The 112,203-nt window shown below is 72.8% G+C and carries 102 protein-coding genes and 2 pseudogenes (1 of these 104 only partly in view); 34 read left to right on the forward strand and 70 right to left on the reverse strand.

Annotated features, from left to right (window positions below):
* From AB0K65_RS11020 to AB0K65_RS11080, 13 genes and pseudogenes are all read right to left on the reverse strand, one after another.
* Positions 1-647, reverse strand: a pseudogene (locus AB0K65_RS11020) (hypothetical protein); the annotation flags it as partial.
* Complete coding sequence (locus tag AB0K65_RS11025) at positions 644-1,696, reverse strand: PqqD family peptide modification chaperone (protein WP_365715482.1); 1,053 nt, start codon at positions 1,694-1,696, stop codon at positions 644-646. The gene AB0K65_RS11025 and the pseudogene AB0K65_RS11020, both read right to left, overlap by 4 nt.
* 234 nt (positions 1,697-1,930) lie before the next feature.
* Entirely contained in the window at positions 1,931-2,110 is a 180-nt protein-coding gene (locus AB0K65_RS11030; RefSeq protein WP_055642953.1) for a thiocillin family RiPP, read from the reverse strand.
* A 66-nt stretch (positions 2,111-2,176) separates the two neighbouring features.
* Positions 2,177-2,362 (reverse strand): thiocillin family RiPP, encoded by a 186-nt coding sequence (locus AB0K65_RS11035; RefSeq protein WP_260615470.1) that lies wholly within the window; start codon positions 2,360-2,362, stop codon positions 2,177-2,179.
* Positions 2,363-2,410: 48 nt separating this feature from the next.
* Positions 2,411-2,578 (reverse strand): thiocillin family RiPP, encoded by a 168-nt coding sequence (locus AB0K65_RS11040; protein ID WP_141302866.1) that lies wholly within the window; start codon positions 2,576-2,578, stop codon positions 2,411-2,413.
* A 62-nt stretch (positions 2,579-2,640) separates the two neighbouring features.
* Positions 2,641-2,805 (reverse strand): thiocillin family RiPP, encoded by a 165-nt coding sequence (locus tag AB0K65_RS11045; protein ID WP_107105427.1) that lies wholly within the window; start codon positions 2,803-2,805, stop codon positions 2,641-2,643.
* Positions 2,806-2,872: 67 nt separating this feature from the next.
* Positions 2,873-3,643 (reverse strand): nitroreductase family protein, encoded by a 771-nt coding sequence (locus AB0K65_RS11050; RefSeq protein WP_365715483.1) that lies wholly within the window; start codon positions 3,641-3,643, stop codon positions 2,873-2,875.
* A complete protein-coding gene (locus AB0K65_RS11055; RefSeq protein WP_365715484.1) occupies positions 3,640-5,274 on the reverse strand; it encodes a nitroreductase family protein in 1,635 nt (544 codons plus the stop codon). Before AB0K65_RS11055 ends, AB0K65_RS11050 begins: the two co-directional genes overlap by 4 nt.
* Positions 5,275-5,516: 242 nt before the next feature.
* Positions 5,517-6,164, reverse strand: coding sequence for a TOMM precursor leader peptide-binding protein (locus AB0K65_RS11060; RefSeq protein ID WP_365715485.1), 648 nt, complete (start codon positions 6,162-6,164; stop codon positions 5,517-5,519).
* A gap of 47 nt (positions 6,165-6,211) precedes the next feature.
* A complete protein-coding gene (locus AB0K65_RS11065; RefSeq protein ID WP_365715486.1) occupies positions 6,212-7,753 on the reverse strand; it encodes a YcaO-like family protein in 1,542 nt (513 codons plus the stop codon).
* Complete coding sequence (locus tag AB0K65_RS11070) at positions 7,750-8,805, reverse strand: ABC transporter permease (protein ID WP_365715487.1); 1,056 nt, start codon at positions 8,803-8,805, stop codon at positions 7,750-7,752. Before AB0K65_RS11070 ends, AB0K65_RS11065 begins: the two co-directional genes overlap by 4 nt.
* The gene (locus tag AB0K65_RS11075) at positions 8,802-9,728 is read right to left on the reverse strand and encodes an ABC transporter ATP-binding protein (RefSeq protein WP_365715488.1); all 927 of its coding nucleotides are present in this window, start codon (positions 9,726-9,728) and stop codon (positions 8,802-8,804) included. Before AB0K65_RS11075 ends, AB0K65_RS11070 begins: the two co-directional genes overlap by 4 nt.
* A 112-nt stretch (positions 9,729-9,840) precedes the next feature.
* The gene (locus tag AB0K65_RS11080; RefSeq protein ID WP_365715489.1) at positions 9,841-10,095 is read right to left on the reverse strand and encodes a hypothetical protein; all 255 of its coding nucleotides are present in this window, start codon (positions 10,093-10,095) and stop codon (positions 9,841-9,843) included.
* Between the two features lie 605 nt (positions 10,096-10,700).
* Between AB0K65_RS11080 and AB0K65_RS11085 the strand changes: the two genes are divergently transcribed.
* A complete protein-coding gene (locus AB0K65_RS11085) occupies positions 10,701-11,153 on the forward strand; it encodes a VOC family protein (RefSeq protein ID WP_365715490.1) in 453 nt (150 codons plus the stop codon).
* 11 nt (positions 11,154-11,164) lie between these two features.
* On the opposite strand, the gene AB0K65_RS11090 is transcribed toward AB0K65_RS11085, so the two are convergent.
* A complete protein-coding gene (locus AB0K65_RS11090; protein ID WP_365715491.1) occupies positions 11,165-11,761 on the reverse strand; it encodes a DUF1203 domain-containing protein in 597 nt (198 codons plus the stop codon).
* Positions 11,762-12,099: 338 nt separating this feature from the next.
* Between AB0K65_RS11090 and AB0K65_RS11095 the strand changes: the two genes are divergently transcribed.
* Positions 12,100-13,404, forward strand: coding sequence for a M28 family peptidase (locus tag AB0K65_RS11095; protein ID WP_365715492.1), 1,305 nt, complete (start codon positions 12,100-12,102; stop codon positions 13,402-13,404).
* Between the two features lie 73 nt (positions 13,405-13,477).
* Here AB0K65_RS11095 and AB0K65_RS11100 read toward each other — a convergent pair whose 3' ends face one another.
* Both AB0K65_RS11100 and AB0K65_RS11105 read right to left on the reverse strand, forming a co-directional pair.
* Positions 13,478-14,656, reverse strand: coding sequence for a DUF2092 domain-containing protein (locus AB0K65_RS11100; RefSeq protein ID WP_365715493.1), 1,179 nt, complete (start codon positions 14,654-14,656; stop codon positions 13,478-13,480).
* A gap of 200 nt (positions 14,657-14,856) precedes the next feature.
* Positions 14,857-15,867: a polyprenyl synthetase family protein gene (locus AB0K65_RS11105; protein ID WP_365715494.1), complete on the reverse strand. Its 1,011-nt coding sequence runs from the start codon at positions 15,865-15,867 to the stop codon at positions 14,857-14,859.
* Positions 15,868-16,042: 175 nt separating this feature from the next.
* Here AB0K65_RS11105 and AB0K65_RS11110 point away from each other — a divergent pair, with 175 nt between their 5' ends.
* Both AB0K65_RS11110 and AB0K65_RS11115 read left to right on the forward strand, forming a co-directional pair.
* The gene (locus tag AB0K65_RS11110; RefSeq protein ID WP_365715495.1) at positions 16,043-17,548 is read left to right on the forward strand and encodes a peptide MFS transporter; all 1,506 of its coding nucleotides are present in this window, start codon (positions 16,043-16,045) and stop codon (positions 17,546-17,548) included.
* A gap of 9 nt (positions 17,549-17,557) precedes the next feature.
* Complete coding sequence (locus AB0K65_RS11115; protein WP_365715496.1) at positions 17,558-19,555, forward strand: CocE/NonD family hydrolase; 1,998 nt, start codon at positions 17,558-17,560, stop codon at positions 19,553-19,555.
* 69 nt (positions 19,556-19,624) lie between these two features.
* Here the strand turns inward: AB0K65_RS11115 and AB0K65_RS11120 are convergent, their stop codons facing one another.
* A complete protein-coding gene (locus AB0K65_RS11120) occupies positions 19,625-20,977 on the reverse strand; it encodes an LPXTG cell wall anchor domain-containing protein (protein WP_365715497.1) in 1,353 nt (450 codons plus the stop codon).
* A gap of 212 nt (positions 20,978-21,189) precedes the next feature.
* Here AB0K65_RS11120 and fahA point away from each other — a divergent pair, with 212 nt between their 5' ends.
* Positions 21,190-22,416 (forward strand): fumarylacetoacetase, encoded by a 1,227-nt coding sequence (gene fahA, locus AB0K65_RS11125; protein ID WP_365715498.1) that lies wholly within the window; start codon positions 21,190-21,192, stop codon positions 22,414-22,416.
* A gap of 181 nt (positions 22,417-22,597) precedes the next feature.
* Here fahA and AB0K65_RS11130 read toward each other — a convergent pair whose 3' ends face one another.
* On the reverse strand, positions 22,598-23,488 hold the full coding sequence (locus AB0K65_RS11130) for a carbohydrate-binding protein (protein ID WP_365715499.1): 891 nt from the start codon (positions 23,486-23,488) through the stop codon (positions 22,598-22,600).
* A gap of 39 nt (positions 23,489-23,527) precedes the next feature.
* Positions 23,528-24,493 carry an AraC family transcriptional regulator gene (locus AB0K65_RS11135; RefSeq protein WP_365715501.1) on the reverse strand — a complete coding sequence of 322 codons (966 nt, stop codon included), beginning with the start codon at positions 24,491-24,493 and terminating at the stop codon, positions 23,528-23,530.
* 293 nt (positions 24,494-24,786) lie between these two features.
* Here AB0K65_RS11135 and AB0K65_RS11140 point away from each other — a divergent pair, with 293 nt between their 5' ends.
* The 7 genes from AB0K65_RS11140 (at position 24,787) to AB0K65_RS11170 (ending at position 32,453) form a co-directional block, all read left to right on the forward strand.
* Positions 24,787-25,557 (forward strand): GntR family transcriptional regulator, encoded by a 771-nt coding sequence (locus AB0K65_RS11140; RefSeq protein ID WP_365715502.1) that lies wholly within the window; start codon positions 24,787-24,789, stop codon positions 25,555-25,557.
* Between the two features lie 49 nt (positions 25,558-25,606).
* On the forward strand, positions 25,607-25,834 hold the full coding sequence (locus AB0K65_RS11145) for a ferredoxin family protein (RefSeq protein WP_365715503.1): 228 nt from the start codon (positions 25,607-25,609) through the stop codon (positions 25,832-25,834).
* A 15-nt stretch (positions 25,835-25,849) separates the two neighbouring features.
* Positions 25,850-27,196 carry an ABC transporter substrate-binding protein gene (locus AB0K65_RS11150; protein ID WP_365715504.1) on the forward strand — a complete coding sequence of 449 codons (1,347 nt, stop codon included), beginning with the start codon at positions 25,850-25,852 and terminating at the stop codon, positions 27,194-27,196.
* The gene (locus tag AB0K65_RS11155) at positions 27,193-28,155 is read left to right on the forward strand and encodes an ABC transporter permease (RefSeq protein WP_365715505.1); all 963 of its coding nucleotides are present in this window, start codon (positions 27,193-27,195) and stop codon (positions 28,153-28,155) included. The genes AB0K65_RS11150 and AB0K65_RS11155 overlap by 4 nt, the downstream gene beginning before the upstream one ends.
* Positions 28,152-28,841 carry an ATP-binding cassette domain-containing protein gene (locus AB0K65_RS11160; RefSeq protein WP_365715507.1) on the forward strand — a complete coding sequence of 230 codons (690 nt, stop codon included), beginning with the start codon at positions 28,152-28,154 and terminating at the stop codon, positions 28,839-28,841. Before AB0K65_RS11155 ends, AB0K65_RS11160 begins: the two co-directional genes overlap by 4 nt.
* 11 nt (positions 28,842-28,852) lie before the next feature.
* Entirely contained in the window at positions 28,853-31,561 is a 2,709-nt protein-coding gene (locus AB0K65_RS11165) for a fumarate reductase/succinate dehydrogenase flavoprotein subunit (protein ID WP_365715508.1), read from the forward strand.
* 154 nt (positions 31,562-31,715) lie between these two features.
* Complete coding sequence (locus tag AB0K65_RS11170) at positions 31,716-32,453, forward strand: hypothetical protein (RefSeq protein WP_365715509.1); 738 nt, start codon at positions 31,716-31,718, stop codon at positions 32,451-32,453.
* Between the two features lie 142 nt (positions 32,454-32,595).
* Here AB0K65_RS11170 and nuoN read toward each other — a convergent pair whose 3' ends face one another.
* From nuoN to AB0K65_RS11240, 14 genes are all read right to left on the reverse strand, one after another.
* Positions 32,596-34,257, reverse strand: a complete 1,662-nt coding sequence (nuoN, locus tag AB0K65_RS11175; protein ID WP_365715510.1) for an NADH-quinone oxidoreductase subunit NuoN — start codon at positions 34,255-34,257, stop codon at positions 32,596-32,598.
* Entirely contained in the window at positions 34,254-35,843 is a 1,590-nt protein-coding gene (locus tag AB0K65_RS11180; RefSeq protein ID WP_365715511.1) for an NADH-quinone oxidoreductase subunit M, read from the reverse strand. The genes nuoN and AB0K65_RS11180 overlap by 4 nt, the downstream gene beginning before the upstream one ends.
* A gap of 3 nt (positions 35,844-35,846) precedes the next feature.
* Positions 35,847-37,787 (reverse strand): NADH-quinone oxidoreductase subunit L, encoded by a 1,941-nt coding sequence (nuoL, locus tag AB0K65_RS11185; protein ID WP_365715512.1) that lies wholly within the window; start codon positions 37,785-37,787, stop codon positions 35,847-35,849.
* Positions 37,788-37,798: 11 nt separating this feature from the next.
* Entirely contained in the window at positions 37,799-38,098 is a 300-nt protein-coding gene (gene nuoK, locus AB0K65_RS11190) for an NADH-quinone oxidoreductase subunit NuoK (protein ID WP_069927518.1), read from the reverse strand.
* Positions 38,095-38,937: an NADH-quinone oxidoreductase subunit J gene (locus AB0K65_RS11195; RefSeq protein ID WP_365715513.1), complete on the reverse strand. Its 843-nt coding sequence runs from the start codon at positions 38,935-38,937 to the stop codon at positions 38,095-38,097. The genes nuoK and AB0K65_RS11195 overlap by 4 nt, the downstream gene beginning before the upstream one ends.
* On the reverse strand, positions 38,934-39,530 hold the full coding sequence (gene nuoI, locus AB0K65_RS11200; RefSeq protein ID WP_365715514.1) for an NADH-quinone oxidoreductase subunit NuoI: 597 nt from the start codon (positions 39,528-39,530) through the stop codon (positions 38,934-38,936). The genes AB0K65_RS11195 and nuoI overlap by 4 nt, the downstream gene beginning before the upstream one ends.
* Positions 39,505-40,833: an NADH-quinone oxidoreductase subunit NuoH gene (nuoH, locus tag AB0K65_RS11205; RefSeq protein WP_365715607.1), complete on the reverse strand. Its 1,329-nt coding sequence runs from the start codon at positions 40,831-40,833 to the stop codon at positions 39,505-39,507. The genes nuoI and nuoH overlap by 26 nt, the downstream gene beginning before the upstream one ends.
* A gap of 190 nt (positions 40,834-41,023) precedes the next feature.
* Complete coding sequence (locus tag AB0K65_RS11210; RefSeq protein WP_365715515.1) at positions 41,024-43,522, reverse strand: NADH-quinone oxidoreductase subunit G; 2,499 nt, start codon at positions 43,520-43,522, stop codon at positions 41,024-41,026.
* Entirely contained in the window at positions 43,519-44,868 is a 1,350-nt protein-coding gene (nuoF, locus tag AB0K65_RS11215; RefSeq protein ID WP_365715516.1) for an NADH-quinone oxidoreductase subunit NuoF, read from the reverse strand. The genes AB0K65_RS11210 and nuoF overlap by 4 nt, the downstream gene beginning before the upstream one ends.
* The gene (gene nuoE, locus AB0K65_RS11220; protein WP_365715517.1) at positions 44,868-45,611 is read right to left on the reverse strand and encodes an NADH-quinone oxidoreductase subunit NuoE; all 744 of its coding nucleotides are present in this window, start codon (positions 45,609-45,611) and stop codon (positions 44,868-44,870) included. The genes nuoF and nuoE overlap by 1 nt, the downstream gene beginning before the upstream one ends.
* Positions 45,608-46,990 (reverse strand): NADH-quinone oxidoreductase subunit D, encoded by a 1,383-nt coding sequence (locus AB0K65_RS11225; RefSeq protein ID WP_365715518.1) that lies wholly within the window; start codon positions 46,988-46,990, stop codon positions 45,608-45,610. The genes nuoE and AB0K65_RS11225 overlap by 4 nt, the downstream gene beginning before the upstream one ends.
* A complete protein-coding gene (locus AB0K65_RS11230; RefSeq protein ID WP_365715519.1) occupies positions 46,990-47,721 on the reverse strand; it encodes an NADH-quinone oxidoreductase subunit C in 732 nt (243 codons plus the stop codon). The genes AB0K65_RS11225 and AB0K65_RS11230 overlap by 1 nt, the downstream gene beginning before the upstream one ends.
* Positions 47,718-48,272, reverse strand: coding sequence for an NADH-quinone oxidoreductase subunit B family protein (locus AB0K65_RS11235; RefSeq protein WP_010041554.1), 555 nt, complete (start codon positions 48,270-48,272; stop codon positions 47,718-47,720). The genes AB0K65_RS11230 and AB0K65_RS11235 overlap by 4 nt, the downstream gene beginning before the upstream one ends.
* 18 nt (positions 48,273-48,290) lie before the next feature.
* Positions 48,291-48,650: an NADH-quinone oxidoreductase subunit A gene (locus tag AB0K65_RS11240; protein ID WP_030494815.1), complete on the reverse strand. Its 360-nt coding sequence runs from the start codon at positions 48,648-48,650 to the stop codon at positions 48,291-48,293.
* A gap of 690 nt (positions 48,651-49,340) precedes the next feature.
* On the opposite strand from AB0K65_RS11240, the gene AB0K65_RS11245 reads away from it, so the two are divergent.
* Entirely contained in the window at positions 49,341-50,165 is an 825-nt protein-coding gene (locus AB0K65_RS11245) for an NlpC/P60 family protein (RefSeq protein ID WP_365715520.1), read from the forward strand.
* Positions 50,166-50,277: 112 nt separating this feature from the next.
* Here AB0K65_RS11245 and AB0K65_RS11250 read toward each other — a convergent pair whose 3' ends face one another.
* The gene (locus AB0K65_RS11250) at positions 50,278-51,165 is read right to left on the reverse strand and encodes an NAD(P)-binding domain-containing protein (RefSeq protein ID WP_365715521.1); all 888 of its coding nucleotides are present in this window, start codon (positions 51,163-51,165) and stop codon (positions 50,278-50,280) included.
* Positions 51,166-51,248: 83 nt separating this feature from the next.
* Between AB0K65_RS11250 and AB0K65_RS11255 the strand changes: the two genes are divergently transcribed.
* Positions 51,249-52,253: a helix-turn-helix domain-containing protein gene (locus AB0K65_RS11255; protein ID WP_365715522.1), complete on the forward strand. Its 1,005-nt coding sequence runs from the start codon at positions 51,249-51,251 to the stop codon at positions 52,251-52,253.
* On the opposite strand, the gene AB0K65_RS11260 is transcribed toward AB0K65_RS11255, so the two are convergent.
* The 5 genes from AB0K65_RS11260 to AB0K65_RS11280 all read right to left on the reverse strand — a co-directional run bounded on the left by AB0K65_RS11260 (position 52,219) and on the right by AB0K65_RS11280 (position 58,039).
* Positions 52,219-53,502 (reverse strand): geranylgeranyl reductase family protein, encoded by a 1,284-nt coding sequence (locus AB0K65_RS11260; RefSeq protein WP_365715523.1) that lies wholly within the window; start codon positions 53,500-53,502, stop codon positions 52,219-52,221. The two genes, AB0K65_RS11255 and AB0K65_RS11260, sit on opposite strands and share 35 nt — an antisense overlap.
* A gap of 54 nt (positions 53,503-53,556) precedes the next feature.
* Positions 53,557-54,249 carry a demethylmenaquinone methyltransferase gene (locus AB0K65_RS11265; protein WP_365715524.1) on the reverse strand — a complete coding sequence of 231 codons (693 nt, stop codon included), beginning with the start codon at positions 54,247-54,249 and terminating at the stop codon, positions 53,557-53,559.
* 68 nt (positions 54,250-54,317) lie between these two features.
* Positions 54,318-54,926, reverse strand: a complete 609-nt coding sequence (locus AB0K65_RS11270; protein WP_365715525.1) for a hypothetical protein — start codon at positions 54,924-54,926, stop codon at positions 54,318-54,320.
* 7 nt (positions 54,927-54,933) lie between these two features.
* The gene (gene mqnC, locus AB0K65_RS11275; protein WP_365715526.1) at positions 54,934-56,133 is read right to left on the reverse strand and encodes a cyclic dehypoxanthinyl futalosine synthase; all 1,200 of its coding nucleotides are present in this window, start codon (positions 56,131-56,133) and stop codon (positions 54,934-54,936) included.
* A 112-nt stretch (positions 56,134-56,245) separates the two neighbouring features.
* Positions 56,246-58,039, reverse strand: a complete 1,794-nt coding sequence (locus AB0K65_RS11280) for a protein kinase (protein WP_365715527.1) — start codon at positions 58,037-58,039, stop codon at positions 56,246-56,248.
* A gap of 139 nt (positions 58,040-58,178) precedes the next feature.
* Here AB0K65_RS11280 and AB0K65_RS11285 point away from each other — a divergent pair, with 139 nt between their 5' ends.
* A complete protein-coding gene (locus AB0K65_RS11285; protein ID WP_365715528.1) occupies positions 58,179-59,246 on the forward strand; it encodes an alpha/beta hydrolase-fold protein in 1,068 nt (355 codons plus the stop codon).
* A gap of 133 nt (positions 59,247-59,379) precedes the next feature.
* Here AB0K65_RS11285 and AB0K65_RS11290 read toward each other — a convergent pair whose 3' ends face one another.
* The gene (locus AB0K65_RS11290) at positions 59,380-60,246 is read right to left on the reverse strand and encodes a menaquinone biosynthesis protein (protein WP_365715529.1); all 867 of its coding nucleotides are present in this window, start codon (positions 60,244-60,246) and stop codon (positions 59,380-59,382) included.
* Between the two features lie 271 nt (positions 60,247-60,517).
* On the opposite strand from AB0K65_RS11290, the gene AB0K65_RS11295 reads away from it, so the two are divergent.
* The 3 genes from AB0K65_RS11295 (at position 60,518) to AB0K65_RS11305 (ending at position 61,957) form a co-directional block, all read left to right on the forward strand.
* Positions 60,518-60,721 (forward strand): cold-shock protein, encoded by a 204-nt coding sequence (locus AB0K65_RS11295; RefSeq protein WP_008738468.1) that lies wholly within the window; start codon positions 60,518-60,520, stop codon positions 60,719-60,721.
* Between the two features lie 137 nt (positions 60,722-60,858).
* A complete protein-coding gene (locus AB0K65_RS11300; RefSeq protein WP_365715530.1) occupies positions 60,859-61,281 on the forward strand; it encodes a DUF1992 domain-containing protein in 423 nt (140 codons plus the stop codon).
* A 163-nt stretch (positions 61,282-61,444) separates the two neighbouring features.
* Positions 61,445-61,957 (forward strand): DinB family protein, encoded by a 513-nt coding sequence (locus tag AB0K65_RS11305; RefSeq protein WP_365715531.1) that lies wholly within the window; start codon positions 61,445-61,447, stop codon positions 61,955-61,957.
* A 15-nt stretch (positions 61,958-61,972) separates the two neighbouring features.
* Here AB0K65_RS11305 and AB0K65_RS11310 read toward each other — a convergent pair whose 3' ends face one another.
* The 3 genes from AB0K65_RS11310 to AB0K65_RS11320 form a co-directional block, all read right to left on the reverse strand.
* Positions 61,973-62,212 carry an ATP-binding protein gene (locus AB0K65_RS11310; RefSeq protein ID WP_365715532.1) on the reverse strand — a complete coding sequence of 80 codons (240 nt, stop codon included), beginning with the start codon at positions 62,210-62,212 and terminating at the stop codon, positions 61,973-61,975.
* A 143-nt stretch (positions 62,213-62,355) separates the two neighbouring features.
* Positions 62,356-62,784, reverse strand: coding sequence for a Zn-ribbon domain-containing OB-fold protein (locus AB0K65_RS11315; protein ID WP_365715533.1), 429 nt, complete (start codon positions 62,782-62,784; stop codon positions 62,356-62,358).
* Entirely contained in the window at positions 62,781-63,233 is a 453-nt protein-coding gene (locus tag AB0K65_RS11320) for a DoxX family membrane protein (protein WP_365715534.1), read from the reverse strand. Before AB0K65_RS11320 ends, AB0K65_RS11315 begins: the two co-directional genes overlap by 4 nt.
* A 157-nt stretch (positions 63,234-63,390) precedes the next feature.
* On the opposite strand from AB0K65_RS11320, the gene AB0K65_RS11325 reads away from it, so the two are divergent.
* From AB0K65_RS11325 to AB0K65_RS11345, 5 genes are all read left to right on the forward strand, one after another.
* The gene (locus AB0K65_RS11325; RefSeq protein ID WP_365715535.1) at positions 63,391-64,554 is read left to right on the forward strand and encodes an NAD(P)/FAD-dependent oxidoreductase; all 1,164 of its coding nucleotides are present in this window, start codon (positions 63,391-63,393) and stop codon (positions 64,552-64,554) included.
* Between the two features lie 442 nt (positions 64,555-64,996).
* Positions 64,997-67,249, forward strand: coding sequence for an acetate--CoA ligase family protein (locus AB0K65_RS11330; protein ID WP_365715536.1), 2,253 nt, complete (start codon positions 64,997-64,999; stop codon positions 67,247-67,249).
* 71 nt (positions 67,250-67,320) lie between these two features.
* Positions 67,321-68,040: an enoyl-CoA hydratase-related protein gene (locus AB0K65_RS11335; RefSeq protein ID WP_365715608.1), complete on the forward strand. Its 720-nt coding sequence runs from the start codon at positions 67,321-67,323 to the stop codon at positions 68,038-68,040.
* Positions 68,041-68,125: 85 nt separating this feature from the next.
* On the forward strand, positions 68,126-69,274 hold the full coding sequence (locus AB0K65_RS11340) for a hypothetical protein (RefSeq protein ID WP_365715537.1): 1,149 nt from the start codon (positions 68,126-68,128) through the stop codon (positions 69,272-69,274).
* Between the two features lie 139 nt (positions 69,275-69,413).
* A complete protein-coding gene (locus tag AB0K65_RS11345; RefSeq protein WP_365715538.1) occupies positions 69,414-70,022 on the forward strand; it encodes a flavin reductase family protein in 609 nt (202 codons plus the stop codon).
* A 45-nt stretch (positions 70,023-70,067) separates the two neighbouring features.
* Here the strand turns inward: AB0K65_RS11345 and AB0K65_RS11350 are convergent, their stop codons facing one another.
* Together AB0K65_RS11350 and AB0K65_RS11355 are read right to left on the reverse strand one after the other, a co-directional pair.
* Positions 70,068-71,390: an MFS transporter gene (locus AB0K65_RS11350; protein ID WP_365715540.1), complete on the reverse strand. Its 1,323-nt coding sequence runs from the start codon at positions 71,388-71,390 to the stop codon at positions 70,068-70,070.
* A 127-nt stretch (positions 71,391-71,517) separates the two neighbouring features.
* On the reverse strand, positions 71,518-72,726 hold the full coding sequence (locus AB0K65_RS11355) for an MFS transporter (RefSeq protein ID WP_365715609.1): 1,209 nt from the start codon (positions 72,724-72,726) through the stop codon (positions 71,518-71,520).
* 103 nt (positions 72,727-72,829) lie between these two features.
* Between AB0K65_RS11355 and AB0K65_RS11360 the strand changes: the two genes are divergently transcribed.
* A complete protein-coding gene (locus AB0K65_RS11360) occupies positions 72,830-73,801 on the forward strand; it encodes a helix-turn-helix domain-containing protein (protein WP_365715541.1) in 972 nt (323 codons plus the stop codon).
* 101 nt (positions 73,802-73,902) lie between these two features.
* On the opposite strand, the gene AB0K65_RS11365 is transcribed toward AB0K65_RS11360, so the two are convergent.
* On the reverse strand, positions 73,903-74,955 hold the full coding sequence (locus AB0K65_RS11365) for a Zn-dependent alcohol dehydrogenase (protein ID WP_365715542.1): 1,053 nt from the start codon (positions 74,953-74,955) through the stop codon (positions 73,903-73,905).
* Complete coding sequence (locus tag AB0K65_RS11370) at positions 74,952-75,884, reverse strand: SDR family oxidoreductase (protein ID WP_365715543.1); 933 nt, start codon at positions 75,882-75,884, stop codon at positions 74,952-74,954. Before AB0K65_RS11370 ends, AB0K65_RS11365 begins: the two co-directional genes overlap by 4 nt.
* A gap of 102 nt (positions 75,885-75,986) precedes the next feature.
* Between AB0K65_RS11370 and AB0K65_RS11375 the strand changes: the two genes are divergently transcribed.
* Entirely contained in the window at positions 75,987-76,913 is a 927-nt protein-coding gene (locus AB0K65_RS11375; protein ID WP_365715545.1) for a cyclase family protein, read from the forward strand.
* 146 nt (positions 76,914-77,059) lie between these two features.
* Here the strand turns inward: AB0K65_RS11375 and AB0K65_RS11380 are convergent, their stop codons facing one another.
* The 4 genes from AB0K65_RS11380 to AB0K65_RS11395 form a co-directional block, all read right to left on the reverse strand.
* Positions 77,060-77,530 carry an ATP-binding protein gene (locus AB0K65_RS11380; protein ID WP_365715546.1) on the reverse strand — a complete coding sequence of 157 codons (471 nt, stop codon included), beginning with the start codon at positions 77,528-77,530 and terminating at the stop codon, positions 77,060-77,062.
* Between the two features lie 395 nt (positions 77,531-77,925).
* Positions 77,926-78,831, reverse strand: coding sequence for an acyl-CoA dehydrogenase family protein (locus AB0K65_RS11385; protein ID WP_365715610.1), 906 nt, complete (start codon positions 78,829-78,831; stop codon positions 77,926-77,928).
* Positions 78,832-78,839: 8 nt separating this feature from the next.
* A complete protein-coding gene (locus AB0K65_RS11390) occupies positions 78,840-79,979 on the reverse strand; it encodes an acyl-CoA dehydrogenase family protein (RefSeq protein WP_365715547.1) in 1,140 nt (379 codons plus the stop codon).
* Positions 79,979-81,169: an amidohydrolase family protein gene (locus tag AB0K65_RS11395; protein WP_365715548.1), complete on the reverse strand. Its 1,191-nt coding sequence runs from the start codon at positions 81,167-81,169 to the stop codon at positions 79,979-79,981. Before AB0K65_RS11395 ends, AB0K65_RS11390 begins: the two co-directional genes overlap by 1 nt.
* 181 nt (positions 81,170-81,350) lie before the next feature.
* On the opposite strand from AB0K65_RS11395, the gene AB0K65_RS11400 reads away from it, so the two are divergent.
* Positions 81,351-82,850 carry an AMP-binding protein gene (locus tag AB0K65_RS11400; protein WP_365715611.1) on the forward strand — a complete coding sequence of 500 codons (1,500 nt, stop codon included), beginning with the start codon at positions 81,351-81,353 and terminating at the stop codon, positions 82,848-82,850.
* A 79-nt stretch (positions 82,851-82,929) separates the two neighbouring features.
* On the opposite strand, the gene AB0K65_RS11405 is transcribed toward AB0K65_RS11400, so the two are convergent.
* On the reverse strand, positions 82,930-83,433 hold the full coding sequence (locus tag AB0K65_RS11405; RefSeq protein ID WP_365715612.1) for an EF-hand domain-containing protein: 504 nt from the start codon (positions 83,431-83,433) through the stop codon (positions 82,930-82,932).
* Between the two features lie 126 nt (positions 83,434-83,559).
* A pseudogene (locus AB0K65_RS11410) lies at positions 83,560-83,925 on the reverse strand (STAS domain-containing protein); the annotation flags it as partial.
* Between the two features lie 220 nt (positions 83,926-84,145).
* Between AB0K65_RS11410 and AB0K65_RS11415 the strand changes: the two are divergent.
* Together AB0K65_RS11415 and AB0K65_RS11420 are read left to right on the forward strand one after the other, a co-directional pair.
* A complete protein-coding gene (locus AB0K65_RS11415; protein ID WP_365715549.1) occupies positions 84,146-84,727 on the forward strand; it encodes a sigma-70 family RNA polymerase sigma factor in 582 nt (193 codons plus the stop codon).
* A complete protein-coding gene (locus AB0K65_RS11420) occupies positions 84,724-86,094 on the forward strand; it encodes a zf-HC2 domain-containing protein (protein ID WP_365715550.1) in 1,371 nt (456 codons plus the stop codon). The genes AB0K65_RS11415 and AB0K65_RS11420 overlap by 4 nt, the downstream gene beginning before the upstream one ends.
* Positions 86,095-86,121: 27 nt before the next feature.
* On the opposite strand, the gene purU is transcribed toward AB0K65_RS11420, so the two are convergent.
* Together purU and AB0K65_RS11430 are read right to left on the reverse strand one after the other, a co-directional pair.
* Positions 86,122-86,973, reverse strand: a complete 852-nt coding sequence (gene purU, locus AB0K65_RS11425; RefSeq protein WP_365715551.1) for a formyltetrahydrofolate deformylase — start codon at positions 86,971-86,973, stop codon at positions 86,122-86,124.
* A 46-nt stretch (positions 86,974-87,019) separates the two neighbouring features.
* Positions 87,020-87,466, reverse strand: a complete 447-nt coding sequence (locus AB0K65_RS11430; protein ID WP_365715613.1) for a hypothetical protein — start codon at positions 87,464-87,466, stop codon at positions 87,020-87,022.
* Positions 87,467-87,647: 181 nt separating this feature from the next.
* Here AB0K65_RS11430 and AB0K65_RS11435 point away from each other — a divergent pair, with 181 nt between their 5' ends.
* Complete coding sequence (locus tag AB0K65_RS11435; RefSeq protein WP_365715552.1) at positions 87,648-88,964, forward strand: ABC transporter substrate-binding protein; 1,317 nt, start codon at positions 87,648-87,650, stop codon at positions 88,962-88,964.
* Between the two features lie 90 nt (positions 88,965-89,054).
* Here AB0K65_RS11435 and AB0K65_RS11440 read toward each other — a convergent pair whose 3' ends face one another.
* On the reverse strand, positions 89,055-90,557 hold the full coding sequence (locus AB0K65_RS11440) for a hypothetical protein (RefSeq protein ID WP_365715553.1): 1,503 nt from the start codon (positions 90,555-90,557) through the stop codon (positions 89,055-89,057).
* 144 nt (positions 90,558-90,701) lie between these two features.
* A complete protein-coding gene (locus AB0K65_RS11445) occupies positions 90,702-92,084 on the reverse strand; it encodes a transcriptional regulator (protein WP_365715554.1) in 1,383 nt (460 codons plus the stop codon).
* 298 nt (positions 92,085-92,382) lie between these two features.
* Here AB0K65_RS11445 and AB0K65_RS11450 point away from each other — a divergent pair, with 298 nt between their 5' ends.
* Both AB0K65_RS11450 and AB0K65_RS11455 read left to right on the forward strand, forming a co-directional pair.
* On the forward strand, positions 92,383-93,060 hold the full coding sequence (locus AB0K65_RS11450; protein WP_365715555.1) for a bifunctional DNA primase/polymerase: 678 nt from the start codon (positions 92,383-92,385) through the stop codon (positions 93,058-93,060).
* A 739-nt stretch (positions 93,061-93,799) separates the two neighbouring features.
* Positions 93,800-94,249, forward strand: a complete 450-nt coding sequence (locus AB0K65_RS11455; RefSeq protein ID WP_365715556.1) for a subtilase-type protease inhibitor — start codon at positions 93,800-93,802, stop codon at positions 94,247-94,249.
* A gap of 133 nt (positions 94,250-94,382) precedes the next feature.
* On the opposite strand, the gene AB0K65_RS11460 is transcribed toward AB0K65_RS11455, so the two are convergent.
* Both AB0K65_RS11460 and AB0K65_RS11465 read right to left on the reverse strand, forming a co-directional pair.
* Entirely contained in the window at positions 94,383-95,261 is an 879-nt protein-coding gene (locus tag AB0K65_RS11460) for an alpha/beta hydrolase (RefSeq protein ID WP_365715557.1), read from the reverse strand.
* Positions 95,262-95,883: 622 nt separating this feature from the next.
* On the reverse strand, positions 95,884-96,576 hold the full coding sequence (locus AB0K65_RS11465; protein ID WP_365715558.1) for a metal-dependent transcriptional regulator: 693 nt from the start codon (positions 96,574-96,576) through the stop codon (positions 95,884-95,886).
* A gap of 149 nt (positions 96,577-96,725) precedes the next feature.
* Here AB0K65_RS11465 and AB0K65_RS11470 point away from each other — a divergent pair, with 149 nt between their 5' ends.
* A complete protein-coding gene (locus tag AB0K65_RS11470; protein WP_365715559.1) occupies positions 96,726-97,493 on the forward strand; it encodes an SIS domain-containing protein in 768 nt (255 codons plus the stop codon).
* Between the two features lie 196 nt (positions 97,494-97,689).
* A complete protein-coding gene (locus AB0K65_RS11475) occupies positions 97,690-98,400 on the forward strand; it encodes an N-acyl homoserine lactonase family protein (RefSeq protein WP_365715560.1) in 711 nt (236 codons plus the stop codon).
* Between the two features lie 63 nt (positions 98,401-98,463).
* Here AB0K65_RS11475 and AB0K65_RS11480 read toward each other — a convergent pair whose 3' ends face one another.
* The 4 genes from AB0K65_RS11480 to pdxH form a co-directional block, all read right to left on the reverse strand.
* On the reverse strand, positions 98,464-99,630 hold the full coding sequence (locus tag AB0K65_RS11480; protein ID WP_365715561.1) for a DUF6596 domain-containing protein: 1,167 nt from the start codon (positions 99,628-99,630) through the stop codon (positions 98,464-98,466).
* A complete protein-coding gene (locus AB0K65_RS11485) occupies positions 99,627-100,034 on the reverse strand; it encodes a YciI family protein (RefSeq protein ID WP_365715563.1) in 408 nt (135 codons plus the stop codon). The genes AB0K65_RS11480 and AB0K65_RS11485 overlap by 4 nt, the downstream gene beginning before the upstream one ends.
* Positions 100,035-100,255: 221 nt before the next feature.
* A complete protein-coding gene (locus tag AB0K65_RS11490) occupies positions 100,256-101,596 on the reverse strand; it encodes a PAS domain-containing protein (RefSeq protein WP_365715564.1) in 1,341 nt (446 codons plus the stop codon).
* A gap of 498 nt (positions 101,597-102,094) precedes the next feature.
* Positions 102,095-102,721 (reverse strand): pyridoxamine 5'-phosphate oxidase, encoded by a 627-nt coding sequence (gene pdxH / locus AB0K65_RS11495; RefSeq protein WP_365715614.1) that lies wholly within the window; start codon positions 102,719-102,721, stop codon positions 102,095-102,097.
* Positions 102,722-102,945: 224 nt separating this feature from the next.
* Here pdxH and AB0K65_RS11500 point away from each other — a divergent pair, with 224 nt between their 5' ends.
* Positions 102,946-104,046: a citrate synthase 2 gene (locus AB0K65_RS11500; protein ID WP_365715565.1), complete on the forward strand. Its 1,101-nt coding sequence runs from the start codon at positions 102,946-102,948 to the stop codon at positions 104,044-104,046.
* On the opposite strand, the gene AB0K65_RS11505 is transcribed toward AB0K65_RS11500, so the two are convergent.
* The 7 genes from AB0K65_RS11505 to AB0K65_RS11535 all read right to left on the reverse strand — a co-directional run.
* On the reverse strand, positions 104,025-105,056 hold the full coding sequence (locus tag AB0K65_RS11505) for a 2-oxoglutarate and iron-dependent oxygenase domain-containing protein (RefSeq protein ID WP_365715566.1): 1,032 nt from the start codon (positions 105,054-105,056) through the stop codon (positions 104,025-104,027). The genes AB0K65_RS11500 and AB0K65_RS11505 overlap by 22 nt on opposite strands.
* Positions 105,057-105,371: 315 nt before the next feature.
* Positions 105,372-105,950 carry a TetR/AcrR family transcriptional regulator gene (locus AB0K65_RS11510; RefSeq protein ID WP_365715567.1) on the reverse strand — a complete coding sequence of 193 codons (579 nt, stop codon included), beginning with the start codon at positions 105,948-105,950 and terminating at the stop codon, positions 105,372-105,374.
* A complete protein-coding gene (locus AB0K65_RS11515; protein ID WP_365715568.1) occupies positions 105,938-106,660 on the reverse strand; it encodes an enoyl-CoA hydratase family protein in 723 nt (240 codons plus the stop codon). The genes AB0K65_RS11510 and AB0K65_RS11515 overlap by 13 nt, the downstream gene beginning before the upstream one ends.
* Positions 106,657-108,231, reverse strand: a complete 1,575-nt coding sequence (locus AB0K65_RS11520) for a 4-coumarate--CoA ligase family protein (RefSeq protein ID WP_365715569.1) — start codon at positions 108,229-108,231, stop codon at positions 106,657-106,659. The genes AB0K65_RS11515 and AB0K65_RS11520 overlap by 4 nt, the downstream gene beginning before the upstream one ends.
* Before the next feature lie 45 nt (positions 108,232-108,276).
* A complete protein-coding gene (locus AB0K65_RS11525; protein WP_365715570.1) occupies positions 108,277-109,431 on the reverse strand; it encodes an acyl-CoA dehydrogenase in 1,155 nt (384 codons plus the stop codon).
* Positions 109,432-109,613: 182 nt separating this feature from the next.
* On the reverse strand, positions 109,614-111,527 hold the full coding sequence (locus AB0K65_RS11530; RefSeq protein WP_365715571.1) for a biotin carboxylase N-terminal domain-containing protein: 1,914 nt from the start codon (positions 111,525-111,527) through the stop codon (positions 109,614-109,616).
* Positions 111,528-111,534: 7 nt separating this feature from the next.
* On the reverse strand, positions 111,535-112,203 hold the end of the coding sequence (locus tag AB0K65_RS11535) for a carboxyl transferase domain-containing protein (protein WP_365715572.1). The gene runs 933 nt beyond the window's last position; 669 of the gene's 1,602 nt are visible here — the last part of the coding sequence; its start codon lies off the right edge, out of view; the stop codon is at positions 111,535-111,537.

Genomic DNA, 112,203 nt, shown 5'->3' on the forward strand with positions numbered 1-112,203 from the left:
CCGGTGGCGCCGGGGGCGGTGGCCGCCTCGGTGGCACCGTGGGGGCCGGGCGTGCCGACGGTGGTCAGCGTGGAGAACGGGCTGGTCTTCACGGCTGCCCGGGTCACGTAGGAGTAGAGGGTGCGCAGGTTGCGGGTCTCGGCGGGGCGGCGGCGCGGGCGGCCGTGGCGCAGCCAGTCCGGGGCGGCCAGCGCCGCGGCCCGGGCGAACGCCGGGTCGTCGAGGTGGCCGGCGAGCGCGGACGGGGCCGCCGCGCGGTCCTCGGCCAGCAGGGCGTCGAGCCGTCGGACGGTCTCGTCGCGCAGCCGGACGGCCGCCTGCCAGCCGGTGAAGGCCGCGGCCCCCGCGGGGCCCGCCAGCTCGGCGACGCGGGGCGGCAGTTCGTCGCCCCAGGGCAGGGCCCGCAGCCGGTGCACGGCCCGTTTGGCGGCCAGCACCAGGCGGCGCAGCGGCACCTCCTTGTCCAGGAGGGGCACCAGCGGGAAGCAGACGTCCTCCAGGGCGGGCCGTCGGCGCTCCAGTGCGGCGTGGGCGTCCGCGGCCTCGGTGATCGCCCGCCGGGTGGCGGGGCCGGTGAGGTCCAGGGCCTCGGTGGGCAGGCCGCCCACCCGGGTGAGCAGCGGTCCGGAGATCTCGGGGGCGGTCACGGCATCGACCGTCCGACCAGGGCGAACGACCAGATCAGCGACTGGACGACGAAGTAGCCCAGCGCCACGGTGTAGACGCTGCACACGATGCCGTACGTGACGTGCAGGCGGCGGCTGCGCGCCGGCATCCGCTCCAGGAAGCCCGGCAGCGGGCGGCCCAGCAGACGGTGCTTCAGCAGGGCGAAAGCGCGGCCCCGCGCGTCGACGAGACCGAAGCCGGCTTCCAGAGCGGCGTAACCGTCGCTCGGCAGCATCGGGTTGATGTTGGTGACCAGGTTGAGCATCTGGAAGAGGAGCAGCGCCCCGGCCACCTGGGCGGCCGGTCCGTCCGTGGTGAGCACGAGCAGGGCGGCGGCGCCGGTGAACCAGCCGTCGCTGAGCGGTCCGGCGACGGCGAGCAGGACGCGGCCGCCGCGGGAGCGGACGCGATAGGCGTCGGTGCGGTCGACGTAGGCGAGGGGCATGAAATAGAACAGCAGCGCCACTCCGAGGCCGCGTACGGGCACCTTGAGCACCTGGCACACCATGGCGTGCGCGCTCTCGTGCACGAGGATCTGGAAGAGCATCAGGCCGATCGCGACGAGGGTTCCGGCGCCGAGCAGTTCCTCGGCCGGCGGGGCGGAGGTCAGGACCGTGTAGAGGCCGAGCAGGATGCCCAGGAGGCCGCCGCCGGCGAAGACGCCGACCGACAGCCGGGCGGGCACCCGGCGCAGCAGCCGGGCGGCGGGCTCCAGGACCGTGGGCAGCGAGCGGGTGAGGACGAAGCGGGGCATGAGCATGGTGGTGCCGAAACGGCCGCCGGCGCGCTTCTTGGGCGCCCGCTCCGGTTCGGTGCCGACGAGCAGGCCGCTGCGGGTCAGCTCCCCGACGAAAGTGTCCAGTTCGCCGCGCACGCCCGCGGCGGGGACCCCCCGGCGCTCGGCCATCAGGGCCGACAGCTCGTCCAGCGAGTGCGTTCCGTCGAACTGGCGGAGCAGGGCCGCCGCCGACTTGGTCAGCCGGTGGTAGGTCCCGCCCTGCGGGTCGAACACCAGGGGGTGATCGTCCATCCCCCGGATGATCTCCAGATCCTCCCGGAGTTTGGGTGCAGTGCACACATCCACGGCGCGGTTCCTCCCTCCGCTGCGGCGGCCGGGCCCGCTACCGTGCCGGGCCGCCTGGCTCTAATCTGGTGTGGTGCGGTCCGGTTCGGGGAAAGCGAACCGGACTGGTGACTGAGGGGCCCTGGGCCCCGGGGTACTAGGACCACCCCGGAGCCCAGGATCCGACTCGGCCGAGGCCGGTCAGCCGCCCTGGCTGGAGACGCTGCTCATGGAGCCGACGCAGCCCACGGGGCAGCTGGCGGAGCCGGCGCAGGCGCCGCAGAAGGCGGTGGTGAAGCCGGGGCTCACCGCGTCCTGGAGGACCTCCAGGTCGAGGGACTCCGACCACAGCTCGAGCTCGTTGTCGAGGTTCTCGTTCATGCGGTTCACTTCCTTTCGAGTGCCTGGCGTGCAGGCGGTTGGGGTGACGGTGGTGGAGCGGGCGCTCTAGCCGAAGCTGGAGGCGCTCGCGGACGAGGAGGCGGTGCTCGTCGGGCACGAGGCCGTCGAGGCGGTGCCGGCGGTCGCCCAGGTGCCGAGGGCGACGCCCTCCTTCAGGGGCTCCAGACCGAGCGCGTCCGAGGCCAGCTCGTCGGCGGACAGGTCCAGTTCGAGGTCGTCGAAGTCCTGCATGCGAGGGATTCCTTCCTGTGGGGTGGAGTTGTCCGGGGAGACCGGGGGTCAGCCGATGGTCGACGCGGACGACGCGGTGGCCGCGGACGTGCCGGGGCAGGACGCGGTCGAAGCGGATCCGGCGCAGAAGAAGCAGCCGAGGGCGTTGCCCTCCGGAAGCTCCTCGATCGCCAGCTCGTCACCGTCGATGACGTAGAGCTCGAGGTTGTTCTCCATGGTGTTCACCTCCTTCCGGGGTGTGGTGCGGGCGGCCGGGCGGGCCGGCCGGGGCGGGCGGATCACCCGTAGGTGGAAGCGCTGCTGACGGACGACGCGGACGTCGCCGGGCAGGACGCGGTCGAGGCGGATCCGGCGGACGCCCAGCTCGCGAGGGCGTTGCCCTCGGGCAGTTCCTCGATCGCCAGTTCCTCGGCGTCGACGGCGTACAGCTCGATGTCCTCCATGCGAGGCACCTCCTCAGGTGTCGTGGGTTGGTTCACGGGCTCCCGCTCCCGGTGGGGGCGGGAAGTGTCAGGGGGCCGGCGGCAGGCCCAGGGCCAGCGCGAAGATCTGCTGGCGGGTCGTTCCGTCGCTGAGCAGCGGTCCGCGGACGGCGGCCGGGATGAAGCCGGCGAAGACGCTGCCGACGAGGCCGTGGGCGACGCCGTCCAGCCACATCGCGTACGCGGCGGCTCCGGCACGGGTGAGCAGCAGCCGGTAGCCGTGGCCGCCGTGGCGCCGGACCGCGGCGTCCAGGGGCACCCCGACGGAGATGATCGCGGCGGCGTCGGAGAACTCCGGCTGCAGCGTCAGGCCGTAGCGGGCCGCTCCGGTGGGCAGCTCCATCACCGGGGTGAAGGAACGCGCCGCCGGGTCGAAGCGGTGGACGGCGGGGGCGACCCCGGTCAGCCGGTGCGCGACGACGGTGAGTTCGAGCGGACAGGCCGCGTCGGGCCCGTCCTCCTCGCCGGCCGCGTCCGGGTCCGGTGCGGGGTCCGCGTCCAGGTCCAGGGCGCGGGTCATGATGCCGGCCAGCAGTCCGGCGGGCAGCGGCTCCGGGGAGAAGCCGCGCAGCGAGCGCCGGTGCTCGAGGGTGGTCAGCAGGTCGAGGGGAGCCGTCCGGGGCGTGTACGGGTCGACCGTGACGGTCGGCCCGAGGGCGGCGGGGGCCGGTACGGGCGGGGCGTGGTTCGGTCCGGACGGGGCCGGTGCGGGGCGTTCGGCGAGTGCCGTGGTGCCGGCGCCGCGCTGCTCGCGGAAGGACACCAGCATGTCCATGGCCAGTTCGTGCGGGGCGCTCACAGGGCTCCTCCCAGGTCGACGAGGGTGGTGATCGGTTCCAGGTCGGGGTCGATCCCCAGGGCAGCGGCCACCGCGAGGTCGTCCCAGCGGGTGCGGACCGCGCACGGCAGGCCCAGCGCGGTCGCGGCGGCGCGCAGCGTGGCGGTGGCGCAGCCGGCGTCCAGCAGGACGATCCGCAGGGCGAACGCGGAGTACTTCTTGGCGACCTTGGTGAAGTCGCCGGTGAGGACGACCGTCGCGGGCGCCTCCCCGGGGACCGCCCCGGGGTCGGCCGCGAGCCTGGCCAGCCGGTGTTCGGAGGCCACGTAGCCGTAGACGCCGGGCTCCAGGCCGGGGACGTCACGGACCACGAGGTGGGCGACGACGGAGCCGATGTTGCCGCCGCTCGCCGTCCAGCGCTGCACCCGGCCGGGCATGACGCCCCGGCGGCCGGCGGTGACGGCGAGGAGCAGGGCGGTGGTCCGGGCGTCGGGCGCGCCGGGCCGGTCCTCGGGGGCGGCGGGGGACCGCAGGGACGCGAGCGGTGGCTCCGGCAGTGGCACGGCGGCCGCGACGGGCCAGGTCTTCTCGTCGTTCTGGAGGGCGATGTTCGACGGTTTGTAGTGCGCCTGGTGTGCCTTGCCGTCGGCGTACTCCTTGGGCGGGAAGGCGATCGCCGCTTCGTAGCGCGCGGCGAGCGGTGGGGCGACCGGCTCGCCGGGCGCGGCCGAGCAGTGCGGGCAGCCGGGCCGGGTGGCGGCGGAGCGGCGCTGCTGCGAGAGGTCCGCCAGGTCGACGGTGCGCCACTGGGACGGCAGGGGGCTGGGCGTGCTCCGGGAGAGCAGCGCGAACAGGTCCCGGGCGAAGAGCGCGGCGGCCAGGTCGGCGTCGCCGGGCAGCGGCGCCCGGTCGTCCGCCGGGTCCTCCGCCGTGCGGCAGGCCAGGCAGGGGGTGAACGCGAGGTCGACGTAGGGCCCGAGGTGGGCGGTGCGGCCGGTGAGCGCGAGCCGGATCAGCGGGACGCCGGTCCGGGCGCAGGAGGCGGCGAGCGCCGCCGAGGAGGCCGGGTCGGGTCCGGCGACGACCACGAGGGTGCTGTCGGGCGCCGGCCGGGTGCCGGTGCCGGCGGTGGTGTCCACGAGCGAGCCGGCGAGGTGGCGGCGGGCGGCGTCGGCCAGGGGACCGGTGCCGAAGACCTCGACGCGGGCCCGGGCCAGCCGCTCCAGGGCCTCCTCCCAGGCGTGGTTGGCGCCGGTGGAGTCGCCGATGCGGGAGAGGAAGTCGGCGAGCGGGGCGGGCACCGCCGCCGCCCGGGAGGCCCGCTCCGGAGAGGCGGCCTCCTCGACGAGGCCGCAGGTCCACAGCAGCGACAGGGCCTTGAAGACGGTGCCGGCCGGGATGCCGAGGGTGTCGGCCACGTCCTCGTGGCCTCGGCTGCCGTCGAGCAGCGGAAGCATGCGGGGCAGCAGTTCCCGGGCGGCGGCGCCGCGCAGCAGCTGCTTCTTCGGGGTTCCCTCGACGACGAGGGCTTCGGGCGTGTGGTGCAGGGAGAGTCCGCGCCGGAGCCTGGGTCGTGCCGGGACGTGGAACTGCGGGTCGTTCAGGGCGGCCGAGGCCATGGCTTCGGCGGTGATCACAGAGTGGTCCGGCATCGAGGCCTCCTTTCCGGTTCGGGACGTGTGCGCGGGGCGTGCGGGGCGCGGGGTGCGGAACGCGTGCGCTGGCGTGCGGGTCGTGTGCGCGGGTGACCGGCTCGGCACGCGGGGCGCCGGCGGGGTGTCGTACGGGCTCGGGGGCGCGGTAGGACGGTCGTACGGGTTCGCGGGCGCCGGGGAGGGCGTCGTACGGGTTCGAGCGCGGGGTGGGGTCGGCCGGCCGGTGGCGGCGGCCGGGGTCACCGGACCGGGAGGGCCGCGAGTTCCGCTGCGATCGTCGCGAACCGCTCCAGGCGGCTCTCGGGGGTGCGGACCGGCCGGCAGCGGGCACACCGGTCGACGGCGACGACCGCCGAGCCCGACGTGGCGCCCTCCACCAGGCCGAAGATCCGGACGGTGGCGCCGATGCCCTCCGCCGCGCCCGGGTCGCCGGGTGCGGCCAGGGCCTCGTGCACCGCCTGGTCCGCGAGGCCCACGGCGATGGCGACGTGGTGCGGGGCGTGACCGGAGACCGGCGGGGCGGTGGTCCCGCCCGGGGTGTGGTCCGTCGTCGGAGCGGTGTGCTGGGCGCGGCGACGGGTGTAGCAGCGGTGGCACGCGGTGCGGCCGGGCACGACCACCGGTCCGCACCGCAGATCGAGGGGTCCCGCCTGGACGGGGAACCAGGGCCGGTTCCAGGCGTGGGCGCTGGCGTCCACCATGTCGGCCAGCACCTCCCGGCCCTGTCCGGTGGCCAGCACGATCAGGTCGCTGTCGGGCCACAGGCTGGGGTGGGTGCCCTGGTTCACGTCGAGCACGGTCGACTCGGGGTAGCGGGCGGCCAGCCCTTCGGCGACGGCCGCGCCGAACGCTCCCGCGGTGAGGATCAGCAGGCGCGGATCGGTCATCTTCGGACTCCTCGTCGGACGTTCACGGCGGGTGGGACGGTCGGGGGTCAGGCGAAGGGCTGGGGGTGCGGGTTGATGTCGGCCTCGCCGCGTACGGGGTGGCCCATGGCGGCGGGTGCCGCGTAGAGCCGGGGGTGCGCCAGATAGCGGGCGCGGTGGACGAAGGAGAGCGGCATGAGCTGGGGGACGAGCATCCGGACGACGGTGGCCCCGACCTGCTCGGCCTCGTCGGTGGTGAGGTCGACGGCGACGACCTCGCAGCCCGCGGCGTGCAGCCGCTCCAGCAGCCAGGCCAAGGCCGGCAGCGGTTCCTCGGACGGTGCCCGGGGAAGGTCGCGCAGCCCGTGCACGGGGCGTTCGCCCTCCAGCAGGAAGTCGAAGCGGTGCCGCTGGGACAGCGGGCCGGACAGCAGGGCGCCGTCGACGACGCTGACGATGTCCTCCTCCGCCGCCGGAGCGGTGGTGGCCGCGTCCTTCTCGGCGGCCCGCGCCATGTGGCGCAGCGCGATCCGCAGGGAGGACGCCTCGCGGTAGAGCTTGGCGATCCCCTTGCCGGGGTCGAGCTCCGCCGTCGCCGCGACGAGCTGGGCGATGACGCGGTCGTCGTCGGCGAGCTGCACCCCGTAGATCACCGGGATGCCGAGGTCGGTGGTCGCGTCGTAGAGCCGGGTCCGCAGCCGTTCGCTGCTGCCCCGCTCCACGAAGGCCCGGTACTCCGGTGCCAGTTCGGCCGGGTCGAACTCCAGCCGGGGCAGTCGCAGCCGCTGGAGCCAGGTCAGTGCGATGGCGTCGCGTTCGACGATCTCCAGGATGCCGTTGACGACGGCGGCGGCCGGGTCTGAGTGCGCGGCGCAGCCGGTCGAGACCGGGTGGACGTAGCGCTCGGCGATCGACTCCACCGGGTTCTTCAGCCAGACCTGCATCGCCGGGACGTAGACCGGGCGGTTGCGGGTGAAGGACCAGCCGCGCACCCAGCGCATCGGCCCGTCCGGGTCGGTGGGGACGAGGCCGCTGCGGGGGTCGGCCAGTTCGGCCGGGGAGCACCGGGGCCAGCGGTCGCTGGGGATGGCGTCCTCGCCGAGTTCGGCGGCGGTCGCCCAGACGATCTGCTCGGGGTCCCGTGCGCAGGAGGAGTACCGTTCCAGCGACTCGGCGACCGCGAGGTGCGCGGCGCGCTCCGGGTCGAGGTCGCCGCCTGCGCCGTCGAAATTGCCCGAGCTGGGGTTGTGCTCCCAGCCGGTCTGTTCGCTGAGCACTTCGCCGGGGTTGCCGAGCGAGGCGGTGAAGATCGGGAAGTCGGGCTCGCCCTCGGCGACGGGGAGCCGCGTGACGCGGTTCACCAGGCCGTACGAGGAGGCCAGCCGGCCGATCCGGAGGAGCGAGTCGGGTATCGGGGGGTGTTCCGGGCCGGGGCCGGCCCCTCGACCGGGGCGAACGGTGAGCGTGGTGCCGGCCGGGCCGGCATCCGTAGTGCCGGCCGGGGTGCCGGCCGTCGCGTCGAGGCCGCCGCCGGTCGTGGCCGTGGGTCTGACATCCGCCCGGGTGACGGTCCCGGCAGGGGTCTCGGTCGGTGTGTACGGCGTCATCATCCACGCTCCGTGTCCCAGCGGAACGTCCGTGCCGCGAGGGCCGTGAGCCCCGCGGCCGTCGCCGCCATCACTGTCCAGTCGAGCCACAGGGCGTGGCGGGTGATCCCGCCGACCACGTCGTGGCGGAGGGCGTCTCCGAACATCGCCAGCGGGGTCCAGGAGAGCGGACCGGCCACCGAGTCGGGGAGGAGTTCGAGGGGGAAGAGCAGTCCGGTGCTCATCAGCAGGACCGGTGTCAGCAGCCCCGAGATCGCATTGGTCACCTCGGGCGAGGAGAGCAGTCCGCCCAGCAGGTAGCCCAGGGCGAGCAGCATCACCAGTCCGATGGCCGTGGTCAGCAGCAGCCGCAGCATCGAGGCGGGTTCCAGCAGTCCGCCGGCGACGGCGCCCGTTCCCATCAGGGCGAGTACCGCCAGGGCCAGCAGACCGCGGCCCGGGAGCAGCGAGAGCAGGACGGCGGGCCGCCGCGCCGGGGTCGTGGACAGCAGCCGCAGGGTGCCGCTGGCCCGCATCGCCACGAGGGCGGAGGCGGTGCCGGTCAGGGCGAGCGAGAGCAGCGCGAAGGCGAGGACGCCGGGGATCACGAAGGCCATGGGGTCGAAGAGCGCGGACCCGTCGTTGCCGACGGCCGCCACCTCCCAGCCCTGCCAGCCGGTGCCGTCCAGCGCGGCGCGGACCGCCGCGACCACCGAGGGCTGTTCCGGGTCGACGGCCATCCGCAGGGTGCGGGAGGCCGCGTCGGGGACGATCACCGCCGCCTTGCCCGGCTGTGGGCCGGCTTCGGGGACGGCGACGGCGGTACTGCCCCCGCCGAGGGCGTCCTGGAGGGCGGTCGCCTGGGGGGCGGGGCCGACGACCGCGAGGTCGAAGGGGCCCCGTACCCAGGTGAGCTGCATGAGGACGACGAAGAACACCGCCATCAGGAGCGGGAAGACCACGCTGAAGAAGAGTGCCGCGGGATCGCGCAGCAGCTGTCGGGTCATGGCCCGGGAGAGCGCCTTCCACTGGCGCGTCGTCGACACGGGTGGTGCGCTGAGGCCGATGGGGGTCATCGCTTCTCCTCCTGTTCCGGTCCCGGTTCCGGCGAGGTTCCGGTGAGACGGAGGAACACGTCCTCCAAGGTCGCGGGGCGCGGCCGGACGTCGGCCGTGGGGTCGAGCCCGGTGATCCACGCGGCGGCGGCGTGCGGGTCGTCCGCCGTCGCCTCGAACCGCATCCGGCCCGAGCGGCCGGTCGCCTCCACGGCCGTCATGGCGTCGCCGAAGCGTGCGCGCACCCGGTCGGCGAGGTCGGCCTGTTCGGTGCGTACGGACACGACACCTCCCGGGGCGTGCCGGGCGATCAGCTCCGTCGGGGAGCCGGCCGCCACCATCCGCCCTTCGTGCATGACGGCGAGGCGGTCGCACATCTCCTCGGCCTCGGCCATGGCGTGGGTGGTGAGCAGGAACGTGGTGCCGCCGGCCTGGGCCCTGCGGATGAGGTCCCAGACGGCGTGCCGGGCGTGCGGGTCGAGTCCGGTGGTGGGCTCGTCGAGGACCACCACGGGGGTGTCCCCGACCAGCGCCGTGGCGAGCAGCAGCCTCTGCTGCTGACCGCCGGAGAGCCGGGCGGCGCGCGCTCCCGCCTTCTCGGCCAGGCCGATCTCGTCGAGCAGGGCGTCCACGTCCCGGGGCGCCGGATACAGCGCGGCCCAGGTCTCCAGGGTCTCCCGCACCTTCAGCCTCGGGAAGAGGCTGGCCTGTTGGGGCTGGAGGGCGAGGGAGGCGCGCAGCACGTCGGTCCGGGCGAGCGCGTCCTCGCCGAGGACGCGGATCGATCCCGCGTCGGGCCGGCGCAGTCCCGCGATGGCCGAGATGGTGCTCGTCTTGCCGGCTCCGTTGCGGCCGAGGAGTCCGAAGATCTCACCCGGGGCGACGGAGAAGGAAATTCCCGCCACCGCCTCGATGTCGGCGTATCTCACCCGCAGGTCGGCCACTTCGAGGATGTTTTCCGTACTACCCCGGTATTCCGTGGCACGTGGGAGCTGACTTGTCATGACCATCTCTGCTCTCGCCCTTCGAATCAGCGGTCGGAGAAAGGGGCGGGAACTACTGCCAGCCGTTGACGGGCTTGCAGTGCGGGATCCCGATCGGGTGCGGCCCGTTCGACAGGTGCGCCGGGTACGGCAGGTGGTGCAGGTCCGCCTGGATCTCGCAGATCAGCTCGCCGACCTCGGGCGGTACGGTCACCGGCCACTGCCGGCCGCCGTCCTGGCCGCCGTCCTGACCGGCGTACGGGGCCGCGGTCCGGTCGGTGCTCCGCGGGTCACCCTGCTGGGCGGCGGACGCGTTGCCCGCTGCCACCGTGAAACCGGCGATCGTCAGAGCCAGACAAACCGCTGTCGAAGTGAATCGGTTCCGCACTGTTTCCCCCTGGGTTCCGTTTCCGTGTTCCCTCTGCGTTTCCGCTGAGAAAGACAATGCCAGCGGGGTGGGGGCCTCTCCATGGAAAACCGTGTCAGCTTGCTGCAGGAGGCGCTGCAACAAGCTGACGGAGAACGGAAATCGCTGGTCGGCGCTGCGGGAAAGCCGACGACGGGCCAGGGGCGGGGCCGTGCGGGGGCGGGCCGCCGAAGGGCTGGTGCGAACGCCGGTGCGTGCCGCCGAGGGGCCGGAGCGGGCCGAGGGAAAGCCGGGGCGAAGCCGGCCTGAGCGCAAGGCGCCGCCGGTCCAGGGAGGTCCCGCCGGGTCGGGCGCCCGGCCGCTCCCGGACGGCCGGCGGTCACCCGCGCGGCGCCGGATACGCCCGCGCGGCGCCGTAGGGGCGGCGGTCACCCGCGCGGCGCCGGACGGCCGGCCGCTCCCGCTGCGGGGTGCGCCCGCGCGGTCCAGGTGGGTCCTGCCTCGTCAGGGTGTCCCGTCGTCATGCCTGTCGCGCCCCGGGCCGCGGAGCCAGTACGACTGGTCACATGACTCCGATCCACTGGAAGCTCGTGCTCGACTGCACCGACCCGCACGCACAGGCGGTCTTCTGGGCCGCCGCCCTCGGCTACGAGGAGGAGGACCACAGCGCGTTCATCGCCCGGCTCCTGGACACCGGCGCCGCGCCGGCCGAGGCGACCCAAACCGTCTCCGGCCGTCTCGCCTGGCGCGATCTGGCCGCTGTCCGGCATCCGGACGATCCCCGCGACGCGAAGTCCGACGCCGGCCTCGGACGCCGCATCCTCTTCCAGCGGGTTCCGGAGGAGAAGACGGTCAAGAACCGGCTCCACCTCGACCTGCACCCGGGCCCGGACGCCCGCGACGCCGAGGTCGCCCGCCTGGAGACGCTGGGCGCCTCGGTCCAGCGCCGGGTGGCGGAGCAGGGCGGTACGTGGGTGGTGATGACGGACCCCGAGGGGAACGAGTTCTGCGTGCAGTAGCCCTGCCGCTCTCACTCCCCTCTGCGCACCTCGAAGTGGAAGCAGCCGTACTCGACCGCCCTGACGTGCACCAGGGCCACGTCCGGGTCGGCGAACGTCTCCGTGAGCGCCTGGTCGAAGGCCTCGGTCGCCGCCTCCGGCAGCTCCAGGAGGCGGCCGCCGAGGATCCGGCCGTCGGCTCCGTAACGGCGCAGCACCCGCGAGGCCCCGGGCCGGGCGAAGGGGTACGACCCGGCGGGAGGCGCCGCCGCGTCCGCCGGGCCCGTGCCACCCGCGCCACGCACACCACCCGCGCCACCCGTGCCGGCCTCGCCACGCACACCACCCGCGCCACCCGCGCCACCCGCGCACTCCCCGGCGTGGACGAAGACCGGCCCCTGCTCGTCGTACGCCCCCGGATCCACACCGTGCGCCGCGGCCCAGCGCCGCAGCGGCGCGTACGAGACGAGAGCCACCCGCTCACCGGGGCGGATCGCCCGCAGGCAGCAGCGCAGGGGGTCGCCGCCCTCCTCGTCGACGTACGGGACACAGGGGCGGCCCGCGTCGTCGGTGACGCGTAGCTCGGCGAGGGCGGCGGGTTCGATGGCGCGTGCGCGGTGGACGGTCATGCTCCCAGCCTCGCGCCCCGCCCCGCCCCGGGCCGGCGTCTTCCGGACGTCGCCCTGGAAGCCGGCGCCTCGCCGCGACGGTCCGTCGCGGCGGCTCGGCCCGCCGTCGCCCCGGCGCGGCGAGCCGCCCGCGGGAAGCCCGGCGGGCCGTCCGATGAGCGAACAGGCGTGACCGGTTTCCGCTCTTGACGAGAAGTCAAACTCTCACTGAACATTCAGCACGCACATCCGTACGACGCACAAACGCACCATGCACAGCTCCAGCGCCTCGCGGCACCCATGCCGCGGGGCGTCTCGCACGTTCCGTCCCATCCCCGTTCGGAATCCGGAGCCCCCACATGAAGTTCTCCGTTCCCAGACGTACCGCCACACTCGCCGTCGTCGCCGCGATGGCCCTCGGCGGGCTCGCCGGGACCACGGCGTCCGCGGCGCCCGGTGCCGCGCTCGCCGCACCCGACATCCCGTTGGCGAACGTCAAGCAGCACCTCACCGACCTCCAGTCGATCGCCAACGCCAACGGCGGCAACCGCGCCCACGGCCGGACCGGCTACAAGGCGTCCATCGACTTCGTGAAGGCCAAGCTCGACGCGGCCGGATACACCACGACCGTCCAGCAGTTCACGACCAGCGGCGCCACCGGCTACAACCTGATAGCCGACTGGCCCGGCGGCGACCCGAACCAGGTCCTCATGGCCGGCGCCCACCTCGACTCGGTCAGCTCCGGCGCCGGCATCAACGACAACGGCTCCGGCTCCGCCGCGGTCCTGGAGACCGCGCTCGCCGTCTCCCGGGCCGGCCTCCAGCCCACGAAGCACCTGCGCTTCGGCTGGTGGGGCGCCGAGGAGCTCGGGCTCGTCGGATCGAAGTACTACGTCGCCAACCTTCCCACCACCGAGCGGGCGAAGGTCAGCGGCTACCTGAACTTCGACATGATCGGCTCGCCGAACCCCGGCTACTTCGTCTACGACGACGACCCGACCATCGAGCAGACGTTCAAGAGCTACTTCGCCGGTATCGGCGTCCCCACCGAGATCGAGACCGAAGGCGACGGCCGCTCCGACCACGCCTCGTTCAAGAACGTCGGCATACCCGTCGGCGGCCTGTTCACCGGTGCGAGCCGGGTGAAGACCAGTGCCCAGGTCCAGAAGTGGGGCGGCACGGCGACGGCCTTCGACCGCTGCTACCACTCCTCCTGCGACACGACCGCGAACATCAACGACACGGCCCTGGACCGCAACAGCGACGCCGTCGCCCACGCGATCTGGACCCTGTCGGGCGGTACTACCACACCGCCCGGCAAGGTCTTCGAGAACACCGCCGACGTCGCGATCCCGGACAACGGCGCCGCGGTGACCTCGACGGTCGACGTCACGGGCATCGCCGGCAACGCCCCGGCCACCCTCAAGGTGGACGTGAACATCGTCCACACCTACCGCGGTGACCTCGTCGTGGACCTCGTCGCCCCCGACGGCTCGGTCTACAACGTGCACAACCGCTCCGGAGGCAGCGCCGACAACCTCGTCGCGACCTACACCGTGAACGCCTCCACCGAGGTCGCCAACGGAGCCTGGAAGCTCCGCGTCCAGGACAAGGCGGCCCAGGACACCGGATACATCAGCGGCTTCAAGCTCACGTTCCCGTAGCCGCGGAGCCAGCAGAACTCCCGGGTGGGCCGGTGACCACCGCCCCCGACCCGCCCGGGGTCCCACCGACGCGTCACTTCGCCGCGTTCGCCGCGTCCACCAGCGCGTCCTTGGTGACCGCACCGACGTACACCTTGCCGTCGTCCGTCAGCAGGGCGTTGACGAGCTTCGTCTTGAAGACCGTGCCCGAGCCGAACTTCCCGGTGACCTTGTCCCCGAGCGCGTCCAGGAAGCCCTGGACCTCCTTCGGGGCCTCGTCCGTCTTCGGGGCGGCGGCGCCGGTGTCGAAGGTCGCGATCGACGTCCAGCCCTCACCGATGACGTTCGGCCCCTCGCCGCCACCGAGGTCCCCGAGACCGCCGAACCGCTCCCCGAACTCCTTGCCGAAGTCCTCCGGGGCCTTCTCGTGCTCCGCGCCGCCCTCCGTCACCTTGGCGCCCTTCGGCACCGTGAAGTCGAACGTGGACGCCGCCGGCCTGCCGAAGTCGACCTTCGTGAAGCCCGCGTCGACGACCGGCTTGCCGCCGTCCACCGAGGTGAGGGTGAACTTCAGCGGGGTGCCGTTCTGCGCGTCCACCGCGACCTTCACCGACTCGACCGTCGAGCCGCTCTGCTTCGGCTTGACGACCAGCTGGTACGCGTCCCGGCCGGCCACCTTCGCCGTGCCGCCCACCGTGATCGACGTGGTGCCGTCCGCGGCCTTCAGGATCTCGTCGGCGAGCTCCTTCGGCGTGGCCGGAAGCTCCTTCTCCGGCGCCTTCCCGGCCCCGTCCGCCTTCTCGTGGAAGACCTCGTTCGACTTGCTGTCGTAGCCCCACACGTCGGAGCCGTTGTGGATCAGGCTGTACTCGTCCGCGCCGTCCAGGATCGTCAGCTTCTGCCGGTCCGGGCCGTCGGCGGCCACGCGCAGCGTGTGCGTGCCCGAGACGAGCTGCGTCAGCTTCTCCTGCGGGTCCGCCGAGGCGGAGCCCGAGCCGCCGCCGAGGGAGCCGGCCAGGCCGGCCACCGACGGCAGGCCCAGGTCGGTGCTCACCTTGAACGTGCCGGACAGCGTCTGCGTGTCCGACGCCGCGATCTTCTCGATCAGCTGCTGGGCCGTGATCTCCGGCAGCTCGGGGTCGCCCGAGGCGGCCAGGGCCGGGACCAGTCCGATGGTCGCGGCGGCCACCCCGGCCACCGCGACCGGGACGACGTAACGGCTCAGCTTGCGGCCCGTGCGTCCGGTGGTCTCAGTGCTGTCGTTCGGTGCCATGGTCTGCCTACCTCCGTGGTCGATGACATCCATCTGACCAAAACGGCGGCACGGAATCGTCAGACTCCGGGCTCAACCTCGCCTACTGCTACGGGATGACGGAACCCTGAGTCGCCCTAGCCCGCGCGGTGGATCACCGTGCGCCCCGGCCCGCGCGGTGGATCACCGTGCGCCCCGGCCCGCGCCGTGCAGCACCGGGGTCAGCCGGCGCGGTGGACCACCGCGTCGCACAGCTCCCGCAGAGCCGCCTTGGCGTACCCGTCCGGCAGCGGCGCCAGCATGTCCCGGGCCTCCTGGGCGTAGCGCACGGTGTCCCGGCGGGCCTGCTCCAGGGCGGGGTGGGCGCGCAGCCGGCGCAGGGCCTCCGCGTGGCGCGCGTCGTCGGTGAGGTCGCTGTCGATGAGCTCGACCAGCTCCACGTCCTCGGGGCGCCCGTGCGCCGCCGCGGCGGCCCGCAGCCGCAGGACGGGGAGCGTGGGGATGCCCTCGCGCAGGTCGGTCCCCGGGGTCTTGCCGGACTCGTGGGAGTCGGAGGCGATGTCGAGGACGTCGTCGGCGAGCTGGAAGGCGACGCCGAGCCGCTCGCCGTACTGCGTGAGGATGCGCACGACGCTCTCGTCGGCGCCGGCCATCATCGCGCCGAAGCGGCAGGAGACGGCGACCAGCGAGCCGGTCTTGCCGCCGAGGACGTCGAGGTAGTGCTCGATCGGATCGCGGTCGCCCTGCGGACCGGCGGTCTCCAGGATCTGGCCGGTGACCAGACGTTCGAAGGCCTCCGACTGGATGCGTACGGCCTCGGGGCCGAGGTCCGCCAGGGTGTGCGAGGCGCGGGCGAAGAGGAAGTCACCCGTGAGGACGGCGATGGAGTTGCCCCAGCGCGCGTTCGCGCTCGGGACGCCGCGCCGGACGTCCGCCTCGTCCATGACGTCGTCGTGGTAGAGCGTGGCCAGGTGGGTGAGCTCGACGACGACGGCCGAGGGCACCACGCCGGGCGCGTACGGGTCGCCGAACTGGGCGGCGAGCATCACGAGCAGCGGCCGGAAGCGCTTGCCGCCGGCCAGGACGAGATGCTGCGCGGCTTCCGTGATGAACGGGATCTCGCTCTTGGTGGCGTCGAGGAGACCTGCCTCCACGGCCGCCAATCCGGTCTGGACATCGGCCTCAAGAGCCTGGTCCCGCACGCTAAGACCGAACGGCCCGACGACGGTCACGAGGGAGTCTCCTGTCTGATGACGCCTGCTGATACTGCCGACGATCACACGGATTGTCGATGTGTCGCTCGATTCGCTCAAGTCAGCGTATCCGGTCGCCTTTCGATCACCATGGGCGCCCGACCGCCTCCCCCGGTATGTTCGTGATCACCTCATACGACCAGGAGTAGGCGTTTTGTCCCGAACGGTGATCGACAGCGACACGGACGGCGAGCGGCCGCCGCCCGAAGACGATCATGCCTTCTTCGGCCAGCCGAAGGGTCTCCTCACCCTCTCGGGCCTGGAGGTCTGGGAACGGTTCTCGTTCCTCGGCATGCAGGCGATCCTCGTCCTCTACTTCGCCGACTCCGTCGCGAACGAGGGCCTGGGCATGGCCCCCGGCACGGCCGCGTCGGTCTCGGCGGCGTACGGCACGCTCGTCTACCTGGTCTCGGTGGCCGGCGGCTGGCTCGCCGACCGGATCCTCGGCTCCTACCGCGCGGTGCTCTGGGGCGGCGTCCTGATCGCCTGCGGCCACTACTCCATGGCGGTGCCGACGGCCGCCATGACCTGGGCCGGCCTGGGGCTGATCAGCGCCGGGACGGGCCTGCTCAAGCCCAATGTGGCCACCATGGTCGGCAAGCTCTACCGCACCGACGACGACCGCCGGGACGCCGGCTTCGCCCTGTACTACATGGCGATCAACATCGGCGCGTTCGCCGGGCCGCTCGTCACCGGCTGGCTCGGCGAGCACCAGGGCTGGCACTGGGGGTTCTCCGCCGCCGCCATCGGGATGACCTTCGGCCTGATCCAGTACGTCACGGGCCGCCGTCACCTGGCCGGGCGAAAGCACTCGGCCGAATTCGCGCTGCCTCCCGACGCCATGCGCCGGGCCGTCCTGACGATCGCCCTCGGGGCCGTCGCCGCGGCCGCTGCCGGAGGTCTGCTCGCCGTCGCCGGGTGGCTGACCATGGACCGCTTCGTGGACCTCCTGACCCTGGTCTCGGTGATCGCCCCGGTCGTCTACTTCCGGGTGATGTTCCGCAGCCCCCGGGTGACCGCCGGGGAGCGCGGCCGCCTCAGGCCGTACCTCGTGCTCTGGCTGGCCTCGGTCGCCTTCAACTTCATCCTCTTCCAGGCGTACTCCACGATGATGCTGCTGGCCGCGAGCAACGCCCGCACCACCCTCCTCGGCTTCGACTTCCCGCCCAGTTGGTACGCCTCCGCCCTCGGCGCCTTCGAGGTGGCGCTCGCGCCGGTCGTGGCCGCCGTCTGGGTCCGGATGGGACGCCGGCAGCCGCACGTCTCCTACAAGATCGCCTTCGGGGTGATCCTGGGCGGCCTGTCCTTCCTCCTCATGGTGCTGCCCACCTCCGGCCACGCCGACGACGCGTACCGGATGGCGGCGTGGTGGATCGTCGGCTCCTACCTCCTGCTCGGCCTGGGAGACGTGCTCCTGGAGACCTCCGGGATGTCCGCCACCAGCAAGCTCGCGCCGAAGGCGTTCAGCAGCCAGACGATGTCGCTCTGGTTCCTCTCGCTCGCACTCGCCAACGGCATCCAGGCCCAGACCGTGAAGCTGTACGACGACGTCTCCAAGCCCGCGTACTTCGGCGTCAACGGCGCCGTCGCCGTGGCGGTGGGTCTCGTCGTGATCGCGATGGCGCCCTGGCTGCGCCGCACCATGCACCCCGTCCACTGAGGACCAGACATGCGCATCCGCACCGCGTTCCCGTACGAGACCACCCGCGACGACGTCCGCATCCCCCTTCCGGACGGCACCAGGCTCTACGCCCGGGTCTGGCGCCCGGTGACGGACGAGCCCGTGCCGGCCCTGCTGGAGTACCTGCCGTACCGCCTCACCGACTGGACGGCGCCCCGGGACTGGCAGCGCCACCCCTGGTACGCCGGGCACGGCTACGCCTCCGTACGGGTCGACGTGCGCGGGCACGGCAACAGCGAGGGGCTGCCCGGCGACGAGTACGACGCGACGGAGCTGGCCGACGGCGTGGCGGTGGTGAACTGGCTCGCCGAGCAGGAGTGGTGCACGGGCCGGGTCGGCATGTTCGGCATCTCCTGGGGCGGCTTCAACTCCCTGCAGATCGCCGCCCTCGCCCCGGAGCCCCTCAAGGCGATCGTCACCGTCTGCTCCACCGACGACCGCTACGACAACGACGTCCACTACATGGGCGGCTCGGTCCTCGCCGTGGACATGCACGCCTGGGCCGCCACCATGCTCGCCTTCGTCTCCCGCCCGCCCGACCCGCTGTACGTGGGGGACGAGTGGCGCGAGATGTGGCTGCGCCGCCTGGAGGCCGTGGACCCCTTCATCCACACATGGCTGGCCCACCAGACCCGCGACGACTACTGGCGGCACGGCAGCGTCTGCGAGGACTACGAGGGCATCCGCTCCGCCGTCCTGGCCGTGGGCGGCTGGCACGACCCGTACCGGGACACCGTCCTCCGGCTCGTCGAGCACCTCCCCCCGGACCGGGTGCGCGGGATCATCGGGCCGTGGTCGCACCAGTACCCGGACCGCGGCCTGCCGCCGGGCCCGGCGATCGGCTTCCTCCAGGAGACCCTCCGCTGGTGGGACCACCACCTGAAGGACGCGGACAACGGCGTGATGGCCGAGCCGCTGCTGCGTTCCTGGATCAGCGGGTCGCACCCGCCGGCCACCGTGTACGACGAGCTGCCGGGCCGCTGGGTCGCCGACCCCGCCTGGCCCTCTCCGCACGTCTCCCCCGTGACGTACGCCTTCCAGGGCGAACCGGTCCTGGTCGACTCGCCCCAGCAGACCGGACTGGACGCCGGGCGCTTCTTCCCCTTCGGCAACGACGCCGACCTGCCGCCCGACCAGCGCGACGAGGACGCCCACTCGGCCTGCTTCGACTTCGCCGTACCGCAGGACGGCGGGCCCCTGGAGATCCTGGGCCGTCCGCGGGTGAGCCTCTCCCTGCGCGCCGCGGCTCCGACCGGGCAGGTGATCGCCCGCCTCTGCGACATCGCGCCGGACGGCTCCTCGACCCTCGTCACCCGGGGGGTGCTGAACTTCTCCGCCCGTCACGGCCGCGACCGAGCCGTGCCGGCGCGGCCGGGCGAGAGCGAGGACTTCGTCTTCGAGCTGAACGGCATCGGCCACGCCTTCCCGCCCGGCCACCGGGTCCGGCTCGCCGTCTCCTCGACGTACTGGCCGTGGATCTGGCCCCAGCCGGACGCGGCGGGCTTCACCCTCGACCCGGTCTCCTCGCACCTGACCCTCCCGGTCCGCCGCCCCACCCAGGACCGGGTGGAGTGGGAGGAGCCGGAGCAGTCCGAGCCGCTGGGCGTGAGCTTCCCGGTCACGCTGGAGGAGCCCCGCCCGGAACGGCTCGTGGTGCGCGACGTCGCCGCGGGCGAATGGCGGCTGGAGGTCGATCCCCGCTACGGCGGCACGCGGGTCTATCCGGACGGCCTCGAATTCGGCGAGGACGCGCGGGAGACGTACACGATCGACGAGAGCGGTCCGCTCTCGGCCCGTACCCACTCGGAATGGGCGATCCGGCTGCACCGGCCGGAATTGGCGTGGGACGTCACCGTCGACACCCGTTCCGAGATCAGTTGCGAGGCCGACGTATTCGTCACCTCGAACGAGGTGGTGTGCAAGGAGGGCGACGACGTTCTCTTCCACCGGACGTGGGAGAAGCGCATTCCGCGAACCGCCGGGTGACGCCCGGGTGGAGACAAGGGAAAGGGCCCGCATTCCTCATGGGAATGCGGGCCCTTATCTCAGTGCGTGTCAGGCGTTCGAACCGGCCTTGCGGCGACGGACGACGAACATGGCGCCGGCGCCCAGGGCGACGGCCGCGGCGCCCGCGAGGGCGATCTGCGGCATGGCGTCGTCGGAACCGGTCGTGGCGAGCGAGCCGTTGGTGGCGGTGTTGCCGTTGCCGCCACCGGTCACCGGAGTGGTGGAGGTGCCACCCTGCTCGGTGGTGTTGCCGTTGCCGCCACCGGTGCCGGTGCCGGTGCCGGGCTTCGACGCGGCGGTGATGCCGAACTCGAGGTCGGCGGCCTCCTTGGACCAGCCGCAGGAGCCGTTCTTGTTCTCGTAGCCGCCCGCGGCGAAGAGCATGCCGTCGCCGGCCGGGGACTTCGCGTCGACCGTGAGGCGCAGCTTGATGTCGGCGTGGCCGCCGGGCTTCACCGCGCCGGCGACGGCGCCGGTCTCGTCGTCGAAGGACTGCCAGGTCGGGTTGGCGGCGGTGGACCAGCTCAGGTCCAGGTACTTGTCGAGGTCCTTCTCCTCGGTCGAGTCCATGTTGAAGGCCTCGGCGTAGGCGCCGACCTCGTCCAGCGACTTCGTGGTGCCGTTGCTGATCTTCAGCGTGAAGACGGCGCTCGTACCGGCGACGACCTTCTTCGGGCCGGTCAGGGCGACCGTCAGCTTGGACTCCTCGACGCAGTCCTCGCCGGGCTCCTCGCCCTCCTCCGCCTCGGCGGCGGCGAGCGCCTTCTCGGCGGCCTTGAGCTCCTTGAGGGCCTTGTCCTTGGCCTGACGGGCGGCCTCGCTCTTGCGGGCGGCCTCGATGAGCGCGTCGTCGCGGGTCTTGTAGGCCGCGGCCAGCTTCTCGTCGGCGGCGGTCTTCGCGGCGGCGGCGGCCGTCACGGCGGCCTGGGCGTCGGTGACGGCCTGCTCGGCGGCGGTCTTGTCCGCGTCGGCGGGCAGGGCGGCGAGGTCGGCCTGGGCCTTGGCCAGCTTCTCGTCGGCGGCCTTCTTCGCGGCGGCGGCGGCGTCGGCGGCCGTCTTCGCCTCGACGGCGGCGGTCTGGTTCGGGTGGCTGGCGTCGGCCAGGGCGGCGAACGCCTTCTCGGCGTCCGCGTGGGCGACGACCGCGGCGTCGTACGTGCTCTGGGCCGCCGCGACCGCGAGCTTCAGCTGCTCGATCGTCGGCTTCTGTTCCTGCGTCTGGGCCCCGGCCGGCTTCGTGTCCGCGAAAGCGGGAGCGGCCGAGAGGAAAACGACGGGCGTGGTCACGGCGGCGGCCACGGCGGTCGCGAGAATGCGGCGGATCTTCAAGGCGGACCTTTTCTGGTCGGAGAAGATGACAAGAGTGAGGGAGGTCGCGCCTGCGGATACCTCACGCGGCACGACACGAAACGATCGTATGACCCGGATAAGACCGTGGAATAGAGGGTTTCGGGGACCCTCACGCACGCAGGAGCCGCACAGGGCGTATAAAGCCCTCGAACATGGACAGTTGTGCACATGGGGCCCACTTTTTGTGTGACCCATGTCATCTCGGCCGCGCGGTACGACCCGTAACGTGTCCCCCACACCCGTGGAAAGCGAGGCAAGCACCGATGCCCGAGCAGTCCCCGCTCGACCTGGCCGAAGGCGATCCCTTCGGCCCGCACAACCTTCCGTACGGCGTCTTCTCCACCGCCGACGAGCCCGGCCGGCGGAGGGTCGGCGTCCGCATCGGCGGGCATGTCCTGGACGCGGGGGCGGCGGCGCACGCGCTCGGCTCGCCCTACGCCGCCCTGCTGGCGCGCCCCAGCCTCAACCCGCTGCTCGCCGCCGGCCGCACCGCCTGGCGCGACGTGCGCCGCGCGCTGACCGCCTGGGTCACCGTGCCCGCGCACCGCCCGGACATAGAGCCGCTGCTCCACCCGCTGGACTCCGTCACGCTGCACCTGCCGTACGAGGTCGCGGACTACGTCGACTTCTACGCCAGCGAGCACCACGCCACCAACGTGGGCCGGATCTTCCGCCCCGACGGCGACGCGCTCACCCCCAACTGGAAGCACCTTCCGATCGGCTACCACGGCAGGGCGGGCACGGTCGTCGTCTCCGGCACCGATGTCGTGCGCCCCTCCGGCCAGCGCAAGGCGCCCACCGACGCGGCGCCGGTCTTCGGTCCCTCGGTGAAGCTGGACATCGAGGCGGAGGTCGGCTTCGTCGTCGGCACCCCCTCCGCGCTGGGCTCCCCGGTCGCGCTCGGCGACTTCCCGGAGCACGTCTTCGGCCTGACGCTGCTCAACGACTGGTCGGCGCGTGACATCCAGGCCTGGGAGTACGTCCCGCTCGGTCCGTTCCTCGGCAAGTCGTTCACGACGTCCGTCTCGGCCTGGGTGACCCCCCTGGAGGCCCTGGAAGCCGCCCGCGTGAGCCCCCCGGCGCGGGACTTCGACCTGCTGCCGTACCTGGACGACGCCGGCGAGGAGGTGCCCGGCGGCTTCGACCTGAGGATCACGGTCCGGATCAACGGCGAGGTCGTGTCCGAGCCGCCCTTCTCCACGATGTACTGGACTGCCGCCCAGCAGCTCGCCCACATGACGGTCAACGGCGCCTCCCTGCGGACCGGTGACCTGTACGGCTCCGGCACGGTCTCGGGCCCCGAGGTCGACCAGCGCGGCTCGCTGCTCGAACTGACCTGGAACGGCCGTGACCCGCTCGAACTGGCCGCGGGCAAGCGCACGTTCCTGGAGGACGGCGACGAGGTCACCCTGACCGCCTGGGCGCCGGGCCCGGACGGTACGCGGGTGGGGCTCGGCGAGGTGACCGGGCGGATCGTCCCCTCCGCCTGAGCGTCCCCCTCCGTCCGGCCGGCCCACGGCCGGTCGGGACCGCGCACGCGAAGAGGCCCCGGCACCCCAGGTGGGGTGCCGGGGCCTCCCGGCGCCGCGCTCCGGCGGGCTCAGCCGTACGCGGGCGCCTCGGCGGTCCTGGAGTCGCGCGGGGCCCCCCGCACCGCGCCGGGCGGGCCGGTCAGGCGGCCCGCCACAGGGCCGGGACCGACGGCGGCTCCCACCCCGGCTGGGCGAGGTGGGACTGGAGGCAGACGTAGGCGACGGCTCCGTAGGTGACCCGGTCGCCCGCCGCGTAGGCGGCGCCCGCGCGCCAGGTGCCGCCGGGCGGCGGTGTCGTCGGCCCGCCGGTCGGCGAGGGGCCGGGCCCCGGGTCCTGGGCCAGGTCGAGCACGAAGTCGAAGGCGGCCTCCTTCGCGCCGCCCGCGTCGCGCACGGTCATCAGCAGCCGCGGGTCGAACAGCGAGTCGGTGTTGTTGCGCGGCTCGCCCGGGAAGTACAGCTGCGTGGTGAGGACGGGGCGGCCGGGAGCCTGCGCCTTCACGTGGATGTGCCGGGTACGTCCCGGGTAGAGGCCCGGGACGATCGTGGTGAGCCGGAAGGCACCCTGCGCGTCGGTGAACTGGTGCCCCCGGAAGCGGAATCCGGTGTTGTCGTACGCGCCGTTGACATCGGCCTGCCAGAAGTCGAGCAGCACGCCCTGGACCGGCAGACAGGCCCGTCCGAAGACGTATCCGGAGACGGTGAGCCGGGTCCCGGGCGTCCCCGCCTCCAGGAGCGAGGTCCGCCGGGGCGAGTTCGGCTTGAAGTAGGGGCCCTCCATCTGCGGCGGGGTCGGGTCGTCGCCGTCGTCGCAGGCCGGGGTGGGCGCGAGCCCGGCGCCGCCCCGCGTGGCGGTGGCGGTACGGGCCAGGGCCGGAACGCCCATGAGGGTGGCCGGCACCGCCACGGAGGCGGCGATCGCCGCCTTCAGGACGGTCTTGCGGCTGGGCCGCCGGGAGGTGGGGGCGGCCGCGTCGTGGGTCACGCCGGGGGTGGGGGTCTCGCCGGGGGTGGGGGTCTCGCCGTCCATGTCTGCTCCTTGTGGGGGCTTCGGGGATCGGCAACGAACCTAGGCGGACGCCCTGGGCCGATCGAGGGACGGAACACGGGGGTCGTGGTGTATTTCGGCGCCCCGCCGGAAGTCGCCCGGACTCAGCCCGGTCTCCCTGCGGAAGAACCGGCAGAAGTAGGCCGGGTCCCCGAACCCGGTCCGGTCAGCGACCTGGCGGACCGACAACTCCGTGCGGGCGAGCAGCCGTTTGGCCTCGTGGACGCGGGCGGCGCGGACCAGTTGACCGGCGGTGCGGCCGGTGGCCGCCTTCACGGCCTCGGTGAGATAGCCGGGGGTGACGCCGAGACGCGCGGCGCAGTCGCGCACCGACCGGAGCGCGGGGTCGGCGTCGGCGAGGAGCCGGACGAACTCCTCCGCGACCGCTCCGGGCCGGCCCGGAGCGGCGGATCCGGCGCCCGCGCCGCCGTCCGCGGGACCGGCCCGGTCCGCGGCGCGGGCGGCCCGGACGACGAGGACGTGCAGCAGGGCCCGCAGCACGGAGTCGAAGCCCTCGGCGCGGCGGCGGTGCTCGGCGGCCAGTTCACCGAGCGTCCGCGCCGTCTCCTCGTTGGCCGCCTCCCCGAGCGTCACCCAGGGCCGTTCGGCGAGGCGCCGTAAGAGGTCCCGGTCGGCGGGGTGGTCGATCAGGAAGTCCTCCGTGAAGAGCGCGACGGTGCCGTTGAGACCGCGGACTCCCTCCCAGTGGTGGACCTGGCCGGGGGCGATGACGCCGAGGTGCGGCGGCGCCAGCTCCGCGCGCGTGAGGTCGACGACGTGGGCGCCCGAGCCGGCGGTGACGTGGACGATCTCGTAGAAGGTGTGCCGGTGCGGGAAGTCGGCACGGGACATCGGCCCGATGGTGTCGAAGGTGCCGATGGCGAACGGCATCGTGTTCGGCATCGGCACCTCCAGGCGGTGCATGGGCGGTGATCCCTCCCGGGGCGCCTCGCAGGGGGTCCCCGGCAGGACGGTGGTGCCGCGCATCGTCGCTCTCCTCTCCCGCCGGACCCCGGCCCTCGGCTCCGCCGGAATCCGACATCAGGTCCAGACCAATCGCTGGGGCGTCACCCTGCCACGCCCCGCCGGGCCACGGAACCACGCCGCTCGGCGTCACCCTGTCCGCCAGGTGGGACGGACCGTGCCCAAGCGGCGGACGAGGTGGCAGATCTTGCCACCGCCGGCAGGAAGGAGCAGGTCAGCGGCGTGCTGTCACGGCATCAGATGGCGCAATGCTGTGGCAACACCACCGCCGTGGACGCCTCGGTATGGTCCCTCGCATGCCAGCCGAACGCCTTCGTGAGCACACCGTCCCGGTCGCCGCAGCGCGCCGCCGGCGGCTGCGCGCGGACCAGGCGCGACAGCTCGCCGACCTCCTGCGCCACCAGATTCTGGCCGCCCGCTTCCCCGGCGGGATCCTGCCCCTTGAGGACCGGATCGGCGCCGACTACCGGGTCTCGCGCAACACCGTCCGGCAGGCCCTGGACCTGCTCCGCGCCGAGGGCCTGGTCGAGCGGCAGCCCGGCGTGGGCACGGTCGTGGTGTGCGAGAAGTACCCGCACGGCCTCGACCGGCTCCAGGGCCTCGCCGAGACCCTGCACGAACACGGCACGGTCACCAACGAGGTCCGCACGGTCGGACCGGTCGCGGCCCCCGCGCCGGTGGCCGGGCGGCTGGGGATACCCGAGCACAGCGACGTCCTCTACATCGAGCGCCTGCGCCGGCTCGGCGGCCTGCCGCTCTCCCTCGACCTCACCTACATCCCGATGGACATCGGCGCCGGACTCCTCGGCTGCGACCTGGAGAACACCGACGTGTTCCGGCTCATCGAGTCGCTGACCGGGACACTGCTGGGCCATGCCGACATCACCCTGGAGGCCGTCAACGCCGACGCGCACTCCGCCGCCGTCCTGCAGGCACCGCGCGGTGCCGCGCTTTTGATGCTGGACCGGCTCACCCACCTCTGTGACGGACGCCCCGTGGACCTGGAGTTCATCCGGTTCCGGGGCGACCGGATCACGATGAGCGGCCTGCTGCACCGGTCCGTCTAGTCGTCCCCGCCGCCGTACACACCCCTTTTCCGGAGACCTGGAGACAGCCATGCCCTTGGCGCCCCAGCGGGCCGACGTGCCCGTGACCATCGACGAGTCGAAGTGCATCGACGGCTGCACGCTCTGCGTGGAGATGTGCCCGCTGGACTCCCTCGCCATCAACCCCGACAGCGGCAAGGCCTTCATGCACGTGGACGAGTGCTGGTACTGCGGCCCGTGCGCGGCCCGGTGTCCGACCGGCGCGGTCACGGTCAACATGCCCTATCTGCTCCGCTGAGAGGCCCGAACGCCCATGTCCCGCAAGCATGTCGTCCCCCTCGCCGCCCTGGCCCTCCTGCTGCCCCTGGCCGCCTGCGGCGGTCCGGCGGAGGCCGGAAACGGCTCGACGGTCACCGTGACCGTCGGCTACCAGTCCAAGACCATCAACACCGTCACGGCCGGCACCCTGCTGCGCTCGCTCGGCGCCTTCGAGCGCGAGCTGGGCGCGCAGGGGCGGAAGGACGGCACGACGTACAAGGTCGTCTGGCAGGACTACGCCACCGGCGCGCCGATCACCGCCCAGATGACCGCAGGGAAGATCGACATCGGTTCGATGGGCGACTTCCCGCTCCTGCTGAACGCGGCCCGCGGCACGAAGCTGAAGCGTCCGACGAAACTCGTGTCGGTGACCGGCTACAACCTGCGCGGCGCCCTCAACACCGTCGTGACCGAGCCCGGTTCGGACCTCCGGTCGCTGACGGAGCTGCGCGGGAAGAAGGTGTCGACGTCCATCGGCTCGGCGGCGGACGGAACCCTCGTGCGCGCCCTGCAACGCGCCGGCCTCGACCCGGAGCGGGACATCCGCAAGCTCAACCAGCAGCCCGCCGTCGGCGCTTCGGCCCTGGCGGCCGGGAGCGCGGACGCGCTGTCGCAGTTCGTCGCCTGGCCGGGACTCCTGGCGTTCCAGGGCAAGGCGAAGGCGCTGTACGACGGCGCCGAGCTGAACCTGCCCACCTTCCACGGCGTCACCGCCCGCGCCGACTTCGCCCAGCGGCACCCGGCGGTCGTGGAGGCGTTCCTGCGGGCCCAGCGCACGGCGACGGCCTACCTGCGCGAGCACCCGGTCGCCGCGAGCGAGAAGGTCGCCGCCGAGACGGGCCTCCCGGCCGAGGTCGTCCACCTCTACAACGGCCCCAACGGCATCGCCACCTTCGACCCGACCCTGAAGCCCCGGCTGGTCGCGGCGCTGAAGGAGGACGTGCCGGTGCTGCGGTCGGCCAAGCTGGTGGAGGACGTGGACGTGGACGGCTTCGTCGACGACAGCTACGTACGGAAGGTCTACGGCCCGGCGTACGACCGGCAGCTCGCGACGCTCGCCCCGCCGTCCCGCAGCGAGGTCTGGCTGAAGGGGGCGGACCGCACGCTCTCCTTCGACACCCCCGCCGAGGCACTGCGGCACGTCGCGGCGAACCGCGCGAAGGTGCGGGTGGCGTACGTCCCCGACACGGTGACCGGGACGCTCTGGTTCGCGGACCGGGCGGTCTGGGTGGTGGACGGCGGGACGGCGAAGCCGTTCGTGACGGAGGCGGGGGCCGCGGCGTACCGGGCCGCCCACCCCTCGGCGCGCGCCGTCACCTACGCGCAGGCGCTGGCGTCATGAGGTACGTGCTGCGGGCGCTGTCGCTGGTGTCGGCGCTGGGCACGTGGCAGGCGCTGACGACCTGGGACGTGGCCCTCTGGCTGCGCTTCGACCAGTTCCCCACGGTCACGGAGGTGGCGGAGGCGTTCGCCTCGCGGCTGACGACGGACGCGTACTGGCAGGACCTGGTCGACAGCCTGACCCGTATCGTCACCGGCTTCACGCTCGCGGCGGTCGCGGGCATCGCGCTGGGCACGGCGATCGCCCGTTCCCCCCTCGCCGCCGACCTGCTCGGCCCCGTCCTCGAGGTCCTGCGGCCCATCCCGGCGATCGCGCTCGTGCCGGTCGCGATCCTGCTGTTCCCCAGCAACGAGCAGGGCATCGTCTTCATCACCGGCGCGGCCGCGTTCTTCCCCGTCCTGGTCTCCACCCGCCACGCCGTGGCCGCGCTGCCCCCGCTCTGGGAGGAGGCCGTCGTGACGATGGGCGCGGGGCGGATCCGGGTGCTGTTCTCGGTGATCCTTCCGGGGGCGCTGCCGGGGATCTTCAGCGGCCTGTCCGTGGGCATCGGCGTCTCGTGGATCTGCGTGATCTCGGCGGAGATGATCTCCGGCGAGTACGGGGTGGGGTACCGCACGTGGCAGGACTACACGGTCGTGGACTACCCGGCGGTCTTCGTCGGCATGACGACCATCGGCGTGCTGGGCTGGCTGACCTCCACGGCGGTCGAGGCGGCGGGCCGCCGCGTGGTGGGCACGCGGTCGGCGCCCCGGGCCGGCGGCGGATCCCCGAGGCCCCTGCGGGCCAGGCACGGAACGGCCCCCGCCACGACGGTCCTCACCCCCGCCTCCCCCGCCCCGGCGGCCCCCGCGGCCGTCGGGGGCGCGGCGGGAGCCCCTCCGGCGCGGGAAGCCCGCGCCACCCCGCGGGCCGTCGCGCCGGCCGCCACGACCCGTGCCCACGAAGGGACCCGCCCGTGACCGCCGCCCTCGTCCTCGACGACGTCGTCCTCGGGCGTCCCCACGCCCCCCTCCCCCATCCCGTCCACCTCACCGTCCCCGCCGGCGAGCTGCTCACCGTCGTCGGCCCCTCCGGCTGCGGCAAGTCCACGCTCCTGCGCACCCTCGCCGGGCTCCTGCCGCCCCTCGCCGGCACCGTCACCGCGCCGGCGGAACACCGCGCCCTCGTCTTCCAGGAGGACGCGCTGCTCCCGTGGCGCACCGCCCGGGCCAACGTCGAACTGCCCCTCGCCATCCAGGGGGTCCCGCGCCCCGTGCGCCGGGCGACCGCCGAGGAGTGGCTGGGCCGGGTCGGACTCGGCGAGCACACCCGGCGCCTGCCCCACCAGCTCTCCGGCGGCCAGCGCCAGCGCGTCCAGCTCGCCCGCGCCCTCGCGCCCGAGCCCCGCGCCGTCCTCATGGACGAGCCGTTCGGCGCGCTGGACGTGCAGACCAGGGCCGGCATGCAGGACCTGCTGGTCGAGGTCCTGCACGGCACCGGCGCGACCGTCGTGTTCGTCACGCACGACGTCGACGAAGCCCTCTTCCTCGGGGACCGCGTGGCGGTCCTCGGCACCGGCACGGTCCTCGACAACCCGCGGCCGCGCGACCGGGACGCCGACCTCTCCGGCCTGCGCCGCGACCTCCTCACCGCACTCTCCGCCTGAAAGGCCTCCCGATGCAGATCCCCGCCCTCGCGGACGCCGAGGAACTCTCGTGCGACGTCCTCGTCATCGGCGGAGGGACCGCCGGCACGATGGCCGCGCTCACCGCCGCCGAGCACGGAGCCGACGTCCTCCTCCTGGAGAAGGCGCACGTCCGCCACTCCGGGGCCCTCGCGATGGGCATGGACGGCGTCAACAACGCGGTCATCCCCGGCCGGGCCGAGCCCGACGACTACGTCGCCGAGATCACCCGTGCCAACGACGGCATCGTCGACCAGTCCACCGTCCGCCAGACGGCGACCCGCGGCTTCGCGATGGTCCGGCGCCTGGAGTCGTACGGCGTGAAGTTCGAGAAGGACGAGCACGGCGAGTACGCGGTCCGCCAGGTCCACCGCTCGGGCTCGTACGTCCTGCCCATGCCGGAGGGCAAGGACGTCAAGAAGGTCCTCTACCGGCAGCTGCGCCGCCGCGAGATGCGCGAACGCATCCGGATCGAGAACCGGGTGATGCCGGTCCGCGTCCTGACCGACGCCGACGGGCGGGCGATCGGCGCCGCCGGACTCCACACCCGCACGGGCGGGTTCGTCACCGTGCGGGCGGGCGCGGTGATCCTGGCGACCGGCGCCGCCGGCCGCCTCGGTCTGCCCGCCTCCGGCTACCTCTACGGGACGTACGAGAACCCCACCAACGCGGGCGACGGCTACGCGATGGCGTACCACGCGGGCGCGGAACTGACCGGCATCGAGTGCTTCCAGATCAATCCGCTGATCAAGGACTACAACGGCCCGGCCTGTGCCTACGTCGCCAACCCCTTCGGCGGTTACCAGGTCAACCGGCACGGCGAGCGGTTCGTCGACTCGGACTACTGGTCGGGGCAGATGATGGCCGAGTTCGCCGAGGAGCTGGCCTCCGACCGCGGCCCGGTCTACCTCAAGCTGAGCCATCTCCCCGAGGAGTCGGTCTCCGCCCTCGAATCGATCCTGCACACCACCGAACGCCCTACCCGCGCCACCTTCCACGCCGGGCGCGGCCACGACTACCGCACCCACGACATCGAGATGCACATCTCGGAGATCGGCCTGTGCGGCGGGCACTCGGCCTCCGGTGTGCGGGTCGACGACCACGCCCGCACCACCGTGCCCCGGCTCTACGCCGCGGGCGACCTGGCCTGCGTACCGCACAACTACATGATCGGCGCCTTCGTCTTCGGCGATCTGGCCGGAGCCGACGCCGCCCGTTACCGCGCCTACGAAGGCGACCTGCCGCAGGACCAGCTCCGGGCGGCGCACGAGCTGATCTACCGCCCGCTGCGCCACCCCGACGGGCCGCCCCAGCCCCAGGTCGAGTACAAGCTCCGCCGGTTCGTGAACGACTACGTCGCCCCGCCCAAGTCGGGGGCCCGGCTCTCCCTGGCCGTCGAGCACTTCGAGCGGATGCGGGCGGAGATCGACGCGATGGGCGCGACGACCCCGCACGAGCTGATGCGCTGCGCGGAGGTCTCCTTCATCCGGGACTGCGCCGAGATGGCGGCCCGCTCCTCCCTCGCCCGTACGGAGTCCCGCTGGGGCCTCTACCACGCGCGGACGGACCATCCGGAGCGGGACGACCAGGACTGGCTGCACCATCTGGACCTGCGCAAGTCACCCTCCGGCACGATGGAGTTCACGGCCCGTCCGGTGGCGCCCTACCTCGTACCCGTCGACGACTACGCCCCGGTCGGCGGAGCCTCCCGCCATCTCGGCGAGGTCCACCCGGAGCACGTCGCCACGGCGGGCTCCCGCGACCTCGCTCCGGTCGGCTCCGGAGTCCGTGCGGCGGAGGTGCGGGTGGAGGGCGCCGTCGGCCACGCGCCGCGCATTCTGGAGCTGCACGCCCTGGCCGAGGCGGAACCGGACCTGGACGCCCTGCGGCCCTATCTGACCGATCCCGACCCCGCCGTGCGGCGTGCGGCCGTCGCGGCCCTCACCGAGACGGTCCCCTCGGGCACCGGTCCGGCGCTGGCCGGGGCGCTGCTCGACGAGGACGCGGCGGTACGGGCGGTGGCGGCGGCCTCGCTGCGCGAGCTGGTCGAGACGCTGTCGCCGGAACCGGCGCTGCGGGCTCCGCTCGTCGCCGCGCTGGACGGGCCGGACCCGGGGGCCCGGGCCGCCTCGCTGACGGTGCTGCGGGTGCTGCGGCTCGGCTCCGCGTCCCTCTTCGCCGGCCTGCTGGCCGACGCCCGTCTGGAGGTCCGGGTGGAGGCGGTCCGCGCCCTGGTCTCGGTGGACGCGATCGGCTCGCTGGCCGAGGCCGCGGCCGACCCCTCCCGCGAGGTGCGGGTGGCGGTGGCGAAGGGTCTCGCGGCGGCCCGGGGCACGGTCCCCGCCCACCTCGCCCCGCTCATGGACGACGGGGACGCGCTCGTGCGGGCCGCCGCGTTGCAGGCGCTCGGGACGGTCGGCTGCCCGGCACCGTACGACGGGGACGCCGTCCGGGCCCTCGGTGATCCCGCCTGGCAGGTGCGGGCCGGCGCGGCGGCCGGTCTCGCGGCCGCGTCCCCGGCGACGGCGGTGCCCGCCCTGGCCGAGGCCCTCGGGGACGCGAACGCGGACGTCCGCAAGGCGGCGGTCCTGGCGCTGCTGCGCCATCCGGGGACGGGCTCGGTGCTGGCCCGGGCACTGGCCGACCCGGACGCCGACGTGCGCGCCTACGCCTCCCGGGGCGAGGTCGCCACGGTGCGGTGAGGTCGCACGGCCCGGTGACGACGCCCCCCCAATGGGCGCGTCCCGAGTGCGGTGCCGGAAGGGGGCGGCTCATGCTGCTGACGGTGGGACCAGGGGAGAGCCCGCTCGAATCAGGCGCCCCGTGGGGCGCACGTCCCTTTCTAGGAGCAGCACGATGCCCGTACGTTCCCGCAAGCGTTCCGCCCTGGCCGCCGCCGGCCTGGTCGCCCTCACCTCGATAGCCCTGGGCGCCGTCCCGGTCTCGGCGGCCGGCCCGGACCCGTCCTCGACCGCCGACGGGGGGCACGGTCGCCACCAGGGCGACCTGCGCCGGGCGTACGAGGCCACGGAGCGGTACAGGTCGGAGCAGGCCGCCCTGGACGACGGCTATCTCCGGACGGACGAGTGCGTGTTCTCGGACGAGGGCGGCATGGGCTACCACTACGTCAAGCCCGCGCACATCGGCTCGACCGACCCGACCCGGCCCGCCGCCCTGCTGTACGCCGACACCCACCACGCCGCCGGCGACGGCAAGGAACACGGCCAGGGCCAGGGGCAGGCCCAGGGCAAGGAGCAGGCCACGCCGCAGGCGCAGGGCAAGCCCCAGGGCAAGGAGCAGGCCAAGCCGCAGGACAAGGGTCAGGGCAAGGAGCAGGCCAAGCCGCAGGACAAGGGTCAAGGCAAGGACGGGAGGCGGCTGGTCGCCCTCGAATGGGTGGTGCCGAACACCGGCCAGGCCCAGCCGGAGATCTTCGGCCGCGGCTTCGACGGACCGGAGGTCATCCCGGGCGTCGGCGACGTCTACAGCCTGCACGCCTGGATCTTCAAGAAGAACCCGAAGGGCGTGTTCGCCCCGTACAACCCCCGGGTGACGTGCCCGGCCCCGCGGCCGACCCCGCAGCCCACGCGCTAGGGAAGGTCCGGAAGGTATCGAGGGTCCGCCGGTCGCAGCCCACGCGCGACCATCCGGACACGGCCTGGAGCCGTCCGCGGACACACCGAAGGGCCCGGCCCCCGCCTGTGCGGGAGCCGGGCCCTGACGCGTCGTCCGTCCGCTAGCGGACGAAGACGCTCGCCTGGTTCGCCAGGTCCAGGAAGTACTGCGGCGCGACGCCGAGGACCAGCGTCACCACCACACCGGCCGTGATCGCGACCGTGGTGAAACCCGAGGGCACGGCGACCGTGGGGCCGTCGGCCTTGGGCTCGCTGAAGAACATCAGCACGATCACCCGGATGTAGAAGAACGCGGCGACGGCCGACGAGACGACACCGATGACGACCAGCGCACCCGCGCCGCCCTCCGCCGCCGCCTTGAAGACCGCGAACTTGCCGGAGAACCCGGACGTCAGCGGAATGCCGGCGAAGGCGAGCAGGAAGACCGCGAAGACCGCCGCGACGAGCGGCGAACGGCGGCCGAGACCGGCCCACTTGGACAGGTGGGTGGCCTCTCCGCCCGCGTCCCGGACCAGCGTGACGACGGCGAACGCGCCGATCGTCACGAAGGAGTAGGCGCCCAGGTAGAAGAGGACGGACGAGACGCCGGTGGGCGTGGCCGCGATGACACCGGCCAGGATGAACCCGGCGTGCGCGATCGAGGAGTACGCGAGCAGCCGCTTGATGTCGGTCTGGGTGATCGCGACGACCGCGCCGCCCAGCATGGTGACGATGGCGACGCCCCACATGACCGGCCGCCAGTCCCAGGTGAGGCCGGGCAGCACCACGTACAGCAGCCGCAGCATCGCGCCGAAGGCGGCGACCTTCGTCGCGGCGGCCATGAAGCCGGTGACGGGGGTCGGGGCGCCCTGGTAGACGTCCGGGGTCCACATGTGGAACGGCACCGCGCCCACCTTGAACAGCAGACCGGTCAGCACCATGGCGAAGCCGATGAGCAGCAGGACGTCGTTGCCCATGGTGGCGGCGAGCGCCGGGTCGACCGAGGCGACGGAGCCGTCGACGACGTTGGCGATGGTGGCGTACGAGACGGAGCCGGCGTAGCCGTAGAGCAGGGCGATGCCGAACAGCAGGAACGCCGAGGAGAAGGCGCCGAGGAGGAAGTACTTCACCGCGGCCTCCTGCGACATCAGCCGCTTGCGGCGGGCGACGGCGCACAGGAGGTAGAGCGGGAGGGAGAAGACCTCCAGGGCGATGAAGAGCGTCAGCAGGTCGTTGGCGGCCGGGAAGACCAGCATGCCGGCCACCGCGAACAGCGCCAGCGGGAACACCTCGGTGGTGGTGAACCCGGCCTTGACCGCGGCCTTCTCCTGGTCGCCGCCGGGCACCGCGGCGGCCTCGGCGGCGAAGGAGTCGACCCGGTGGCCGTGGTCGGCCGGGTCGAGCCTGCGCTCGGCGAAGGTGAAGACGGCGACGATCGAGGCGAGGAGGATCGTGCCCTGGAGGAACAGCGCCGGGCCGTCGACGGCGATGGCGCCCATGGCGGCGATGTGCGCCTTGGTGGAGCCGTAACCGCCGGCCGCGAGGCCGACGATGGCGGCGAACGCGGCGACCAGGGCGAGGACGCTGAGGAAGACCTGGCTGTGATAGCGCCCCTTGCGGGGCACGAAGGCCTCGACGAGGACGCTGAGGATCGCGGCGCCGACCACGATGAGTACGGGGGAGAGCTGGACGTACTCGATGTGGGGCGACGGGATCTTGTTCAACGGCTCGGCGGCCGTCGTCCACAGGCTGTGGACGGCTGGCGCGACGGCGGATGTGCTCACTTGGCCGCCTCCACTTCGGGCTTGGGGTCCTTCTGCTGCACGTCGGACATGGTGTGGCTGACGGCCGGGTTGACGATGTCCGTCAGCGGCTTCGGGAACACCCCGAGGAAGATCAACAGGGCGATCAGCGGGGCGACGACGGCCAGTTCCCGCACCCGCAGGTCCGGCATGGTCCGGACCTCCTCCTTCACCGGGCCCGTCATCGTCCGCTGGTAGAGGACGAGGGTGTAGAGCGCGGCGAGGACGATGCCGGTGGTGGCGATGACGCCGGCCACCGGATAGCGGGCGAACGTGCCCACCAGGACCAGGAACTCGCTGACGAACGGGGCGAGGCCGGGCAGCGAGAGGGTGGCCAGACCCCCGATCAGGAAGGTGCCGGCGAGCACCGGGGCGACCTTCTGGACACCGCCGTAGTCGGCGATGAGCCGCGAGCCGCGCCGGGAGATCAGGAAGCCGGCCACCAGCATCAGCGCGGCCGTCGAGATCCCGTGGTTGACCATGTAGAGCGTGGCACCGCTCTGCCCCTGGCTGGTCATCGCGAAGATGCCCATGATGATGAAACCGAAGTGGGAGATCGAGGCGTACGCCACCAGGCGCTTGATGTCCCGCTGCCCGACGGCGAGCAGCGCTCCGTACACGATGCTGACCAGGGCGAGGGCGATGATCACCGGGGTCGCCCACTTCGAGGCCTCCGGGAACAGCTGGAGGCAGAAGCGGAGCATGGCGAACGTGCCGACCTTGTCGACCACCGCCGTGATGAGCACGGCCACCGGAGCGGTAGCCTCCCCCATCGCGTTCGGCAGCCAGGTGTGCAGCGGCCACAGCGGCGCCTTCACCGCGAAGGCGAAGAAGAAGCCGAGGAACAGCAGCCGCTCGGTGTTGGTCGCCATCTCCAGCTGACCGCTCGCCCGGGCCTCGGCGATCTCGGTCAGGGAGAAGTTCCCCGCGACCACGTAGAGCCCGATGACGGCGGCGAGCATGATCAGTCCGCCGACCAGGTTGTACAGCAGGAACTTCACCGCCGCGTACGACCGCTGGGCGGCCGCGTTCTCGTCGGTGCCCGCGTGCGCCCGGTCGCCGAAGCCGCCGATGAGGAAGTACATCGGGATGAGCATGGCTTCGAACAGGATGTAGAAGAGGAAGACGTCGGTGGCCTCGAAGGAGAGGATCACCATCGCCTCGACCATGAGGATCAGGGCGAAGAAGCCCTGGGTCGGCCGCCAGCGGCTGGACTTCGTCTCCAGGGGGTCGGCGTCGTGCCAGCCGGCCAGGATGACGAAGGGGATCAGCAGCGCGGTGAGCGCGATGAGCGCCACCCCGATGCCGTCCACGCCGAGTTCGTAGCGGACGCCGAAGTCCTTGATCCAGGAGTAGGACTCGACGAACTGGTAGCGGTCCCCGCCCGGTTCGAAGTCGACGAGGACGACGACGGCGAGGGCGAGGGTGACGAGCGAGACGGTCAGCGCCAGCCATTTGGCGGCGGTGCGGCGGGCGGCGGGGACGGCGGCGGTGAGGATCGCGCCGAGCGCCGGTACCGCCGCTGTCGCGGTCAGGAGGGGAAAGCCCGCGTTGACGGCTTGCGACATCGGTTACACCGCCCTCATCAGCAGGGTCGCGGCGATCAGCACCGCAGTACCTCCGAACATGGAGACCGCATAGGAGCGGGCGTAGCCGTTCTGCAGCTTGCGCAGCCGGCCGGACAGACCGCCGACGGATGCCGCGGTGCCGTTGACCACCCCGTCGACCAGGGTGTGGTCGACGTAGACGAGCGAGCGGGTGAGGTGCGTGCCGCCCGTCACGAAGACGGCGTGGTTGAAGTCGTCCTGGAGCAGGTCGCGGCGGGCGGCCCGGGTGAGCAGCGAGCCGCGCGGGGCGACGACCGGGACGGGCCTGCGCCCGTACTGGAGGTAGGCGATGCCCACACCGATCACCATCACCGCGACCGTGGCCGAGGTGATGGCTCCGGCGCTGAGCGGCGGGTGCCCGTGCTCGAACGAGGTGACCGGCTCCAGCCAGTTGACGAAGCGGTCGCCGACGGCGAAGAAGCCACCGGCGAAGACGGAGCCGACGGCCAGCAGGATCATCGGGATCGTCATCGACTTCGGGGACTCGTGCGGGTGTGGCATGCGGCCCGCCTCGGCCTCTGCGGCCGGTTCGACGCCGGGCGCCCGGTCGGCGTCGGGAGCGGGCTGCCAGCGCTTCTCGCCGAAGAACGTCATGATCATCACGCGGGTCATGTAGTACGCGGTGATGGCCGCGCCCAGGAGCGTGATCCCGCCGAGGATCCAGCCCTCGGTGCCGCCCTTGGCGAAGGCCGCCTCGATGATCTTGTCCTTGGAGAAGAAGCCGGACAGGCCGGGGAAGCCGATGATCGCGAGATAACCGAGGCCGAAGGTGACGAAGGTGACCGGCATGTACTTCCGCAGGCCGCCGTACTTCCTCATGTCCACCTCGTCGTTCATGCCGTGCATGACCGAACCGGCGCCGAGGAAGAGCCCGGCCTTGAAGAAGCCGTGCGTGACCAGGTGCATGATCGCGAAGGCGTACCCGACGGGACCGAGGCCGGCCGCGAGGATCATGTAGCCGATCTGCGACATGGTCGATCCGGCCAGCGCCTTCTTGATGTCGTCCTTCGCGCAACCGACGATCGCACCGAAGAGGAGCGTGACCGCGCCGACCACCGTGACCGCGAGCTGCGCGTCCGGGGCGGCGTTGAAGATGTCGGCGGAGCGGACGATCAGATAGACGCCGGCGGTGACCATGGTGGCCGCGTGGATCAGGGCCGAGACCGGGGTCGGGCCCTCCATCGCGTCACCGAGCCAGGACTGCAGCGGCACCTGGGCCGACTTGCCGCAGGCGGCGAGGAGGAGCATCAGGCCGATCGCCGTCAGCGTGCCCTCGGACGTCTCCCCCACCGACGAGAGCACCGGCCCGAAGGCGAAGGTCCCGAAGGTGGTGAACATCAGCATGATCGCGATCGACAGGCCGATGTCACCGACCCGGTTGACCAGGAAGGCCTTCTTCGCGGCGGTCGCCGCGGAGGGCTTGTGCTGCCAGAAGCCGATCAGGAGGTACGAGGCGAGGCCGACGCCCTCCCAGCCGAAGTAGAGGAGCAGGTAGTTGTCGGCGAGGACGAGCAGCAGCATCGCCGCGAGGAAGAGGTTCAGATAGCCGAAGAAGCGGCGGCGGCGCTCGTCGTGCTCCATGTACCCGATCGAGTACACGTGGATGAGCGAGCCGACACCGGTGATCAGCAGGACGAACGTCATCGACAGCTGGTCGAGCTGGAAGGCCATGTCCGCCTGGAACCCCTCGACGGGGATCCAGGTGTAAAGCCGCTGGTGCAGCGCCCGGTCGTCGGCGCTCCTGCCCAGCATGCCGGTGAACAGCACGACGCCGATGACGAACGAGGCGGTCGCGAGCAGCGTGCCGAGCCAGTGCCCGGACTTGTCCAGGCGCCGTCCCCCGCACAGCAGGACGACAGCTCCCAGCAGAGGCGCCGCGACAAGCAGCGCGATCAGGTTCTCCACGATTCAGCCCCTCACAGCTTCATCAGGCTGGCGTCGTCGACCGAGGCCGAGTGGCGGGAACGGAACAGCGACACGATGATCGCGAGCCCGACCACGACCTCCGCGGCGGCGACGACCATCGTGAAGAAGGCGATGATCTGGCCGTCGAGGTTGCCGTGCATGCGGGAGAAGGCGACGAACGCGAGGTTGCAGGCGTTGAGCATCAGCTCGACGCACATGAAGACCACGATCGCGTTGCGCCGGATCAGCACCCCGGCCGCACCGATGGTGAACAACAGGGCGGCGAGGTACAGATAGTTGACGGGGTTCACCGCGAGGCCTCCTCTTCGTCCCGGTCCCGGCCGAGCCGCTCCTCGGAGCGCTGCTCCAGCGCCTTGAGGTCGGCCAGCGCCTCAGTGGACACATCGCGGATCTGGCCGCGCTTGCGCAGGGTCTGCATCACGGTCAGCTCGGAGGGCGTGCCGTCGGGCAGCAGACCGGCGACGTCCACGGCGTTGTGCCGGGCGTAGACACCGGGGGCCGGCAACGGCGGCAGGTGCCTGCCCTCCCGCACCCGCTGCTCGGCCAGCTCGCGCTGGGTGCGGGCCTTCTCGGTGCGCTCACGGTGGGTGAGGACCATCGCGCCGACGGCCGCCGTGATGAGCAGCGCGCCGGTGATCTCGAAGGCGAAGACGTACTTCGTGAAGACGAGCGCGGCGATGCCCTCGACGTTGCCGCCGTACGCGGCGTTGGCCGCGCCCAGGCCGTTGAACTCCGTCAGGGAGGCCCGGCCGATCCCGGCGACGAGCAGGACGCCGAAGCCGAGCCCGCAGGCCGCGGCCCACCAGCGCTGCCCCTTGATGGTCTCCTTCAGCGAGTCCGCGGCCGTGACACCGACCAGCATGACGACGAAGAGGAAGAGCATCATGATCGCGCCGGTGTAGACGACGATCTGGACGATGCCGAGGAAGTACGCGCCGTTGGCGAGGTAGAACACCGCGAGGATGATCATCGTCCCGGCGAGGCAGAGCGCGCTGTGCACGGCCTTGCGCATCAGGACCGTGCACAGGGCGCCGATCACGGCGATCGTGCCGAGGACCCAGAACTGCACGGCCTCGCCCGTGGACGTGGAGTACGCCGCCAGCGTCGCGGCCGTGAGGTCGGCGCTCATGCGTCCACCCCTTCCGGATCGCCCTTCTCCCCCTTGGACACGGCGACCTGACGGACCGTGCCGGGCGCGGCCTCGGTGACGAGGCCCCGGTAGTAGTCCTGCTCGTCCGTGCCGGGGAAGATCGAGTGCGGCGAGTCGACCATGCCCTCCTCCAGCCCCGCGAGGAGCTGCTCCTTGGTGTAGATCAGGTTCTCGCGGGAGGAGTCGGCCAGTTCGAACTCGTTGGTCATCGTCAGCGCCCGCGTGGGGCACGCCTCGATGCACAGGCCGCACAGGATGCAGCGGGCGTAGTTGATCTGGTAGACCGCGCCGTACCGCTCGCCCGGGGAGTAGCGCTCCTCGTCGGTGTTGTCCGCGCCCTCCACGTAGATGGCGTCGGCGGGACAGGCCCAGGCGCACAGCTCGCAGCCCACGCACTTCTCAAGTCCGTCCGGATGACGGTTGAGCTGGTGCCGGCCGTGGAAGCGCGGCGCCGTCGTCTTCTGCTGCTCCGGGTACTGCTCGGTCAGCCGCTTCTTGAACATGGCCTTGAAGGTCACGCCGAAGCCGGCGACCGGATTCTGGAAATCAGACACCGTCCGTCTCCTTTCCATCACTCGCAGTAGCAGTATCGGGGGCGCCACTGACAACCAGCTCCGCCTCCTGGCGGGACCGGCGCCGCGGCACCGGCGGCAGGGACTGTCCCGGCTTGGGCGGTACGGGGAACCCGCCCGCCATCGGGTCGAACGGGGCCTCGGGGCCCTCCTTCTCCGCCTCGCCGCGCGCCTTCTTGTCGCGGAACATATCGACGATGAAGGAGAGCAACAGCACGGCGAGGACGGCGCCCGCGACGTAGAGCACGATCGTCTGGAAGTCGTAGTTCTCGTTCCGCAGCGCGCGCACGGTGGCGACGAGCATCAGCCACACCACCGAGACGGGGATGAGGACCTTCCAGCCGAGCTTCATCAGCTGGTCGTAGCGGACGCGGGGCAGGGTGCCGCGCAGCCAGATGAAGAAGAACAGCAGCAGCTGCACCTTGAGGACGAACCAGAGCATCGGCCACCAGCCGTGGTTCGCGCCCTCCCAGAAGGTGGAGATCGGGTACGGGGCCCGCCAGCCGCCCAGGAAGAGCGTCACCGACACGGCCGAGACCGTCACCATGTTCACGTACTCGGCGAGCATGAACATCGCGAACTTGATGGAGCTGTACTCGGTGTTGAAGCCGCCGACCAGGTCGCCCTCGGACTCGGGCATGTCGAACGGGGCGCGGTTGGTCTCGCCGACCATCGTCACCACGTAGATGATGAACGAGACCGGCAGCAGGATGATGAACCAGCGGTCGGCCTGCGCCTCGACGATCGCCGAGGTCGACATCGAACCGGAGTAGAGGAAGACCGAGGCGAACGCCGCGCCCATCGCGATCTCGTAGGAGATCATCTGCGCGCAGGAGCGCAGCCCGCCGAGGAGCGGGTACGTGGAACCGGAGGACCAGCCGGCGAGCACGATGCCGTAGATGCCGACGGAGGCGATCGCCAGGACGTACAGCATGGCGATCGGCAGGTCGGTCAGCTGCATCGAGGTGCGGTGGCCGAAGATCGAGACCTCGTTGCCGGCCGGACCGAAGGGGATCACGGCGATCGCCATGAACGCCGGGGCCGCGGCGATGATCGGCGCGAGGACGTAGACGACCTTGTCGGCCCGCCGGACGATCACGTCCTCCTTCAGCATCAGCTTGATGCCGTCCGCGAGGGACTGGAGGAGACCCCAGGGGCCGTGCCGGTTGGGGCCGATGCGCAGCTGCATCCAGGCGACGACCTTGCGCTCCCACACGATGGAGAAGAGCACGGTGACCATCAGGAAGGCGAAGCAGAAGACGGCCTTGATCGCGATGAGCCACCAGGGGTCCGTGCCGAACATGGACAGGTCCTCGGCGGCCAGGACGCTTCGCCGCGTGTGCGCGAGTTGGGCGAGGGCAGTCACGCTCGCACCTCCGGTACGGGGAGGGCCGGGCCTGCGGCCGGCCGGACGACGTGTGCGCGCGGGCGCGCCGCACCGGACGCGGGGCGCGCGCCCGGGCGCGCGGGGCGGCGGGGGGAGCCGGTGGCGGTCACGAGCCCGCCTCCCGGTCCTCGTCGCCCGCCGGGGAGCCCGCGGGGCCGATGCGGACCAGGTCGCCCGGGTGGGCGCCGGTGTCGGAGAGGACACCGCCGCCGGTCGAGTTCAGCGGGAGCCAGACGACACGGTCGGGCATCTCGGTGACCTGGAGCGGGAGGTGGAGCGAGCCGGCCGGGCCCGTCACGGCGAGGAGGTCGCCCTCCTTGACCCCGGTCTCGGCGGCGGTGGCCGCCGAGAGCAGGGCCGGCGCGGCGTGGCGGGTGCCCGCCAGTGCGGTGTCGCCCTCCTGGAGCCTGCCGAGGTCGAGCAGCATCCGGTGCCCGGCGAGGACGGCCTCGCCCTCGCCCGGTCGCGGCGCGGGCTGCGCCGGCTCGACGGGCTCGGAGGCCCGCTCGCCGGTCCAGCCGCCGAGCCGGTCCATCTCCCGTCGGGCGGCCCGCAGATCGGGCAGCGCCAGGTGCGCGTCGAGGGCGTCCGCGAGCATGTGGAGGACGCGGGCGTCGGCCGGAGGCAGCGCACGGGTCATCTGCTCGGGCTTGAGCGCGGCCTCGAAGGGGCGGGCCCGGCCCTCCCAGTTGAGGAAGGTGCCCGCTTTCTCGGCGACGGCGGCGACGGGCAGGACCACGTCGGCCCGCTCGGTGACCTCGCTCGGCCGCAGCTCCAGGGAGACCACGAAGGCCGCGTCGAGGGCCTCACGCGCGCGTGCCGGGTCCGGCAGGTCGCGGACCTCGACGCCGCCGACGAGCAGCGCGCCCAGTTCACCGGTGGCGGCGGCCTCCACGATCTGGCCGGTGTCCCGGCCGTATCCGTGCGGCAGGTCGCGCACGCCCCAGGCGGCCGCGACCTCCTCACGCGCGCGGGGGTCGGTCGCGGGGCGCCCGCCGGGCAGCAGCGTGGGGATGGCACCGGCTTCGAGCGCGCCGCGCTCCCCCGCCCGGCGCGGGATCCACACCAGCGTCGCGCCGGTCGCCGCCGCCGTCCGCACGGCCGCGGTCAGCCCGCCCGGCACCGCGGCCAGCCGTTCGCCGACCACGATGACCGCGCCGTCGCGCCGCAGCGCCTCCGCCGCGTCCGTGCCGGGCCCGTCGAGCCCGACGCGGGAGGTGAGGGCGTCCAGCCACTCGGTCTCGGTGCCGGGTGCGGCGGCCAGCAGCGTGCCGCCCGCCTTCGCCAGGCCCCGGGTCGCGTGCGAGGCGAGCGCGTAGGTCTTCTGGCCCTTCGTGCGCCACGCCTTGCGCAGCCGCAGGAAGACGCCGGGGGCCTCCTCCTCGGACTCGAAGCCGACGAGCAGCACGGCCGGGGCGGCTTCCAGGGAGGTGTACGTGACCCCGCCGCCGTCCAGGTCCCGGCCGCGCCCGGCCACGCGGGAGGCGAGGAAGTCGGCCTCCTCGCCGGAGTGGACGCGGGCCCGGAAGTCGACGTCGTTGGTGTCGAGGGCGACCCGGGCGAACTTGGCGTAGGCGTAGGCGTCCTCGACGGTCAGCCTGCCGCCCGCCAGGACGCCGGTGCGGCCGCGCACGAGCCCGCGGGCCGCGGCCTCCAGCGCCTCGGGCCAGGAGGCGGGCTCCAGCTCACCGGTCTCGGCGCTGCGGACCAGCGGGGTGGTGAGGCGGTCGCGCTGCTGGGCGTACCGGAAGGCGAACCGCCCCTTGTCGCACACCCACTCCTCGTTGACCTCCGGGTCCTCGGCCGCGAGCCGCCGCATGACCTTGCCGCGCCGGTGGTCGGTGCGCGTGGCGCAGCCGCCCGCGCAGTGCTCGCAGACGCTCGGCGAGGACACCAGGTCGAAGGGGCGGGAGCGGAACCGGTACGCCGCCGAGGTGAGCGCGCCGACCGGGCAGATCTGGATGGTGTTGCCGGAGAAGTACGACTCGAAGTCGTCGCCCTCGCCGGTGCCGACCTGCTGGAGCGCGCCGCGCTCGATCAGCTCGATCATCGGGTCGCCGGCGATCTGGTTCGAGAACCGGGTGCAGCGGGCGCACAGGACGCACCGCTCGCGGTCGAGCAGCACCTGGGTGGAGATCGGCACCGGCTTCTCGTAGGTCCGCTTCAGGCCGTCGAAGCGGGACTCGGACCGGCCGTGGGACATGGCCTGGTTCTGCAGCGGGCACTCGCCGCCCTTGTCGCAGACCGGGCAGTCCAGCGGGTGGTTGATGAGCAGCAGCTCCATCACGCCGTGCTGGGCCTTCTCCGCCACCGGACTGGTCAGCTGCGACTTCACCACCATGCCGTCGGTGCAGGTGATGGTGCAGGAGGCCATCGGCTTGCGCTGGCCCTCGACCTCGACGATGCACTGCCGGCAGGCGCCGGCCGGGTCGAGGAGCGGGTGGTCGCAGAAGCGGGGGATCTCGATGCCGAGCTGCTCCGCGGCGCGGATGACCAGGGTCCCCTTGGGGACGGAGATCTCGGCGCCGTCGATGGTCAGCGTGACGAGGTCCTCGGGCGGGAGGGCGGCTTCGCCGCCGGCCGGGTTGGACGTGGTCACCGTCATGCCGTCACCTCCTTGTGGTTGTCCGCCCAGGCGGTCGACTTGGCCGGGTCGAAGGGGCAGCCCCGGCCGGTGATGTGCTGCTCGTACTCCTCGCGGAAGTACTTCAGGGAGGAGAAGATCGGGGAGGCGGCGCCGTCGCCGAGCGCGCAGAACGACTTGCCGTTGATGTTGTCGGCGATGTCGTTCAGCTTGTCGAGGTCGGCCATGGCGCCCTTGCCCGCCTCGATGTCGCGGAGCAGCTGCACGAGCCAGTAGGTGCCCTCGCGGCACGGCGTGCACTTGCCGCAGGACTCGTGGGCGTAGAACTCGGTCCACCGGGTGACGGCCCGCACGACGCAGGTGGTCTCGTCGAAGCACTGGAGCGCCTTGGTGCCGAGCATGGAGCCGGCCGCGCCCACGCCCTCGTAGTCCAGGGGGACGTCGAGGTGCTCGTCGGTGAACATCGGGGTGGAGGAGCCGCCGGGGGTCCAGAACTTCAGCCGGTGGCCGGGGCGCATGCCGCCGCTCATGTCGAGGAGCTGGCGGAGCGTGATCCCGAGCGGGGCCTCGTACTGGCCGGGCGAGGCGACGTGGCCGCTGAGCGAGTAGAGGGTGAAGCCGGGGGACTTCTCGCTGCCCATCGACTTGAACCAGTCCTTGCCCCGGTTCAGGATCGCGGGAACGGACGCGATGGACTCGACGTTGTTCACCACGGTGGGACAGGCGTACAGACCTGCGACGGCCGGGAAGGGGGGACGCAGCCGGGGCTGGCCGCGGCGCCCTTCGAGCGAGTCGAGCAGCGCGGTCTCCTCGCCGCAGATGTACGCCCCGGCGCCCGCGTGCACGGTGAGTTCCAGGTCGAGCCCGCTGCCCAGGATGTCCGTGCCGAGGAAGCCCGCCTCGTACGCCTCTCGGACGGCCTCGTGGAGCCGGCGCAGGACCGGGACGACCTCGCCGCGCAGGTAGATGAAGGCGTGGCTGGACCGGATCGCGTAGCAGGCGATCACGATGCCCTCGATGAGCGAGTGCGGGTTGGCGAAGAGGAGCGGGATGTCCTTGCAGGTGCCCGGCTCGGACTCGTCGGCGTTGACGACGAGGTAGTGCGGCTTGCCGTCGCCCTGGGGGATGAACTGCCACTTCATCCCGGTGGGGAAGCCCGCGCCGCCGCGGCCGCGCAGTCCGGAGTCCTTGACGTACGCGATGAGGTCGTCGGGCGACATCGCGAGGGCCTTCTTCAGCCCTTCGTACCCCTCGTGCCGTTTGTACGTCTCCAGGGTCCAGGAGTCGGGCTGGTCCCAGAACGCCGACAGGACGGGCGCGAGAAGCTTCTCGGGGCTGCTGTGGTCGATCTCGGCTGCCAAGGTCATCACTCCCCCTCCCCACCGGCTGACTCGCCGCGCGGGTGGACGATCTTGTGGTGCGGGGCTTCGCCCTTCGCCAGGCGGAGCCCGACGAGGGAGGCCGGGCCGGCCCCGCCGGTGGCCTCGACGGCGCCTTCGCGCTCGTCGGGGAAGCCGGCCAGGATGCGGGCGGTCTCCTTGAAGGTGCACAGGGGCGCGCCGCGCGTGGGCTCGACGGGGCGGCCGGCCCGCAGGTCGTCGACCATCGCCTTGGCGGACTCGGGCGTCTGGTTGTCGAAGAACTCCCAGTTGACCATCACCACGGGTGCGAAGTCGCAGGCCGCGTTGCACTCGATGTGTTCGAGGGTGATCTTGCCGTCGTCCGTGGTGCCCTGGTTGCCGACGCCGAGGTGGGCCTGGAGCTCCTCGAAGATGGCGTCGCCGCCCATGACCGCGCAGAGGGTGTTGGTGCAGACGCCGACCTGGTAGTCGCCGGAGGGCTTGCGGCGGTACATGGAGTAGAAGGTGGCGACCGCGGTGACCTCGGCGGTGGTGAGGCCGAGGACGTCGGCGCAGAACCGCATGCCGGTGCGGGTCACGTGTCCCTCCTCCGCCTGCACCAGGTGCAGCAGCGGCAGGAGCGCGGAGCGGGACCCCGGATAGCGGGCGATGATCTCCTTGGCGTCCGCCTCCAGCCGGGTGCGCACCTCGGCGGGGTAGTCGGGGGCGGGGAGCTGGGGCATCCCGAGACTGGTCTGTCCGTCCGTCATCGGTCGACGCCTCCCATCACGGGGTCGATGGAGGCGACGGCGACGATGACGTCGGCGACCTGGCCGCCCTCGCACATCGCCGCCATGGCCTGCAGGTTGGTGAAGGACGGGTCCCGGAAGTGGACCCGGAAGGGGCGGGTGCCGCCGTCGCTGACGACGTGCACACCCAGTTCGCCCTTGGGCGACTCGACGGCGGCGTAGGCCTGCCCGGCGGGGACCCGGAAGCCCTCGGTGACCAGCTTGAAGTGGTGGATCAGGGCCTCCATGGAGGTGCCCATGATCTTCTTGATGTGGTCGAGGGAGTTGCCGAGGCCGTCGGGGCCGAGCGCGAGCTGGGCGGGCCAGGCGATCTTCTTGTCGCCGACCATGACCGGTCCGGGCTCGAGGCGGTCCAGGCACTGTTCGACGATCCGGAGGGACTGCCGCATCTCCTCGAGGCGGACGAGGAAGCGCCCGTAGGAGTCGCAGGTGTCGGCGGTCGGGATGTCGAACTCGTAGTTCTCGTAGCCGCAGTACGGGTCGGTCCTGCGCAGGTCGTGCGGGAGGCCCGCGGAGCGCAGGATCGGCCCGGTGGCGCCGAGCGCCATGCAGCCGGTGAGGTCGAGGTAGCCGACATCCTGCATGCGGGCCTTGAAGATGGGGTTGCCGGTGGCGAGCTTGTCGTACTCCGGCAGGTTCTTCTTCATGGTCTTCACGAACTCCCGCACGGCGTCGACGGCGCCGGGCGGGAGGTCCTGGGCGAGGCCCCCGGGGCGGATGAACGCGTGGTTCATCCGCAGGCCGGTGATCAGCTCGTACAGGTCCAGGATCAGTTCGCGGTCCCGGAAGCCGTAGATCATGATCGTGGTGGCGCCCAGCTCCATGCCGCCGGTGGCGATGCACACCAGGTGGGAGGAGAGCCGGTTGAGCTCCATCAGCAGGACGCGGATGACCTCGGCCCGGTCCGGGATCTGGTCGGTGATGCCGAGGAGCCTCTCGACGCCGAGGCAGTACGCCGTCTCGTTGAAGAACGAGGTGAGGTAGTCCATGCGCGTGACGAAGGTGGTGCCCTGCGTCCAGGTCCGGAATTCGAGGTTCTTCTCGATGCCGGTGTGGAGGTAGCCGATGCCGCAGCGGGCCTCGGTGACGGTCTCGCCGTCGATCTCCAGGATCAGCCGGAGCACACCGTGCGTGGACGGGTGCTGGGGACCCATGTTGACGATGATCCGCTCGTCGTCCGCCTTCGCGGCGGACGCGACGACCTCTTCCCAGTCGCCACCGGTGACGGTGTAGACGGTTCCCTCGGTGGTCTCCCGCGCGGAGGCGGAGGAAGGGGGCGTCCCGAGGGGACTCGACGAGGGGTGGTGGCCGGGTGACGGGAGGGCGTGTTCGGTGCTCATCAGCTGTACGACCTCCGCTGGTCAGGAGCCGGGATCTGGGCGCCCTTGTACTCGACGGGGATGCCGCCGAGGGGGTAGTCCTTGCGCTGCGGGTGGCCCTGCCAGTCGTCCGGCATCATGATCCGGGTGAGGGCGGGGTGGCCGTCGAAGACGATGCCGAAGAAGTCGTACGCCTCCCGCTCGTGCCAGTCGTTGGTCGGGTAGACCGCGACGAGCGACGGGATGTGCGGGTCGGCGTCCGGGGCCGTGACCTCCAGGCGGATCAGCCGGCCGTGGGTCAGCGAGCGCAGGTGGTAGACGGCGTGCAGCTCGCGGCCCTTGTCTCCGAGGTAGTGGACGCCGGAGACGCCCGTGCACAGCTCGAAGCGGAGCGCGGGGTCGTCGCGCAGGGTGCGGGCGACCCGGACGAGGTGCTCGCGGGCGATGTGGAAGGTGATCTCGCCGCGGTCCACGACCGTCTTCTCGATGGCGTTGGCGGGGAGGAGCCCCTGCTCGTCGAGGGCGCCTTCGAGCTCGTCGGCCACCTCGTCGAACCAGCCGCCGTAGGGGCGGGTGGCCGGCCCCGGCAGGCGTACGGAGCGGACGAGGCCGCCGTAGCCGCTGGTGTCGGCCCCGCTCTGGGCGCCGAACATCCCGCGCTGGACCCGGACCTCCTCGCCGTGGTCCCCGCGCTGACCCGGCAGGTTCTGCGCGCTGAGTTCCTTGTCGGGGTTGGGTGTCTCGTCACTCAACGGAGCAGACCCTTCATCTCAATGGTCGGCAGGGCCTTGAGCGCCGCCTCCTCCGCCTCGCGGGCAGCTTCCTCCGCGTTGACGCCGAGCTTGGAGGTCTGGATCTTCTGGTGGAGCTTGAGGATCGCGTCCATCAGCATTTCCGGGCGCGGCGGGCAGCCCGGCAGATAGATGTCGACCGGCACGATGTGGTCGACGCCCTGCACGATCGCGTAGTTGTTGAACATTCCGCCTGAAGACGCGCAGACCCCCATGGAGATGACCCACTTGGGGTTGGGCATCTGGTCGTAGACCTGCCGCAGGACGGGCGCCATCTTCTGGCTGACCCGGCCCGCCACGATCATCAGGTCGGCCTGGCGCGGCGAGCCGCGGAAGACCTCCATGCCGAAGCGCGCCAGGTCGTACCGGCCCGCTCCGGTCGTCATCATCTCGATGGCGCAGCAGGCCAGGCCGAAGGTCGCCGGGAAGACGGACGACTTACGCACCCAGCCCGCGGCCTGCTCGACCGTCGTCAGCAGGAAACCGCTCGGCAGCTTCTCTTCGAGTCCCATGAGTGTGCTCCCAGCCCCTCAGTCCCATTCCAGGCCGCCGCGCCGCCACACGTAGGCGTAGGCGACGAAGACGGTGAGCACGAAGAGCAGCATCTCCACGAGCCCGAAAAGCCCCAGGGCGTCGAAGGTGACCGCCCAGGGGTAGAGGAAGACGATCTCGATGTCGAAGACGATGAAGAGCATCGCCGTCAGGTAGTACTTGATCGGGAAGCGGCCTCCTCCGGCGGGAGTGGGCGTCGGCTCGATGCCGCACTCGTACGCCTCAAGTTTTGCCCTGTTGTACCGCTTTGGGCCGATTAGCGTGGCCATGACCACGGAGAAGATCGCAAACCCTGCCCCGAGGGCGCCGAGCACGAGGATGGGCGCGTACGCATTCACGCTCCTCGCTCCTTCCAGTCGTCCTTGACCGTTGGACCGCAGCGGGCATCCGGATCGCCGCCTCGAAGATCGCGTACATGTGAGGCAGTTCACAAGCCCGATTGACTCGCATCTTATGCCTGTCGCTCTGTGATCTGCGACACGGGGTACGGCAAGGACTTTGTGATCTCCACCACGAGTCGAAGGATCATGAATTCGGATGAACGGTGATCTTCATACGAGAAGTAGCCAAGTGAGCACGAGACGTGACATCAGCGGGGATTGCCCCTGGTCGGAGCCGCCGCGCTCTATCAAATGATGGCGACTACAGGCAAATTCGCGGTGGACTCGCACGGGTGATAGAGGGCTCACCCCACCCGGCCGAGGGGTCCCGTGGAGCGAAGTGGACGCGCCCCGGCCGTCACGAGGGGCCCGCGCGGGCCGGGAGTTGCCCGCTTGTGACCTGCGTCACGTAACCTACGCCCCGTCAACTACAGGGCTTGGCCAACCGCGTGAAGAGGTGGTAAGCGCCGGTCAATTCGGACGTTTCGCGGAAAACACGTGATCACGGGCCTGAGAGCCTGTGCCCGATTTGCCCGTTACGGCGTCAATAAGGGCGCCAGGAAAGCGGATTGGGTAGTTCCGGTCGTAACTGTGGCGCAACACACGTTTCTTGATGGGAACCGTGAACCCCTGATAGCGGTTGTTCTCATGTCCCAGACCGCTCACATACCCAGCCACCGGAAGCCCCGCCGCAGCGCGTCCAAGCTCGCGCTCCGTGCCGGAGTTGCCGGTGGCGTCCTCAGCACCATCGCGGTGGCGGGTGCTGCCGGGCCGGCGAATGCCGAGCCGGTGACCGAGACCATCGAGATGCCCACGCTCGGCGCCCTCGACACCGACCTGGCGAGCGCCGTCTCCGCCTCGGCCGAGGCGTCCCAGCAGGAGGCCCTCGACCTGAGCCTGCGCGCCCAGGAAGAGGCCGCCCACCGCAAGGCCGCCCAGGAGGCCACGAAGGCCAAGGCCGAGGCCGACCGCAAGGCCGAGGCCGAGCGCGCCGAGAAGGCCCGCGAGGAGGCCCGCCAGCGCGCCTCCCGCACCGCGGAGCGCACCACGCTCTCGGCGTCCTCCTCCGACGACTCCGCCGGCGGCTCCTCCTCCAGCGCCGACAGCCAGGTGGCCACCGGCTCCGCCGCGGCGATCGTGGCCTTCGCCCGCGCCCAGGTCGGCGACGCCTACGTCTCCGGCGGCACCGGACCCAACTCGTGGGACTGCTCCGGACTGGTCCAGGCCGCCTACCGCCAGGCCGGCATCGACCTTCCCCGCGTCTCCAGCTCGCAGTCGAGCATGGGCACCTCCGTCTCGCTGAGCGACCTCCAGCCGGGCGACATCCTGTACTGGGGCAGCCGCAGCGGCTCGTACCACGTGGCGATCTACGTGGGCGGCGGCAACTACGTCGGCGCGCAGAACCCGTCCACCGGCGTGGTCGAGCGCTCCCTGGACTGGGACACCCCGTCCGGCGCCGTGCGCATCCTCTGATCGTCGCGCCACCGGACAGGCGAAGGCCGTCACTCCACGGGAGTGGCGGCCTTCTCTCATGCCCGCCGATCCGGCGGTCCGTACCGGGCTCCTCCCGTGCGGGGTTCCTCGCTCACTTCCGGAAGGCGTCGATGAGCCGGGCGTAGCTGTCGCCGCCGTGCCCCGCCTCGACCGCGCTCCGCATCAGCTCCAGGTGCAGCCGCGGCAGCCGCCCGTCCACGCCCCGCGCCTCCCCCGCGTGCAGCAGATGCCCGATCGCCGCCACCTGGACGTCGATGGTGGCGTCCGCGCCCGGGTACTCGCCCGCGTCGATCTGCTCCGCGTACCCGCTCATGAACCAGGCGACCGTCCGCAGCCAGCGGTCGGCGACCTTCGTGAAGTCCCGGGCCGTGACCCCGTCGGCGCCGGTGAGGGCGGTGGCGTGCAGCCAGCCGCCGAAGACCGACCACATGAGCCCGAGCAGTCCCGCGTCGTAGAGCGAGGCGAGTCCGGCGTCACGGCCGAGATCGACCGGGTCGCCCAGCACCGCCAGCGTCGAGCGGTACCGGGCGAACGGCTCGGGCTCCCCGGCGTACAGGATCATGTGGGCGCTGTCGCCGATCCCCGGCGGGGTCGTCATGATGCCGCCGTCCAGATAGCCGATCCCGTGCTCCGCCGCCCACTCCGCCTCCGCGCGCGCCTGCTCGGGCGAGCCCGTCGTGAGGTTCACGACGGTCCTCCCGCGCAGCGCCGGCGCCACGGGGTCGAGGAGGGCGCGCACGGCGGGGTAGTCCAGGACGCAGACGACGATCAGCTCGCTCGCCGCGACCGCGTCGGCGACGGTGGCGGCGCGTGCGGCGCCCCGGGCGACGAGGGGGTCCGCCTTGGCCGGGGTGCGGTTCCAGACGGTGGTCGGGTGGCCCGCGGCCAGGAAGGCGCCGGCCAGGGCGGCGCCCATCTGCCCGAGTCCGACGACGGAGACGGCGGTGGCGGTGTGGGTGGTGTGGGTGGTGTCGTTCATGCCCTCACCGTTCCAGCGGCGGAAACCGGCCGACAGTGGCAGGACTGACGACGTCCGCACCATTCCCGCCATAGGCTCGTGGCATGAACACCGGAAGCGCCGGAACCGTCGCCCTCGCCGTCGTGCCGGACCCCCGGGTCGGGACGACCTTGTGGGAGATGTACGAACTCGCCATCGCCGCCACGGTCTTCGGCATCCCGCACCCCGACCTCGCCGACCCCTGGTACGAGCTGCGGCTGTGCGGGGACGGCGACCCGGGCGGCGTCCTGTCGCTCCGTACGACCCACGGCCTCGACGGGCTCGTGGACGCGGACACCGTCATCGTGCCGTCCGTGCCCGACGCGGTCGTGGAGGACGGCGAGGAGGTCCCGGCCCGGCTGGTGGAGGCGCTGCGCGCGGCGGCCGCCTCCGGCGCCCGGATGGTCTCGCTGTGCACCGGCGCCTTCGCCCTCGCCGCCGCCGGTCTGCTCGACGGCCGCCGGGCCACCGCCCACTGGCAGCACACCGCGCAGCTCGCGGCCCGCCATCCGGACGTCGTCGTCGACGACTCGGTGCTCTACACGGACGAGGGATCCGTGCTGACCAGCGCGGGGGCCACCGCCGCGCTCGACCTTTGTCTGCACCTCGTCCGCAAGGACCTCGGGGCGACGGTCGCCGGACAGCTGGCCCGCAGGCTGGTCGTGCCCGCGCACCGCGCGGGCGGACAGGCCCAGTTCATCGAGGCGCCGGTACCGCCCCGCGACGACGACGGGCTCGGGGACGTGCTCCAGTGGGCGGCCGAGCGGCTCGCCGAGCCGCTGACCGTCGAGGACCTGGCGCGGCGGGCCCGGATGAGCCCGCGCACCTTCCACCGCAGGCTCCAGGAGACCTGCGGCACCACGCCCTTGCAGTGGCTGCTGCAGCAGCGCGTGGCCCGCGCCCAGACGCTCCTGGAGTCGACCGACCTGCCCGTGGAACAGATCGGCGGTCGCAGCGGCCTGGGCACGGCGGCGAACCTGCGCCGTCACTTCCTGCGGACGGTCGGGGTCTCGCCGAGTGACTACCGCCGGGCGTTCAGGCCTTCGGGGCCACCTTCGAGAGACCGTTGATGATGCGGTCCATCGCGTCGCCGCCCGTCGGGTCGGTGAGGTTGGCCAGCATCTTCAGCGTGAACTTCATCAGGACCGGGTGGGTCAGGCCCCGCTGCGTGGCGATCTTCATGATCTTCGGGTTGCCGATGATCTTCACGAACGCCCGGCCGAGGGTGTAGTACCCGCCGTACGTCTCCTTGAGGATCTTCGGGTAGTTGTGCAGCGCCAGCTCGCGCTGGGCCGGAGTCGCCCGCGCGTGCGCCTGGACGATGACGTCCGCAGCGATCTGGCCGGACTCCATCGCGTACGCGATGCCCTCGCCGTTGAACGGGTTGACCAGGCCGCCGGCGTCGCCGACGAGCAGCAGGCCCTTGGTGTAGTGCGGCTGCCGGTTGAAGGCCATCGGCAGGGCGGCGCCGCGGATCGGCGTCGTCATGTTCTCCGGGGTGAACCCCCAGTCCTCCGGCATGGAGGCGCACCACGCCTTGAGGACCTCGCGCCAGTCCAGCTCCTTGAAGGCGGAGGAGGAGTTCAGGATGCCGAGGCCGACGTTGGACGTGCCGTCGCCCATGCCGAAGATCCAGCCGTATCCGGGCAGCAGACGGTCCTGGGGGCCGCGCCGGTCCCAGAGCTCCAGCCAGGACTCCAGGTAGTCGTCGTCGTGGCGGGGGCTGGTGAAGTACGTCCGCACGGCCACGCCCATCGGCCGGTCCTCGCGCCGGTGCAGGCCCATGGCGAGCGACAGGCGGGTGGAGTTGCCGTCGGCGGCCACGACGAGCGGCGCGTGGAAGGTGACCTCGCGCTTCTCCTCGCCGAGCTTGGCGGTCACGCCCGTGATCCGGCCGGTCCGCTCGTCCACGACCGGGGCGCCGACGTTGCACCGCTCGTACAGCCGCGCGCCGGCCTTCTGCGCCTGCCGGGCGAGCTGCTCGTCGAAGTCGTCGCGCTTGCGGACGAGTCCGTAGTCCGGGTACGAGGCGAGATCCGGCCAGTCGAGCTGGAGCCGGGAGCCGCCGCCGATGATCCGCAGACCCTTGTTGCGCAGCCAGCCGGCCTCTTCCGAGATGTCGATGCCCATGGCGACGAGCTGCTTGGTGGCGCGGGGGGTCAGCCCGTCACCGCACACCTTCTCGCGCGGGAAGGCGGTCTTCTCCAGGAGCAGGACGTCGAGGCCGGCCTTGGCCAGGTAGTACGCGGTCGTGGAACCGGCCGGGCCTGCCCCGACGACGATCACATCTGCGCTGTGCTCGGAGAGGGGCTCGGTCACGGCGGGGTCTCCCGAAGGGTCGAGGGAAGGTCGGTTGCAGTCTATTGCGGGGTGTTACGGCTTGAAGCCCCGGTGCATGGCCACGATGCCGCCCGAGAGGTTCCGCCAGGCGACCTTCGACCAACCGGACTTCCGCAGGAGCCCCGCGAGGGTCGGCTGGTCCGGCCAGGACTGGATGGACTCGGCGAGGTACACGTACGCGTCGGGGTTGGAGGACACCGCGCGGGCCACCGGCGGCAGCGCGCGCATCAGGTACTCCTCGTACACCGTGCGGAAGGGCGCCCAGGTCGGGTGCGAGAACTCGCAGATCACGACCCGGCCGCCCGGCTTCGTCACCCGGTACAGCTCGCGGAGGGCCGCCTCCGTGTCCTGGATGTTGCGCAGTCCGAAGGAGATCGTCACCGCGTCGAAGACGTCGTCGCGGAAGGGGAGCCGCGTGCCGTCGCCGGCCGTCAGCGGCAGCCAGCCGTGCCGCTTCTTGCCCTCCCGGAGCATGCCGAGCGAGAAGTCGCAGGGCACGACGAAGGCGCCGGTCGCGGCGAACGGAAGCGACGACGTGCCGGTCCCGGCGGCCAGGTCGAGGATCCTCTGCGCGGGCCGGGCGTCGACCGCCTTGGCGACCTCCTTGCGCCAGCGCCGGTCCTGGCCGAGCGAGAGCACGTCGTTGGTCAGGTCGTAGTTCGCCGCCACGTCGTCGAACATCGAGGCGACTTCGTGCGGCTGCTTGTCCAGGGAGGCTCGGGTCACGTTCCCATTCAAGCAGCCCGCCCCCGGCCCTCACGCGGTGGCCCGCGGGGGCTTCGCGGGGACGTCCCTCAGCGGCGCCGGAAGACGAGCCGGCCGTCGAGGACGGTGGCGACGCAGGTGGCCGCGCCCCGGCGGGCGAGCTCCGGCTCGGACGGGACGTCGAAGACGGCGAACCGCGCCGGGCCGCCCTCGCGCGGCGGGTGCAGGTGGACCGGTGGGCCGCCCGTCGCGTACGGGTCGAGGGACGGAACGCCGTCGGGCCTCGCGGCCCGCCCCGCCAGGATCAGCCCCGAGCGGCGGGCCGCGTCGACGACGGACGGCCGGGACAGCGCTCCCGCGACGGCCACCGTCCCGTGCGCCAGCATCCGCTGGAGGCCGCGCCGGGCGCTGGCGCCCCAGCGGGCCTCGTCCATCTCCAGCCGGTCGAGCGCCGCGCCGGTGAGGGGCTCGGTGCCGAGCTGGGCGGCCTCCCGCGGGTCCGGGTGGTAGGTCTGCTCCAGGAGCTCCGGGCCGTAGGGGTTGAGCAGCGGCGGGGTGAGGACGCCAGGCCAGCGGCGCAGCCGCGCCGACGGGTACGCGGCGGCCAGCTCGTCGAGGCCGCCCACGGCCAGCAGGGACCGCCCCTCGACCACGACCGTGACCTGCGGCGACGCCTCGGCCGTGTGGATCGTCGGCACGGACGCGTCAGTTGGCGTCGAGGAGCTTCAGCTCCGGGTGCGCCGTGCCGCCCTCGATCGCGATGGACGAGATGTGCGAGACGACCCGCTCGTCGACCGGGTCGTTCGCCGGGTCGTCGTGGACGACGAGGTGTTCGTACGTCGTCGCTCGCTGCGCCGGGACCCGGCCCGCCTTGCGGATCAGGTCGATGATCTCCATGCGGTTGGAGCGGTGCTTGGCACCGGCCGAGGAGACGACGTTCTCCTCCAGCATGATCGAGCCCAGGTCGTCCGCGCCGTAGTGCAGCGACAGCTGGCCCGCCTCCTTGCCGACCGTCAGCCAGGAGCCCTGGATGTGGGCGACGTTGTCCATGAAGAGCCGCGCGATCGCGATCATCCGCAGGTACTCGAAGATCGTCGCCTGGGTGCGGCCCTTGAGGTGGTTGTTCTCGGGCTGGTACGTGTACGGGATGAAGGCCCGGAAGCCGCCCGTCCGGTCCTGCACGTCCCGGATCATCCGCAGGTGCTCGATCCGCTCGGCGTTCGTCTCGCCGGTGCCCATCAGCATCGTGGAGGTGGACTCCACGCCGAGGCCGTGGGCGATCTCCATGATCTCCAGCCACCGCTCGCCGCTCTCCTTGAGCGGGGCGATCGCCTTGCGGGGCCGGGCCGGGAGCAGTTCGGCGCCCGCGCCGGCGAAGGAGTCGAGACCGGCGGCGTGGATGCGCTGGACGGCCTCCTCCACCGAGACCTTGGAGATGCGGGCCATGTGCTCGACCTCGGACGCGCCGAGGGAGTGGATGACCAGCTGCGGGAACGCCTTCTTGATGGCGGAGAAGTGCTCCTCGTAGTACTCGACGCCGTAGTCCGGGTGGTGCCCGCCCTGGAACATGATCTGGGTGCCGCCGAGTTCGACGGTCTCCGCGCAGCGCCGCAGGATGTCGTCGAGGTCGCGGGTCCAGCCCTTCGCCTTGTCCTTCGGCGCGGCGTAGAAGGCACAGAACTTGCACGCCGTGACGCACACGTTCGTGTAGTTGATGTTCCGCTCGATGATGTACGTCGCGATGTGCTCCGTGCCGGCGTACCGGCGGCGGCGCACCGCGTCGGCGGCCGAGCCGAGCGCGTGCAGCGGCGCGGAGCGGTACAGGTCGAGCGCCTCTTCGGGGGTGATCCGGCCACCCTCTGCGGCGCGGTCGAGGACGGACTGAAGGTCGGCCTTCTCGGTCACCGGGTGGTCCCTTTCGGAGGGTGCGATCTGACGACGTCGCGCCGTGGCGCCTCGGTCGCGTGGGTGCTGGGAGGCGGGGCGGGCGGACCGAACCAGCCTACGCCAGCGTCTCTCAGCGCTTGTGCAGGGTGCCGGTCGGGCGGCCCGCCGCCTCCTCGTCGGAGCGGTAGGCGAGGGTGCCGTCGGCGCCGAGGGTCAGGGTGAACGTCGAGGTGCCGCCGGTGCACAGGCCCGCGGTGCCGGGGCGGTCCGGGTCGGTGCGGTCGGCGACGCGCAGCTCGGTGCCGGAGGCGGAGGTGAGCCGCCCGATGCCGTGGCACCGCACGGTGGTCCCGAGGACGCTGATGACGTGGCTGGTGCGGACGACGTCCTCGCCGGTCCGGCCCTGGGTGACGACGGCGGTGAAGTCGCCGTGCGGGGAGCCGTTGCGCTCGGTGGTGGGGCCGGTCCAGGTCCCGAGGAAGGCGGCGGGCACGGAGCCGCCGGGCGGCGCGGTGGCGGCCGGCGGCGTGGACGGGGTCGTGCCCGTCCCGTCGGCGCCGGCGTCGCGGTCGCCGCCCGGCATCAGGTCGAGGAGGTGGCCGGCCCCGAGGGTCACGGCGGCGAGTGCCGCGGTGACGGTGAGGGCGAGGGTGCAGCCGACGCGGCGGCCGGCGAGGGAGAGCGAGAGCTTCCGCACGCCGGCCGGCCCGGCTCCCGCGGTGCCGTCGGGCGCGGGGGTACGGGGGCGGGGCACGCCGGTCACCGTGTCGGGGCCGGAAACGGAGGCGCCGGGGTGGGACGGGGCACCGCCAGGGCCGGAAACGGAGGCGCCGGGGTGGGGCCAGAGGGCGTGGGGCGGTTCCACCGGCGGGCCGAAGGCGCCGGCGGGGGTCACCGAGGGCGCGGTGAAGGGGACGGGTCCCGACGCGTGCGGGTCGGACGGGCCGTCCGTGTCCGCGTCGAAAGGGACGGGCCCCGGGGCGTGCGGGGCCCGGGCCCCCTCCGCAGCCGTACCCGCCGCTGCCGTGCCCGCGTCGAGTTCCAGGAGGCGGACCGCCGTGCGGCTCACCTCCTCGACCAGAGGGCCGGGGAGCCAGCCGGCCGCCACCAGGCCGGCCGGCCCGGCCGGGGCGAGCCGGGCCGCGACGGCGCCCGGGGCGGGGCGGGACTCCGGGTCCTTGGCGAGGCAGCCGGCCACCAGCTCCCGCAGCTCTCCGGAGAGCGCGCCCAGTTCGGGTTCCTCGTGGACGACCTTGTAGAGCAGGGTCGCCGAGGAGTCGCCGGGGAAGGGCGGGGCGCCGGCCGCCGCGTAGGCGAGGACCGCCCCGAGCGAGAAGACGTCGGAGGCGCCGGTCGTCCCCTGGCCGAGGATCTGCTCGGGCGCCATGTAGCCCGGCGAGCCGATGGAGACGCCCGTCGCGGTGAGCGAGGCCGTGCCGTCCGAGGCGCGGGCGATGCCGAAGTCGATGAGCCGGGGCCCGTCGAGGGTGAGGAGGACGTTGGACGGCTTCACGTCGCGGTGGACGAGCCGCAGCGCGTGCACGCCCGCCAGCGCCTCGGCGAGGCCGGCGCCCAGGGTCCGTACCGTGTGCTCCGGCAGCGGGCCGAGGGTCTCGACGGCCCGGGCGAGCGTCGGCCCGGCGACGTATCCGGTCGCCACCCAGGGCACCGGGGCCTCCGCGTCGGCGTCGAGGACCGGGGCGGTCCACCGTCCGCCCACCAGCCGGGCCGCCTCCACCTCGCGCCGGAACCGGGCCCGGAACTGCTCGTCGAGCGCGAAGTGCGGGTGCACGATCTTCACGGCGACGGTCCTGCCGCCTTCGTTGCGGGCGAGATAGACGCGCCCCATACCGCCGGAACCGAGCCTTCCGAGGATGCGGTAGCCGCCGATGGTCCTCGGTTCCCCTGCTTCGAGCGGCTGCATGTCTCCCCTTCTAGCAGCGCGAAGGCCCCGGTGGGCCGGATCACGGCGATTCGAGACGGTATCGAGCCAACCGAACACCCCTCCCGCCCCTCCTCCCTTGCGACATCACCGTCGTGTCGACACGCACCGGAGCCGCACCATGAACCGTCAGCCGACGCGTCCGCCGAAGCGCCTGCCCAGGATCGCCGCCGCCGCCCTCGCCCTCGGCTGCGCGGCCGTTCTGGTCACCGGCTGTTCCGACGAGGGCGACCCGGTCAGCTTCGACACCCCCCGGTCGACGGCGCAGGCGCGTACCCCGGACCACCCCGCGAAGGCGCAGGGAAAACCCCGGCCGAAGGGCCCCGAGACGGTTCTGCCCACCGGCCCGAAGGCGAGCTTCACCACCGCCAACACCCTGGAGGACGGCACCAGGATCGGGGTCACCACCCTGCGGGGCGGGAAGTCCGGTTTCACGGGCAAGGTGTGGGTGTGGGCCCCGAAGCAGTATTTCGACCCGGCCTACGCGGACAGCGGCTTCCCGGTGCTCGTGGCCCTGCCGGGAGGGAACGGCTATCCGACGAATTACTGGATGGGGACGGACCTCAAACTCCAGTCGAGCATCAGCACGTGGTCGCGGACCGGAAAGAGCCTTCCGTTCATCGTCGTGATGCCGGTCCTCAACCCGGACGACGCCTACTACTACGACGGCAGCGATATTCCGGGGCAGCCCCGAATGGGCACCTGGCTGACCGAGGACGTGCCGGATTTCGTCCGCGCCAATTTCCGCACCTTCGCGTCCCGGGACGGCTGGGCGTTCATGGGCTCGTCGTCGGGCGGGTTCGTCGGGCTGAAATCCGTCCTCCAGCACCCGGACAAGTTCAAGGCCGTGATCGCGTCCGGTCCCGACACCGTCCCGGACTCTCCGCTGTGGGCCGGCCACGAGGCCGAGCGGCAGGCGAACAATCCGGAAAGGCTCGCCAAGGCGCTCGGCGCGAAGCCGGACACCCGGGCGAACGAGGTGTATCTGGCGTTCCAGATCGGCACCGAGGAATCCGGCATGGCCCGGATCAAGGCGTTCATGAAGAACTACACCAAGGGACCGGTGAAGACCCGCCTCCAGGTCATCCAGGGAGGCGGGCACAACGCCAAGAGCTATGTGCGCGGCATGGGGGACGGCTCGATCGCCTGGATCAGCCGGCACATGCAGGGACCCGTCCCCGCTCCGTAGCGGAAGGGGGCCGGGGCCGACCGCGGGAAGCGCCCGGGGGTCCGCCGCGGGAAGCGCCCGGGGCCCATGGAGGAAGGTGACCCGGGGGTCTGCCGCGAAAGCGACCGGGGAGCCTGCGGCGGGCCGGGCGGGATCAGCGGGCGCCGAGCAGCTCCACCCGGACGTCGGCGGGGAAGCCGGTGGTCGGGCCGGTCCTGCGGGCGAACTCGCGGACGCCCGCCAGCTGCTCAGGACCAAACCGGAAGTCCAGTGTCCGGAAGTACCGCTCCAGCAGCGCCGCGTCGAAGGACTCCCAGCGTGCGGCCTGCTCGGCCACCTTCGCGACCTCCACCAGGGAGAGATCGCGCGAGGCAAGGAACGCCTCGTGCACCTCGCGGACCGTCTCCGGCTCCCGGGCGAGGAAGTCCTTGCGCGCCGCCCACACCGCGAAGACGAACGGCAGCTCCGTCCACTCCTTCCACATCAGCCCCAGGTCGTGGACCTGGAGGCCCAGGCGCGGAGCGTCGTGCAGCGAGGCCCGCAGCGCGGCGTCGCCGATCAGGACGGCGGCGTCCGCCTCCTGCATCATCAGCCCGAGATCGGGCGGGCACGTGTAGTACTCCGGCCGGACGCCGTACCGCTCGGCGAGCAGCAGCTGCGCCAGGCGCACGGAGGTGCGGGAGGTGGAACCGAGCGCGACCCGCGCTCCGTCCAGCCGCTCCAGCGGGAGCTGGGAGACGATCACGCAGGACATCACGGGGCCGTCGCAGCCCACGGCGATGTCCGGCAGGGCGACGAGGTCGTCGGCGTTGCGGAGGTACTCGACGAGCGTGATCGGCCCGATGTCGAGATCGCCGCGCACCAGACGCTCGCTGAGCTTCTCCGGAGTGTCCTTCGTGAGCTCCAGGTCGAGGAGCGTTCCGGTGCGTGCCAGGCCCCAGTAGAGGGGCAGACAGTTCAGGAACTGGATGTGCCCGACGCGAGGCCGGCTGCGCTGGTGGTCATCGGTTGCTTTGTCCACAACGCGAGGCTAGACCCGTCTCGTACGGTGGACATCGCCGGGGGCCCGGCGGCGGCGCGCCCACCCATCGGCGGTGTGATTCAAACCTGCGGGTGACGTGATCTTTCCCTCTAGTGCGCACCGCACCCTGCGTGCTACGCTCGTCGCAAGTTGCAGTTTGGTTTCCCTTGCAGTACAGAGCCTGCGGAGCATGTGACCCGCAGGCTTTTGTAGTTTTCAGACTTCTTTGCAGGTTCTGGAGCAGGGCAACCCTTTGGCCCAAGGAGGGCTTATGGCTACCGGAACCGTCAAGTGGTTCAACGCTGAAAAGGGCTTCGGCTTCATCGCCCAGGACGGCGGCGGCCCGGATGTCTTCGTCCACTACTCCGCGATCAACGCGTCTGGTTTCCGCTCCCTCGAGGAGAACCAGCTCGTGAACTTCGACGTCACGCAGGGTCCGAAGGGCCCGCAGGCGGAGAACGTCACCCCGGCCTAAGTTGCCCGGGTCGGCGATCGCGCACGGCTAGAGAAGTACCCAAGGAGCCCTGCTCCGTGTCTTCGGGCACGAAGCGGGGCTCCTGCCTTTTCTCCCGCCCCTCCCCCGTCGCCCCGCCGGCTTCGTACGCTGGAGCCATGACCGAACGCAAACCCCCCGGCGTCAGCTTCGAGTCATTCGTGGACAAGCAGATCCGCGAGGCCGCGGAGCGGGGCGAGTTCCAGCGTCTGGCCGGCTTCGGACGGCCGCTGGACGACGACCGCGCGCCGTACGACGAGCTGTGGTGGATCAAGGGCAAGCTGCATCGCGAGGGCGGCTCCGTCCTCCCGCCCTCGCTCGCCCTGCGGAAGGAGGCCGAGGACGCGGTGGAGGCCGTCGGCCGGGCCGTCTCCGAGTCCCAGGTCCGCCGGATCCTCCACGAGATCAACAAGAAGATCGCCGAGGCGCTGAAGCGTCCCCCGGCGGGTCCTCCCCTGAACCTGAAGCCGTTCGACGTCGACGCGGTGATCGAGGAGTGGCGGGAGGGACGGCCGGACGGGGCGGCTCCGAAGAGCGCCTGACCGGCACGGCGCCCCCCTCCCCCGCCCAGGTGAAACTCGCCCGCCCCGACGCCGTCCCCGGCCGTTCGGCACGGGAGCGGTGCCTCTTCGGTGGCCCACTGGGAAGAGAACACAGCGGCGGCCCGGCCGGGCCGCGCGCGCCCACCGCGGAGGAGTGACCCAGATGAAGAGTGCGGACCTGCTGCTGGACCTGTTCGAGCGGGTGGGGGAAGCCGTGCACGGGGCCGTCGAGGGGCTGTCGGAGGAGGAGCTCGCGACCCGGATCGACGAGGACGCGAACTCCATCGCCTGGCTCGTCTGGCACCTGACCCGCATCCAGGACGACCACATCGCCGGCGTCTTCGACACCGAGCAGGTGTGGACCGAGGACGACTGGCAGTCCCGCTTCGGCCTCCCCTTCGGCAAGAACGCGACCGGCTACGGCCACTCCAGCAAGCAGGTCGGCCAGGTCCGCGCCTCGGCGGACCTGCTGCTCGGCTACTACGACGCCGTGCACGCGCGCACCCTGGAGCACGTCCGGTCCGTGTCCGACGCCGACCTCGACCGCGTCGTGGACGACTCCTGGGACCCGCCGGTCACCCTGGGCGTCCGCCTGGTCAGCGTGGTCGCGGAGGACAACCAGCACGCCGGTCAGGCGGCGTACGTACGGGGCGTGGTGGAGCGCCGGCCCACGTGAGCGGCTCCGCGCCGGTCACGGCGGGCTCCCGCCGCCCCGGCCGGCGAGGGCGACGACGGCCCAGACCGTCTTGCCGACGCAGCGGCTCCTGACATCCCACGCTCCGGCCGGGGCCGAGACCAGCAGCAGCCCGTAGCCCCCTTCGTCCGGTTCGGAGACGGGCTCGGGCTCCCGCTCGGCACGGGCGTCGGACACCTCGACGCGCACGTGGTCCCCGGCGAGGACGAGCCGCACCTCGAAGTCGCGGCCGGGCACGCGGCCATGGGTGACGGCGTTCTCGGCCGTCGAGCGGGGCGTACGGACGCCCCGGCCCGACTTCCTGCTCCGGGCGGACCAGGCGCTGGGCGCGCGGGGCGTTCCATCGCCCCCTCCGCCTGGGCGGCGTTCGTGGTCGTCGCCTATGCCGTTTGACCGCCGACTTCGTGAGGCCCTCCGCTCCGGCGGAACACCGGCACCGTGCACTCCCCCTCCGCCCGGAAGCCGAGCTCCAGCTCCATGCCGATGCCGAGGTCGGCCTCCGGGACGTCCACGATCTCCGTCATCATGCGGGGGCCCTCGGCGAGATCCACCACCGCGGCGACGTACGGGACCCGTTCGCCGAACGGCGGGAGGTCGTTCCGGTGGACGACCGACCAGGTGTAGAGCGTGGCCCGGCCGCTCGCGGGCTCCCACTCCACGTCCTCGCTCCAGCAGTGCGGGCAGAACTCGCGCGGGTAGTGGTGGGCCCGGCCGCAGGAGGCGCACCGGCGCAGCAGGAGGCGCCCGCCGGCGGCAGCCTCCCAGTAGGCACGGGTGAAGGGGTCGGGTTCCGGGGTGGCGGCGGTCATCGGAAGAGTCCGATCGCGTGGTCGAGGGAGAAGGTCTGCCATGACACGGCGAAGAGGGCGACCAGGGAGATCAGCGCCATCATCGCGTTCTGTCCCTGCTCGGCCCAGTCGTGGATCATCAGGACCAGGTAGAGGAGGTTCAGGAGCAGGCCGCCCGCCAGGGCGACGGGTGTCAGGAATCCGAGGACGAGACCGAGGCCGACGGCGAGTTCGGCGTAGACGACGACGTACGCCATGACCTTCGGACGCGGGGCGACGATCCGGTCGAAGCCCGTGCGCACGGCGCGCCAGCGGTGCTCGGCCGCGACGTCCGCGGCCCAGGCGATGCCCGTGCCGCGCTCGAACCACGCCTTCCTGTCCTTGTGGCGCCAGCTCTCCAGCCACCACAGGCCGAGGCCGATCCGGAGGACGGCGAGCCATTCCGCGCCGGTGAGCCAGATGGTCTGCATCGCTTCCGGACCCCTCCCGAACGGTCGACCTGACGGCACGTCAGTTCAGCGGACTTCACACCGTCCGCGCAAGCCCCTTGCACGCGTGACCGTTTCGCAACCGAACCCCCTCTTGACCGAGACCCAACAAGTGAGCACGTCATTACGCTCAGCGTTCATGGACCACACCCCCCACGACCGCTCGACCGGCCACCCCGTCTACGTCATCGGCGGCGGCCCCGGCGGGCTCGCCGTCGCCGCCACCCTGCGCGAGCAGGGCGTACGGGCCGTCGTCCTGGAGAAGTCCGACGCCGTCGGCGCCTCCTGGCGCTCCCACTACGACCGGCTGCGGCTGCACACCACCCGCCGGCTCTCCGCGCTGCCCGGACTCCCCATACCCCGCTCCTTCGGGCGGTGGGTCGCCCGCGCGGACGTGGTGCGCTACCTGGAGAAGTACGCCGACGTCCACGCCCTGGAGATCGTGACGGGCGTCGAGGTCTTCCGGGTCGAGCGCGCCGAGGACGGCGAGAGCTGGCTCCTGCACGCGACCGGCGGGCGCCGGCTGACCGGCAGCGCGGTGGTCGTGGCGACCGGCTACAACCACACCCCGCGCCTGCCCGACCGGCCGGGCCTCGACGCCTACACGGGCGACCTCGCGCACGCGAGCGCGTACCGGGACCCGGCCCCCTACGCCGGGCGGGACGTGCTCGTCATCGGCGCGGGGAACACCGGCGCCGAGATCGCGGCCGACCTCGCCGAGGGGGGCGCGGCGCGGGTGCGGCTCGCGGTGCGCACGGTGCCGCACATCGTGCGCCGCTCCACGGCCGGCTGGCCGGCGCAGCGGACGGGCATCCTGGTGCGGCGGCTGCCCGTGGGCCTGGTGGACCGGATGGGCGCCGTGATGTGCCGGATCTCCGTGCCCGACCTGTCGGAGCGCGGCCTTCCGCGTCCCGACACGGGCCTGTACTCCCGGGTCCGCGAGGGGGCGGTCCCGGTGCAGGACGTCGGCCTCATCGACGCCGTGCGGACCGGGAAGGTGGAGATCGTCGGTGCGGTCGAGTCCTTCGACGGCGACGGGGTCGTCCTCGCGGACGGTTCCCGGATCACCCCGGACGCCGTCATCGCCGCGACCGGCTACCGCCGGGGCCTGGAACCCCTCGTCGGGCACCTGGGGGTCCTCGACGAGCGGGGACGGCCCGTGGTGCACGGGGCGCGGACGCCGCGCGAGGCGCCCGGTCTGTACTTCACGGGCTACACGAACCCGATCAGCGGGATGTTCCGGGAGATGGCGATCGACGCCAGGAAGATCGCCCGCCGGATCGCCAAGGCGGCGGCGCGGTAGACCGCGGCCCGGCGGGGCGGCGGCGCGGTGGAGGGCAGCCCGGAGGGGCGGCGCGGTGGACCGAGGCCCGGGGGCGGCGCCTGGTCGGACCGGCCCCGGGGGCAGTGGCCGTCGGCCGGACGCCCCCCCCGGCGCACGGCAGGCCGGGCGGGGCGGGCCGCAACCGCGGGGCCGCACCCCGGGGCCGCGGCGCGCTCCCGCGCCCCCGCGCCCGCCCCCCGCGCCCCCGCTCTCCCCCGGCGACCGCTCCCGCGACCCCGCGCTCGGCCCCCGACCGCCCCCGCCCGGGCCCCCCGCGACCGCCCCACGGGTTCCCTCGCCGCCCCCGCCCGGCCCCCCGCGTCCGCTCCTTCACGTGCTCTTCGGTCACGAGTATTCCTGACAGGCCGTCAGACTTGTAATCTGACTGTGCGTCAGGTCACGACGAGGGACGGGCGGAACGATGCTTGGATCGACACACGGCACCTTCACCACCGATCTCCGCGCCCGCGTGGTCGCCTGCGGGGAGCACGCCGGGACACCCGGCATCGCCGTCCACGGTGTCACCGCCGTGGAGGGCGACCGGGACGTCAGCGGGCGGCCGCTGCACGCCCCCGTCCCCGATCTCGACCGGTTCTTCCGGCCCCGGGCCGTCGCCGTCGTCGGGGCCTCCGACGCCGAGGGGCGGCCCCACACCGGGATCACCCGGCAGCTCATCGCCTGGGCGGAGAGGGTCGGAGCCGAGCTGGTGCCCGTGCACCCCACCCGCGCGTCGGTCTTCGGGATCCCCTGCGTGCCGTCCGTCGGCGCCCTCGCCGCGGCGCTCGCCGGACCCGTCGACCTCGCCGTGCTCCTCGTGGCCGACCCGCTTCCCGTGATCGAGGAGCTGGCGGAGGCGAAGGTGCGGTTCGCGGTCGCGTTCGCGTCCGGATTCGCCGAGACCGGGCGGGAGGGCGCCGACGCGCAGGAGCGGCTCGCCGAGGCCGTGCGGCGCTCGGGGATCCGGCTCCTCGGACCCAACACCAACCTCAACGCCTTCGAGCGCTTCCGCGAGGACCTCGACGGCCCGGCGATCGCGCTGATCACCCAGTCCGGGCACCAGGGCCGGCCGGTCCACACCCTCCAGGAGCTGGGGATACGGCTCTCCCACTGGGCGCCCACCGGCAACGAGGCCGATCTTGAGACCGCCGACTTCATCTCGTACTTCTCCCAGCTGCCCGAGGTCGGTGCCATCGCGTGCTACGTCGAGGGCCTCAAGGACGGGCGCGCCTTCCTGCTCGCCGCCGACCGGGCCGCGCGCCGGGGGGTGCCGGTCGTCGCGGTCAAGGTCGGGCGCACCGAGGCCGGAGCCCGCACGGCCGCCTCGCACACCGGCAAGCTGACCGGCGCGGACCGGGTCGTCGACGCCGCCATGCGCCAGTTCGGGGTCATCCGGGTCGACGGGCTGGACGAGCTCCAGGACACCGCGGCCCTCCTGGCCCGGGCCCGCAAGCCCGTCGCCGACGGGGTCGTCGTCTACTCCATCTCCGGCGGCACCGGGGCGCACTTCAGCGATCTGGCCACGGCCGCCGGGCTGCGGCTGCCGGCGCTGCCGGAGGCGAAGCAGGCCGAGCTGCACCAGTGGATACCGGACTACCTGAACGTGGCGAACCCGGTCGACAACGGCGGCCACCCGGTAGGCGACTGGCGAGGCCGGAAGATCATCGACGCGATCCTTGCGGACCCGTCGGTCGGCGTCCTGGTCTGTCCGATCACCGGGCCCTTCCCGCCGATGAGCGACCGGCTGGCGCAGGACCTGGTGGACGCGGCCGAGGCCACGGACAAGCTGGTGTGCGTGGTGTGGGGCTCGCCGGTGGGGACCGAGGCGGCCTACCGCGAGACCCTCCTCGGCTCGTCGCGCGTCGCCACCTTCCGTACGTTCGGCAACTGCATCGGAGCCGTGAAGGCGTATCTCGACCACCACCGCTTCACCACCGCCTACCGTTCTCCCTTCGACGAGGCCCCGCGCACCCCCTCTCCCTCCTTCCGCAAGGCTCAGGCGCTGATGCGGCCGGGCCGGCGGCTGAGCGAGCACGCGGCGAAGCAGCTGCTGCGGGCGTACGGGATCCGGGTGCCGCGCGAGCAGCTGGTGACCAGCGCGGCGGCGGCGGTCCGGGCCGCCGGCCAGGTCGGTTACCCGGTCGTGATGAAGGCGTCCGGCGCCCAGATCGCCCACAAGACGGAGCTGGGCCTCGTGAAGGTCGGGCTGACCTCGGCGAGCCAGGTCCGGGACGCTTACCGCGAGCTGACCGACATCGCCCGATACGAGGGCGTCGGCCTCGACGGCATCCTGGTGTGCCAGATGGTCGGGCGCGGGGTCGAGATGGTGGTGGGGATGACCCGGGACCCGCTGTTCGGGCCGACCGTCACGGTCGGTCTGGGCGGAGTGCTGGTCGAGGTGCTGCGGGACACGGCCGTGCGCGTGCCGCCGTTCGGGGAGCGGGAGGCGCGGGACATGCTCGGCGAGCTGCGCGGGCGGGCGCTGCTCGACGGGGTGCGGGGGGCGCCGGCGGGGGATGTGGACGCGCTGGTGGAGGTGGTGCTGCGGGTGCAGCGGATGGCGCTCGAACTCGACGGCGATCTCGCCGAGCTGGACATCAACCCGCTGATGGTGCTGCCGCGCGGGCAGGGCGCGGTGGCCCTGGACGCGCTCGCCGTGTGCCGGGAGGAGGCGTGACGCGGCGGGAGGAGGTACGGCACCGTGTGGCGCACGGCGTCTCGTGGATCACGCTCGACCGGCCCGAGGCGATGAACGCGGTCACCCCGGACCAGCGGGAGCGGATCATCGCGCTGCTCGGGGACGCCTCCGCCGACCCGGACGTCCGCGCGGTGGTGCTGACGGCGACCGGGCGGGGCTTCTGCGCGGGGGCGGACCTGCGCGGAGGGCCGGCCGCCGGGGAGCGCGTACCGGGAGACGTGGCGCGGCTGATCCGGCAGGGGGCGCAGCGGCTGATCGGGGCCGTGCTGGACTGCGAGAAGCCGGTGATCGCGGCGGTGAACGGGACGGCGGCGGGCATCGGGGCGCATCTGGCGTTCGCCTGCGATCTGGTGCTGGCGGCCGAGTCGGCGACGTTCGTCGAGGTGTTCGCGCGGCGGGGTCTGGTGCCGGACGGGGGCGGGGCGTATCTGCTGACCCGGCTGATCGGCCCGCAGCGGGCGAAGGAGCTGATGTTCTTCGGTGACGCGGTCGCGGCACACGAGGCGCGGAGCATCGGGCTGGTGAACCGGGTCGTCCCCGCGGAGGAGCTGGAGAAGACGGCGCGGGAGTGGGCGGAGCGGCTCGCCCAGGGCCCGACGCGGGCGCTGGCGCTGACCAAGCAGCTGGTGAACGCCTCCCTGGACGGCGACCGGGCGGCGGCCTTCGCCGCGGAGGCGGCCGCGCAGGAGATCAACATGACGACGCGGGACGCGAACGAAGGGGTGTCGAGCTTCGTGGAGCGGCGGCCGGCGCGGTACGAGGGCCGGTAGGCGGTCGCGGTCCGGCCGGGACGTCACCGCCACGGCCCTGCGGGTTACGTTGTCCCCTCAACGTCCTTTCCACGAGGGGAACATGATGAGCACGTTCGGAACGGGGCCGGTCAGCCGGCGAGGGCTCATACGGCTCGGCGGTGGCGCCGCCGCCGGTCTGGTTTTGGGGGGTGCCACGGCGGCGTCGGCGCAGGCGCGGCCGCCGCTGGGGGCCGTGACCGCGGAGGCCGGGGCCCTGGCCCTGCCCGCGTCGCCGGCGTTCGACCTCGGCGACGCCTCGGACGCCCTCTTCATGCACAAGCAGGCATGGTGTCCGACCGTGATGCAGTGCGCGGGGTACGACCACATCAACAAGCACTGGTACGTCGCCCAGGTCATGTACAACCCCGGCGACGGGGTGTCCTACGCGACCCGCAAGCGTGAGGGTGACATCGCCATCACCAAGCTCAGCGCGGACGGTTCGACGAAGCTGGGGCGGATGTACCTGCGCGGGTTCGGGCACGGCGCCCAGATCGGCATCGAGCCGACGGCGGCGGGCTCGGCGCCGTACATCTGGATCGAGTACGACTCGCAGCCGAACTCGGAGGACACCGGCTTCGGCACCAAGGTCTGCCGCATCAAGTACCTGGGCCCGGCCGCCGACCAGCCGCCGCGCAGCTTCCACTGGGACGACGCGGCCGACCGTACGGCGATGAACTTCAAGGACCGCACGCCCGACCCGCTCCAGCTGCCGGGCGCGGGCACCACACTGAGCGCGCCGCGGCCGGTGGTCGACATGCAGCACCGCCGCGTCCTCGTCCGCTTCAACCGCAACGGGCAGTTGCAGTGCGCGGTCTGGGACCTGGACACGGCGGTCGCCGCGCCGCTGGGAGCACCGCTGCACCACTTCGCGGATCTGCCCCGGCCCGTCTACGACGCGCAGGGGTTCTGCCTCTACGGCTCGTACCTCTACATGTACGAGGGCGAGGCGTACGCGGACGGCGGTCCGACGAACACGGCGGACGTGGGCACCACCCACATCACCCGGGTCGACCTGAACACCGGGGTCTCGGAGCGCGCTCTGACCCGGGCCCTGAAGAGCCTGGTCTTCCGGGAGCCCGAGGGCATCAACATCATGCTCGTCCCCGACGCGGCCCGGCCCGGCGCGTTCCTGCCCCGGCTGGCCTTCGGCTTCGCCTCGGGCGAGTCCGGCGACCGCCGGGTGAACATCGCCTTCAAGGACGCGTTGATCTGATCGCCGGCCCCGGGGGGTGTCCGCCGTGGCGTCCGCTCGGAGGGTGTCGCGACCCGGGCGGGACTTCACGGACACGCCCCCGGGGGCGCCTCGACCGGGGCGCGCCCGAGGGTTCCCATCTGACGACTCGTCAGTTTCAATGGGTCATGTGATGGGACACGCGGGGATGGCGGCCACCGCCGTCCGGTACCTCAGGTCGGCAGGGACACCCACGGCCGTCGGGCCCCACTCCGGGCGACGGCTCCGGGCGGTGCGGGACGACGAACGGCCGGCGGTCGATCCGGGCGAGTTCCGGCGCGTGCTGGGCCACTTCGCGAGCGGGGTCACGGTCGTGACGGCCCTCGGCCCCGAAGGGCCGGCGGGCTTCGCCTGCCAGTCCTTCGCCTCGCTGTCCCTGGACCCGCCGCTGGTCGCCTTCATGGTGGCCCGTACGTCGAGGACCTGGCCGCACATCGCCCGGGCCGGCGCCTTCTGCGTCAACATCCTCGGCGCGGACCAGGGCGAGCTGTGCCTGGGCTTCGCGAGGAGCGGCACGGACAAGTTCGCCGGCGTGGCCCACACCCCCGCGCCGGTCACGGGCTCCCCGCGCCTGGAGGGAGCCCCGGCCTGGATCGACTGCGCGATCGCCCAGGTCCACACCGGCGGGGATCACCTGATCGTGGTGGGCCGGGTGGAGGCGCTGGGGGCGGCGGGCGAGGGGATTCCACTGCTCTTCCACCGGGGGCGGTTCGGACGCTTCACTCCGTGACGGTGCCGTCCCACCGCCACCCCGGAGGACGCCGGTGCGGGCGCCTCACACCGCGGCGCCGAGCGTCGCCGCCGGCCTGCGGCGGATGACCAGGGCCATCAGGGCCGCCGCCGCGCAGAGGGCCCCGGAGGTGTACCAGACGACGTCGTACGAGCCGAAGAGGTCGCGGGCCGCACCGGCCGCGAAGGCTATCAGGGCCGCTCCGACCTGGTGGGACGCGAGGACCCAGCCGAAGACGATCGCGCTGTCCTCGCCGTAGTGCTCACGGCACAGGGCCATCGTCGGCGGGACCGTGGCGACCCAGTCCAGGCCGTAGAAGACGATGAAGAAGAGGATCGGCGGCTGGACCGCCGGGGCCAGCAGCAGGGGCAGGAAGAGCAGCGACACCCCGCGCAGCGCGTAGTACACCGCGAGCAGCCGCCGCGACTCGAAGCGGTCGGTGAACCAGCCCGACGCGATCGTGCCGACGACGTCGAAGACGCCGATGACGGCGAGCAGCGAGGCCGCCGCGACGATGGGCATGCCGTGGTCGTGGGCGGCGGGCACGAAATGCGTCCTGACCAGCCCGTTGGTAGTGGCCCCGCAGATCGCGAAGGTGCCGGCGAGGAGCCAGAACGGGCCGGTGCGGGCGGCCTTGAGGAGGACGGTCACGGCCCGGCGCGCCGCGCCCACGGCCGGAGCGGGCTTCTCGGCGTACACGCCGCCGTACGGCGCGAGGCCCACGTCCGCCGGGTGGTCGCGCAGCAGGAGCCAGACGAAGGGGACGACCGCCAGGGCGGAGAGGGCGACGGTCACGGAGGCGGGGCGCCAGCCGTGGTTCTCGACCAGCCAGGAGAGCAGCGGCAGGAAGACGAGCTGGCCCGAGGCGCCGGCCGCCGTCAGGACGCCGGTCACCAGACCGCGCCGGGCCACGAACCACCGGTTCGTCACCGTCGCCGCGAACGCCAGGGCCATCGAGCCGCTGCCCAGGCCGACCAGGACCCCCCAGAAGAGGACGAGCTGCCAGGCCGCCGTCATCCAGACCGTCAGCAGGGAGCCGACGGCGATCACGCTCAGCGCGACGGCGACGACCCGGCGGATGCCGAAACGGTCCATCAGGGCCGCGGCGAACGGCGCCGTCAGGCCGTACAGCGCGAGGTTCACCGACACCGCGAAGCCGATCGTGCCCCGCGACCAGCGGAACTGCTCGTGCAGCGGCTCGATCAGCAGTCCGGGCAGCGACGCGAAGGCCGCTGCGCCGATGATCGTGACGAAGGTGACGGCCGCGACGGACCAGGCACGGTGCACGCGCGGGGTACGGCGCGGGGCGGGCGGTGCGGGCGCCCCGGGCGGGGAGGTCTCGGTTGTCTGGGTCACGTCACCCAGCATCGTGACCCGCCGCTGCGCCCACCACTGGCCCGAATGACAGCTTTCGCAAAGATCGGGCCATCTCGCGGAGGCCGGCGTGCGAGGAACCGGCTCCATCCGGGCCGTCTCGCGGAAGGCCTCCGCCCGGCTACACCCGGGGCAAGCTCCGGATCGGCCGCACCACCAGCAACGCCCCCACCACGAGCACCGCGATCCCCGCCCCCGCCAGCAGGACCTCCTCCGTCCCCACCGCCTCCGCCACCGGTCCCGCGAGCGCCCGCCCGGCCGCCATCATCAGCAGCGATCCGGCCACGTCGTAGGCGTGCATGCGGTTCAGGGCGTCCTGCGGCACATGCGTCTGGACCGAGGTCGACCACATCACCAGCCAGAACGCGAAGGCCGCACCGCCCAGGAACTGCCCCACGCCGAGCACCTGCACCGACGCGCCCGAGCCGAGCAGGACGAGGTTCACGGGGAGGCCGAGCAGGGCCACCGCGCCCGCCGCCAGCGGCCGGCGCGGGCGCAGTCGCAGGGCGAGCAGACCGCCGGCCGCGCTCCCCGCGCCGTGGACCGCCATCAGCACGCCGTACGCCGCCGAGCCGTGGTCGCCGGTGACGAGGGTCGCGGTGAGCGGGACCATCGGCCCCGCGACCGTCAGTCCGTACACCGTCCAGATCGCGATGACCCCCCACAGCCAGCTGCGGGCCCGGAACTCCCGCCATCCGACGATCATCTCCGAGCCGAGCGAACCGCGCGCGGCCGTGTCCGCCGGGGCGGCCGGGATCCGCATGAGGAAGAGGCAGAGCGCGCTGACCGCGAAGGTCGAACCGTTGGCGGCGAAGGCCGCGCCCGCGCCGGAGAGCGCGACGAGAAGACCGGCGACGGCCGGGCCCGCCATGGTCATCAGGGACTCGACGACCCGCAGGACGGCGTTGGCACGCTGCACGTCCGGAGCGATGCGCGGGATCGTGGAGGCGACCCCCGGCTGGAAGAGCGCCGCCCCGACCCCGCTGACGGCCGAGAGCGCGTAGACGCTCCACAGCGGAGGGCTGCCGGAGACGAAGGAGACGGCGAGGACGGCCGCGCCCGGCAGCCTCACCAGATCCGCGAGGATCATCATCCGGCGGGCGGTGAAGCGGTCCGCGAGCACGCCGCCGACGACGACGAAGAGCGCGAAGGGGCCGATCCAGGCGCCGAGGGCGTAGCCGACGGAGGAACCGGAGTGCCCGGCGCCGAGCAGTCCGGCCGCGAGGGCGACGGGCACCATGCCCTCGCCGAAGACGGCGGCGGCCCGGGCCACGAAGAAGAGGCGGAAGTTACGGTTCCAGAGGGCCGGTGCCCCGGTCGGTACGGGAATGGCGTCCCGGACCGCAGACTTGTACGGGTAGTGCTCCGATTGCTTGTCCGTCACGGACCCGACTTCTAGCAGCAACTGGTCTGGACCACAAAGGGAATTCTTCGTGCCGCACCGCATCGCCGTCCTGGCCCTGCCCGGCCTGCTCCCCTTCGAGCTGGGCATACCGCACCGCATCTTCGGCCGCGCGAAGGACTCCGGGGGCCGGCCCCTCTACACGATCGTGACCTGTGCGCCGGTCGCCGGGCCGGTCCCGACGGACGCGGACTTCTCCGTGCACGTCGCGCACGGCCCCGAAGCGCTCGCGACGGCGGACACCGTCGTCGTCCCGGCCTCCTACGAACTGGGGCCCGTCTACGAGGAGGGCCGGCTCACCGACGAGCTGGCCGCCGCGCTCGCCCACATCCGGCCCGGCACGCGGCTGGTGTCCATCTGCACCGGCGGCTACGTCCTCGCCGCCGCCGGCTACCTCGACGGCCGGCCGGCCACCACGCACTGGGCGTCGGCCGCGCACTTCCAACGGCTGTTCCCGAGCGTACGGGTCGACGCCGACGTCCTCTTCGTCGACGACGGCGACGTGCTGACGTCGGCGGGTGTCGCCGCCGGGATCGACCTGTGCCTGCACATCGTGCGCCGCGACCACGGCACGGCCGTGGCCAACGAGGTCGCGCGCAGGACCGTCGTACCGCCCCATCGGGACGGCGGCCAGGCTCAGTACATCGAACGCCCGCTGCCCGCGCCGGGCACGGCGACGACGACGGGGGCCCGGGCCTGGGCCCTCGCGCACCTGCACGAGCCGATCCAGCTGCGCGACCTGGCGGCCCGTGAGTCGATGAGCGTCCGGACGTTCACCCGCCGCTTCCGGGAGGAGGTGGGTGTCAGCCCCGGGCAGTGGCTGACGCGCCAGCGGGTGGAGCACGCCCGGCACCTCCTGGAGTCCACCGACCTCCCGGTCGACCGGATCGCGCACAGCGCCGGCTTCGGCACCCCCCAGTCGCTGCGCTCCCACCTCCAGGCGGCCATCGGGGTGACGCCGACGGCCTACCGCCGCACCTTCCGCGCGGGCGCGCGGGACTGATCGGCCCGCGACCGGGGGCCGTACCGGACGGAGCCACGACCGGCGGCGGACCAGGCGGGCGGCCGGGCGGCCGGGCCCCCGGGACGGAGGCGCCCGACCGGTCACCGGAAGGTGAGCACCCCCCGGGCGACCCTCCCCTGCTCAGCGTCCTCGGCCGCCTTGGCGAAGTCCTCCACCGGGTACGTCTCGGTGACCAGCTCGTCGAGGAGGAGGCGGCCCCGGCGATACAGCTCGGCGTAGAGGGCGATGTCCTTCTGCGGCCGGGAGGAGCCGTAGCGGCAGCCGAGGATCGACTTGTCCAGGAACATCGCGGCGGGCGGGAAGCTCGCCTCCGCCGTGGGGGCCGTCATGCCGAGCAGGACCGCCTGGCCGTGCCGGTCGAGCAGGTCGATCGCCGCGCGCACGAGGCCGACGTGCCCGACGCACTCGAAGACGTGGTCGGCGCCGGTGGGAAGGACCTCCCGCACGCCGTCCGCCGAGGTCAGGAAGTGCGTGGCGCCGAAGCGGCGGGCCGTCTCCTCCTTCGCGGGGTTGGTGTCCACGGCGACCACGGTGAGCGCGCCCGCGATCCGGGCGCCCTGGAGGACGTTGAGCCCGATCCCCCCTGCGCCGATGACGACGACGCTCTCGCCGCGGCCGACCCTGGCCCGGTTGAGCACGGCACCGACGCCGGTGAGGACGCCGCAGCCCATGAGCGCCGCGGAGGTCAGGGGGATGTCGGAGGGGATCCGCACGGCCTGGACGGCCTTGACGACGGTCTTCTCGGCGAAGGAGGAGTTCGAGGCGAACTGGAAGAGCGGCCGCCCCGCGCGGGAGAAGGGCTGCCCGGGCCTGCCGATCGCCTTGCGGCACATGGTGGGCCGGCCGCGGTCACAGTCCGCGCAGGCCCCGCAGTTGGCGAGGGTGGAGAGGGCGACGTGATCGCCGGGGACGACATGGGTGACTCCGGGACCGACGGCCTCGACGACGCCGGCGCCCTCGTGGCCGAGGACGACGGGGGCGGGGAAGGGGATGGTGCCGTCGATGACGGACAGGTCGCTGTGGCAGAGCCCGGCGGCGGCGACGGCGACGAGCACCTCGCCGGGGCCCGGGGCCCGGACCTCCAGATCGTCGACGACCTCGGCCCGCGTGCCGTCGAACACGACCCCCCTCATGACGTCGGCTCCGTCCCGGCGTTGGGACGGCCGCCCCGCGCCGCCGCCCGGGCCATCTCCTCCAGGAGCGCCAGCATCGGCATGGGGTCCGTCCCCACCGTTCCCGGCAGGAAGTCGGCGATCCGCTCCGGCGTCCACGCCCCGCCCTCGGCGTAGCCGGCGCGCAGCTCCCTCGGCTGTGCCCAGACCGCGATCTTGGGACCGGCGATCGTGTAGACCTGGCCGGTGATGCCCTCCTGCCGGGCCCGGTCGGAGAGGAGGTAGACGACGAGGGCGGCCACGTCCTCCGGTTCGCCGATCTCCTTCAGCTCCATGGGGACGTTGGCCGACATCCGGGTGCGCGCGACGGGGGCGACCGCGTTGGCGGTGACCCCGTATTTGTGCAGGCCGAGCGCCGCGCTCCGTACGAGCGAGATGATCCCGCCCTTGGCCGCGGAGTAGTTGGCCTGGGCGACCGAGCCCTGGTGGTTGCCGCTGGTGAAGCCGATCAGCGTGCCGGCCCCCTGCTCGCGCATGACCGCGGAGGCGGCCCGGAAGACGGTGAAGGTGCCCTTCAGATGGGTGGCGACGACCGGGTCCCACTCCTCCTCCGACATGTTGAAGAGCATCCGCTCGCGCAGGATGCCGGCCAGGCAGACGACCCCGTCGACCCGCCCGTACTCCGCGAGCGCCACGTCCACGATCCGCTGCCCGCCGGCCATCGTGGAGATGTCGTCGGCGACCGCGACCGCCGCGCCGCCCGCCGCCTCGATCTCCTTGACGACACCGAGCGCGACCTCCGAGGCCGGCTCCCCGCCCCCGACGGAGACGCCGTAGTCGTTGACGACGACCCGCGCGCCCTCGGCCGCGCAGGCGAGGGCGACCGCACGGCCGATGCCCCGCCCCGCGCCCGTGACGGCGATGACCTTGCCTGCCAAGAAGTTCCCCACGCCCGGCCCCTTCCCGCTTTTTCTGACGGTCCGTTAGATTCGTTCGTCAGCTGAATTCTACGGTCCGTCAGATACCGGAGAACAAGACCCGCGGAGGTCCGGATGTCACTTCCCGACGAATTCCACGACATCGCCAAGCGCGTCAACAACTGGGGGCGTTGGGGACGGGACGACGAGGTGGGGACGCTCAACCTGATCACCGACGCGGTGGTGCGGGAGGCGGCTCTGGCCGTCCGCTCGGGGCGGCGGATACCGCTGGCCCTCGATCTGAAGCAGGACGGCGTGCAGACCGGCATGATCGCCGGCCGGGTCAATCCGCTGCACGTGATGGTCCAGGTCAACCAGGAGCTCTTCGGTCCGGGGACGGTCGCCACCAGCGACGACGCGGTGACCTTCGGGCTCCAGGCGGCCACCCACTGGGACGCGCTCACCCATGTCTCGCACTCGGGCAGGATCTACAACGGCCGCCCGGCCGCCTCCATCACGCCGCACGGCCGCTCGGAGTTCAGCGGGATCCACACGGCCCGGCACGTCGTCAGCCGGGGCGTCCTCCTCGACGTGGCCGCCGCGAAGGGGCTCGACCGGCTGCCCGGGGACCACGCCGTGTCTCCGGAGGACCTGGACGAGGCGGCGGAGTACGGCCGGGTGACGGTCCGGTCGGGGGACATCGTCCTCGTCCGGACGGGGCAGATGCGCTCGTACCTGGCCGGGGACAAGCACGGGTACGCCTTCCCGTCCCCGGGGCTCTCGATCCGTACGCCCGAGTGGTTCCACGCGCGCGAGGTCGCCGCCGTCGCCAACGACACGCTCACCTTCGAGATCTTCCCGCCGGAGATCGAGGACCTCTGGCTGCCCGTGCACGCGCTGGATCTCGTCGAGATGGGGATGCTCCAGGGCCAGAACTGGAATCTGGAAAGTCTGTCCACAGCCTGTGCACAGAGCGGGCGGTACGCCTTCCTGCTCTCCGCGATGCCCGAGCCCTTCGTGGGCGGCACGGGCACACCGGTGGCTCCGGTCGCGATCCTCTGACGACCCGGGGAGGAACGCCCGGGTACGACGCCACGGCGGGACGGCGCGGAGACGGCGGCGCGGGTACGACGTCGCGCGCAGGGGCCCGTCACGGCCGGGATGCGGTGGAACCACTCGCCTCGGGGCGAGCGCCCCACCGCGAGCCGTCAGTAGTGCGCCACGGAGACCGAGGCGGTCGGACCGGCGGGTGGCGTGACGGCCGGGGCGGCCGTGGGCGCCCCGCGGTCCACCTCGCACCAGATGCTCTTGCCGACGCCTTCGCGCTGCCAGCCCCACCGGTCGGCCAGGCCGTCCACCAGCTCCAGGCCGCGCCCGTTGGTGTCCTCGCCCTCGGCGTGGCGGGGGCGGGGCGGCCGGTCACTCCTGTCGGCGACCTCCACCCGCACCGTCCCGGCCTCCGGACAGCCCGCGCCGAACAGCATCCGGAGCACCGCCGGGCAGCCGGTGTGCACCACGGCGTTGGTCACGAGTTCGGAGATGAGCAGCACCAGCGTCTCCGCCAGCGGCTCGTCGTCCCCTATGCCCGATCCGGCGAGCCTCGAACGCGCCCATCGCCGGGCGCGTCCCACCTCGGCCGGGTCGGGCCCGACCTCCAACTGAACCTGGAGCACCTGCACCGCTCACACCATCCGAACCGGCGGACACATCGCCTCGCGCCTCACAGCAGCCATCGACGTCCTTACGGAACGTGAATCCCTTGTGAGACAGCATGGTTGACGTACAGTCACCGCAACAAGCGCTTCGGGCATATTCCAGCGCGAAGGAGTACGCATGGCCCATACTGTGCGACGCACGCTGCGGGTAGTCGAACAGGGGCGCGTACGGCGCCTCCATAGGGCGCGAGCGGCGGGCATTCCGGGCGCCGGAGCCGCCGCACGGGCAACACCGGGACGAACCGGGCACACAACCACTCGCATCCCACGGAGAGTACCGGAGCGGGGCCCCGACTCCGGGCCGTGACGGCCCGCTCGAAGGACACAACCCGATATCGACGCTCCGTGAGCGCGGAGCGTCACGACGGCGACAGGTGAGCCGCCTCCGCCTCCTCCGCGAGGGCCCTGGGCATCCACCGCTCGGCCCGGACCCAGGCCCGCTTCAGATGCAGATGCACCTCGGACTCCCAGGTGAAGCCCATCCCGCCGTGCACCTGGAGGCAGTCCCGGGCGCAGTCGACGGCCGCCTCGTCGGCGAGCAGCTTGGCCCCGGCGATCTCGACGGGGTCGCCGGTCACGGCGGCGGCGTAGACGGCGGCGCGGGCGACCTCAGTTCGTACGAGCATTCCGGCGCACAGGTGCTTGACGGCCTGGAAGCCCCCGATCGGCTGCCCGAACTGCTCCCTGGTCCCGGCGTGCGCGACGGCCGCCTCGGTGGTCCGCCCGGCGCTCCCCACCTGCTCGGCGGCGCTGAGGAGCGCGGCGGTCAGGCGCCGGCTCCCCGTCCGGCCGACCCCCTCCGCCGGGGTGCGGAGAGCGGGGACGGGCAGCCGGTGCAGGGGCGTCAGCGGGTCCACCGACCGGATCGGCACGGCGCCCGCCGCGTCGCCCACGACCACGTCGGCCTCGTCCAGCCACTCGACGAGGGGCCCGTCGGGCGCCGCCACCACGGCCTCCCCCTCCGCCGCTCCCTCCACCTCCCCCGCCGCCAGGTGCGTCGCGATCAGCGGCCCCGGGAGCAGCACCCGCCCGGCCTCCTCGAAGGCGATCACCGCCTCCGGAAGTCCGAGCCCCACGCCCCCCGCCGCCTCCGGCAGCCGCAGCGCGAAGAACCCCGCCGCGCCCAGCTCCCGCCACAGCCCGCGGTCCAGGGCCGCCGGGCCCGCGGCGGCCGCCCGGAGCGCGTCGCGGTCGAAGCGGCGCTCCAGAAGCTCCCGTACGCCCTTCCTGAGGGCCTGCTGGTCGTCCGTCAGCCGGAAGTCCACGTCCGCTCTCACCGCCCCTTCGGCAGGCCGAGGATGCGCTCGGCGACGATGTTGCGCTGGATCTGGGAGGTGCCGGCGGCGATCGTGTACGAGAGCGAGGACAGCCGGTCGCCGTTCCACTCGCGTCCCAGGTCGAGGGCGTCGGGGCCGAGGACGGCGGCGGCCGCGTCGTACAGGTCCTGGCGGGCGTGGGAGTACCGCAGCTTGAAGACGGACCCTCCGACGCCGGGCACGCCTCCGGTCGCCTCGGCCTCGCTGACGTTCCACTGGGTGAGCCGCCACAGGGCGCGGAACTCGGCCGCGAGCCTGCCGAGCCTCCGGCGGGTCGCCGGGTCGTCCCATGCGCCGTTGGCGCGCGCCTCGCGGGCGAGTTCGCCGAGGACGCGGCGGCAGGCGACGACCTCGCCGACGAAGGCGGTGCCGCGCTCGAAGGAGAGGGTCACCATCGTCACGCGCCAGCCGTCGTCCTCCTCGCCGATCCGGTGGGACACCGGGATCCGCACCTCGTCGAGGAACATCTCGGCGAACTCGGCGGACCCGGCGAGGGTGCGCAGCGGCCGGACGGTGATCCCGGGCGTGTCCATGGGCATCGCGAGCCAGCTGAGGCCCCGGTGCCTGCCCGCGCCCGGGCCGGCGGAGGTCCGCACCAGCAGCTCGCACCAGTCGGCGACCTCCGCGTGCGAGGTCCAGATCTTGGATCCGGAGACGACGTAGTGGTCGCCGTCCCGGACGGCCCGGGTCCGCAGGGAGGCCAGGTCGGAGCCCGCGTCGGGCTCGCTGAAGCCCTGGCACCACACCTCGTCGCCGCGCAGGACGGGCGGGAGCCAGCGCTCGCGCTGTTCCGGCGTGCCCTCGGCGGCGATCGTCGGTCCGGCGTGCAGCAGTCCGACGAAGTTGGCGCCGACGTAAGGGGCGCCGGCCCGCTCGGTCTCCTCCAGGAAGATCAGCCGCCGGGTGGGCGAGGCGTCCCAGTGGACGTCCGCGTACCCCGCCTCGTACAGCCTGCGCTGCCAGCCGCAGTCGTAGGCACGCCGGCCCGGCCAGTCCAGCGGGTCGGGCCTCGGCGGCAGGGCGGGCAGGGCGGCGGCGAGCCAGTCGCGCAGCCGGGCCCGGAACTCCTCCTCCTCGGCGGTGTACGTCAGGTCCATCAGACGAGGTCCAGGCCCAGCATCCGGATGGCGTTGCCGCGCATCAGCTTGTAGACCGTCTCGTCGTCGAGCCCCTCGACGTGGTCGAGGGCGACCTCCTTGGTGTGCGGGAAGGTGGAGTCGACGTGGGGGTAGTCGGTCTCGAAGGTGGCGTTGTCGCGGCCCACCACGTCGAGCGAGGCGATGCCGTGCTTGTCGCGGAAGAAGCAGCAGAAGATCTGCCGGTAGTAGTACGTGGAGGGCGGCTCGGGGACCAGGTCGCGCACTCCGCCCCAGGCCCGGTGCTCCTCCCAGACGTCGTCGGCGCGTTCGAGGGCGTAGGGGATCCAGCCCATCTGGCCCTCGCTGTAGGCGAGCTTGAGCGTGGGGAACTTCACCAGGACGCCGCTGAAGAGGAAGTCCATCATCGACGCCATGGCGTTGTTGAAGCTCAGGGACGCCTGGACGGCGGGCGGGGCGTCGGGCGAGGCGGCGGGCATCTGGGACGACGACCCGATGTGCATGTTGACCACCGTGCCGGTCTCCTGGCAGACGGCGAAGAAGGGGTCCCAGTAGCCGGAGTGGATCGAGGGGAGCCCGAGGTGGGTCGGGATCTCCGAGAAGGTGACCGCCCTGACGCCTCTGGCCGCGTTCCGGCGGATCTCGGCGACGGCCAGGCCGATGTCCCAGAGCGGGATGATGCAGAGCGGGACGAGCCGGCCGCCGCTGTCGCCGCACCACTCCTCGACCATCCAGTCGTTGTAGGCGCGGACGCAGGCGAGGGCGACCTCCTTGTCGTGGGCCTCGGCGAAGGTCTGGCCGCAGAAGCGGGGGAAGGTGGGGAAGCACAGGGACGCCTCGACGTGGTTGAGGTCCATGTCCTTCAGCCGCTCGGCCGGGTCCCAGCAGCCGGGGCGCATCTCCGCGCGGGTGATGCCCTCCAGGGTCATGTCGTCGCGGTCGAAGCCGACGGCGGCGATGTTGCGCTTGTACGGGAACCGCAGGTCCTCGTAGACCCACCAGTCGGCCGGCGGCCCTTCCGGGTCCATGGTGATCCGGTACTTCCCGCCGACGTAGGCGAGCTCCCCGATGCCGGCCGTCAGGGGCTTGGGTCCGCGGTCGCGGTACTTGGCGGGGAGCCAGGTCTCGAAGAGGTGCGCGGGCTCGATCACATGGTCGTCGACGCTGATGATGCGGGGCAGCTCGGTCATGGACCCACTCCCATTTTCTGATGACCCGTCAGATACCGTCGTCTCTCAGGCTAGCCCCGCACCCCTGGACCGACAAGGAGCCGGCCTCTACGCTCTGCGCACCACCTGACGATCCGTCAGGTGGTGTCGTGACCGAGGAGGCGCCGTGACCGACACCGCACACGACCCGGGCGGGTCGGCCGTGACCGAGACCGCACACGACCTGGGCGGGTCCCGCACCCTCTGGGAGCTGGTCGGCCGCCGCGCCGCCCTCACCCCCGAACGGCCCGTCCTCCTCCAGGGCGACCGGACTCTCACCTTCGGCGAGCTGCGCGAGCGGGCCGAGCGGTGCGCCGCCGGCCTCTACGACCTGGGCGTCCGCCCCGGCACCGTCGTCGCCTGGCAGCTGCCCACCCGGATCGAGACCGCGGTCCTCACCTTCGCCCTGGCCCGCCTCGGCGCCGTGCAGTCACCGGTCATCCCCTTCTACCGCGACCGCGAGGTGGGCTTCGCGCTTCGCGCGTCGAAGGCCGAGTTCTTCGCCGTGCCCGGCGTGTGGCGCGGCTTCGACCACACCGGGATGGCCCGGCGGCTCGGGGCGCGCGGGATCTTCGAGGCGTACGACTCCCTGCCCGACGGCGACCCCGCCGTCCTGCCGCCTCCGCCCGCCGAGGGCACGTCGGTCCGCTGGATCTACTGGACCTCGGGCACGACCTCCGATCCCAAGGGTGTCCTGCACACCGACCGTTCTCTGATCGCGGGCGGCTCCTGCCTCGCCCACGCGCTGCGGCTCACCCCCGACGACGTGGGCTCGATGGCCTTCCCGTACGCCCACATCGCCGGGCCCGACTACACCGTGATGCTGCTGCTGTACGGCTTCCCCGCGGTGATGTTCGAGCAGTTCGCGCTCCCCGGCGCGCTGGAGGAGTACCGCAAGCACGGCGTGACCGTGGCGGGCGGGTCCACCGCCTTCTACTCGATGTTCCTGGCCGAGCAGCGCAGGCGGCCCGGGGAGCCGATCATCCCGACCCTGCGGCTCCTCGCGGGCGGAGGGGCGCCGAAGCCGCCGGAGATCTACCACGCGGTGGTGCGCGAGATGGGCTGCGGGCTCACCCACGGGTACGGCATGACCGAGGTCCCGATGATCAGCATGGGATCCCCGGACGACACCGACGAGAACCTGGCGACGACGGAGGGGCGGCCCCCCTCCGGCATGGAGATCCGCATAGCCGACGGCGGAGAGATCCGGCTCCGGGGCGAGGCCGTGTGCCAGGGCTATCTCGATCCGGCGCAGACCGCGGCGGCCTTCGACGAGGACGGGTTCCTGATCACCGGCGACGTGGGACACCTGACGCCGAGCGGCCATCTGGTCCTCACCGGCCGGATCAAGGACGTCATCATCCGCAAGGGGGAGAACATCTCCGCCAAGGAGATCGAGGACCTGCTCCACCGGCACCCGGGGGTCGGTGACGCCGCCGTCGTCGGCCTCCCGGACGCCGAGCGCGGCGAACGGGTCTGCGCGGTGATCGAACAGCCGCCGGGGGCGCCCGCCCTGACCCTCGCGTCGGTCACGGACTTCCTGCGCGGGCAGGGCCTCTCCGTCCACAAGCTGCCGGAGCAGCTGGAGGTGGTGGAGGCCCTGCCCCGCAACGACGCCCTGCGCAAGGTCCTCAAGTACAAGCTGCGGGAGCGGTACGCCTGACCCCCCGCACCCGGGAAGTCCGGACGGCGGGCGGGCGTGCGGGGCGTGGCACCCCGGGCGAGACCTGGCGGGACGCGACCTACGCCGGGTGGTCCTCCGTCATGAAGTAGCGGGCGAAGGCGGTCACGGCCGCCTCCTCGTCGACCCTTTCCTCCTCGTCGACCGACAGCGCCCGGGCGCTCAGGGCCGCCGCCGACTCCTCGATGCCGAGCGCGCGCAGGGCCCGCTCCACGTCGTCCCGGGTCGGTGCGATGGCCAGCAGGGCGTGCAGGAAGGGCCGGGCGATCTCCGCGAAGCGGTCGGGGTGGTCGTGCAGGCGCTTGACCGCCCCGCCGACGAACTCCTGCTGGCTGACCCGCTGGTCGCCGTCGACGTCGGCGATCCCCGCCATGCCCTGCCAGAACGCCTCGGCGCCGGTGACCAGCGCCTGTCCCTTGTCACAGCGGAAGGAGGTGTCGAACTCCGTCAGGAGGCGTTTCGCCGCCGTGCTGAAGTCCTCGCGCGAGATGGTCCCGTCGCCGTCCTGGTCGAACGCGGCGAAGCGGGAGGCGATACGGCGCTGGTAGAGCTGCTCGGGTTCCATGGGCTCCATGTGCGGACCTTACGACGCGAAGGCGCCCTATGCCGAGAGGGGCGGAGCGGTCAGGCGCCGCGCCGGGGACGACTGCGGGGGGACGGACGCGGTCTGTCCGGCGAGGGTGTCCACCGGAAGGGGCCGCGCCCGCTCGTCGACCGCGTCGCCGGCGTCGGCGTACACGTCGAAGAGCCGTCGGACGCCGAGGGCGGCCAGGACCCGGTTGACGTGCGAGCCGTCCAGGTCGCCGCGGGCCGGGAGCACCATGCGCAGCCGACCGCCGCAGGAACGCATCAGCCGGCGGGAGGCGATCAGGACACCGACCCCGCTGGAGTCGCAGAACTGGACGCCGGACAGGTCGAGGACGACGTGGTGCCGGCCGACCGCCACCGCCGCGTGCACGCGTCTGCGGAGCACGGGGGAGGTCACCAGGTCGAGTTCCCCCTGGACACGCAGCACGATCCAGGGGCCCTGCTCGTCTTCGTCGACGTGGAGCGTCACGTGTCGCGCCCTTCAAGCGGAGGGAGTCGTTCCTGTGCCCTCCCGCTGCCCGGCCAGGACGCGCCGAAACCCCTCGTTCTCAGGATGACGCTTTCCTTACCATCCGGACCCCGTCCGGGGGCGCACTTGTCGCAAAGGGGGGTGTGCGCCGGTGCGGCGCATTACTTTGGACCGTGAACTCGGGTCGGGAGGGCCGCCGAAGAGCTCCGGAGGGCTTCGTATGGCGAAGGACACACCACCGCGCTGGGACCGCAGGATGCAGCAGCGGCTGGCGCGCGGCGAGGCGGCCGCCCTCGGCGAGCTGTACGACCGTTTCGCCTCCCTGGTGCACAGCCTGGCCCACCGCGTGCTCGACGACGACGACGCCGCCGACCAGGTCACCCGGGAGGTCTTCGGCTACATCTGGGAGAACCCCGACGCGTACGACCCCAAGCAGGGCAATCTCCGCTCCTGGGTGGCCCGGCTGACCCAGCGGCAGGCCGTGCACCGCCTGCGGCAGAACGAGGCGACGGCGTACGCGGAGACCGGCGAGGGCTCCGCGGAGGAGCTGGAACAGAAGGTGCGGCGGGCCTCCGTCGCGGCCCGCGCCGACTACATCGTCACGTCGATGCCCGCGCCGTTGCGGGCCGCGCTGGAACTGGCCTATTTCCAGCGGCGCGACTACCGCCAGACGGCGGCCGACCTCGGCGTCACGGAGGACGAGGCACGGCGCCGGCTGCGCCTCGGGCTCCAGTTGCTGTCCACGGCGAACACCCGCCCCATGGAGAACAGCTCGCCGCCCGGTTACGGACGCCGGCTGTGAACGAGGCGAACGGCGATCCGGACGGGGTCGCACGCGCTCCGCGCATACCGGGCCGGCGCCGGGCGGCCGACGACCACGCGGACCTGACGGCCCTGCCGGCACCGGCCCCCACGAGCGACCCGGACTCGGAGCAGGAGTCCCGGTCCGCTCCCGCCCAAGGGCCTGACTCCGGGTCCGGGCCTGACTCCGGGTCCCCCTCCGGCTCCCCCGCCGGGGCGGCAGCGCCGCCGCCCGGGCCGCCGCCGACGCCCGTCCTGCCGACCGCGCCCCCGTCGCACGCCGTGCTCAAGTCCCTCCTCGGGGCCTGGGCGCTGTCCGCGTGTTCCCCGGAGGAGACCCAGGCCGTCGAGGACCACCTGACCGAGTGCGCCCCGTGCGCGGACGAGGCGCTGCGGCTGCGGGACGCCGTCGGCCTGCTGCACGCCGAGCGGGACCTGGACCTCGATCCGCTGCTGCGCTCCCGGGTCCTGGAGAACTGCCTGGGCCGCCGCCCCGCCCGTATCCCGGTACCCGCCTGGGCGAGTCCGTACGACGCGGAGACCGCCCGGCTCGACGCGCTGCTGCGGGACATCGGCGAGTCGGAGTGGCACGCCCCGGTGCGGCTGAAGTGGTTCGACGGCGAGCGTCCGGCCCGCCGGAAGACGACCGTGGCCGGGGTGATCGGCCATCTGCTCACGGTGGACGGTCTGGTCTCGACGGCGCTGGGCCTGGACGATCCGCTGGGTGCGGGGGCGCCGGAGGTGGCGCCGGCCGAGCGCACGGAGGCGTACTGGCAGGGCTCGTACCACCCGCCGACGCGCGGGGTCCGCGAGCCGTGGCGCGAGCAGAGTCACACGCTGATCCGCACGGTCTCGTTCGCGGGGCGGGGTGTCGCGGACCTGACGGTCACGTACGGCGACTTCGCGCTGCCCCTGCGGGACTCGCTGCTGGAGCGGGCCTTCGAGTGCTGGGTGCACGCCGACGACATCGCCAACGCCGTGGCGTATCCGTACGACCCGCCCAGCGGCGCGCATCTGCACGGCATGATCGACCTGGCGGCCCGGCTGCTTCCGGCGGCCCTGGCCGGCCGTCGCCGGGCCGGTCTGGCGTCGCCGCCCCGCCATCTGGTCACGGCGGGGGCGCCCGGCCGCTCGCTCCACCTGGAGGTCGAGGGCTCCGGCGGCGGTCACTGGTACATAGCCCTGGACTCGCCCGCGGCCGTCGGCTCCCCGGACCACGCGGTGGCCCAGGTGGCGATGGACGGCGTCGAGTTCTGCCAGCTGGTGGCCGGCCACGTCCCGCCCGAGGAGGCCGCCGCGGGCCAGGACGGCGACCGCGAGGCGATCCGGGACGTCCTCTTCGCCGCGGCGTCGCTGAGCCGGCTGTAGCTCCGGCTCAGGACGCGCCCCGGGACGTCAGGCGAAGACGACCGTGCGGCGGCCGTTGAGGAGGATGCGCCGCTCGGCGTGCCACTTCACCGCGCGGGCCAGGGCCTGGCACTCCACGTCGCGGCCGACGGCCACCAGCTGGTCCGGGGTGACCTCGTGGCCGACCCGCTCGACCTCCTGCTCGATGATCGGGCCCTCGTCGAGGTCGGCCGTCACGTAGTGCGCGGTCGCACCGATCAGCTTCACCCCGCGCGCGTGCGCCTGGTGGTAGGGCTTCGCGCCCTTGAAGCTCGGCAGGAAGGAGTGGTGGATGTTGATGATCCGGCCCGACAGCCGCTTGCACAGGTCGTCGGAGAGCACCTGCATGTAACGGGCGAGCACGACCAGCTCCACCCCCTCGGAGCGGACCAGCTCCAGAAGCTCCGCCTCGGCTTCCGGCTTGTTCTCCTTGGTGACCGGAATGTGGCGGAACGGGATGTCGTACGACTTCACCAGCTCGGCGAAGTCGGTGTGGTTGGAGACGACCGCCACGATCTCGACGGGCAGCGCCCCGATCCGCGAGCGGAACAGCAGGTCGTTGAGGCAGTGGCCGAACTTCGACACCATCAGCACGACCCGCATGCGCTCGTCGGCCCGGTTGATCTGCCAGTCCATCGCGAACGAGTCGCCCACCGCCGCGAAGCTCGCCCGCAGCTTGTCCACCGTGACCGGCGCCTCGGCCGAGAAGTGGACCCGCATGAAGAAGAGACCCGTGTCCCGGTCTCCGAACTGCTGACTGTCCTCGATGTTGCAGCCGGTGATGAAGAGATAGCTCGACACGGCGTGCACGATGCCCTGTTTGTCGGGGCAGGAGAGGGTGAGGACGTACTGGTCGGTCATCCCGCTAGCCTGCCACACGGCGCGGGCCCGCCAGGGACGAGGTCCGTCAGGCGGACCGCGTCATGATGCGCAGGACGTCCAGGGAGCGGGGCGGAACGTCCGGGTCCTCGCCGTCCGCCGACGCCATCCGTACGTGTGCCTCGCGGGCGGCGCGAACCGCCTCCGGCCAGCCGTGGTGCTCCATGTAGGCGGACACGGGGGCGTCGGGGCCCACCTGGTGCATGATCCGCAGCACCCGCAGCACGGCGACGTCCACGAGGGCGGCCTCGCCCGAGTCGCGGAAGATCGTCCCCACGTACTTCTCGGCGGACCAGTTGTCGAGCCAGGTGTCCTCGACCAGGCGGTAGACGGCGTCGGTGACGTCGCCGTACCCGTCGTGGCCCGCCAGCCAGGTCGTCTCGTGGAACGCGGGATCGGAGAGCATGTGCAGCGCCGAGCGCACGTTGATGCGCCAGCGCCACCAGGGCATGTCATTGAGCGGCATGCCGCCCATGGTGGAGGAGCGACGGCCGCGACGGGAAGAGTTCACCGAACCGGAGACGGGACTGGACACGTTTCGATCGTACGTTCCCCGTTCCCGGCCGCCGACCGGCCCCCGTAATTCACCTTCACGTCACCCATCGTTGAACCATGCTCACTCCCGCGTTACCCGTGAGGCGGAAATGTGCATGCCCATGACCGGTAGGCGACTGACCTCACTCCTCGCGTATGTCACGGCAACGGCGGCGGGCACGTCGCTGCTCGCCGGCTGCGGCGTGATCCCTGGAGCCACGGGGGGCTCCAGGGAGCCCGTCACCGTGATGACCTGGGCACCCGACGGCACCCGTGCCACGAACATGCCCGGGATGCCCGCCATGGCCCAGGCCTACGCCCGCTGGATCAACTCCACGGGCGGCATCGACGGCCACGAGCTGCGCGTCCTCACCTGCAACGAACAGAACACCTCCGCCGGCGCCGCGGCCTGCGCGCGCCGGGCCGTCCGCGAGGACGTCGTCGCCGTCGTCGGCTCCTACAGCCAGAACGGCCGCGGGTTCATGGCTCCCCTGGAGGCCGCGGGCATCCCGTACATCGGCGGGTACGGCATCTCCGACGACGAGTTCACCAGCCCGATCTCCTATCCGGTCAACGGCGGCCAGGCCTCCCTGATGGCCGGCCACGGCATGCAGCTCGCCGAGTCCTGCCGCAAGGTCTCCCTCGTCCGGCCCGACACCATCGCCGGCGACCGGCTGCCCGCCCTCCTCAACTCCGGCCTGCGGAAGTCCCGGCACAGCGGCGCGGCCGACATCCCGGCCCTGGAGGACGCCGCCGAGTACACCCAGCAGGCCGGGCGGGCCCGCAGCAAGGCCGGGCAGGAGGACGGCTGCGTGGCCGCCGTGCTCGGCGAGCGGACCCAGACGTTCTTCGACTCCTTCCGCCGTCTGCCGGCCGGCGAGGGCGACACGGGCGGCACGGAGGCGGCGGGCGGCCGGGGCGCGGCGGACGCCGAGGGCGCGCGGCCCCCGGCCGTGCGGATCTCCTCGGTGCTCGGCAGCGTCAGCCAGCCGGTCATCGACCGCACGGGAGGCGCTCGCAGCCCCTTCGAGGGCGCCTACGTCACCGGCTGGTACCCGGAGGCGAACGACCCGCGCTGGGAGCCGATGCGCAAGGTGATCCAGGAGCACGCCTTCGCCGACAACCGCGTGGATCCCTCCGACGCGGGCGTGCAGACGACCTGGATCGCCTACACCGTCCTGAAGCAGGTGATCGAGTCCCTCGACAGCGACTCGATCACGGCGCCCGCCGTCTCGCACGCCCTCGACCAGGGGGTGCGGATCGACACCGGCGGCCTCACGCCCGAACTGCGCTGGCACTACGAGGACATGCTCGGCGCCCCCGGCTTCCCCCGGATCGTCAACCACGAGGTGACCTTCCAAGTGGTGCGCCAGGGGCGGCTCGTGGCGCAGAAGCCCGGCTTCGTCGACGTCGGCGAGACGGTCCTCAGCGCCCCGTGACCGGCGGCGCGCCGCCGGCCCCGGCTCCTGGACAGTCTCCGGAGCGTCCCGTCTGGGCTGCCCATGGGGCCGATACGTCCCGGGCACTCCCTAGAGCTGGGTCGGCGTCCGCTGCGGCAGTCCGTACTTCTTGGCGGTCGGGTTCCACAACCCGGCCGCCTCGCGCTTGGCGGTCGTGGCCTCGCCGCTCTTCTTGGTCGCCTCGACCGTCTGGCTGGTGCCCCGGGCCTTGCCGCCCTTGCACACCTTCTTGCTCTTGGCCTGCACGGCCCAGGCGGCGTAGTGGTCGTCGGCGGACGCCGACGCCTGCCACGCCTTGGTGAGGGCCGCGGTCAGCGCCGCGTTGTCCGGCAGCTTGTCGACGGACAGGCCCTCCAGGCGCGTCACCAGGTCCCGGCGCTGCGCGGCGGCGCCCTTGAGGTCGGTGGCCGCCTGATCGAGGTTCTTGCACTGCTTGATCGACTCGACCGAGCGGATCACCGCGTCCCGGCTGTCGTTGCTGTCCGCGAGGAGCTTGTCGAGCGCCTGGGCCTGCGGTTCGGCGGGGTCGGCCGGCTTGTCGGACGGCCCGGTGGACGGTGCGCCCGAACTGGCGGCCACGTTCTGGCCGGGCTTCTTGTCCTTGTCCTCGTCCCCGCCGCTGAGCAGCGCCCCGGCGCCCAGCCCGACGATCGCGCAGCCGACGACGACGGCGGCGATCAGCCCGACCGGCGACTTCCGGCGCGGCGCGGGCTCGTCGTCACCGTCGTAGTAGGCGTCCTGGAAGCCGTACGGCTGCGGGGGCTGCGGCCCCTGGGGGGCCGGCGGCTGGTTTCCGTACGGCGGCTGGTGCGGCGGCGGCTGGGCCTGGTGGTGCTGTGGCGACTGCGGCAGGTGCTGCGTCGCATCGCTGCGGAAGAGGTTGTCGAACTCGGCGGGCGGCTGACGCTCACCGGGCATCGAGGAGGGCACGGGAGCGATGTACTGCGTCGCGTCGGAGGCCCCGGCCGGCTGCTGGTGCAGCGGACCCGTCCCGAGGAACTGCGTGTCCGACCCGCCTCCCTGGGCGGCGACCGGCGGGATGTGCTGGGTCGCCTGCATGTCCGCGGCGTGCCCGGGAGCGGCCTGCGGATAGCCGTAGCCACCCTGCGGCGGCAGAGGCGACGACGACTGCTGCCCCCGCCCATCCGTCCCCGGCCCCGCACCCGTCTGCGGATAGCCGTAGCCACCCTGCGGCGGCAGAGGCGACGACGACTGCTGCGGGTGGGCTCCCGGTATCGCCCCGTATCCCGCGGCCTGTCCCGGCGAGGTGCCCGGCATCGGGCCCGGCTGTCCGGCCTGCGGCGGGACCGGGGCGATGTACTGGGTCGCCTGCATGTCCGCGCCCCCGCCCGGCACCGTCTCCGGCGGCAGCGGCTGCGCCGGCGGCAGGGGCTGTCCGCCGCCCTGCCGGCCGCCACCGGGGCCCCAGGAGCCACCCCACGGCTGCCCGCCGGCCGGACCCGCGGCCGGTCCGCCGTCCGTGCTGCCTTCTGCGGGCAGCACGACACCTTCGTGCGCGGGCCGTACCGCCGGCGGATACTGCGGCTCCGGACCCTGTCCGCTTTGCGTCACCGGGACTCCTACTGATGGACCTACGGAATCGTCGGCCCACGCTACCGGGTACGCCCGGCGGTCCGCACACGCGTGTGAGACCCGCTACAAAGCCCCCACGCTCCCGCGCGCCCCGGCGTCCCCTCCCCCGTCACACCGCGGGCGTCACGCCGCGAGCGTCTCCAGGCGCGCCCCGAACTCCCGTACCGCGGGCTCCCGGGCGAACGGCTCGAACCGGTCCTTGAGGTCGTCCAGATAGTCCGCGCCACGCGAGGACCGCAGCGTGGCCAGCAACTCGACCGCCCGCGAGCCCGTGTCGCACGCCTGCTCCACCTCCCGGTGCTGAAGCTGCGCCGACGCCAGCAGCACCAGGCCGATCGCGCGCCGCCGCGCCCGCGTCTGCGGGTGCCCGCTCAGCGAGTCCTCCGCCGCCCTGGCCGCCTCCGCCGGCCGGTCCAGATCCCGGTAGCAGTGCGCCAGTTCGTCCGAGAGGTAGGCGTGGTCGAAGTGCGCGATCCAGGCCGGGTCGTCCCCCGACTCCGGATCGCACCGCTCCAGCGCGCGCACCGCCCGCCCCGCCACCACCTCGAAGGAACGGACGTCCCCGAGCAGCGCGTGCCCCCGCGCCTCCGCCGCGTAGAACATCGCCTCCGCCCTCGGCGTCACGCGCCCCCGCGTGCCCTCCTGCGCCGCCCGTGCCAACTGCGCGATCTCGCGCGGAGTCCCGAGCTGCGCCGCCAGGTGGCTCATCGACGCCGCCAGCACATAGCCGCCGTAGCCGCGGTCCCCCGCGGCCTGCGCGAGCCGCAGCGCCTGGATGTAGTACCGCTGGGCCAGGCCCGGCTGCCCGGTGTCCACGGCCATGTACCCGGCCAGTTCGGTGAGCCGGGCCACCGCGCCGAACAGCTCCCGTCCCACCGCTTCCTTGTACGACCCCGAAAGCAGCCCCGACACCACGCTGTTGAGGTAGTGCACCACCACCGGCCGCACGTGCCCGCTGCCGAACCGGCGGTCCAGATCGACCAGGGCGCTCGTCATGGCCCGGACCGCCGCCACGTCCGCGGCCCCGACCCGGCCCCCGCCCGACCGGGCCACCTGCGCGTCCGCGACGCTGATCAGCCAGTCCCTGCTCGGCTCGACCAGCGCGGAGGCGGCCACCGTCGAGCCCGACAGGAAGTCCCGGCGGCCCACGTCACTGCGCCACAGCTCGCAGACCTGCTCGATCGCGCCGAGGACGGTCGGCGCGAACTGGAGCCCCACGCCGCCCGCCAGGTTCCTGCCGTTCGCCATCCCGATCTCGTCGATCGTGACCGTCCGCCCCAGCTTGCGGCCCAGCGCCTCGGCGATGACTCCCGGGGCGCGGCCGCGCGGCTGCTGCCCGCGCAGCCAGCGCGCCACGGACGTCTTGTCGTACCGCAGGTCCAGGCCGCGTTCGGCCCCGACCATGTTCACTCTGCGCGCGAGGCCGGCGTTGGAACACCCGGCTTCCTGGATGAGCGCCTGCAGCCGTTCGTTCGGCTGACGGGCAACGAGTGGCCTGGCTGCCATGACAAACCCCCTGAGGCCGGTCGTGATCGGTGGATCCAGTCGGTGATCGGTCGAGCCCGACTGAAGTGAACTGATCACTGCCCGACGGATATCCGGTCAATGCCGATGTGAACACGCGAAACCGGACGCATCGGTTGCTCGCCGCCGACACCCCCGATCCTGGCTACCCCGCCACCGGTCCCCGGCCCCACGCGCGCCCCCGCCCGTGCACCCATGCGCCCCGCATGCAGGATCGATGCTCCACACCGCTCTTCCGTGCTGCCCGTAACTCCAGGTGACGGCGGCAGTTGAGTTCACCGTGGAAGAGACCATCGGAGTCACGGAAGCCGCACACATCCCCAAGCAGCGAGGCGAGCAGCTGCTGGACTGCGCCGTGCGGTACGCGGAAGAGCGGCACTGGGACGTGTTCCCCGGGACCTGGCTGGAAGCCGCGGAGGGCAGGGAGCGCTGCTCCTGCGGTGTCGAGAGCTGCGTCTCGCCGGGCGCCCACCCGGCGCGGCCCGACTGGTCGACCCAGGCGACCGGCAGCGCCGTCGGGGCGCGGCGGATGTGGTCGAAGCAGCCCAAGGCGTCGATCCTGCTGCCGACCGGCCGGACCTTCGACGCGATCGACGTGCCCGAGGCGGCCGGCTTCCTGGCCCTGGCCCGGATGGAGCGCATGGAGCTGACGCTCGGCCCGGTGACCTGCACCCCGGACCGCCGGATGTTCTTCTTCGTTCTGCCGGGGGCCGCCACGAAGGTGCCGGACCTGGTCCGCAAGCTGGGCTGGGCCCCGGCCTCGATCGACCTGGTCACGCGCGGCGAAGGGCACTACGTGGCGGCGCCGCCCACCCGCGTCGGCGGGCACGGTGCCGTGCAGTGGGCGCGACGGCCCACCCCGGCCAACCGCTGGCTTCCCGACGCGGAGGAGCTGATCAGTCCGCTGGCCTACGCCTGTGGCCGGGAAGCGGCGGCGGCGAGAGCCCGTCACGCGTGACGGGCCGGCCGCAGGGCCGCCCCCGTGAGGTTGTCCCCTGTCGCACGGGGACGATCGAGGGGTTGAAGAGCGCTGCCTGACGAGGCATGTGACGAGGCGTTCGAAGAGGCGGGCAGCGCACCGGACAGCGGTGCGACGCCCGCCGTTCGTGTCGAGGGGGTCGTGGCACCGGGAGCAGGGCGGCCCCGCCTGGATGCCGATCTCCGGCGGCACGTCCGCGGGAGCGCTGCCGTGCGCCCCGCCGATCGGGGCGGCGATCCACCTCCACGCCGCCGGTCCGCATTCCCTGTGCCGGCTGCCGCTCCCGGTCGGCGCGCTCTACGGCGCACTACGTGTCAGGGTCGGCTTCGAGCGGGCGGCGCCGCGACGGCGGCGTGGCCGCCGGAGATCCTCATGGCGGTCAGCAGGGCCTGATCCCCCTTGTGGCGCGAGGTCGAACGGAATGTTCCGGTCGACCCCACACCACCATAAGTGCTGCAAGAACGAACCAATTCCGCGTTATCGCAGGCCAGGGGGTCGTTCGCGGTTGTACCACTGGGCACTCCACCCCTCCCCTCCCTCGCTCGAACGACTGTCGCACCCCTTTCGAACTGCCCGAACGACCGATCGTTCAGTCGGTGATACGTGTACACGGCCGTATACGGCCGGAAAGGGACGGGCGATGTGCGATCACCCACCGCGTCGACAAGACTCCGGAACGCAATCGCACCAACCCAAACCCTCCGAAGGGAGCCATCCCGTGCGTTACCTCCGTAAAGCCGCTCTCCCCGCCGCCGTCGTCACCGGCCTCGCGCTCGTCGGCACGGCGTCCACCGGCGCCGCCCAGGCCGCGCCCGCCGCGCCCACGGGTCTCTACGCGCCGTCGGCACTGGTGCTGACGGTCGGTCACGGCGAGGACGCCGCCACGGCGTCGATCGCGAGGGCGGTGACCCTGAACTGCGCCCCGCGCGCCGGCGGCACCCACCCCGCACCCAAGGCGGCCTGCGCGGAGCTGGAGGCCGTCGACGGAGACCTGGCCCGGCTGACCACCATGTGGGCCGGCAGCGCCCCCTGTACGCGCATCTGGGACCCGGTCACGGTGACCGGGGACGGCGTCTGGAAGGGCAAGCGCGTCAGCTGGTCCGCCACCTACGGCAACGAGTGCGAGATGAACGTCGGCATGGCCCGGGGCACGGTCTTCTCGTTCTGACCCCGTCGGTCACGCAGCGAGCGCTCCGGCACCGCCCGGCCTCGTGCACGCGCCGCCACCTCCCCGACGAGCGCCCCGCGGGCGGCCGCCCCGGCCGCCCGCGGGGCCGGGAAACCGCCGGCCCCCCGCAAGGTCAGGACGTCAGCACGCCGTTGAGGAACGGCTCGATCGCGTCCCGCCAGGCCTCGGGGTGGTCGTAGTGCAGGAGGTGACCGGCGTCCGGGATCTCGGCGTAGGCGCCGTGGGGCAGGACGCGGACCATCTCCTGGGCCTCCGCGCGGCCCAGTTCGCCGTCCAGGCCGCGCACCACGAGGGTCGGGCAGCGGACCTGGGCGAGCGACTCCCAGTGAGCGTCGTGGACCCAGGTCTCGCGGGAGGTCAGCATCTGGGCCGGGTCGAAGACCGGGTACCAGCCGTCGGGGCGCTCGGTCATCACCTCGGCGAAGAACTCGCCGCGACCGGGGTTCGGGCGCTCGACCCACGGATCTTCCTCGCCGAACCACTGGCGCACGGCGGCGAGCGAGGCGAAGGGGAGCGGCCAGCGGCGGAACCAGTCCTGCCACTCCCGCTGCGAGGCGGCCCCGAGGGCCGAGGCCCGCATGTCACAGATGATCAGGGCGCGGACCAGCTCGGGGTGTTCGGCGGCGACCTGCCAGGCGGTGAGGGCGCCCATGGAGTGGCCGATGAGGGTCACGGGACCGAGGCCGAGCTGCTCCACGGCGGCGACCGCGTCGGCGACGTACGCCTCGCGGGTGTAAGGGCCCGCAGGGGGCTTGTCGCTGGCGCCGTGGCCCCGCTGGTCGAGGGCGACGGCGCGGTGCCGGCCCGCGAGCCAGCCGGCGGTGGGCGCCCAGTGGGAGGCACGGCCCATCAGGCCGTGGAGGAGTAACACTCCCGACGCGGGGGCGCCCGGCGCGCGCTCCCGCCTGGCCCCCGGCACCCGCTCCTCCGTGAACTCCCAGGCAGCCAGGCGTACGCCGGCGGCTCCGGTGACGTCGAGACGTCGCACCATGTCCTGGCACCCCCTCTTTCCCATCGAGCCTGTCGAACCCCGCCAGAGTATCGAACCTATATTCGAAAATGGGGGTCTGCCGCGTAACACCCCTCGTTCGAGTGACGGCACTCAAGGATTGACGCGCGCCGCCGAGGGGAGATCTTCAGCGGGAGGCGGACCGCTCGGGGAAAACGGTCCGAGGGGAATGACCCTGGGAGCTCGGGGCTCCGGGTCAGCACAGGGGAGGACAGGCCCCGGCGCCCATGGGCGCCGGGGCCCTCTGCCTTTCGTCGCACCGCCCCCGACGCTCCCATCCGCCCACCCCTCCCGGCCTCGCACGGCTGAACCCAGCGTGGCACGCCGAGGGAGCGGGCGTGGCGAATCCGACGTAAATCGGGTGACGGGATCGGGAAGGCGCTCGGACGGCCCCTCGTCGGGCGCGGGCCGAGAGGCCGCCGGTGCGGGGCGGTCCGGCGTGCGGGGGCACGAGGCGGCAGGGGTGCGGGCGGTCGTGACGGGCGCCGGGCGTGAGCCTGTCCGAAGGAGGCCGCCGGGCCCCGGCCCGGTGGCTCCGGCCGACGGCCGGCAGGAGGCGTCCGGCCGCTCGGTCCGCCCGCTCCCGGCGACGAACTCGGTTTGCCTACCTCTTCGCGACGAAGACGTGCGCCGCGACGTCCGCGTCCAGCTCGGCCGCCTCACCGCTGCTGCCGACCAGGACCCCGCCGGCGGACTCCGTCACGCTGACCACCGAACCGGGCTGCACGCCCGCCCGGCGCAGCGTGTACATCAGCTGGGCGTCCGTCTGGATCGGCTCGCCGATCCGGCGGACGATCACCGTCTTGCCCTCCAGGCCCGCGTCCAGGTCGGCCAGCGAGACCATCGAGTCGTCCAGGAAGGCCTCCGCCTCGGCCTTCTCACCCAGCTCCTCGAGGCCCGGGATGGGGTTGCCGTACGGCGACTCCGTCGGGTGCCGCAGGAGTTCCAGGACGCGGCGCTCCACGGCCTCGCTCATCACGTGCTCCCAGCGACACGCCTCGGCGTGCACCTGCTCCCACTCCAGGCCGATCACGTCGACGAGCAGGCACTCGGCGAGGCGGTGCTTGCGCATCACGCGCGTCGCCAGTCGGCGGCCCTCCTCCGTCAGCTCCAGGTGACGGTCGCCGGCGACGGTCACCAGACCGTCGCGCTCCATCCGGGCCACCGTCTGGCTCACCGTCGGGCCGCTCTGGTCGAGCCGCTCGGCGATCCGGGCGCGCATAGGGACCACACCTTCCTCCTCAAGCTCGAGGATGGTGCGGAGATACATCTCCGTTGTGTCGATCAGTCCGGACATACGTGCCCCTCGATGAGTCGTGCGCTGGCCCTGCACCAATTCTGACGCATCGGGCCGACAACCGTGCCTCGCCGAGGGCAGGCGGTATTGACAGCGCAATGGTCCAGACCGCAACGTGATCCGCGACACGACGACAAGGAGCTTCGGGAATGGGCGACAGCGCGGGCGAGAGCAAGCTGGCCGGACAGTTCTTCGACGCCGCGATCGGCCTCCTCCAGCGGGTCCGCGACGAGGACGCCGGGGAGATCTCCGCGGCCGGCACCGCCATCGCCGAGGCCGTCGCCGCGGGCGGGCGCCTCTTCGCCTTCGGGGCGGGCCACTCCTCGCTGGCCGCCCAGGACGTCGTCTACCGCGCGGGCGGCCTCGCCCTGATGAACCTGCTGGCGGTGCCCGGCGTCGTCGGCGTCGACGTCATGCCCGCCACCCTCGGCTCCGCCCTGGAGCGCGTGGACGGCCTCGCCGGCGCGGTCCTCGACTCCTCCCCCGCCAGGGCGGGCGACGTCCTGATCATCGTCTCCCTCTCCGGCCGCAACGCCCTGCCCGTCGAGATGGCGATGAACGCGCGGGCGCTCGGCCTGACGGTGATCGGCGTGACCTCGGTGGCGTACGCGACGGAGACGAGGTCGCGGCACGTCTCGGGGACGTACCTCAAGGACCACTGCGACATCGTCCTCGACTCGAAGATCGCCATCGGCGACGCCGAACTCACCCACCCCTCCATCGAGGCCCCCTTCGCCCCGGCCTCCACGGTCGTCACGAGCGCCCTGATGCAGGCCACGATGGCCGCGGCGGCCGAGGAGCTGGTCCGCCTGGGCATCGAGCCGCCGCTCCTGCGCTCGGGGAACGTGGACGGCGGGCACGAATGGAACGGACGCGTGATGACGGAGTACGGGGACCGGATCTTCTTCCGGCACTAGGCGTGTCGCGGAAGGAGCGCCGTCCGCCCGAAGGGCCGGTCCCGCGGCGTCCGGTGCGTGCGATCGCGAGGCGGAGGAGATCGTCCCGCGGCACGCCGACGCCGAACCGATCACACCGCCGGTCGTGCGGCTCGACGCGAGTCCGCTGTCGGCGAAAGCCCCCGGGGGGACACGGCGGCCCTGCCAGCATGAGCCGATGAGCGAACCGACGCCGGTACGCCGGCTCGACCTCGGCTACTTCGTCCGGCCGCCGTCGGAGACCGGCGGCCCTCGGCCGCGAGTCGAACCCGTCCTCGCCTATCTCGTGCGGCGAGACGAGGGACTGCTCCTCTTCGACACCGGTGTCGGCGCCGTCGACCCGGAGACCGAAGCCCACTACCGTCCCCACCGCAGACCGCTCGAGGCAGCCCTCGCGGACGCGGGCGTCTCCCCGTCGGACATCTCCCTGGTGGTGAACTGCCACCTCCACTTCGACCACTGCGGCGGGAACCCCCTGCTGGCCGGCAAGCCCGTCCTCGTCCAGTCCGTGGAGCTGGCCACCGCCCGCCGAGGCGGCTACACCGTCGACGAGCTCGTCGACTTCCCCGGCGCCACCTACGAGGAGGTCACCGGAGAGGCCGAGGTCTGGCCCGGAGTCCGGATCATCCCCACGCCCGGGCACACCGCCGGGCACCAGTCGCTCGTGATCCGGCAGAGCGACGGCACCGTGGTCCTCGCCGGCCAGGCCCACGACCTCGCCTCCCACTTCGCCTCGGACCACCTGGCCCGGCAGGCCGTCCTCCACGGTCTCGAACCGCCGCTTCCCGACTATCGGCCCTGGCTGGAGCGGCTCGCCGCGTTCGACCCGCGTCGCGTGCTGTTCGCCCACGACTGCTCCGTCTGGGAACCGCCCCGGTACGGCGGTTGACGCGGGACAGCCCGGCACCGACCGGCCGTCCGGGGCGGGCACAGGGGCCGGGGGCCGGGCCGGTCAGGGGCGCGGGCGGGAGTTCAGGCGGGCGGCCTGGCGCGTGAGGTGGTCGCGCTCGGCGAGGCTGGTCGCCCTTCGGGCGGCCTCGGCGTACAGCCGCGCCGCCGTCGCCGGGTCGCCGTCGCGCTCGTGGAGGAACGCCGCCGCCGCGGCGTGGCGGGGCAGGGAGTCGTCCAGCGCCGCGAGGGCCGCCAGGCCCGCCCGCGGTCCGTCGGCCTCGCCGACGGCCACGGCGCGGTTGAGCCGGACGACCGGGCTGTCGGTCAGGCCCGCGAGCTCGTCGTACCACTCGACGATCTGCACCCAGTCGGTCTCCTCGGCGGTGGGCGCGTCGGCGTGGAGCGCCGCGATGGCGGCCTGGGCCTGGAACTCGCCCAGCCGGTCGCGGGCGAGGGCCGCCTGAAGGATCTCGACGCCCTCGGCGATCGACGCCGTGTCCCACCGGCTTCGGTCCTGCTCGGCGAGCGGCACCAGGGCGCCGTCGGGGGCGGTCCTGGAGGCGCGCCGGGCGTGGTGGAGCAGCATGAGGGCGAGCAGCCCGGCCACCTCCGGGTGGTCGATCGCGGCCGCGAGCCGACGGGTGAGCCGGATGGCCTCCGCGGCGAGGTCGACGTCGCCGGAGTAGCCCTCGTTGAAGACCAGGTAGAGGACGCGCAGCACGGTGGCGACGTCGCCGGGCCGGTCGAACCGCACGCCCGAGACGGTGCGCTTGGCCCGGCTGATGCGCTGCGCCATGGTCGCCTCGGGCACGAGGTAGGCCTGGGCGATCTGGCGGGTGGTGAGCCCTCCCACGGCGCGCAGCGTGAGCGCGACCGCGGAGGACGGCGTCAGGGACGGGTGGGCGCACAGGAAGTAGAGCCGGAGCGTGTCGTCCGCCGCCGGCGCGGGTCCGGGCAGCGGCTCCTCCTCGGCGCGCACCTCACGCCGTCGGCGGGCGGCCTCCGACCGGGTCGCGTCGAGGAACCGGCGCCAGGCCACGGTGACGAGCCAGCCCTTCGGGTCCCGCGGCTGTTCGGCCGGCCAGACGCGGACCGCCTCGACGAGCGCGTCCTGCACGGCGTCCTCGGCCGCCGCGAAGTCGGCTCCGCGGCGGACGAGGACGGCGAGGACGCTCGGTGTGAGGCTCCTCAGCAGGGCCTCGTCCCTCCACGCCACCGGAGGGGTCACTCGGTGACGGTGGGGGGCGCGGTCAGGAACGGGCGCAGCTCCAGCCACTCGTGGATCGGCTTGCCGCCCGCGCCGGGGGCGGCCGACAGCTCCCCGGCCAGTTCGACGGCGCGGTCGTAGCCGTCCACGTCGATCACCATCCAGCCGGCGATGAGGTCCTTGGTCTCGGCGAACGGGCCGTCGGTGACGGGCGGGCGCCCCTCGCCGTCGTAGCGGACCCACGTCCCCTCCGGGGCGAGCGCCTGCCCGTCGACGAACTCGCCCGTCTTCTCCAGCCGGGCCGCGAAGTCACCCATGTACCGCATGTGCGCCGAGATCTCCTCGGGCGTCCACCGGTCCATGGGCACGTCGTTGGCCGGGGCCGGCGCGCCGCGGTAGTGCTTGAGAAGCAGGTACTTGGCCATGGTCGTTCTCCTCGCATCCGGTGCGGACCATTCTGGTCGCGCTCACCCCGGGGACGGAGCGGGACGCGGGTTCTCGACATCGCCGTACGAGGAATTTCCGGATCTCCTCTCGCCACGGCTCCTCGGCTCCTCGCACGTGCCGGCCACCCGGTGGAGCAGCCGGCGGTGTCATCCGTTCCGGCCTTGCCCGTGGCGCGCGCCGGGAGGCCGGGCCCGGCCCCTCACCTCTCGGTGGCGTCCAGCGCCGCCAGGTCCAGGTAGGCCGCCACCCGGCCCCCCACCGTCTCCGCGTACATCGTGTCCGGGCGTTCGAAGGAGGGGCGGCAGGAGGAGCGGAGGAAGGTCGCCACGCCCACCGTGCGGCCGCGGCTGCGCAGGGGGAGGCAGAGGGCGTGGGCCGCGTCCTGGGGCCAGTGGCGGTCGGAGGCCCAGCTTCCGGGGGGTGTGGGGGCCGAGGCGCGGATCGGCCCCTGGCGGGAGAGGGCCTGGAGGGCGGGGTGGCCGGAGGGGTAGCGGAGCGGGACGCCGCCCCCCGCGACCGGGGCGACCGGGCCCGGGGCGCCCGCGGGTGTGGCCACCGCGCGGGCCAGGCGCCGCTCACCCGCCGTGACGTCGACCAGCACGTGATCGGCGAACCCGGCCAGGGCGAAGTCCAGGAGCACGGTCGCCGCCTCCGTCGGGTCCTCGCACTCCGCCGCCGCCGCGCCCGCGCGGTGCAGCTGGCTGTAGCGGAACCGCAGCCGGTTCGCCTCCTGCTCCGCCAGCCGCTCCTCGGTCACGTCCTGGAAGAGCCACCCCACGCCCAGCGGGACGGGCTCCTCCGCCAGCGGCGACGACAGCCGCACGAAGGCGTTGCGCCAGCACCGTCTGCGTTCGCCGTCCGCCGACCGGAGCGTCACCCACACCTCGGCCGCCGCCCGGGGCCCTCCCTCGGCCAGCACGTGCTGGAGCGCGCTCTCCAGTTCCTCCACGCCCTGGACGAGCAGTTCGGCGAGCGGCCGTCCGAGCGGGGTCCTGGGCCCGACGCCCATCGCCCGGGCCGCCTGCCCGTTGACGACGGTCGGCCGCAGGTCGACGTCGACGAGGACGACACCCCAGGAGGCGTCGTCGAACAGCGCCTCGCTCAGCGCGATCGACCGCTCCAGATCGATCTGCGCGTGCACCTCGCTGAACGCGCAGTACACCCCGGCCGGAGCGCCGTCCGCCCCGCGCACCCCGGCCGACTGCGTGCGGACGAGCACCCGGCCGCCGTCCTTGCGCAGTAACGCGAACTCGTGCACCTGGCGGCCCGGCGCTCCCATCGCTCCCATGAGCCGCGCGAGAGCGTCCGCCGCGTCCCCGCTGCGCGCCGCCCACCCGTCGAAGCCGCGCCGCCCGACGGCCTCGGCGGCCGACCAGCCGAGGATCCGCTCGGCCTCACGGTTCCAGTGCGTGACGGTGCCGTCGGCATCGAGGGCGCAGAGCGCCGCGTCCATGCCGTCCAGCAGAGCGGCGAGCAGGTCCGCCCCGGGCCCGTGCCCGTCGGCCGCCCGTTCCGCGGTCTCGCTCGTGGAAGCACTCATCCCGGACCCCCTGGCAGGACGGTGTACGCGCGTGCATCCGCACGCCCCGGAGCCAATTCAACTGGAACGTGACGCAGGACACACCCTCTTCCGTGAAATCGTTGCGCCCCGGAAACGAACTCCCGGTGCCGCCTCCGGCACGGCCCTCCGAAAAAACACTTGAGCCCTCGCTCCGGGGTTCTTAAGGTGTGGGTACACGCGAAAGGAGGTGATCCGAAAAAATGGTTTCTTTTCGGACTCGTGAGGTGACTGCGGGCTGACGCCTGCCGTCGCACTCTGTGCCTCGGCAGGTCACGCTGCCGAAACCCCAGCAGTCACCCGACCCGTGGGCCGCCGGTAAGTCCGGCCGGCTCTCGTCCGAACTCGAGCGGACGGGACCAAGGCTCACGGGTCGTCCGCGTTCCCGGGCCCCGCCGGTGCGCGGCGAGAGCCGCTCGATCCGCCGGTTCAGGGCGGGAGCCGGTTCAGGGCGAGGGCCGGTTCAGGGCGAGGGCCGGTTCAGGGCGAGAGGCGCTCGATCCGCCAGCCCCCGCCCGCGCTCACGTACCGCAGCCGGTCGTGGAGCCGGTTCTCGTGGCCCTGCCAGAACTCGACCGTCTCCGGCACGACCCGGAAGCCGCCCCACTCCGGCGGCACAGGCACCTGCTCGCGCTCCGGGTAGCGCGCGGCCAACTCCGCATATCGCGTGAGCAGTTCCTCCCGCGACTCGATCACCGAGGACTGCCGGCTGGCCCAGGCGCCGAGCTGCGAGCCGTGCGGACGGGTGCGGAAGTACGCCACGGTCTCGTCCCGGCCCGTGCGGGCCGCCCGACCGGTGACGATGACCTGACGGGCCAGGGGGTGCCAGGGGAAGAGCAGCGAGACGTACGGGTTGGCGGCCAGCTCTCCGCCCTTGCGGGAACCGTAGTTGGTGTAGAAGACGAAACCGGCCTCGTCGAAGTGCTTGAGCAGCACCGTGCGCGACGAGGGACGGCCGTCGGGCGTGGCGGTCGAGACGACCATGGCGTTCGGCTCGTGGATCGCCGGACTGGTGGCGGTCTCCTTGAACCAGCGCGCGAACTGTTCGATCGGTTCGGGGGCGAGATCGGCCGCGGAGAGCCGCGGGGTCCGGTACTGCTCGCGCATGTCGGCGGGATCGAGAGCGTCGGTCACAAGGTCATCCTGCCGTAGCGACGCAGTCTGCCCGGCACCGTACGGCGCTAACCCTTGATCGCCGGATCGGCGCAGTGTGCCGGATGTCACGCTTCCCCGCATCATCGGAACCGTACAGACTCTTCGGCTGGATGACTGTTACTTCCCGACCATGCCCGTCCCGACGGATGATTGATCATCGATAGAGGAGCCGCCTGATGTCCGACTTCGTACCCGGACTCGAGGGAGTCGTCGCGTTCGAAACGGAGATCGCCGAACCCGACAAGGAGGGCGGCGCTCTCCGGTACCGCGGCGTCGACATCGAGGAGCTGGTCGGCAACGTCTCGTTCGGCAACGTCTGGGGCCTGCTGGTCGACGGGGCGTTCAACCCCGGTCTGCCGCCGGCCGAGCCGTTCCCGATCCCCGTGCACTCCGGCGACATCCGCGTCGACGTCCAGTCCGCGCTCGCGATGCTCGCCCCCGTGTGGGGCCTCAAACCACTGCTCGACATCGACGCCGAGCAGGCCCGTGACGACCTCGCCCGGGCCGCGGTCATGGCGCTGTCGTACGTCGCCCAGTCCGCGCGCGGGCAGGGCCTGCCGATGGTGCCGCAGAGCGAGATCGACAAGGCGCAGTCCGTCGTCGAGCGGTTCATGATCCGCTGGCGCGGCGAGCCGGACCCCAAGCACGTCCAGGCCGTCGACGCGTACTGGACGTCGGCGGCCGAGCACGGCATGAACGCCTCCACCTTCACCGCGCGCGTGATCGCCTCGACGGGCGCGGACGTGGCGGCGGCACTGAGCGGCGCCGTGGGCGCGATGTCCGGGCCGCTGCACGGCGGAGCCCCGTCCCGGGTCCTCGGCATGATCGAGGAGATCGAGCGGACCGGCGACGCGACCGCGTACGTCAAGCAGGCCCTGGACAAGGGCGAGCGGCTGATGGGCTTCGGCCACCGCGTCTACCGCGCCGAGGACCCGCGCGCCCGCGTCCTGCGCCGTACGGCGCGCGAGCTGGCCGCGCCGCGCTTCGAGGTCGCGGAGGCGCTGGAGAAGGCGGCGCTCGAGGAGCTGCACAACCGCCGCCCGGACCGCGTCCTCGCGACGAACGTGGAGTTCTGGGCGGCGATCGTGCTCGACTTCGCCGAGGTCCCGGCCCACATGTTCACGTCGATGTTCACCTGCGCCCGCACGGCCGGCTGGTCGGCGCACATCCTGGAGCAGAAGCGCACGGGCCGCCTGGTCCGCCCGTCGGCGCGCTACACGGGCCCGGGCCAGCGCAGCCCGCGGGAGATCGAGGGTTACGCGGACATCGCGGGCTGACTCCCGCCGGTCAGCAGGCCCGCGTGATGGCGGGCCGCGGTCAGCGGGTGGGCGCGCAGTTTGCCCTTCAGCTCGTTGCGGCCGTACTCGGCGAACAGCGGGTTCGCCGGGTCGGCCGTGACCCCGGGCGCCGACTCGGCGTACGGGAACTCCAGCGGCCGGATCCGGGCGTCGAGCCGCGGGTTGTAGAAGAACGGGACGGAGAAACGTTCCGTCGCGGGCGGCGGGGAGACGACCCGGTGGTTGGTGGCGAGGAGATAGCCGTTCGTCGCCACTTCGAGGAGTTCGCCCAGGTTGACGACGAAGGCGCCGGGCAGCGGCGGTACGTCGTGGAAGACGCCGTCCTCGCGCTCCACCTGGAGCCCGCCGACGTGGTCCTGCAGGAGCAGGGTGAGGAAGCCGTAGTCCTTGTGGGCGCCGACGCCCTGGTCGTCCCCGTCGCCGGCCGAGCCCGGGTAGCGCACCAGCTTGAGGTGCGGGTGGGCGTGGGCGCCGAAGATGTCGTCGTAGAAGCCGGCGGGCGCGCCGATGGAGGCGAGCAGCTCGTGCAGCAGCCGCTCGGCCACCCCGCTGAGGCGCTCGACCCAGTTCAGGGCGGCGAGCCGCAGCTCGGGGAGGGCGTCGGGCCACTGGTTGGGGCCCTGAAGCCACCAGTACGGGGCCTCGTCGGGGCCGGGCACGTGAGCGGGGCGCTCGGCGCCGATGTCGAGCTGGTCGCGCCAGTCGCGGGAGCCGCCGGTGCGTTCGTCGCCGACCCGGGTGTAGCCGCGGAAGTGCGGCGAGTACGTGGTGTCGATGGCGTGCCGGTCCGCCTCCGGCAGGGCGAAGAAGGCCCGCATGGCGGCGGTGAGCGCCTGGGTCTCGGCGTGGGTGACGCCGTGCCCGACGAGCTGGAAGAAGCCGACGTCGTGGGCGGCGGAGTGGAGCTGCGCGTGCAGCAGGCGCCGGGCCTGGGGGCCGCGGTCGGCGGCGGCGAGGTCGACGATGGGGAGCTGGGAGCTGTAGGTCATGGTGTGCGTCCGCGTGGGGTGTACGGGGGCCCGGTCGGGCGGGGTCTCCGCCGGGTGACCGGGAGGGGTGGGCGTGCCGGGGTCAGACGGACGGCCGACAGCCCATGCTCGCGACGCGGAGGAAGTCCACGTGGCGACGGCGTACGAGCGAAAGCATGCGACCAGCGTACTGCGGGGAACGCGGGGCGTATGTGGCGGCCCTCACAGGTGCGGGCCGGCCGCGGTGAGGCAAGCCCGGCGGAACCCTCCGGCTCGAAAGGCGCGCGGTGGCGGAAGCCGGTACCCCCTGAAAGGCCCTCGGGCCGGCCGCGAGGCTCAGCCGAGGGCCTTGTCCACCAGTTCCGCCCACTGGGCCACCACGCGCTCCCGGCGGGCGCGGTCGTCCGTGAGGAGGGTCGCGAGGCCGAGACCGCGGGCCATGTCCAGGAGGCCCTGGACCGTTTCGCGGACGCCGGGCAGGGACTCGTCGGCGCCGAGGAGTTCGACCGCGATGCGGTGGGACTCGCGGCCGACGCGGGCCTCCAGGTCCGTGACGCGGGCGCGCAGCTGCTCCTCGTCGGAGGCGGCGACCCACAGGTGGAGGGCGGCACGGAAGAGCGGTCCCGTGTAGAGGCCCACGAGGGCGACGACGACCTCGCGGCGGTCGCGGGCCGCGAGGGTGCGCAGGGCCTGGGAGCGTTCCTCGGCGACGTACTCGACGGCCGCCGTGAAGAGGTCCTCCCGGGTCGGGAAGTGGTGCTGGGCCGCGCCGCGCGAGACGCCCGCGCGCTCGGCCACGGCGGAGACGGTGGAGCCCGCCCAGCCGTGTGCGGCCAGGCAGGACACCGCCGCCTCCAGGAGCCGCTGCCGGGTGGCCCGGCTCCGGTCCTGCTTGGGAGCGGTCACAGCGCCCATTCGGGGTCCCGTCGTTCGAGGAATGCCGTCATCCCTTCGCGCGCCTCGGCGGAGGCGAACAGCGACGCGGAGCGCTGCACCAGCTCCTCCGCGTGCTGCTCGAAGGTCTCCAGGACTGTAGCCGTGACCAGGCGCTTGGACTCGGCCAGGCCCTGCGGCGAGCCCCTGCGCAGCCCGTCCAGGATCGGTTCCAGCTCCTCCTCGCCCGCCGTGACGAGCCCGACGCGGACGGCCTCCGCCGCGCCGAAGCGTTCACCGGTGAGGTAGTAGCGGGCCGCCGCCCGGGGCTCCAGCCTGGGCAGCAGGGTCAGCGAGACGACGGCCGGGGCGACCCCGATCCGTGCCTCCGTCAGCGCGAAGTCCGCCTCCGGCGAGGCCACCACCAGGTCGCAGGCGCCCAGCAGCCCGAGACCCCCCGCCCGCGCATGGCCGCGCACCACGCCGACCACCGGCTTGGGCAGCTCGACGATCTGCCGCAGCAGCGCCACGAAGGTGTACGGGTTGGGCGGTGCCTTCAGGTCCGCGCCCGCGCTGAAGGTGGAGCCGGAGTGGGTCAGCACCACCGCCCGGACGCGGGGATCCTTCCCGCACGCGGCCAGCGCCTCGGCCAGCTCGGCGACCAGGCCGGACGAGAGCGCGTTGCGGTTCCCGGGAGAGTCCAGGGTCAGGGTGGTGATGCCGCGTTCCTCGGCGACGGAGACCAGCGTCATGAGCCTTCTCGCTCCCTCAACTCGCGGCGCAGGATCTTCCCCGACGCGGCCCTCGGCACTCCGTCGACGAACTCCACCCGCCGGATCTTCTTGTACGGGGCAACCTGCCCCGCCACGAACGCGATGATGTCCTCGCCGGTCAGTCCCGCCGCGTGCGGCTGCCGGACGACGTACGCCTTCGGGACCTCGTTGCCGTCCTCGTCGTACACGCCGATCACCGCCGCGTCGGCGACGCCGTCGTGGGTGAGCAGCAGCGCCTCCAGTTCGGCCGGGGCCACCTGGAAGCCCTTGTACTTGATGAGCTCCTTGACCCGGTCGACCACGAACAGCCAGCCGTCCTCGTCGACCCGGCCGACGTCGCCCGTGTGCACCCACCCGTCGGCGTCGATCATGGCCGCGGTGGCGTCGGGGCGGCCCAGGTAGCCCTTCATGACCTGCGGCCCCCGGATGGCGACCTCGCCCTCCGCGCCCGGCTCGGCGTCCTTCGCCGGGTCGTCGAGGGACAGGATCCGCATCTCGGTGGAGGGCAGCAGCCGGCCGACGGCCCCAGGCGGCGGGTCCACGGCGTCGAGCGGGACGACGTGGGTGCCCGGGGACAGCTCCGTCATGCCGTACGCCTGCCGGACCGGCGGCAGGTTCAGCCGCGCCGAGCACGCCTCGGCGAGGGAGGCGTCGAGCGGTGCGGCGGCGCTGACGATGTACTCCAGGGACGAGAGGTCGAAGGCGGCGACGGCCGGGTGCTTGGCGAGGGCGAGGACGATCGGCGGGGCGACGTACAGGCCGTTGATGCGGTGCTTCTGGATGGCGGAGAGGAACTGGTCGAGCTCGAAGCGGGGCAGCACCACCACGGTGGCCCCCTGCCGCAGCGGGGCATTCATCAGCGCCGTGAGGCCGTAGATGTGGAAGAACGGCAGGACGGCGAGGATCCGGTCGCCGGGGCCCATCGGGACGAAGGGCTCCAGCTGGGCGAGGTTGGTGGCGATGGACGTGTGGGTGAGCATCACGCCCTTGGGGACGCCGGTGGTGCCGGAGGAGTACGGCAGGGCGGCGACGTCGGTGTCGGGGTCGATGTCGACCCGCGGCTCGGGCGCCGTGGAGGCGAGCATCGTCTGGAGCGAACGGTGCCCCGACGCCGTGTCGCAGACGAGGACCTCCTCGATCCCGCCCGCGAGTTCGGCGGCCCGGCGGGCGGGACCGAGGAGCGGGGAGACGGTGACGATCCAGCGGGCGCCGGAGTCGCGGAGCTGCTTGGCGAACTCCTCCGGGGTGGCCAGCGGATGGACGGTGGTCACGGACGCGCCGGCCCGGGTGGCGGCGTAGAACGCCACCGGGAACAGCACGGTGTTGGGGCTGTGCAGGGCGAGGACGTCGCCCTTGCGGACGCCCGCCTCGGCGAGCCCGGCGGCGATCCGCCGGTGGAAGGTGTCGACCTGGGCGTATGTGAGGGTCAGCTCGCCCGCGCCGTCGATCAGGGCCGGGGTGTCGCCGTGTGCGGCGGCCCGGCCGAGGACGGCCTCGTGGATGGGGAGACGGACGGCCCGGACATCCGCGTACTCGCTGTGAAACACCATGCGTGCCCCCTGGAGTGGTGGAAGGTGGCGTCAGGATCGCGTGTGTCAGTACGACTTGGGGAGACCCAGGGACTGGTGGGATACGTAGTTCAGGATCATCTCCCGGCTGACCGGGGCGATCCGGGCCACGCGGGAGGCCGTGACCAGCTGGGCGAGGCCGAACTCGCGGGTGAGGCCGTTGCCGCCGAGGGTGTGGACGGCCTGGTCGACGGCCTTCACACAGGCCTCTCCCGCCGCGTACTTCGCCATGTTGGCGGCCTCGCCGGCGCCGATGTCGTCACCCGCGTCGTAGAGGAGGGCGGCCTTGCGCATCATCAGCCGGGCCAGTTCCAGCTCGATGTGGGCCTGGGCGAGGGGGTGGGCGATGGCCTGGTGGGCGCCGATCGGCGCCTTCCAGACCTGGCGCTCCTTGGCGTAGGAGACCGCCTGGTCCAGGGCGTAGCGGCCCATGCCGATGGCGAACGCGGCGGTCATGATCCGCTCGGGGTTGAGCCCGGCGAAGAGCTGGAGCAGGCCCGCGTCCTCGTCGCCCACCAGGGCGTCCGCCGGGAGGCTGACGTCGTCGAGGGTCAGCTCGAACTGCTTCTCCTGGGCGGCGAGTTCCATGTCGATGACCTGGCGGCCGAAGCCCGAGGCGTCGCGCGGGACGATGAAGAGGCAGGGCTTGAGACTGCCGGTGCGGGCGTCGGAGGTGCGGCCGACGATGAGGGTGGCGTCGGCTATGTCGACGCCGGAGACGAAGACCTTCCGGCCGCTCAGGACCCAGCCGTCCGCGGTCCTGGTGGCGGTGGTCGTGATGCGGTGGGAGTTCGAGCCGGCGTCGGGCTCGGTGATGCCGAAGGCCATGGTGCGGGTGCCGTCGGCGAGGCCCGGCAGCCACTGGCGCTTCTGCTCCTCGGTGCCGAACCGGGCGATGACGGTGCCGCAGATCGCCGGGGAGACGATCATCATGAGGAGGGGTGCGCCGGCCGCGCCGGCCTCCTCCAGGACGATGGAGAGCTCGGCGATGCCGCCGCCCCCGCCGCCGTACTCCTCGGGCAGGTTCACCCCGAGGTAGCCGAGCTTGCCGGCCTCGGCCCAGAGGGCGGCCCGGTCGAAGCCCCGGCCGTGGCGGTGGCCGAGGGCGGAGACGGCGGAGCGCAGGGCGGTGTGCTCGGGTGACTCGATGACGGAACTGGCGGAACGGACGGAACCGGTCATTGCTCTTCCTCCTGTGCATCGGGCGGTGCGGGCGGTCGGTGCGAGCGGGCGGTGCGGGTGTTGCCGTGTGACGGGTGATGCGGTGCGACGGGTGCGACGAAGCGTCCGTGCGGGGGTTGCGGGGGCGTGCCGGTACGTCGGTCGGGGCCGGGACGGCGCGCCGGTCCGTACGCCGGCCACGGTCAGGCCGGCGGGTGGGACGCGCGCTCCGCAGGTGCGGCGGCCGGTGTGCCCGGCGCGGGCTCCACCTGGACGATGGCGAGCAGGGCTCCGACCTCGACCTGGCGGCCGGCGACCGCGTGGAGCGCGGTGAGCGTGCCCGCGGCGGGGGCGGTGACGCGGTGCTCCATCTTCATGGCCTCCAGCCAGAGCAGCGGCTGCCCGGCCGTGACCGGGTCGCCGACCGCGAGGCCGTCCGCGACCCGGACGACGGTGCCGGGCATGGGCGCGAGCAGCGAACCGGGCGCGGTCTGCTCCCGGGGGTCGGGGAAGCGGGGCAGGGCGGTGAGGCGGTGGGCGCCGACGTGGACGGTGTCGCCGTACCGGGCCACCTCGAAGTCCCGGACGACCCCGTCGACCTCCAGGCGCACCCGGTGCGGAGTGACGCTCACGGCGCGCACGCCCTCGGGGGCGGTGACCGTGTAGCCGCCACCGCGGGAGGGCCGGTAGCGCACCTCGTGCGAACCGTAGGAACGGCTCTCGTCCTGCGAGCGCACGTTGCGCCAGCCGCCGCCGAACCTGCTTGCCCGCCCGGCCGCCTCGGCGAGCGCGGCGGCGACGGCCGCGTGCGCCTCCCCGTCCGGTGCCCGGGTCAGCGCGGCGAGGTTCCGCTCGTAGAAGCCGGTGTCGAGCAGGGCCTCCTCACGGAACTCCTCGTGCCGGAGCGAGGCGACGAGCAGGTCGCGGTTGGTGACCGGTCCGTGGATCCGCGCCCGGGCGAGGGCGCGGCCGAGCTTGCGGACGGCCTCGGCGCGGGTGGGGGCGTGGGCGACGACCTTGGCGAGCATCGGGTCGTAGTGCACGCCGACGGTGTCCCCGGAGGCGAACCCGGAGTCGACCCGGACCCCGCCGTCCGGGAACTCCAGCGCGTGCAGCCGGCCCGTCTGCGGTGTCCACCCCCGCGCCGGGTCCTCGGCGTAGAGGCGGGCCTCCACGGCGTGGCCGCGGGCGGCCGGCGGCTCCGGGGGCAGCGGGACGCCCTCGGCCACCGACAGCTGGAGGGTGACGAGGTCGACGCCGAAGACCGCCTCCGTCACCGGGTGCTCGACCTGGAGGCGGGTGTTCATCTCCAGGAAGTGCGGCCGGCCGTCCGCGACAAGGAACTCGACCGTCCCCGCGCCGACGTATCCGACGGCCTTGGCGGCCCGGGCGGCCAGCTCCACCAGCGACGCCTCCAGCGCCTCCGGCAGGCCGGGTGCCGGCGCCTCCTCGATCACCTTCTGGTGGCGGCGCTGGAGCGAGCAGTCGCGCGTCCCCAGCGTCCACACCGTCCCGTGCGCGTCGGCGAGGACCTGCACCTCGACATGGCGGCCGTTCTCGACGTACGGCTCGACGAAGACCTCGCCGTCGCCGAACGCGCTCGCCGCCTCCGCCGACGCGGCGGCCCGTTCGGCGGGCAGGGCGGCGAGGTCGCGGACGATCCGCATCCCCCGGCCGCCGCCGCCCGCCGCCGCCTTCACCAGCACGGGCAGGTCCGCCTCCGTGACGTCCGTGAGCGGGGCGATGCCCATGAGTTCCTTCGCCCGCGTCTTCGAGGCCATCGCCTCGATCGCGGCCGGCGGCGGCCCGATCCACACCAGCCCCGCGTCCAGGACCCGCCGGGCGAAGTCCGCGTTCTCCGACAGGAAGCCGTAGCCCGGGTGCACCGCGTCCGCGCCCGCCGCGAGCGCCGCCTTCACCACCAGGTCGCCGCGCAGATACGTATCGGCGGGAGCCGCGCCCGGCAGCCGTACCGCCGCGTCGGCCTCCCGTACGTGCAGCGCGTCGGCGTCCGCGTCGGAGTACACCGCGACGGTCGCGACGCCCAGCTCCCGGCAGGTACGGAACACCCGGCAGGCGATCTCGCCCCGGTTCGCGACCAGTACCGACTGAATCATCGAAGCCTCACATTCGGAAGACGCCGAAGCCGCCGCGCGCGCCCTCGACCGGTGCCGTGTGGATCGCGGACAGGCACAGCCCGAGGACCGTGCGGGTGTCGCGGGGGTCGATGACGCCGTCGTCGTACAGCCGCCCCGACAGGAACATCGGCAGCGACTCCGACTCGATCTGCGCCTCGACCATCGCCCGCAGACCGGCGTCCGCCTCGTCGTCGTAGGGCTGCCCCTTGGCGGCGGCCGAGGCGCGCGCGACGATCGACAGCACGCCCGCGAGCTGCTGCGGGCCCATGACGGCCGACTTGGCGCTCGGCCAGGCGAAGAGGAACCGCGGGTCGTAGGCCCTGCCGCACATGCCGTAGTGGCCGGCGCCGTAGGAGGCGCCCATCAGCACGCTCAGATGCGGCACCCGCGAGTTCGACACCGCGTTGATCATCATGGCGCCGTGCTTGATGATGCCGCCCTGCTCGTACTCCCGGCCCACCATGTAGCCGGTGGTGTTGTGGAGGAACACCAGCGGGATGTCCCGCTGGTTGGCGAGCTGGATGAACTGCGCCGCCTTCTGCGACTCGGCGGAGAAGAGGACGCCCTGCGCGTTGGCGAGGATGCCCACGGGATAGCCGTGCAGCGCCGCCCATCCCGTCACCAGGCTCGGCCCGTACAGCGGCTTGAACTCGTC

The sequence above is a fragment of the Streptomyces sp. NPDC053755 genome, assembly GCF_040677675.1.
GTDB lineage: Bacteria > Actinomycetota > Actinomycetes > Streptomycetales > Streptomycetaceae > Streptomyces.

What these genes read in the sequence shown, in the direction of transcription:
- AB0K65_RS11315 (WP_365715533.1), bottom strand. Translation starts at nt 62,784, where the DNA reads ATGACCGCCGCCACCCCGGAACCCGACCCCTTCACCCGTGCCTACTGG.
- nuoI (WP_365715514.1), bottom strand. Translation starts at nt 39,530, where the DNA reads ATGGAAAGGAGACGGACGGTGTCTGATTTCCAGAATCCGGTCGCCGGC.
- AB0K65_RS11475 (WP_365715560.1), top strand. Translation starts at nt 97,690, where the DNA reads ATGAGCGAACCGACGCCGGTACGCCGGCTCGACCTCGGCTACTTCGTC.
- AB0K65_RS11435 (WP_365715552.1), top strand. Translation starts at nt 87,648, where the DNA reads ATGACCGGTAGGCGACTGACCTCACTCCTCGCGTATGTCACGGCAACG.
- AB0K65_RS11065 (WP_365715486.1), bottom strand. Translation starts at nt 7,753, where the DNA reads ATGATGACGCCGTACACACCGACCGAGACCCCTGCCGGGACCGTCACC.
- AB0K65_RS11510 (WP_365715567.1), bottom strand. Translation starts at nt 105,950, where the DNA reads ATGGGCGCTGTGACCGCTCCCAAGCAGGACCGGAGCCGGGCCACCCGG.
- AB0K65_RS11405 (WP_365715612.1), bottom strand. Translation starts at nt 83,433, where the DNA reads ATGGAACCCGAGCAGCTCTACCAGCGCCGTATCGCCTCCCGCTTCGCC.
- AB0K65_RS11085 (WP_365715490.1), top strand. Translation starts at nt 10,701, where the DNA reads ATGACTCCGATCCACTGGAAGCTCGTGCTCGACTGCACCGACCCGCAC.
- AB0K65_RS11390 (WP_365715547.1), bottom strand. Translation starts at nt 79,979, where the DNA reads ATGGACCTGACGTACACCGCCGAGGAGGAGGAGTTCCGGGCCCGGCTG.
- AB0K65_RS11250 (WP_365715521.1), bottom strand. Translation starts at nt 51,165, where the DNA reads ATGAACGACACCACCCACACCACCCACACCGCCACCGCCGTCTCCGTC.
- AB0K65_RS11490 (WP_365715564.1), bottom strand. Translation starts at nt 101,596, where the DNA reads ATGAGTGCTTCCACGAGCGAGACCGCGGAACGGGCGGCCGACGGGCAC.
- AB0K65_RS11520 (WP_365715569.1), bottom strand. Translation starts at nt 108,231, where the DNA reads ATGGTGTTTCACAGCGAGTACGCGGATGTCCGGGCCGTCCGTCTCCCC.
- nuoF (WP_365715516.1), bottom strand. Translation starts at nt 44,868, where the DNA reads ATGACCTTGGCAGCCGAGATCGACCACAGCAGCCCCGAGAAGCTTCTC.
- AB0K65_RS11235 (WP_010041554.1), bottom strand. Translation starts at nt 48,272, where the DNA reads ATGGGACTCGAAGAGAAGCTGCCGAGCGGTTTCCTGCTGACGACGGTC.
- AB0K65_RS11150 (WP_365715504.1), top strand. Translation starts at nt 25,850, where the DNA reads ATGTCCCGCAAGCATGTCGTCCCCCTCGCCGCCCTGGCCCTCCTGCTG.
- AB0K65_RS11210 (WP_365715515.1), bottom strand. Translation starts at nt 43,522, where the DNA reads ATGACGGTGACCACGTCCAACCCGGCCGGCGGCGAAGCCGCCCTCCCG.
- AB0K65_RS11165 (WP_365715508.1), top strand. Translation starts at nt 28,853, where the DNA reads ATGCAGATCCCCGCCCTCGCGGACGCCGAGGAACTCTCGTGCGACGTC.
- AB0K65_RS11340 (WP_365715537.1), top strand. Translation starts at nt 68,126, where the DNA reads ATGAGCACGTTCGGAACGGGGCCGGTCAGCCGGCGAGGGCTCATACGG.
- AB0K65_RS11295 (WP_008738468.1), top strand. Translation starts at nt 60,518, where the DNA reads ATGGCTACCGGAACCGTCAAGTGGTTCAACGCTGAAAAGGGCTTCGGC.
- AB0K65_RS11255 (WP_365715522.1), top strand. Translation starts at nt 51,249, where the DNA reads ATGAACACCGGAAGCGCCGGAACCGTCGCCCTCGCCGTCGTGCCGGAC.
- AB0K65_RS11030 (WP_055642953.1), bottom strand. Translation starts at nt 2,110, where the DNA reads ATGAACGAGAACCTCGACAACGAGCTCGAGCTGTGGTCGGAGTCCCTC.
- AB0K65_RS11195 (WP_365715513.1), bottom strand. Translation starts at nt 38,937, where the DNA reads ATGAGCGCCGACCTCACGGCCGCGACGCTGGCGGCGTACTCCACGTCC.
- AB0K65_RS11445 (WP_365715554.1), bottom strand. Translation starts at nt 92,084, where the DNA reads ATGGCAGCCAGGCCACTCGTTGCCCGTCAGCCGAACGAACGGCTGCAG.
- AB0K65_RS11375 (WP_365715545.1), top strand. Translation starts at nt 75,987, where the DNA reads ATGTCACTTCCCGACGAATTCCACGACATCGCCAAGCGCGTCAACAAC.
- fahA (WP_365715498.1), top strand. Translation starts at nt 21,190, where the DNA reads ATGCCCGAGCAGTCCCCGCTCGACCTGGCCGAAGGCGATCCCTTCGGC.
- AB0K65_RS11470 (WP_365715559.1), top strand. Translation starts at nt 96,726, where the DNA reads ATGGGCGACAGCGCGGGCGAGAGCAAGCTGGCCGGACAGTTCTTCGAC.
- AB0K65_RS11515 (WP_365715568.1), bottom strand. Translation starts at nt 106,660, where the DNA reads ATGACGCTGGTCTCCGTCGCCGAGGAACGCGGCATCACCACCCTGACC.
- AB0K65_RS11305 (WP_365715531.1), top strand. Translation starts at nt 61,445, where the DNA reads ATGAAGAGTGCGGACCTGCTGCTGGACCTGTTCGAGCGGGTGGGGGAA.
- AB0K65_RS11415 (WP_365715549.1), top strand. Translation starts at nt 84,146, where the DNA reads ATGGCGAAGGACACACCACCGCGCTGGGACCGCAGGATGCAGCAGCGG.
- AB0K65_RS11115 (WP_365715496.1), top strand. Translation starts at nt 17,558, where the DNA reads ATGCGCATCCGCACCGCGTTCCCGTACGAGACCACCCGCGACGACGTC.
- AB0K65_RS11090 (WP_365715491.1), bottom strand. Translation starts at nt 11,761, where the DNA reads ATGACCGTCCACCGCGCACGCGCCATCGAACCCGCCGCCCTCGCCGAG.
- AB0K65_RS11130 (WP_365715499.1), bottom strand. Translation starts at nt 23,488, where the DNA reads ATGGACGGCGAGACCCCCACCCCCGGCGAGACCCCCACCCCCGGCGTG.
- AB0K65_RS11465 (WP_365715558.1), bottom strand. Translation starts at nt 96,576, where the DNA reads ATGTCCGGACTGATCGACACAACGGAGATGTATCTCCGCACCATCCTC.
- pdxH (WP_365715614.1), bottom strand. Translation starts at nt 102,721, where the DNA reads ATGCGCGAGCAGTACCGGACCCCGCGGCTCTCCGCGGCCGATCTCGCC.
- AB0K65_RS11460 (WP_365715557.1), bottom strand. Translation starts at nt 95,261, where the DNA reads ATGGTGCGACGTCTCGACGTCACCGGAGCCGCCGGCGTACGCCTGGCT.
- AB0K65_RS11525 (WP_365715570.1), bottom strand. Translation starts at nt 109,431, where the DNA reads ATGACCGGTTCCGTCCGTTCCGCCAGTTCCGTCATCGAGTCACCCGAG.
- AB0K65_RS11055 (WP_365715484.1), bottom strand. Translation starts at nt 5,274, where the DNA reads ATGCCGGACCACTCTGTGATCACCGCCGAAGCCATGGCCTCGGCCGCC.
- AB0K65_RS11345 (WP_365715538.1), top strand. Translation starts at nt 69,414, where the DNA reads ATGGGTCATGTGATGGGACACGCGGGGATGGCGGCCACCGCCGTCCGG.
- AB0K65_RS11170 (WP_365715509.1), top strand. Translation starts at nt 31,716, where the DNA reads ATGCCCGTACGTTCCCGCAAGCGTTCCGCCCTGGCCGCCGCCGGCCTG.
- AB0K65_RS11325 (WP_365715535.1), top strand. Translation starts at nt 63,391, where the DNA reads ATGGACCACACCCCCCACGACCGCTCGACCGGCCACCCCGTCTACGTC.
- nuoH (WP_365715607.1), bottom strand. Translation starts at nt 40,833, where the DNA reads ATGTTCGGCACGGACCCCTGGTGGCTCATCGCGATCAAGGCCGTCTTC.
- AB0K65_RS11140 (WP_365715502.1), top strand. Translation starts at nt 24,787, where the DNA reads ATGCCAGCCGAACGCCTTCGTGAGCACACCGTCCCGGTCGCCGCAGCG.
- AB0K65_RS11035 (WP_260615470.1), bottom strand. Translation starts at nt 2,362, where the DNA reads ATGCAGGACTTCGACGACCTCGAACTGGACCTGTCCGCCGACGAGCTG.
- AB0K65_RS11070 (WP_365715487.1), bottom strand. Translation starts at nt 8,805, where the DNA reads ATGACCCCCATCGGCCTCAGCGCACCACCCGTGTCGACGACGCGCCAG.
- nuoE (WP_365715517.1), bottom strand. Translation starts at nt 45,611, where the DNA reads ATGACGGACGGACAGACCAGTCTCGGGATGCCCCAGCTCCCCGCCCCC.
- AB0K65_RS11135 (WP_365715501.1), bottom strand. Translation starts at nt 24,493, where the DNA reads ATGCGCGGCACCACCGTCCTGCCGGGGACCCCCTGCGAGGCGCCCCGG.
- AB0K65_RS11045 (WP_107105427.1), bottom strand. Translation starts at nt 2,805, where the DNA reads ATGGAGGACATCGAGCTGTACGCCGTCGACGCCGAGGAACTGGCGATC.
- AB0K65_RS11320 (WP_365715534.1), bottom strand. Translation starts at nt 63,233, where the DNA reads ATGCAGACCATCTGGCTCACCGGCGCGGAATGGCTCGCCGTCCTCCGG.
- AB0K65_RS11530 (WP_365715571.1), bottom strand. Translation starts at nt 111,527, where the DNA reads ATGATTCAGTCGGTACTGGTCGCGAACCGGGGCGAGATCGCCTGCCGG.
- AB0K65_RS11365 (WP_365715542.1), bottom strand. Translation starts at nt 74,955, where the DNA reads ATGAGGGGGGTCGTGTTCGACGGCACGCGGGCCGAGGTCGTCGACGAT.
- AB0K65_RS11485 (WP_365715563.1), bottom strand. Translation starts at nt 100,034, where the DNA reads ATGGCCAAGTACCTGCTTCTCAAGCACTACCGCGGCGCGCCGGCCCCG.
- AB0K65_RS11180 (WP_365715511.1), bottom strand. Translation starts at nt 35,843, where the DNA reads ATGTCGCAAGCCGTCAACGCGGGCTTTCCCCTCCTGACCGCGACAGCG.
- AB0K65_RS11285 (WP_365715528.1), top strand. Translation starts at nt 58,179, where the DNA reads ATGAACCGTCAGCCGACGCGTCCGCCGAAGCGCCTGCCCAGGATCGCC.
- AB0K65_RS11060 (WP_365715485.1), bottom strand. Translation starts at nt 6,164, where the DNA reads ATGACCGATCCGCGCCTGCTGATCCTCACCGCGGGAGCGTTCGGCGCG.
- AB0K65_RS11225 (WP_365715518.1), bottom strand. Translation starts at nt 46,990, where the DNA reads ATGAGCACCGAACACGCCCTCCCGTCACCCGGCCACCACCCCTCGTCG.
- AB0K65_RS11395 (WP_365715548.1), bottom strand. Translation starts at nt 81,169, where the DNA reads ATGACCGAGCTGCCCCGCATCATCAGCGTCGACGACCATGTGATCGAG.
- AB0K65_RS11335 (WP_365715608.1), top strand. Translation starts at nt 67,321, where the DNA reads ATGAACGCGGTCACCCCGGACCAGCGGGAGCGGATCATCGCGCTGCTC.
- AB0K65_RS11430 (WP_365715613.1), bottom strand. Translation starts at nt 87,466, where the DNA reads ATGGGCGGCATGCCGCTCAATGACATGCCCTGGTGGCGCTGGCGCATC.
- AB0K65_RS11505 (WP_365715566.1), bottom strand. Translation starts at nt 105,056, where the DNA reads ATGACCTACAGCTCCCAGCTCCCCATCGTCGACCTCGCCGCCGCCGAC.
- AB0K65_RS11155 (WP_365715505.1), top strand. Translation starts at nt 27,193, where the DNA reads ATGAGGTACGTGCTGCGGGCGCTGTCGCTGGTGTCGGCGCTGGGCACG.
- AB0K65_RS11025 (WP_365715482.1), bottom strand. Translation starts at nt 1,696, where the DNA reads ATGGACGATCACCCCCTGGTGTTCGACCCGCAGGGCGGGACCTACCAC.
- AB0K65_RS11500 (WP_365715565.1), top strand. Translation starts at nt 102,946, where the DNA reads ATGTCCGACTTCGTACCCGGACTCGAGGGAGTCGTCGCGTTCGAAACG.
- AB0K65_RS11280 (WP_365715527.1), bottom strand. Translation starts at nt 58,039, where the DNA reads ATGCAGCCGCTCGAAGCAGGGGAACCGAGGACCATCGGCGGCTACCGC.
- AB0K65_RS11040 (WP_141302866.1), bottom strand. Translation starts at nt 2,578, where the DNA reads ATGGAGAACAACCTCGAGCTCTACGTCATCGACGGTGACGAGCTGGCG.
- AB0K65_RS11300 (WP_365715530.1), top strand. Translation starts at nt 60,859, where the DNA reads ATGACCGAACGCAAACCCCCCGGCGTCAGCTTCGAGTCATTCGTGGAC.
- AB0K65_RS11330 (WP_365715536.1), top strand. Translation starts at nt 64,997, where the DNA reads ATGCTTGGATCGACACACGGCACCTTCACCACCGATCTCCGCGCCCGC.
- AB0K65_RS11245 (WP_365715520.1), top strand. Translation starts at nt 49,341, where the DNA reads ATGTCCCAGACCGCTCACATACCCAGCCACCGGAAGCCCCGCCGCAGC.
- purU (WP_365715551.1), bottom strand. Translation starts at nt 86,973, where the DNA reads ATGACCGACCAGTACGTCCTCACCCTCTCCTGCCCCGACAAACAGGGC.
- AB0K65_RS11100 (WP_365715493.1), bottom strand. Translation starts at nt 14,656, where the DNA reads ATGGCACCGAACGACAGCACTGAGACCACCGGACGCACGGGCCGCAAG.
- AB0K65_RS11095 (WP_365715492.1), top strand. Translation starts at nt 12,100, where the DNA reads ATGAAGTTCTCCGTTCCCAGACGTACCGCCACACTCGCCGTCGTCGCC.
- AB0K65_RS11145 (WP_365715503.1), top strand. Translation starts at nt 25,607, where the DNA reads ATGCCCTTGGCGCCCCAGCGGGCCGACGTGCCCGTGACCATCGACGAG.
- AB0K65_RS11350 (WP_365715540.1), bottom strand. Translation starts at nt 71,390, where the DNA reads ATGCTGGGTGACGTGACCCAGACAACCGAGACCTCCCCGCCCGGGGCG.